Annotated in this window: 83 protein-coding genes and 2 pseudogenes; 24 read left to right on the top strand and 61 right to left on the bottom strand. The window is 51.5% G+C overall.

The genetic code is table 11. The annotated features are described in order from the left end of the window. Positions 1-240: 240 nt before the first annotated feature. The 10 genes from phoU to citZ all read right to left on the bottom strand — a co-directional run bounded on the left by phoU (position 241) and on the right by citZ (position 10813). Complete coding sequence (gene phoU / locus IEV46_RS12910; protein WP_229736097.1) at positions 241-903, bottom strand: phosphate signaling complex protein PhoU; 663 nt, start codon at positions 901-903, stop codon at positions 241-243. A 10-nt stretch (positions 904-913) separates the two neighbouring features. Then, positions 914-1690: a phosphate ABC transporter ATP-binding protein PstB gene (pstB, locus tag IEV46_RS12905; RefSeq protein ID WP_188432959.1), complete on the bottom strand. Its 777-nt coding sequence runs from the start codon at positions 1688-1690 to the stop codon at positions 914-916. 14 nt (positions 1691-1704) lie between these two features. Further along, entirely contained in the window at positions 1705-2634 is a 930-nt protein-coding gene (gene pstA / locus IEV46_RS12900; protein ID WP_373284613.1) for a phosphate ABC transporter permease PstA, read from the bottom strand. Beyond that, the gene (pstC, locus tag IEV46_RS12895) at positions 2634-3569 is read right to left on the bottom strand and encodes a phosphate ABC transporter permease subunit PstC (RefSeq protein WP_188432958.1); all 936 of its coding nucleotides are present in this window, start codon (positions 3567-3569) and stop codon (positions 2634-2636) included. Before pstC ends, pstA begins: the two co-directional genes overlap by 1 nt. A gap of 91 nt (positions 3570-3660) precedes the next feature. After that, positions 3661-4608 (bottom strand): PstS family phosphate ABC transporter substrate-binding protein, encoded by a 948-nt coding sequence (locus IEV46_RS12890; RefSeq protein ID WP_188432957.1) that lies wholly within the window; start codon positions 4606-4608, stop codon positions 3661-3663. Positions 4609-4740: 132 nt separating this feature from the next. After that, on the bottom strand, positions 4741-6498 hold the full coding sequence (gene pnpS / locus IEV46_RS12885) for a two-component system histidine kinase PnpS (protein WP_188432956.1): 1758 nt from the start codon (positions 6496-6498) through the stop codon (positions 4741-4743). Further along, positions 6495-7205 carry a response regulator gene (locus tag IEV46_RS12880; RefSeq protein ID WP_188432955.1) on the bottom strand — a complete coding sequence of 237 codons (711 nt, stop codon included), beginning with the start codon at positions 7203-7205 and terminating at the stop codon, positions 6495-6497. Before IEV46_RS12880 ends, pnpS begins: the two co-directional genes overlap by 4 nt. Positions 7206-7410: 205 nt before the next feature. Continuing rightward, positions 7411-8349 carry a malate dehydrogenase gene (mdh, locus tag IEV46_RS12875; RefSeq protein WP_188432954.1) on the bottom strand — a complete coding sequence of 313 codons (939 nt, stop codon included), beginning with the start codon at positions 8347-8349 and terminating at the stop codon, positions 7411-7413. Positions 8350-8373: 24 nt separating this feature from the next. Further along, the gene (gene icd, locus IEV46_RS12870; protein ID WP_188432953.1) at positions 8374-9660 is read right to left on the bottom strand and encodes an NADP-dependent isocitrate dehydrogenase; all 1287 of its coding nucleotides are present in this window, start codon (positions 9658-9660) and stop codon (positions 8374-8376) included. Positions 9661-9700: 40 nt separating this feature from the next. Continuing rightward, positions 9701-10813, bottom strand: coding sequence for a citrate synthase (gene citZ / locus IEV46_RS12865; protein WP_188432952.1), 1113 nt, complete (start codon positions 10811-10813; stop codon positions 9701-9703). A gap of 407 nt (positions 10814-11220) precedes the next feature. Between citZ and ytvI the strand changes: the two genes are divergently transcribed. Then, positions 11221-12363 carry a sporulation integral membrane protein YtvI gene (gene ytvI, locus IEV46_RS12860; RefSeq protein WP_188432951.1) on the top strand — a complete coding sequence of 381 codons (1143 nt, stop codon included), beginning with the start codon at positions 11221-11223 and terminating at the stop codon, positions 12361-12363. A 91-nt stretch (positions 12364-12454) separates the two neighbouring features. Here the strand turns inward: ytvI and IEV46_RS12855 are convergent, their stop codons facing one another. The 21 genes and pseudogenes from IEV46_RS12855 to IEV46_RS12755 all read right to left on the bottom strand — a co-directional run bounded on the left by IEV46_RS12855 (position 12455) and on the right by IEV46_RS12755 (position 33095). Then, the gene (locus IEV46_RS12855) at positions 12455-13867 is read right to left on the bottom strand and encodes a DUF3238 domain-containing protein (protein ID WP_188432950.1); all 1413 of its coding nucleotides are present in this window, start codon (positions 13865-13867) and stop codon (positions 12455-12457) included. A gap of 737 nt (positions 13868-14604) precedes the next feature. Then, positions 14605-15006 (bottom strand): FxsA family protein, encoded by a 402-nt coding sequence (locus IEV46_RS12850; RefSeq protein ID WP_308420308.1) that lies wholly within the window; start codon positions 15004-15006, stop codon positions 14605-14607. Positions 15007-15009: 3 nt separating this feature from the next. After that, the gene (locus tag IEV46_RS12845) at positions 15010-15450 is read right to left on the bottom strand and encodes an acyl-CoA thioesterase (RefSeq protein WP_188432949.1); all 441 of its coding nucleotides are present in this window, start codon (positions 15448-15450) and stop codon (positions 15010-15012) included. A gap of 314 nt (positions 15451-15764) precedes the next feature. Next, positions 15765-17516: a pyruvate kinase gene (pyk, locus tag IEV46_RS12840; protein WP_188432948.1), complete on the bottom strand. Its 1752-nt coding sequence runs from the start codon at positions 17514-17516 to the stop codon at positions 15765-15767. 15 nt (positions 17517-17531) lie between these two features. Continuing rightward, positions 17532-18491 (bottom strand): 6-phosphofructokinase, encoded by a 960-nt coding sequence (gene pfkA / locus IEV46_RS12835; RefSeq protein ID WP_188432947.1) that lies wholly within the window; start codon positions 18489-18491, stop codon positions 17532-17534. A gap of 90 nt (positions 18492-18581) precedes the next feature. Further along, positions 18582-19553 carry an acetyl-CoA carboxylase carboxyltransferase subunit alpha gene (locus IEV46_RS12830; protein ID WP_188432946.1) on the bottom strand — a complete coding sequence of 324 codons (972 nt, stop codon included), beginning with the start codon at positions 19551-19553 and terminating at the stop codon, positions 18582-18584. Further along, positions 19537-20403, bottom strand: coding sequence for an acetyl-CoA carboxylase, carboxyltransferase subunit beta (gene accD / locus IEV46_RS12825; protein WP_188432945.1), 867 nt, complete (start codon positions 20401-20403; stop codon positions 19537-19539). The genes IEV46_RS12830 and accD overlap by 17 nt, the downstream gene beginning before the upstream one ends. A gap of 150 nt (positions 20404-20553) precedes the next feature. Beyond that, positions 20554-21270 (bottom strand): FadR/GntR family transcriptional regulator, encoded by a 717-nt coding sequence (locus tag IEV46_RS12820; RefSeq protein ID WP_229736093.1) that lies wholly within the window; start codon positions 21268-21270, stop codon positions 20554-20556. A 27-nt stretch (positions 21271-21297) separates the two neighbouring features. Further along, on the bottom strand, positions 21298-22542 hold the full coding sequence (gene ystJ, locus IEV46_RS12815; RefSeq protein WP_308420307.1) for an NADP-dependent malic enzyme: 1245 nt from the start codon (positions 22540-22542) through the stop codon (positions 21298-21300). A gap of 203 nt (positions 22543-22745) precedes the next feature. Then, a complete protein-coding gene (locus IEV46_RS12810; protein WP_188432944.1) occupies positions 22746-23309 on the bottom strand; it encodes a precorrin-2 dehydrogenase/sirohydrochlorin ferrochelatase family protein in 564 nt (187 codons plus the stop codon). Between the two features lie 45 nt (positions 23310-23354). Then, complete coding sequence (gene cobA, locus IEV46_RS12805) at positions 23355-24209, bottom strand: uroporphyrinogen-III C-methyltransferase (RefSeq protein WP_188432966.1); 855 nt, start codon at positions 24207-24209, stop codon at positions 23355-23357. 66 nt (positions 24210-24275) lie between these two features. Beyond that, positions 24276-24488, bottom strand: coding sequence for a DUF3906 family protein (locus IEV46_RS12800; RefSeq protein WP_188432943.1), 213 nt, complete (start codon positions 24486-24488; stop codon positions 24276-24278). A 13-nt stretch (positions 24489-24501) separates the two neighbouring features. After that, positions 24502-26136 (bottom strand): nitrite/sulfite reductase, encoded by a 1635-nt coding sequence (locus tag IEV46_RS12795; protein ID WP_188432942.1) that lies wholly within the window; start codon positions 26134-26136, stop codon positions 24502-24504. A gap of 3 nt (positions 26137-26139) precedes the next feature. After that, positions 26140-26745, bottom strand: a complete 606-nt coding sequence (cysC, locus tag IEV46_RS12790; protein WP_188432941.1) for an adenylyl-sulfate kinase — start codon at positions 26743-26745, stop codon at positions 26140-26142. After that, positions 26742-27902 (bottom strand): sulfate adenylyltransferase, encoded by a 1161-nt coding sequence (sat, locus tag IEV46_RS12785; protein ID WP_188432940.1) that lies wholly within the window; start codon positions 27900-27902, stop codon positions 26742-26744. Before sat ends, cysC begins: the two co-directional genes overlap by 4 nt. 15 nt (positions 27903-27917) lie before the next feature. Beyond that, positions 27918-28777, bottom strand: a pseudogene (locus IEV46_RS12780) (inorganic phosphate transporter). Between the two features lie 6 nt (positions 28778-28783). Next, a complete protein-coding gene (locus tag IEV46_RS12775; protein ID WP_188432939.1) occupies positions 28784-29512 on the bottom strand; it encodes a phosphoadenylyl-sulfate reductase in 729 nt (242 codons plus the stop codon). A gap of 89 nt (positions 29513-29601) precedes the next feature. Then, entirely contained in the window at positions 29602-29718 is a 117-nt protein-coding gene (locus tag IEV46_RS18160) for a YezD family protein (protein ID WP_373284614.1), read from the bottom strand. Positions 29719-30070: 352 nt separating this feature from the next. Continuing rightward, the gene (locus tag IEV46_RS12765; RefSeq protein WP_188432938.1) at positions 30071-30883 is read right to left on the bottom strand and encodes a sirohydrochlorin chelatase; all 813 of its coding nucleotides are present in this window, start codon (positions 30881-30883) and stop codon (positions 30071-30073) included. 42 nt (positions 30884-30925) lie between these two features. Then, a complete protein-coding gene (locus IEV46_RS12760; RefSeq protein ID WP_188432937.1) occupies positions 30926-32314 on the bottom strand; it encodes a helix-turn-helix domain-containing protein in 1389 nt (462 codons plus the stop codon). Between the two features lie 574 nt (positions 32315-32888). Then, positions 32889-33095 (bottom strand): helix-turn-helix domain-containing protein, encoded by a 207-nt coding sequence (locus tag IEV46_RS12755; protein ID WP_188432936.1) that lies wholly within the window; start codon positions 33093-33095, stop codon positions 32889-32891. 123 nt (positions 33096-33218) lie between these two features. On the opposite strand from IEV46_RS12755, the gene IEV46_RS12750 reads away from it, so the two are divergent. Further along, positions 33219-33653, top strand: a complete 435-nt coding sequence (locus IEV46_RS12750) for a helix-turn-helix domain-containing protein (RefSeq protein ID WP_188432935.1) — start codon at positions 33219-33221, stop codon at positions 33651-33653. Between the two features lie 204 nt (positions 33654-33857). After that, complete coding sequence (locus tag IEV46_RS18685; RefSeq protein WP_373284612.1) at positions 33858-34004, top strand: GNAT family N-acetyltransferase; 147 nt, start codon at positions 33858-33860, stop codon at positions 34002-34004. A 395-nt stretch (positions 34005-34399) separates the two neighbouring features. Here IEV46_RS18685 and modB read toward each other — a convergent pair whose 3' ends face one another. Together modB and modA are read right to left on the bottom strand one after the other, a co-directional pair. After that, on the bottom strand, positions 34400-35068 hold the full coding sequence (gene modB, locus IEV46_RS12740) for a molybdate ABC transporter permease subunit (protein WP_188432933.1): 669 nt from the start codon (positions 35066-35068) through the stop codon (positions 34400-34402). Further along, a complete protein-coding gene (modA, locus tag IEV46_RS12735) occupies positions 35065-35847 on the bottom strand; it encodes a molybdate ABC transporter substrate-binding protein (RefSeq protein ID WP_229736091.1) in 783 nt (260 codons plus the stop codon). The genes modB and modA overlap by 4 nt, the downstream gene beginning before the upstream one ends. A gap of 371 nt (positions 35848-36218) precedes the next feature. On the opposite strand from modA, the gene IEV46_RS12730 reads away from it, so the two are divergent. Next, entirely contained in the window at positions 36219-37079 is an 861-nt protein-coding gene (locus IEV46_RS12730) for an ion transporter (RefSeq protein ID WP_188432932.1), read from the top strand. Positions 37080-37165: 86 nt separating this feature from the next. On the opposite strand, the gene IEV46_RS12725 is transcribed toward IEV46_RS12730, so the two are convergent. From IEV46_RS12725 to IEV46_RS12705, 5 genes are all read right to left on the bottom strand, one after another. After that, positions 37166-39082: a TRAP transporter permease gene (locus tag IEV46_RS12725; RefSeq protein ID WP_188432964.1), complete on the bottom strand. Its 1917-nt coding sequence runs from the start codon at positions 39080-39082 to the stop codon at positions 37166-37168. A 34-nt stretch (positions 39083-39116) separates the two neighbouring features. Continuing rightward, complete coding sequence (locus IEV46_RS12720; RefSeq protein ID WP_188432931.1) at positions 39117-39659, bottom strand: DUF1850 domain-containing protein; 543 nt, start codon at positions 39657-39659, stop codon at positions 39117-39119. A 109-nt stretch (positions 39660-39768) separates the two neighbouring features. Continuing rightward, entirely contained in the window at positions 39769-40731 is a 963-nt protein-coding gene (locus IEV46_RS12715; RefSeq protein WP_188432930.1) for a TAXI family TRAP transporter solute-binding subunit, read from the bottom strand. A gap of 342 nt (positions 40732-41073) precedes the next feature. Next, a complete protein-coding gene (locus IEV46_RS12710) occupies positions 41074-42594 on the bottom strand; it encodes a cobyric acid synthase (RefSeq protein WP_188432963.1) in 1521 nt (506 codons plus the stop codon). A gap of 25 nt (positions 42595-42619) precedes the next feature. Beyond that, positions 42620-44020 carry a cobyrinic acid a,c-diamide synthase CobB gene (locus tag IEV46_RS12705; protein ID WP_188432929.1) on the bottom strand — a complete coding sequence of 467 codons (1401 nt, stop codon included), beginning with the start codon at positions 44018-44020 and terminating at the stop codon, positions 42620-42622. 710 nt (positions 44021-44730) lie between these two features. Here IEV46_RS12705 and IEV46_RS12700 point away from each other — a divergent pair. Further along, positions 44731-45327 carry a spermidine synthase gene (locus tag IEV46_RS12700; protein WP_229736090.1) on the top strand — a complete coding sequence of 199 codons (597 nt, stop codon included), beginning with the start codon at positions 44731-44733 and terminating at the stop codon, positions 45325-45327. 143 nt (positions 45328-45470) lie between these two features. Here the strand turns inward: IEV46_RS12700 and IEV46_RS12695 are convergent, their stop codons facing one another. Further along, on the bottom strand, positions 45471-46616 hold the full coding sequence (locus tag IEV46_RS12695) for a glycerate kinase (RefSeq protein WP_188432928.1): 1146 nt from the start codon (positions 46614-46616) through the stop codon (positions 45471-45473). 470 nt (positions 46617-47086) lie between these two features. On the opposite strand from IEV46_RS12695, the gene IEV46_RS12690 reads away from it, so the two are divergent. The 5 genes from IEV46_RS12690 (at position 47087) to IEV46_RS12670 (ending at position 49926) form a co-directional block, all read left to right on the top strand. Further along, positions 47087-47746, top strand: a complete 660-nt coding sequence (locus IEV46_RS12690) for a response regulator transcription factor (protein ID WP_188432927.1) — start codon at positions 47087-47089, stop codon at positions 47744-47746. 65 nt (positions 47747-47811) lie between these two features. After that, entirely contained in the window at positions 47812-48093 is a 282-nt protein-coding gene (locus tag IEV46_RS12685) for a sensor histidine kinase (protein WP_188432926.1), read from the top strand. 92 nt (positions 48094-48185) lie between these two features. Continuing rightward, the gene (locus IEV46_RS12680) at positions 48186-48602 is read left to right on the top strand and encodes an ATP-binding cassette domain-containing protein (protein WP_229736089.1); all 417 of its coding nucleotides are present in this window, start codon (positions 48186-48188) and stop codon (positions 48600-48602) included. Further along, positions 48547-49170 carry an ABC transporter permease gene (locus IEV46_RS12675; RefSeq protein ID WP_229736088.1) on the top strand — a complete coding sequence of 208 codons (624 nt, stop codon included), beginning with the start codon at positions 48547-48549 and terminating at the stop codon, positions 49168-49170. The genes IEV46_RS12680 and IEV46_RS12675 overlap by 56 nt, the downstream gene beginning before the upstream one ends. An 18-nt stretch (positions 49171-49188) precedes the next feature. After that, positions 49189-49926, top strand: coding sequence for an ABC transporter permease (locus tag IEV46_RS12670; protein ID WP_188432924.1), 738 nt, complete (start codon positions 49189-49191; stop codon positions 49924-49926). Between the two features lie 239 nt (positions 49927-50165). Here IEV46_RS12670 and IEV46_RS12665 read toward each other — a convergent pair whose 3' ends face one another. Together IEV46_RS12665 and IEV46_RS12660 are read right to left on the bottom strand one after the other, a co-directional pair. Then, complete coding sequence (locus IEV46_RS12665; protein WP_188432923.1) at positions 50166-50684, bottom strand: phosphatidylglycerophosphatase A family protein; 519 nt, start codon at positions 50682-50684, stop codon at positions 50166-50168. Positions 50685-50720: 36 nt separating this feature from the next. Then, positions 50721-54203 (bottom strand): DNA polymerase III subunit alpha, encoded by a 3483-nt coding sequence (locus IEV46_RS12660; RefSeq protein ID WP_188432922.1) that lies wholly within the window; start codon positions 54201-54203, stop codon positions 50721-50723. A gap of 151 nt (positions 54204-54354) precedes the next feature. On the opposite strand from IEV46_RS12660, the gene IEV46_RS12655 reads away from it, so the two are divergent. From IEV46_RS12655 to IEV46_RS12640, 4 genes are all read left to right on the top strand, one after another. Beyond that, positions 54355-54681 carry a YtrH family sporulation protein gene (locus tag IEV46_RS12655; protein ID WP_188432921.1) on the top strand — a complete coding sequence of 109 codons (327 nt, stop codon included), beginning with the start codon at positions 54355-54357 and terminating at the stop codon, positions 54679-54681. A gap of 1 nt (position 54682) precedes the next feature. After that, positions 54683-55204, top strand: coding sequence for a hypothetical protein (locus tag IEV46_RS12650; RefSeq protein WP_188432920.1), 522 nt, complete (start codon positions 54683-54685; stop codon positions 55202-55204). A gap of 55 nt (positions 55205-55259) precedes the next feature. Then, the gene (locus IEV46_RS12645; protein ID WP_188432919.1) at positions 55260-55493 is read left to right on the top strand and encodes a YtzJ family protein; all 234 of its coding nucleotides are present in this window, start codon (positions 55260-55262) and stop codon (positions 55491-55493) included. A 68-nt stretch (positions 55494-55561) separates the two neighbouring features. Beyond that, positions 55562-55855 carry a YtpI family protein gene (locus IEV46_RS12640; RefSeq protein ID WP_188432918.1) on the top strand — a complete coding sequence of 98 codons (294 nt, stop codon included), beginning with the start codon at positions 55562-55564 and terminating at the stop codon, positions 55853-55855. 108 nt (positions 55856-55963) lie between these two features. Here the strand turns inward: IEV46_RS12640 and IEV46_RS12635 are convergent, their stop codons facing one another. The 7 genes from IEV46_RS12635 to IEV46_RS12605 form a co-directional block, all read right to left on the bottom strand. Further along, positions 55964-56824, bottom strand: a complete 861-nt coding sequence (locus IEV46_RS12635) for a glycine betaine ABC transporter substrate-binding protein (protein WP_188432917.1) — start codon at positions 56822-56824, stop codon at positions 55964-55966. 101 nt (positions 56825-56925) lie between these two features. After that, entirely contained in the window at positions 56926-57765 is an 840-nt protein-coding gene (locus tag IEV46_RS12630; protein WP_188432916.1) for an ABC transporter permease, read from the bottom strand. Beyond that, a complete protein-coding gene (locus IEV46_RS12625) occupies positions 57740-58957 on the bottom strand; it encodes a quaternary amine ABC transporter ATP-binding protein (RefSeq protein ID WP_188432915.1) in 1218 nt (405 codons plus the stop codon). The genes IEV46_RS12630 and IEV46_RS12625 overlap by 26 nt, the downstream gene beginning before the upstream one ends. 151 nt (positions 58958-59108) lie before the next feature. Next, complete coding sequence (locus IEV46_RS12620; protein ID WP_188432914.1) at positions 59109-60422, bottom strand: DRTGG domain-containing protein; 1314 nt, start codon at positions 60420-60422, stop codon at positions 59109-59111. 337 nt (positions 60423-60759) lie between these two features. Further along, complete coding sequence (locus IEV46_RS12615; protein ID WP_188432913.1) at positions 60760-61056, bottom strand: hypothetical protein; 297 nt, start codon at positions 61054-61056, stop codon at positions 60760-60762. A gap of 189 nt (positions 61057-61245) precedes the next feature. After that, positions 61246-61938, bottom strand: a complete 693-nt coding sequence (locus IEV46_RS12610) for a metal-dependent hydrolase (protein ID WP_188432912.1) — start codon at positions 61936-61938, stop codon at positions 61246-61248. A 180-nt stretch (positions 61939-62118) separates the two neighbouring features. Then, positions 62119-62478 carry a YlbF family regulator gene (locus tag IEV46_RS12605; RefSeq protein ID WP_188432911.1) on the bottom strand — a complete coding sequence of 120 codons (360 nt, stop codon included), beginning with the start codon at positions 62476-62478 and terminating at the stop codon, positions 62119-62121. A gap of 155 nt (positions 62479-62633) precedes the next feature. Here IEV46_RS12605 and IEV46_RS12600 point away from each other — a divergent pair, with 155 nt between their 5' ends. The 6 genes from IEV46_RS12600 to IEV46_RS12575 all read left to right on the top strand — a co-directional run bounded on the left by IEV46_RS12600 (position 62634) and on the right by IEV46_RS12575 (position 71262). Then, positions 62634-64064: a YheC/YheD family endospore coat-associated protein gene (locus IEV46_RS12600; protein WP_188432910.1), complete on the top strand. Its 1431-nt coding sequence runs from the start codon at positions 62634-62636 to the stop codon at positions 64062-64064. Further along, positions 64064-65182 carry a YheC/YheD family endospore coat-associated protein gene (locus IEV46_RS12595; RefSeq protein ID WP_188432909.1) on the top strand — a complete coding sequence of 373 codons (1119 nt, stop codon included), beginning with the start codon at positions 64064-64066 and terminating at the stop codon, positions 65180-65182. Before IEV46_RS12600 ends, IEV46_RS12595 begins: the two co-directional genes overlap by 1 nt. Beyond that, complete coding sequence (locus IEV46_RS12590; protein ID WP_188432908.1) at positions 65179-66549, top strand: YheC/YheD family endospore coat-associated protein; 1371 nt, start codon at positions 65179-65181, stop codon at positions 66547-66549. Before IEV46_RS12595 ends, IEV46_RS12590 begins: the two co-directional genes overlap by 4 nt. A 15-nt stretch (positions 66550-66564) precedes the next feature. Then, positions 66565-67881 carry a YheC/YheD family endospore coat-associated protein gene (locus IEV46_RS12585; protein WP_188432907.1) on the top strand — a complete coding sequence of 439 codons (1317 nt, stop codon included), beginning with the start codon at positions 66565-66567 and terminating at the stop codon, positions 67879-67881. Positions 67882-67885: 4 nt separating this feature from the next. After that, positions 67886-68359, top strand: a complete 474-nt coding sequence (locus tag IEV46_RS12580; RefSeq protein ID WP_188432906.1) for a GNAT family N-acetyltransferase — start codon at positions 67886-67888, stop codon at positions 68357-68359. Positions 68360-68481: 122 nt separating this feature from the next. Beyond that, entirely contained in the window at positions 68482-71262 is a 2781-nt protein-coding gene (locus tag IEV46_RS12575) for a hypothetical protein (RefSeq protein WP_188432905.1), read from the top strand. 93 nt (positions 71263-71355) lie between these two features. Here IEV46_RS12575 and IEV46_RS12570 read toward each other — a convergent pair whose 3' ends face one another. The 3 genes from IEV46_RS12570 to IEV46_RS12560 form a co-directional block, all read right to left on the bottom strand. Beyond that, on the bottom strand, positions 71356-72756 hold the full coding sequence (locus tag IEV46_RS12570) for a SpoVR family protein (RefSeq protein WP_188432961.1): 1401 nt from the start codon (positions 72754-72756) through the stop codon (positions 71356-71358). A 157-nt stretch (positions 72757-72913) separates the two neighbouring features. Beyond that, positions 72914-73570: an SdpI family protein gene (locus IEV46_RS12565; protein WP_188432904.1), complete on the bottom strand. Its 657-nt coding sequence runs from the start codon at positions 73568-73570 to the stop codon at positions 72914-72916. Further along, positions 73567-73848: an autorepressor SdpR family transcription factor gene (locus tag IEV46_RS12560; protein WP_188432903.1), complete on the bottom strand. Its 282-nt coding sequence runs from the start codon at positions 73846-73848 to the stop codon at positions 73567-73569. Before IEV46_RS12560 ends, IEV46_RS12565 begins: the two co-directional genes overlap by 4 nt. Positions 73849-74224: 376 nt before the next feature. Between IEV46_RS12560 and fni the strand changes: the two genes are divergently transcribed. Both fni and IEV46_RS12550 read left to right on the top strand, forming a co-directional pair. After that, positions 74225-75268 (top strand): type 2 isopentenyl-diphosphate Delta-isomerase, encoded by a 1044-nt coding sequence (gene fni, locus IEV46_RS12555; protein ID WP_188432902.1) that lies wholly within the window; start codon positions 74225-74227, stop codon positions 75266-75268. A 157-nt stretch (positions 75269-75425) separates the two neighbouring features. Next, positions 75426-75644 carry a hypothetical protein gene (locus tag IEV46_RS12550; protein WP_188432901.1) on the top strand — a complete coding sequence of 73 codons (219 nt, stop codon included), beginning with the start codon at positions 75426-75428 and terminating at the stop codon, positions 75642-75644. Between the two features lie 307 nt (positions 75645-75951). Here the strand turns inward: IEV46_RS12550 and IEV46_RS18155 are convergent, their stop codons facing one another. Then, on the bottom strand, positions 75952-76197 hold the full coding sequence (locus IEV46_RS18155) for a group II intron maturase-specific domain-containing protein (protein ID WP_229736087.1): 246 nt from the start codon (positions 76195-76197) through the stop codon (positions 75952-75954). A gap of 82 nt (positions 76198-76279) precedes the next feature. Further along, positions 76280-76627, bottom strand: a complete 348-nt coding sequence (locus IEV46_RS12540) for a c-type cytochrome (protein ID WP_188432900.1) — start codon at positions 76625-76627, stop codon at positions 76280-76282. Positions 76628-76962: 335 nt separating this feature from the next. Here IEV46_RS12540 and IEV46_RS12535 point away from each other — a divergent pair, with 335 nt between their 5' ends. Beyond that, the gene (locus IEV46_RS12535; protein WP_188432899.1) at positions 76963-78372 is read left to right on the top strand and encodes an MBL fold metallo-hydrolase; all 1410 of its coding nucleotides are present in this window, start codon (positions 76963-76965) and stop codon (positions 78370-78372) included. A gap of 59 nt (positions 78373-78431) precedes the next feature. Here IEV46_RS12535 and IEV46_RS12530 read toward each other — a convergent pair whose 3' ends face one another. The 3 genes from IEV46_RS12530 to IEV46_RS12520 form a co-directional block, all read right to left on the bottom strand. After that, the gene (locus IEV46_RS12530; RefSeq protein WP_188432898.1) at positions 78432-80291 is read right to left on the bottom strand and encodes a 3'-5' exonuclease; all 1860 of its coding nucleotides are present in this window, start codon (positions 80289-80291) and stop codon (positions 78432-78434) included. 504 nt (positions 80292-80795) lie between these two features. Continuing rightward, positions 80796-81263: an acyl-CoA thioesterase gene (locus IEV46_RS12525; protein ID WP_188432897.1), complete on the bottom strand. Its 468-nt coding sequence runs from the start codon at positions 81261-81263 to the stop codon at positions 80796-80798. 160 nt (positions 81264-81423) lie between these two features. Further along, a complete protein-coding gene (locus tag IEV46_RS12520; RefSeq protein ID WP_229736086.1) occupies positions 81424-82134 on the bottom strand; it encodes a uracil-DNA glycosylase in 711 nt (236 codons plus the stop codon). Positions 82135-82272: 138 nt separating this feature from the next. Here IEV46_RS12520 and IEV46_RS12515 point away from each other — a divergent pair, with 138 nt between their 5' ends. After that, positions 82273-82845 carry a YdcF family protein gene (locus tag IEV46_RS12515; protein ID WP_188432895.1) on the top strand — a complete coding sequence of 191 codons (573 nt, stop codon included), beginning with the start codon at positions 82273-82275 and terminating at the stop codon, positions 82843-82845. 133 nt (positions 82846-82978) lie between these two features. Here the strand turns inward: IEV46_RS12515 and IEV46_RS12510 are convergent, their stop codons facing one another. The 5 genes and pseudogenes from IEV46_RS12510 to IEV46_RS12490 form a co-directional block, all read right to left on the bottom strand. Then, positions 82979-83584, bottom strand: coding sequence for a GNAT family N-acetyltransferase (locus IEV46_RS12510; RefSeq protein ID WP_188432894.1), 606 nt, complete (start codon positions 83582-83584; stop codon positions 82979-82981). Between the two features lie 581 nt (positions 83585-84165). After that, positions 84166-84627: pseudogene (locus IEV46_RS12505) on the bottom strand (dTDP-glucose 4,6-dehydratase); the annotation flags it as partial. Continuing rightward, positions 84596-85570, bottom strand: a complete 975-nt coding sequence (locus IEV46_RS12500; protein WP_268235901.1) for an MATE family efflux transporter — start codon at positions 85568-85570, stop codon at positions 84596-84598. The pseudogene IEV46_RS12505 and the gene IEV46_RS12500, both read right to left, overlap by 32 nt. Next, positions 85567-87003 carry a DUF6179 domain-containing protein gene (locus IEV46_RS12495; protein WP_188432893.1) on the bottom strand — a complete coding sequence of 479 codons (1437 nt, stop codon included), beginning with the start codon at positions 87001-87003 and terminating at the stop codon, positions 85567-85569. The genes IEV46_RS12500 and IEV46_RS12495 overlap by 4 nt, the downstream gene beginning before the upstream one ends. A 2-nt stretch (positions 87004-87005) precedes the next feature. After that, positions 87006-87473, bottom strand: coding sequence for a DUF6323 family protein (locus tag IEV46_RS12490; RefSeq protein WP_188432892.1), 468 nt, complete (start codon positions 87471-87473; stop codon positions 87006-87008). Positions 87474-88340: the final 867 nt, after the last annotated feature.

Below are 88340 nucleotides of genomic sequence, written 5' to 3'. Positions count from 1 at the left end.
CTTTTCATAGTGGCGGTTTCTCCTTCTTGGTTTGTCCACCACCGTTATACCAAACGGTTTAGGAGACCGCCACTTTCAATTTCCACGATTTTTGGGACATAGCCTAAAAGAGGTCGAAATGAGGGAAGTGAAAGGCCAGTTTTGTTTCCCAGCACCTATTTCCTGGTTCACCAACTGAAATGAAAGCGGGAATCCCCACCACAAATCAACCGGGCAGCCCCATCGGGCTACCCGGTTTCTTTAATTCAAATCTTCCCGTTTTCCCGTTTCGATGTAGACGATGCTTTCGGCGATGTTGGTGGCATGGTCGGCGATGCGTTCCAGGTAGCGGGCCACGAAGCTGAGGCGGAGGGCAGCCTCGGTGTGGTCTTGTAGCTGGATCATATCCTCCAAGAGTTCTTTGACAATCCCTTCATACATCCGGTCCACCCGGTCGTCGGCTTCCGCCATCGCTTTGGCCATATCTACATTGGCGTCGATATAGCTGTTGATCCCGTCGTGCACCATGGTCTGGATGATGTGGGCCATCTTCGGGATGTCTTCCAGCTCTTTGAACAGTTTCAGATCGTCCTTGGCAAAATGAAGGGTCACTTCGGCGATATTGCAGGCAAGGTCCGCCATTCGCTCCATGTCTGAGGCGATCTTGAGAGCAGCGACCAACTTGCGCAGGTCCTTGGCCACCGGCTGCTGGGTGGCGATCAGAGTGGCCACTTTTTTGTCCACCTGATCCTCCAGTCCATCGATGGCTGGATCGCTCTCCAGCACTTCCCGGGCGAGGTTCACATCCATCCGGGAGAGGGATTTGACGGACTTGTCGATGGCGATCTCCAGTTTCTCTCCCATGTCGAGGAGGAGGTGCTTCACTTCCTCCAGTGAAGTGTCAAATTGTCGAATCACGGCCATCCTCCTTTTCTCAACCGAATCGGCCGGTGATGTAATCCTCGGTCTTCTTGTTGCCAGGGTTGGAGAACAGACTTTCGGTATCGTCGTATTCGATCAGTTCCCCGTTCAGGAAGAAAGCGGTCTTGTCGGATACCCGGGCCGCCTGCTGCATGTTGTGGGTGACGATAACAATGGTGTATCTCCCCTTCAGTTCCTGCAGCAATTCCTCGATTTTGGCTGTGGAGATCGGATCCAGAGCGGAAGTGGGTTCGTCCATCAGGACAATCTCCGGTTCCACTGCCAGGGCCCGGGCGATGCACAGCCGCTGCTGCTGACCGCCGGACAGCCCGGTGGCGCGATCTTTGAGCCGGTCTTTCACCTCATCCCACAAGGCAGCCTGACGCAGACTTTTCTCCACAATTTCATCCAAGGTTTTCTTGTTTTTTATCCCGTGAATTCGCGGACCATAAGCGATGTTATCATAGATGCTCTTCGGGAAGGGATTGGGGGCCTGAAAGACCATTCCCACCTGTTTGCGAAGCATCTCCACATCGATATTTTTATCGTAAATATCCTGTCCGTACAGACGGATGCTCCCTTGGATCCCGACTCCCGGGATCAACTCGTTCATCCGGTTCAAGGTTCGCAGGTACGTGGATTTCCCGCAACCTGATGGACCGATCAGTGCCGTCACGGTATTTTCCTGCACATCCATGGAAACACCGTACAGGGCTTGCTTTTCTCCATAGAACAGGTCCAGATTCTCCACCTGGATCGCCGGTTGGGTCAGCACAGCTTGTTCTGCCATGGATGGTTTCCCCCTTAGCCGTTTCTCCGTTGATATTTGTTCCTCAGGATGATCGCCAGCGCGTTCATGGTGAGCAGGATTGCCAACAACACGATAATTCCGGCCCCCGCCAAATTCTGAAACTCCGCCTTTGGCATCCCGGTCCAAGTGTAGATTTGAATCGGCAACACAGTGAAAGCATCAAAGACATTCCCAGGTGTGAAATAGATAAAGGTGACCGCCCCGACCATGATCAGGGGTGCTGTTTCACCGATGGCTCGGGAGAGGGCGAGAATGGTCCCAGTCAGGATCCCTGGCATCGAGTAAGGAAGCACCACCTTGTATATCGTCTGCCAGCGGGTGGCCCCCATCGCCAGGGATGCCTGCCGCAGGGAAGAGGGTACGCTGGAAATGGCTTCCCGTGCAGCCACAATCACAATGGGCAGAATCAGCAGGGTCATGGTCAGAGCCCCGGCCAGTACGCTTTGGCCCAGTTTCATCTGACGGACAAACAGAGTGAGACCCAGTATTCCGAAGACGATGGAGGGAACGCCTGCCAAATTGCTGATATTTAACTGAATCAACCGACTGAACCAGTTTTTCTTGGCATACTCTTCCAGGTAAATAGCTGTCCCCACCCCGAAGATAAAGGTGAGGGGCGCCGTCACCGCAATCAGCCACAGGGAACCCCACAGGGGAGCTTTAATCCCGGATTGTGCGGGAAAACGGGAAGCGAAACTGTTCAGAAAATCCAAGTTCAGCCACTTCCAACCCATTTTGAAAATATCCAGGAGCAGAACTGCCAAAACTACCACACCCACCAGAGTGGCCAACAGGAACAGGCCGTGAGCGATTTGATTCAACATTTTCCGGGTTCCAATCCGCCGGTCCCCGTCATGATCAGTTAGCAAAGCAGGGGCCTTTGGCCGCTTGTTTTGATGGATCAACACTTCTTCTGCGCTCATCAGTACTCCTCCTTAAACCGACGGGAGATATACTGGGCCAGCAGGTTCATGACCAGCGTGAATACAAACAGGGTCATCCCCACCGCGTAAATCGATTTATACACTGTGCTGCCGAAGCTGATATCTCCCATCGCCGCTTGGACCATGTACGCCGTCATCGTCTGGATGGATTCAGTGGGGTCAAAAGTCATCTTCGGCGTCGCTCCGGCAGCAAGAGTGACGATCATGGTTTCACCGATGGCACGGGAAAGGCCCAATACAAAGGAAGCGATAATTCCTGACAGAGCGGCGGGGACCACTACTTTCAACGATACCTCCAACTTGGTGGACCCCATGGCATAGGCGGCTTCACGTATACCCCTGGGAACGGAACTCATAGCGTCTTCACTCAGGGAGGCGATCATGGGAATAATCATGATTCCGACCACAATACTGGCGCTGAGTGCGTTGAACACACCCATCTCCGGCAAGAAATTCCGCAAGAGAGGCGTGACAAATGTGAAGGCGAAAAAGCCGTACACCACAGTTGGAATCCCCGCCAGGATCTCCAGAATGGGTTTTAACACCCGGCGAAGCCCGTCCGGTGCATATTCACTCAGGTAGATGGCCGAAGCCAGTCCGATGGGGATCGCCACCATCGCCGCGCCCATGGTCACCAACAATGTTCCGGTAATCAACGGTAACACGCCGAATTGTTGTTGACTACCGTGGAAGAGAGCCGTCCACTCCGTCCCGGTGATAAACTGGACAAAGGGCACATCCTGAAAGAAACTCGCAGTCTCCACAATCAGGGTGAACACAATCCCGAGAGTGGTCAGGATGGAGATCAGGGCACAGAGAAGAAGAAGTTTGGGTATCATTCCTTCCCAAGTATTCCGCCATGTTCTCTTCTTGCGAAAGCGGTTCATCCCCACCGATCCAGCTGCAGATTTCATAACTTGACACTCCTTTTCCAGACACGGGAAAGTGTGGCAAAGCCCCGAAACCGGAACAAGCCACACATCCGTTGGGGTTACCTTTTCTCTGTCACTTGACCCCGATGGTTTTCAGATTCTCTTCGTATTTATCATCCGTCAGCTTGATGTAACCGACTTCCGGGACAAACTCTTTTCCTTCAGTCATATAGAACTCCAGGAACTGTTTGATGTGATCTTTGTCCAAAGCTTGCTTACTGGCGTAGACGAAGATCGGACGGGACAGCGGCGCGTATTTTCCGCTTTGGATGTTTTCATTGGTCGGCTCCACCGCACCCTTGCCGGCATCGATCTTGACAGCTTTCAACTTATCTTTGTTTTCCACATAGTAGGCAAAACCAAAGTACCCGAGAGCATTTTTGTCACCGGCCACTCCTTGGACCAAGGTGTTGTCGTCTTCGGACTGGGTGAAGTCGGTGCGGCTTTTTCCTTCTTCGCCGACGATTTCATCGGTGAAGTAATCGAAAGTTCCCGAGGAAGTTCCCGGACCATACAGCTTGATCGGTTGATCCGGCCATTCCGGGTTGACATCTCTCCAGGTCTTCACCTTGCTTTTCGGTTCCCAGATCTTTTTCAGCTGATCAATGGTCAGCGTATCAACAAAATCGTTCTCTTTATTCACAACCACCGTAATCCCATCATAGGCCACCGGCAGTTCGATCGGCTCCAGCCCGGCATCTTCGGCGGCTTTCTTTTCTTCGTCTTTGATCGGCCGGGAAGCGTCGGAGAGATCCGTTTCCTTCTTGGCCCATTTTTCAAATCCACCACCGGTCCCGGATTGGGAAACGGTCACGTTCACCCCGGGGTTCTTTTTCATAAATTCCTCGGCAACCGCTTGGGAAACAGGATACACGGTGCTGGAACCATCGATCTTAATGGTTCCCGACAGACCTCCGTCCTCTTTTCCATCACTGGCGTTCGGATTGTTTGACGAGCAGCCGACAACCAGTGAAAGTGAGAGTATCAAAACCCCTGCAACTTGCAAACTTTTCTTCAACATAACCTCACAGCCCCCCAGAGATGTTGAAATGTGATTTATCCAATTCCTTATCCACTGTCCACTATAAGGAGTGACTTTTATTACGGTTTGAATGGATTGTTAAGCTTTCGTAAAGAGGGGTATAAAAAAAGCCTAGCGGGGAAAGGTCAACGTGATTTCCGTTCCTATCCCCACCCGGCTCGTCACTTGAATCTCCCCCCGGTGAGCTTCCACCAGGTGTTTGACAATCGCCAGGCCCAGGCCGGTTCCCCCCGATTCCCGGGAACGGGCTTTGTCCACCCGGTAAAAACGCTCAAAGATCCGCGGCAAATCCTTCTCGGGAATCCCGATGCCCGTATCCGACACCCGGATCCACCAGTGAGCTTCTCCTCTTCCTGCCGACAGGATTACCTCTCCCCCGACGGGAGTGTAGGCCATGGCATTGGATAATAGATTGAGCAGGATCTGTGAAAAACGGTCCGGATCTACCTGAACGAGAAACTCCTCTTCCGTCTTCACCCGGAAGGAGAGTTCCTGCTTCCGCATCTGTTCCTCCACCGTTTTTGCCGTGGATCGGAGCAGCTCGCCGATGTCGATGGATTGGATGTCCAGAGGCATGTTGCGGGATTCGATTTTGGACAAGTCCAAGAGATCCGTGATCAATCGTTCCAACCGGAGACTCTCCGTTTGGATAATCTCCAAAAACTCCTTTCGCATGTCGGGATCCTCTGCCGCCCCGTCCAACAACGTTTCCGCAAATCCTCTCAGGGAGGTAACCGGGGTTTTCAGCTCATGTGAGACATTGGCGACAAATTCGGTCCTCATCTTCTCCAATCTTCGGATGGCCGTAATCTCATGGATCACCGCCATCACCCCTGTCCCCCCCCTTTCCTCCCAGATGGGAGTCAGACGGGCCTCCATGATCCGCTCCTCGGGAAAATAGAGGTGAATCTCTTCCCGGACTCTTTCGCCGGATTCCAGACATTTACTGATCAATCGGTTGAGATCGTGAAAAATCGCCCCTTCAGGGAGGGATTTATTCAGCAGTTGTCGTGGCTTCAGGTTAAAAAAACGATGGAATGCCTGATTGGCCAGCGTGATTTTCCTCTTTGAATCCACCATGATCAGACCGCTGTCCATCGTCTCGATCACTCCGGTTAGCCGACGTTCACTTTTGCGAATGGTCTCCAGCTGATACCGCAACCCGGCAGCCATACGGTTAATAGCGGTGGCGAGGCGGCCGATCTCATCCCGGTTGTTCACAGGAATCCGACGATGCAGTTTATTTCGGGCGATATCGACTGCCACCTGAGTCATCTCTTCGATGGGTTGTGTGATGTTGCGGGCAACCCGGGAACTGATCATGGAAGCCAGCGCAAAGGAGAAAAGCAGACCACCCGCGAGTGAAACCCAGACCTGGCTGAGGCGTTGATCGATGATTTCCAGTTCCATCGACAACCGAACAACCCCCAAGGCTTTCCCCTGTTCCTTTCCTTCAACCACAGGGATGAACATATCAAGACGTGTATCCTCCCTGATACTTCGGACCTTCACCTGGGATTCCGGGCTGAGGGCACGGGCCACTTCCGGATGATTTTTCATATTGCCCAATCTCCGGGACGATTCAGCTGAATCCCCCACCACCTCCCCCTTCTTATCGATCAGTGTCACTCTGACATCCAGGGAGTCACCGAATCGATCTGCCTGTTGTTGAAGCAGGGAGGGGTCCCGCCAAAACTCCTCCCGATTCACCGACTCCACCAACAACCGCCCTTCCTTTTCCAGACGTTCCTTTAATGAATCGATGGTGGATGCCTTCAGAAGCAGCGCCACAAAAATCCCGGTACCCAGCACCGAGATCCCGATGATGAAGAGGAACATGGCCGTCAGGCGATTGCGGAGAGATCTCATGACTCCTTCGGTCCCTCAAATTTGTATCCGATCCCGCGCACCGTTTTGATATAGATCGGGTTACGCGAGTCCTCCTCCACTTTCTCCCTCAAATGACTCACATGGACATCCACAATCCGCGTATCCCCGATAAAATCATAATCCCAAACCGCGTTCAACAGCTGATCCCTCGACAACACCTTTCCACGGTGACCCGCCAGATGGATGAGCAACTCAAATTCCTTGGGGGTCAGATCCACGGGATCTCCTTTTTTCCTCACTTCATACCCTTCGGTGTCAATTTCCAGATCCCCCACCTTCAGGAATGTTGGATCTCCGGGGATTCCCTGTTCCCGCAAAGCTTCCATACGGCGGAGGATCGCTTTCACCCGTGCCACCAGTTCCCGGGGGCTGAAAGGCTTGGTCATGTAATCATCGGCCCCCAGTTCCAGCCCCAGCACTTTGTCAAATTCTTCGTTCTTGGCAGTCAACATCAGAATCGGAAGATGGCCGTTTTCCTTGCGGATCTGCTTGCAAACTTCCAGTCCATCCACTTTGGGAAGCATCAGATCGAGCACGATCAAGTCAGGTTGGGCCTCTTTCACCTTCTCCAGGGCTGTCTGCCCGTCAGAGGCCACCTCCACTACAAACCCTTCCTTTTCCAGGTTGAATTGAACCAATTTGACGATCGAGGGTTCATCATCAACCACCAGTACTTTTCTGCTCATCGTCCAGCCTCCGCTTCATCGATTCTCCCATATTCGGACAGTCTGCAAAAGAGTAGGGGCTTCGATTATTCTCTCTCACCGCCTTTGCTCCATTCAAGACCATAGTACACAATCCACCACATGAGTAAAGATCCCGGATCAAAAATGCAATCACCCCAGGCCATAAGAAAAAGCCCGGGAGAGAAACCCGGGCACCATGCAGTGTTCAGTCAAGTACCTTCATCACTTTCCGTACGGATTCGGCCGACCGATCCAGCGCTTGTTTTTCTTCCTCGGTCAGATCCAGTTCGATAATTTTTTCCAGGCCGTTGGCACCGAGAATCACCGGAACGCCCAGATACATGTCTTGATAGCCGTATTCGCCCTCAAGATAAGCGATGGCCGGCAGGATCCGCCGTTTGTCCTTGAGAATGGCCTCCGCCATTTGAACGAGAGAGGCGGCCGGAGCATAGTATGCGCTTCCGTTGCCGAGAAGACCGACGATTTCGCCGCCACCTTTGCGAGTCCGTTCCACAATGGCATCCAGCCGATCCTTGGGCAGCCATTTGTCAAGGGGAACGCCGCCTGCATAAGAGTATCGCACCAAGGGAACCATGTCATCCCCGTGACCTCCCAACACGAAGCCGGTCACATCTTCCACGGAGACATTCAGTTCTTGGGCGATAAAAGTGCGGAAACGGGCAGTATCCAAAACACCAGATTGTCCGATCACCCGGTTTTTCGGAAAACCGGAGGTGCGGTACACTTCATAAGTCATGGCGTCCACCGGATTGGTCAACACGAGGATGATGCAGTTCGGCGAATATTTCACCACCTGCTCAGTGACCGAACGCATCACCTTGGCGTTGGTACTGACCAGGTCGTCACGGCTCATTCCCGGTTTGCGGGCAATTCCGGCGGTAATGATGACCAGATCTGAATCCTGGGTTTCGGAATAGTCGGCAGTACCGGTGATCCGGGCATCCACTCCTTGCACTGGAGTGGATTCCAGCATATCCAGCGCTTTTCCTTTCGTCGGCCCCTCCGCACCAGGGATATCCACCAACACCACATCCCCAAGCTCTTTCTGGGCCAACATCAGAGCAGTCGTCGCCCCGGTGAACCCACTGCCGATGACGGAAATTTTGCTTCTGCGGATGGTCATGACACTACCTCCGTTTCAGAGTCTTTATAAGTTCTCGATCAGTTTGGTGGCAAACTCCGAACACTTCACTTCCGTCGCGTCCTTCATCAGTCGGGCGAAATCATAGGTGACGGTTTTCTGGGTGATCGTCTGGTCCATGGCACGATAGATCCGGTCCGCCGCTTCCTGCCAACCCAAATGTTCCAGCATCAGGACCCCGGAGAGAATGACGGAGCCAGGATTGACTTTGTCCATTCCGGCATATTTGGGTGCTGTACCATGGGTCGCTTCAAAGATGGCATGACCCGATTCAAAATTGATATTGGCTCCGGGTGCGATCCCGATTCCCCCCACTTGTGCCGCCAGGGCGTCGGAGATGTAATCCCCGTTCAGATTCAAAGTGGCGATCACATCGTATTCCGCCGGACGGGTCAGGATCTGTTGCAGGAAAGCATCGGCAATGGAATCCTTCACTATCAGTTTGCCGGCGGCTTCCGCCTCGGACTGTGCCCGGTTGGCCGCATCCAGACCTTGCTCTTCCTTGATCCGGTCATACTGAGCCCAAGTGAATACCTGATCGCTGAATTCCCGTTCTGCCAATTCATAACCCCAGTTCTTAAATGCTCCCTCGGTGAACTTCATGATATTTCCCTTATGAACAAGGGTGACACTCTTGCGACCATGATCCAGGGCATATTGAATCGCGGCCCGTACCAAGCGCTCTGTCCCTTCGCGGGAGACGGGTTTAATGCCGATCCCGGAGGTTTCCGGGAAGCGAATCTTTTTGACCCCCATCTCTTCGCGGAAGAACCGGATCACTTTTTGGGCTTCCTCGGACTCGGCCTCCCATTCGATCCCGGCATAAATATCCTCGGAGTTTTCCCGGAAAATCACCATGTCCACCTGTTCCGGCTTTTTCACCGGAGACGGTACACCGTTGAAATAGCGGACCGGCCGCAGACAGACGAACAAGTCCAGCTCCTGGCGCAAGGCCACATTGAGGGAACGGATGCCGCCGCCTACCGGAGTGGTCAAGGGACCTTTGATAGCGACGTAGTAATCTTCGATCACCTTCAATGTCTCTTGCGGCAACCACTCACCAAATCGATTGTATGCCTTCTCACCTGCATAAATCTCAAACCATTCGATTTTCCGTTTGGAACCGTATGCTTTTTCCACCGCCGCGTCCAGAACACGCCGGGCTGCCGCCCAAATGTCCGGGCCGGTGCCGTCTCCTTCGATGAAGGGAATGATCGGACGATCCGGAACACGGAGTTCCCCGTTTTCGAGAGTGATCTTTTCTCCGGTTTGTGGAGCCTCGTACCGTGCCATACAAACACTCCTTTTCCTGCTATGATGGGTCTGAAACCCTTTATCTGTTTTCCACAGGGATGTAAGACTGATGGACCGGCCCCGTATACTCGGCGCGGGGACGAATCAGACGGTTGTCCGCATACTGCTCCAGCACATGGGCGGTCCAGCCGGAAACACGGCTGATGGCAAAGATCGGGGTAAACAGCTTCCGGGGGATGCCCAGGTAATGATAGGTGGAAGCGGAATAGAAATCCACGTTGGGTTTCAGCCCTTTTTTGCTCACCACAAGCTCCTCGATTTTCACGGACATTTCGTACCATTTTTTGTCACCGGCTATCTCGCTCAACTGCCGGGACATCTCCCGCAGATGCTTAGCCCGGGGGTCCCCATCTTTGTATACCCGGTGACCAAAGCCCATAATCTTCTCCTTGTTATCCAGTTTGGCCGTGATCACTTTTTCCACCTGCTCGAGAGAGCCGATCTCCTCCAACATAGCCATCACCCGTTCATTTGCGCCGCCATGAAGCGGACCTTTCAAGGTTCCGATTGCCGAAGTGATGGCGGAATACATGTCGGAGAGGGTGGCTGTGGTCACCCGGGCTGCAAAGGTGGAGGCATTCAATTCATGGTCTGCGTGCAGAATGAGTGCCTTGTCAATCGCCTCGACCGCCGTTACTTCCGGCTTTTTTCCGTGGAGCATGTACACGAAGTTTTCGGCATAGCCGTAAGACGGATCGGGTGCCACCGGTTCCAAGCCTTTGCCGATGCGGAAAAGGGCCGCCACGATCGTCGGCATCTTCGCTGCCAGACTGATCGCTTTCCGCTCATTGGCTTCCCGACTGTTGTCATCAGCATCAGGGTCATACATGCCGAGAGCGGATACGGCCGTCCGCAAGGCCGCCATGGGATGGGTCTCATTCGGATATGCTTTCAATTGTTGCAAAACCGCTTCTGGCAAAGCCGCCTGTTCTCCCAACTGCTTCTTGAGGTTATTCAACTCCTCTTGATTGGGCAAATGTCCCTTCCATAGCAGGAACATCACTTCTTCGAACTTGGCTTTTTCCGCCAAGTCATCGATGTTAATCCCGCGGTAGGTCAATACACCGTCCACGATTGAGCTGATCCCGGATGTGAGGGCTACGACGCCCTCCAACCCTTTCGCTACCGACATGGCTTTTCGCTCCTTTTCTGAAAATGGTGCTTCGGGCACTTCATAAGGCCGAACCCACCCGCACAGAGGCAAGGGAATTCCAAATTTTATCGTGAACAACAGGCGAAACTCCAGCGCTTTTCCCATGAAAAAACAAAGAACCGCCCGATCTGTTCGGTCCGACCGGTTCATGTCCCCAAATGGTTTTCTGCCCTTGGTGCCCTGATACGCCTCTTACAGTTTACCATAAAAAAAAAACGTTATCATCACAGTCCACCTGCATAAAACATGATAAAAGCCTGGCAGGGCGGAGCAAAGGATCTGCCCATCCACTTGTTATAATATAGTATTCATTGTGAATATCGCTTACTCCCCGTTCCCAGGGGGTAATATGGATACATATAAGTCAATCACTGGAGGGGATTGGTTTGAACCGCGAAGCGGTGTCAGGCATTCTTTTGCGCACATTGTTGGTCGCCGCGGTGACGGTCTCCGCATATTACTTAAGTGTACTGGCCTTCCCGCTTACATATCCGTTTCTGATCGGTTGGCTCATAGCCATGACAGTGGAACCGGCGGTTCGTTGGCTGGAAGTCCGGGCCCGTTTCCCCCGGTGGGCCGGAGTCACCCTGACCTTGATTGTGGTGGTAGGCGGGACACTCAGCCTGCTCATCTACCTCGCCTCCCGGATTGTCATGGAATTGACAAATTTGGCCGAGTATCTTCCTCAGTTTTTCAATCAGGTGAACCAGTACGTGTTGGATACTTTCATTCGGGAAAACAGCGAACTGATTGAGATGATCCACAACATACAGAATTACATGGAGAACAATCCCCAGCAAAGTTCGGAAATCCTGACCAGCATCCGGGAAAATCTGGGGGTTGTTACCGACAAAGGCACCCAGTTTATCACGGATATCCTTGCCGGGATCGGATCTTTTCTGGGGAATCTCCCTTATTATGCAACGGTTCTCGTCTTCATTATTCTGGCCGCCTTCTTCATCGGCATCGATTGGCCCCGCCTCAGAGAAAGACTCCTCTCGTTGATCCCGCGCCGGGTCAGCAAAACCGGCAGCTTGGTCATCCGGGACCTCAAGAAAGCCCTGTTCGGGTTCGTACGTGCCCAGTTGACATTGATCAGCATCACCGGTGTCATCGTCTGGATCGGGCTCAGTTTGCTGGGGGTGGAATATGCTCTCATCCTCGCTATCATCACCGGTGCTGTCGATCTTCTGCCTTACCTCGGAGTGGGAACAGTGATGGTACCTTGGGCTGCTTACCTGATGCTGGCCGGCGATTTTCGCTTCGGTTTGGGAATCGCTATCTTATATGTGATAATCCTGGTTGTCCGCCAAATGTTGGAGCCGAAATTGGTGGCCACCAATATTGGTATCAGTCCGCTTCTGACACTGGTGGCTCTCTTTATCGGTTTGAAATTGTTCGGGGTGTTCGGCCTCATCTTGGGACCGGTGATCACGGTTTTCCTGCTCGCCCTGCATCGCGCCGGCGTGTTCCGCGACCTATGGACCTATATCATCCATGGGACGAAGCAGCGCTTCACCGATAAATAAAAAAAAGCCGCCTGACGGCGGTGATCATATCCAGAAGACTACTCCCTGTACTATGTTGCATTCTTCTCAGGGGCTGTTATGTTAAAATTTTTCATTCCAGGTCAATGCTAAATTCAGCGTTGGGCATAATCGGAAGTAAATATTCAAACCCTTCATGCTCATCATTTAAAATTGTTCTCCAGCCACCATCTGACGCATACGGTGCTATATAAAACTCATGTGAAGGGGCTTTGTCATGAGTACCTTCAACATGTCCCGTACCATTTTTATATACTTGTGCACCATATTCAGCATCGATTGCAGGAGCACCAACTACTAAAGGGTTACTTGATTCCAACTTGATCCAATGTGTAATTGAATCCCCTGTATTTGTGACTCTGGACAATTCAATATCTGATTCATCAGCTTTACCAGTTTCTACAGGATTCTTGTTTTCATCAAGACCAACCGTTGTTCCAATTGAAGGGTTAAGTTTTACATCATTAGGGTTATTTGTATCAAAATCCCATGTAATATAAACATCTGACCGGGTTCGGAATCTATCAGACCAAACATCAAACCCTCTATTGTCACCTTCGAAATAATGGAATTTGCAATAGCCTACCCAATCACATTGTGGATTGACAGCATACTCAAGTGGGATGAACGTTGTATATCTCATTGTGAAGCCATACCCAGTAGGATAATCCCTGAAATCATCTCCTTGTAAGGTAACCTGTTTCTTATCTTCTCTCGAAACATCTATTGTTGTTTCATCCGATGTTTGCAGAACAGATCCTAAGCTTTTTTCTTCATAATACAAATTTTTTTCTTGACTTTTATTTAATTTTATCCCCTTTTCTTTTAACCATTTTTTCTTTTTTTCCACCTCAGCATCAGGGATTTTTTTCAAACCCACAACTTTGTAGGAATAGATGTTATTTTCCATAACCGAAGTGTCAGTAAAAGAATTCCCTTTTACTTTTTTCAATAGCTTACCATCCCGATAAACTTCATATATTTGATCGTCATCTGGGAGGTTAGACCATGAAAGTTTAACCTCATTTTTTTTCACAAAAGAGTCTAATTTACTATTTACCATCGGGTAAAAAATCTGCTTAGTTACACTTTCATCTTTCATTACTACAGTTGGGGTTAACATAGATATTCTTTCATTAATCTGCCTTTTGGTTTTATTTGTAGAGGTATTAATCACAACATTGTCCAACTTCTCACCATTAGAACCTTTGGCTACTAACTTCAATTTATATTTATGATCAGGATTCAAGGAATTCAGTTTATAGGTTCGATCTTTTCCTGACCATATTTTTTTATATGTATTATCTATCTTTGAATACAATTCAAAATACTCACTGTGACTATTCCAATTAATTTCGATAGATTTACTGGTAGTTGTTACTGATACATCTCTAATGTCACCAGAGCTTGCAGATAAAGCATAAGGAACGCAAATAATTGTTCCCACCAGAAAAAACACCGAGGCAAACCAAAATTTCCTTTTCACAATGTTCAACCCCTTTTTTTAGTCTTAATCCCACGATATACCTTTCCTACTATTATGTCAATAGCCCAAAATAGAAATGAGCATTTGAAGCCAAGAAATACTGCCTTGCTGTAGTCTTCAAATCTTAAGGCAGATAAATCAGTTGCATCTATCCAAACGTATAAAAAAGGTAATAAAATCCCTCCCAAAAGGTGAATGATGAGATATGTCAAAGACCTTCCATGAGTTATTTTTTCCGCGATCACAGAAACAACAGACCCGTAAAAAAAGAATACTAAAAAGACCAGTGACAAGATTCCCAAATTCGCCTCACTGATAAGGTGATAACCGACCAAAGTAAGTAAACTGGCTACAATGGATACGAACAGTTTCCTCAGTAACATCTCTATCAAGAAACTCACTCCCGTAAATTCGTTCTTATAAATTGCTTGTGGAATACAAAGTTTACCCTTATATAGTATTCTCTTTGTCGCAAAAAACTCCTATTCAATTTTTAATATTGTCACAGGATTATTAGCCGGAATCTAACCCATATTATCTTCAGACAGAGAGATCGAAGGCTTGTTTCAATATCCAACTCAAAGTAATCAAAACCCTCCTAATTCGAACCTCGTGGTGAACTTCCTCATATCGAAGACCTTCAGTGACAAAAAAATGCGGCCACATGGCCGCAGGATCACTACATGTACTGTGATAAAAATCACCTCAGAAGTAGTGGGGTGAACCCATCCCCCATTCTAACGCCGGATATACCAATGGATCCGCCCCTCATCGATATATTGAAACAACTTCCGTTTGAGCAACAACTTGGCCATTCCCCGGGTATAGGGAAGCAAGAGAAGAGCTCCCAGAACATCTGTGAAAAATCCGGGAGTGAGGAGCAAGAATCCCCCTGCCAAGATACAGACGCCTTCCAAAAGGGCATCTCCCGGCAATTCTCCCCGGGAGAGTTGGAGCCGAGCCAGGTGCAAAGTCTGAAGGCCCTGCTTGCGGGCCAGATACCCGCCGGCCACACCGGTGGCGATGACCAAAAGTACGGTCGGGGTTGCCCCGATCACCTTGCCTGCGGTGATCAATCCCCAAATTTCCACGGCAGGCACGAGAAGGATTAACAGAATCAGGATACGAAACACAGGCACAGGTCATTCCTCCGTTTGGCGGGAAAAAATGCGTTCGGACAGTAACTGGAACAGACGGGGCTCCTTCCTCTCCAGATTCAACCTCTTCAGATTCCGATCCGTCCAGAAATGGATGGTCTCTCCCCGGGCCAGCAAGGTATCTTCAGACGCCCGGCGCACTTCGTAACAAAATGTGATCTTCGGCCCCCTCATCTCCCCGACCCAAGTCCATATACATAAAGTTTCATCATATCTTGCAGGGGAGAGAAACCGGCAGTGAAGATCGACGACTGGCAACAGAAACCCTCTGCTTTCCAATTCACTGTAAGAAAGACCCACTTTCCGGATCAAGTCGGTTCGGCCAACTTCAAACCAGACCGCGTAATTGCTGTGATGAGCCACTCCCATCTGATCCGTCTCCTGATATCGTACACGAAATTGGCTTTGATAACGAATGGGTTTCATTACGTTTCCGTTACACCTCCGATTTCGCGGATCGTTACATAAAACCTGAATGGTGCATACATAATGTAAATAGCCAAACCGGTTGGTTCTATATAAAATAATTATAGACAAACTGATCAAGAAACGTAAAACGGTTCGACCTTGGAAAGGAGGGTCTGAAGTGAAACTGCGGCGGCGCAAGAAGCGGCGCAAAAAACTTCGTTGGTGGATTTATCCCCGTCTGCGTACAATCTGAATCGCCATCCTCCATTCAAACCGATTACCGTCATTGTCCTCTAACCCAAAAAGCGCTGGAAATTCCAGCGCTTTTTGGGTTAGAGGACATTGGCCCGACCGGAATAGATATGCCCCCGCTCTGCATCCACAGTGATTTCCATCCCATCTTCAAACAACTCGGTGGCACCTGATACTCCCACCACCACCGGAATTCCCAGATTAAGACCCACCACTGCCGCATGGGAGGTGAGCCCACCCTGTTCCACAATCACGGCGGCCGCCCGCTTAAAGGAGTCCATCATATCCTTATCTGTGGCCCGGGTGACCAAAATTGCACCGTCTTTCATCTTGGAGCGTAACTCGCCGGCAGTCACACCGGAAACCACTTCACCGGTCAGCACTTTTTTACCGATCCCTTGCCCTTTGGCCAGGATATCACCAATCACATGGACTTTCATCAGATTGGTGGTACCGGATTTGGCCACGGGAACTCCGGCAGTGATCACCACCAGGTCCCCGTGGCGGACATAGCCGGATCGAATCGCGGATTGGATCGACGTACCCAACATCTCATCGGTGGTTTCCACCTTTTCCCCTTTGACGGAGACAATCCCCCAGACCAAAGCCAAATGTCGCATCACCTTCTCATGCCGGGTTACAGCCACGATCGGGGCCCGGGGACGGTATTTGGAAACCATCCGGGCGGTTTTCCCGCTTTCCGTGGATGTGATTATCGCCGATGATTTCAGGATGCCGGCTGTATGTACCACAGCTTGGCTGATGGAATCCGGTATGCTCACCTCAAGTGCCCGGATCCGCTCCTGGAACAGATCCGCATATTGGAGGGACTCCTCCGCCCTGGAGGAGATACTTGCCATCGTCTCCACCGATTCCACCGGATACTTGCCACTAGCGGTCTCTCCGGAAAGCATGACCGCATCTGTCCCGTCAAAAATGGCGTTGGCCACATCACTGGCTTCGGCCCGGGTGGGGCGGGGATTGCGCTGCATGGAATCAAGCATTTGAGTAGCTGTGATCACCGGCTTTCCTTGGTGATTGCATTTGCGAATCATCTCTTTTTGCAACACCGGAACTTCTTCCGCAGGTATTTCCACTCCCAGGTCTCCCCTGGCCACCATGATCCCGTCGGAAACGTTCAGGATGGCATCCAGATTCTTGACCCCTTCTTCGTTTTCGATCTTGGAGATAATATGGATATCAGCGTCATGGGCTTCCAGAATCTCTCTGATCTCCAGCACATCCTTGGGTTTGCGGACAAAGGAAGCTGCGATGAAATCCACACCGTGCCGGATCCCAAACCGGATATCTTCCGCATCCTTCTCAGTGATTCCCGGTAAATGAAGGGAGACCCCCGGAAGGTTCACCCCTTTCCGATCTTTGAGCAGTCCCCCGTTCTCAATGCGGCAGTGAATTTCGGTTCCTTCCACTTTCTCCACCCGCAAGCTGATCAAACCGTCATCCACCAAAATCGTGGAACCGGGATGAACATCATCCGCCAATCCCTTGTAGGAGACAGACACCCGGGAAGCATCCCCTTCCACCTCCTCGGTGGTCAGGATTATTTCCCCCCCTGTCTTCAGTTCCACTTGCTCTTCTCTGAGAACTCCGGTTCGAATCTCCGGTCCTTTCGTATCGAGGAGAATGGCGACGGTTTGGCCCAGTTCCTGCTCCACCTGGCGAATCCGCTCAATCCGGCGAAGGTGTTCCCCATGATTCCCGTGGGAAAAGTTGAGCCGGGCCACATTCATTCCGGCCTGAACCAGTTTTTTAAGTGTTTCCGGTTGTTCACTGGCTGGTCCGATGGTACATACGATCTTCGTCCTTCGCATCCAAAGCCTCCCTTTCTATATAGCCAAAATGCCGGCCAATTCGTAAATGGACATATCCGGCTTGTGCTTCATGGCAAAAGCCTCTTGAAAGGCGAGTCCCGTCACCCGGTTATTTTGAACCACCACCATATGATCGCTCATCCCTTCCAACAGGAGATCCACCGCTTTAGCTCCCATCCTGCTCGCCAGGACACGGTCGGAAGCCGTCGGGGAACCCCCCCGCTGAATATGACCCAGGACGGTGACACGGGTTTCGGCTCCAGTCTTCTCCTTGATTCGACGCCCGATCTCCACCCCACTGCCGACTCCCTCGGCGACGATAATGATGCTGTGCCGTTTGCCACGCCGGTTCCCCCGTTCCAAACGCTCCACAATCTCATCCAGATTATGCTCGGCCTCCGGGATAAGGATCGATTCAGCTCCGTCAGCCAACCCAGCCCATACAGCGATATCCCCCGCATTGCGACCCATCACTTCCACCACATAGGTCCGCTCATGGGAGGTGGCAGTGTCCCGGATCCGGTCGATGCATTGGATCACTGTATTGATAGCCGTATCAAAACCGATGGTGAAATCCGTCCCCGGAATATCGTTGTCGATGGTTCCTGGGACTCCCACCGTTGCCAAATTCTTGGAGGCCAATTGGCGAGCTCCCCGGAAGCTCCCGTCCCCACCGATCACCACCAAGCCTTCCACCCTTTGTTTTCTCAAGTTCTCCACGGCTTTGGACTGTCCCTCAGCGGTTTTGAACTCTTCACTTCGGGCAGTGTGCAGGATCGTACCTCCCCGGTGAATAATATCCCCGACAGAACCCAGATTCATCGGTTGAAAATCCCCTTGAATCAAGCCGGCGTAACCGCGCTTGACCCCCAACACTTCCAACCCGTGATGGTGACCTTTGCGGACAACGGCACGGATGGCTGCATTCATTCCCGGGGAGTCCCCTCCGCTGGTCAGAACCGCGATGCGTTTCATCCCAAGTTCACCTCTTTTTCGATTCTTCTCCCACCCCTACGGGACAATAAAAGTCCCAGCGGGACAAAAGAGAAACCGTGGTTAAACACATCAATCCACGGTACCGTATACACCGATTTTCTCGAATTTCCGGTGCCGGTCAAGAATCAGCTGATCCCCGTCCATTTCGAGCAAGGGATGCAAGGATTCCAACAACGCTTCTTTAATTTCTCTGGCTTGGCCGGCAGAATCTTTATGGGCGCCTCCCTTGGGTTCGGGGATCACCCTTTCGACAATGCCCATTTTTTCCAGATCCTGAGCTGTGATTTTGAGAGCCTCCGCCGCTTCCTGTGCTTTGGCGGCATCCCGCCACAGAATTGCTGCCGCTCCTTCAGGTGAGATCACGGAATAATATGCATGCTCCAGCATCAGCAACCGGTTGCCCACGCTGATGGCCAAGGCTCCGCCACTGCCACCCTCCCCAGTGACAATGCAGACGATGGGAACACGGAAGCCTGCCATCTCCCTGAGATTTCTTGCAATCGCTTCACTTTGTCCCCGCTCTTCCGCCTCCACCCCGGGATGAGCTCCCTGGGTGTCCACAAAGCAGATAATGGGCCGCCCGAATTTGTCCGCTTGTTGCATCAAACGAAGGGCTTTGCGGTAGCCTTCAGGATGGGGAAGTCCAAAATTGCGGGAGATCTTATCTTTGGTGTCTTTGCCCCGTTCATGACCGATCACAGTCACCGGCCGGCCATCCAGCTTGGCGATCCCCCCGATAATCGCAGGATCATCCCCATAGAGCCGGTCGCCGTGAAGCTCCATAAAATCGGTGAAGATGTGACGAATATAATCGGATGTCGTCGGCCGTGAAGCGTGACGGGCAATCTGCACCTTTTGCCAGGTAGTCAGATTTCCATAGATCTCCTCTTCCAAGCGGCGGGCTTTCTCTTCCAAGGTCTTGATTTCATCGGAGAGATCAATCGATTTCTCCTGGGTGAACTTCTGTAATTCCCTGATTTTCTCCCTCAGTTCCACCAAGGGCTTTTCAAAGGGGAGTTGTCCATTAGTTGTACCCACCATGATCCCTCCCACTGTGGAAATCCAGGATCCGGATGAGTGTTTCCCGCAACTTTGCACGGTGAACCACCTGATCCAGTTGCCCGTGTTTCAAAAGAAACTCCGAAGTCTGGAAGTCTTCGGGCAACTTTTGGCGAACGGTCTGTTCAATCACCCGGCGTCCTGCAAACCCGATCAGGGCGCGGGGTTCTGCCAGGTTGATATCCCCCAGAGAAGAAAAGCTGGCAGAGACACCCCCGGTGGTGGGATTGGTGAGGACAGAGACGAACAAAACCCGTGCCCTATGCATCCGTTCCAATGCAGCGCTCGTTTTGGCCATCTGCATCAAGGAAAGGACCCCTTCCTGCATTCGAGCTCCACCTGATGCAGAAAAAAGGATAAAAGGATATCCCTTGGCGGCGGCCCGATCAGCGGCACGGGCGATCTTCTCTCCTACGACGGAACCCATACTCCCCATGCGAAATCGGGAATCCATCACACCGATGACGGAGGGATACCCGCCGATCGTACCTTCTCCGGTAACCACCGCCTCATTCAGTTGAGTCTTCTCCCGGTCCGCCTCCAATTTTTTGGCATAATGAGGAAAGGAGAGAGGATCGTCGGAAATCAGTTCGGTATCATATTCGAAAAAATGGCCTTCATCCACGATCATTTGAATCCTCTCCGGAGCGGACAGTGAGTAATGATGGTCACAGTTTCCACAAACCTTCAAGTTCTTTTCCAGCTCTTTAGCAATCATGATATGTCCGCAGTTGGGACATTTCTTCATGATTCCCTCAGGAATTTCTTTCTTGGCCTGCTCCGAAGGGATGGTCGCATATCGTTTCTGTTTGCGAAACAGATCCTTGAACACGCTTAAACACCTCATCCGTCTCTAAATCCGGCCGTCCCCTCATCGGGGTACTCCGTTCCCGACGGCCAAAACATCTTCATCATCGTCTGCCGGAGCCATCATAGCACAGAACAAAACCGCGAAGCAATGTGATGCCCGGTATACTGGCAACTACGTCTCCCGATAACCCTGACCACCCACACGGAAAAAGCCCGCCACGGACAGATGGGCTTCCAGCCTCCGTTCCGCTACGCGGGGGTTCCGTTCCCTGATGGCATCCAAAATATCCCGATGTTCTTGAAGGGCTTGTTGTGGTCGACCGCACCGGTTGAGGGAGTTTTCCCGCACAGTCTGTCCATATTGAATCACCGGATACCAGACCCGAAGCAAAAGGTGGTTATGGGAGGACTGCACCATGCGACGGTGGAATTCATAATCCTCCTCCACCGGCACTTCTCCCGCCAATACTTTTTTCTTCATGGCGGACCAGATTCCTTCCAATGCATGGAGGTCTTCTTCCCGGGCCCTAAGAGCGGCCAGCCGGACGGCCCCCGTCTCCAGAAGCATCCGCATTTCCAACAGATTATCCCGGGCGGTCTCATCCCGGAGGATGTAAAAAGCGAGTAGCTCCACCAGACGATGTGATCGATAAGGTTGCAAAAAAGTGCCCTGTCCACGCCGCGTGGTGATAATCCCCAAAAGTTCCAAGGCCCTAAGGGCTTCCCGCACCGTGGACCGGCCCACCTGGAGACGGGAGACAAGCTCCCGTTCCGATGGGATCCGGTCCCCCGGCTTCAAGCCCTCTTCATCGATCACCTCGTGAATGCGGAGCAAAATGGATTGGAATTTGGTCGACCCGGCTTCCAGCAACACGGCTTTTAAACACACCTCGCTTCACAGTCATCCTCTTCCGAATCAATCGGAAGAGGATGAATTGCGGATCAGCTGCATCGTTCGTTCATAAATCTCCTTGGGATCTCTTTTCAGACGGGCTTGGCCCGATTCCATCGCCGCCCGTGCCACCTCCGCCGCCACCTTTGGAGCCACATCCGGTTGGAAAGGTGGAGGAATCACATGGTCGAAGGCGAGTTGGTCTTCATCGATCAGAGCGGCGATCGCCCGGGCAGCCGCCACCTTCATTTCCTCATTGATACTACGGGCACGGACATCCAAGGCTCCTCGGAAAATACCGGGGAACGCGAGAACATTGTTGACCTGATTGGGGAAATCGGAACGACCGGTTCCCACCACTTTGGCACCCGCTTCATAAGCCTTCTCGGGCATAATCTCAGGAACAGGGTTGGCCATGGCGAAGATGATAGGATCCCGGTTCATGGAACGAACCATCTCCTGGGTAACAGCTCCGGCCACCGACACACCGATAAAAACATCGGCCCCTTTCATCGCATCCGCCAGTGATCCTCGAATGCCCCTGGGGTTGGTCTCTCCCGCGATTTGCTCCTTCACACTGTTCATGCCCTCATTTCTTCCCTCATAGATGGTTCCCTTACTGTCACACATGATGACATCCTTCACCCCGAGGGAGAGGAGCAGCTTGACAATCGCGATTCCGGCGGCACCCGCCCCGTTGGCCACCACCCGAATCTCTTCCATCTTCTTGTTCACAATCTTCAAAGCGTTGATCAGGCCGGCGAGGGTCACGATCGCCGTTCCGTGTTGATCATCGTGAAAAACGGGAATATCCACTTCTTTTTTCAATCGCTCTTCGATGATAAAACATTTGGGAGCGGCAATATCCTCCAGATTGACCCCTCCAAAGGTGGGAGAAAGCAATTTTACGGTTTCCACGATTTTATCGATCTCGTGGGTGTCCACACAGAGGGGAAAGGCATCCACACCGGCAAATGTTTTGAACAGAACCGCTTTTCCTTCCATCACAGGCATGGCCGCATGGGGACCGATATTTCCCAACCCAAGCACTGCAGTACCATCCGATACAACAGCCACCAGGTTCCCCTTCATCGTGTAATCGAAAACCTTGCCCGGATTCGTATGGATTTCCTTGCAGGGTTCAGCCACACCCGGTGAGTACGCAAGACTGAGATCTTTGGAATTGCTGACAGGCACTTTGGAATGGACCATCAATTTTCCCTGTTGTTCCAGGTGCAGCTTCAGCGCTTCTTTTCGCAAAGAAGACAAATCCTTCAACTCCTTTGGTTCCGGTGTGGCAGTGGTCAGACCACTTATGGAATATCCCCCATTATAGCAGAAGCCGCCCGCAGGAGAAAGTGTACATACCCATCTTCGCCGATATCCGATGTTCGGGGAAAAAGAACTCTGCAGGTTGGACATGAGCTGTACAGAAAAAAAGACGAAACGCCTCGGTTTCGTCTCAGCCTTTTTCACAGCGGAACATCTGTCGCCAATCGCTTCAGTCGCTCCTGTTTCTCCTTGCTGTCAACGTCGCTTTCTTTAATCTCCCTTCGTTCCCGAAACTTTTTTTCCAGTCTTTTTTCCCAAGTATCATCGAAGCATTCCGACAGGGCATCCCTGATCTTCACCGCCAACACAGGGCTGGCCCCTCCAGTGGAGACGGCCAAGGTGAGCCGCCCCCGGGTCAACCTCGCCGGCACCTGAAAGTTCCCCCGCTCTGACCGGTCCACGACATTGACCCATTGCCCGGAGTGGGATCTATCCCCCACTGAACCGTTGATTTCCGAAGAATCCGTTGCTGCCACCACAATCTGCGCCTCATCCAGATCTTCCGGTTCAAAAGTTCTTTGTTTCCAAGTCAACACGCCTTTGTCCGCCCACTGCCGGACGGATTCTGAAGCAACCGGCGCCACCACTGTCACCCGTGCTCCCGCATCCAGAAGCCAGTGAATGCGACGGGTTGCCACCCGGCCGGCCCCGAACACCACCGCTGACCGGTCATGAAAGTCGACCATGATGGGTACCCAATGCATAGAATGCGCTCCTTTTGCTTTGATCCCGCTTCAATGCAGTCCTTCCTATGAAGAACTGGCCGATGCCCCTGCTTTTTCCCCCCACTCCTTTATAATTTCTCCTTTCTTCGGTACAGCTCTGTTCTCAAACCATGCCAGTTGCTCCCGCAGACGGACCACTTCACCAACCACAATCATCGTCGGATTCTTTACTTCATGGTGACGGGCGAGTTCCACCACATCCTCCAAGATACCTGTCAGCGTGTATTGATCCCCGGTGGTTCCCCATTGGATCAGGGCGACAGGAGTATCCCGGGACTTGCCGTTGCTCAGGAGTTGCTCCCGGATATAGGGGAGGTTTTTCACACCCATATAGATCGCGAGGGTATCGACTCCCTTGGCCAGATGCTTCCAGGGAAGCTCCTCCTCCGACCCTTTTTTTCTGTGACCCGTGATAAATGCGATGGTGGAACTGTATTCCCGGTGGGTGACAGGGATGCCCGCACAGGCCGGGGCGGCTATCCCTGCAGTGATCCCCGGAATCACTTCAAAATCAACACCGTGGCTGACCAGAACCTGGGCCTCCTCCCCACCTCGACCATAGACAAAGGGATCCCCCCCTTTGAGACGGGTGACGGTTTTGCCGGCCCGTGCATGCTCTACCATGAGTTGGTTGATGGCCTCTTGGTTCCAGCCGGGGCAACCCGGATTTTTTCCGCAGTGGATCAAACTTGCTCCCGGCCGGGCGTACTCCAACAAAGCCGGATGGATCAGCCGATCAACCAATATCACATCCGCTTCCCGGAGGGCCCGAACTCCCTTCACCGTGATCAATTCCGGATCGCCGGGACCTCCTCCCACAAGGTAAACTTTCCCCCCCGGCCGGTTTTTCCGGACTCCCGTCGGAATGGTTGAGGTCATCCCTCCCCGACCTCTCTTTTTATCCAAAATCAATCCTCCCTTCGTCCGCCCGGAAAAATCGGACTGTCATCCCATCTCCTCCGGAATCAAAACAAATCCGCCGCCCCGAAGGATCGGCTTCTTCTCGTACAGGGTCACTTCATCCGCCTCCGGCGGTTTGAGAAAAAATTTCTCCAACTCGATATCCACCAGAGAAAAAGCAGCTTGGTCATTTTCAGCAGCCACAATCACGGAGATCTTTTCTCCCTGAATGGTCGCTTTCAACCGGTAGAGGTACATCCCCCACCCTCCTTTATAAGGCTGTCCGGGATGGACTCCATTCCAAGATCCCATCCAGAACCTGTTGCAATTGTGTCACTCCCACCCGGTGGACAAAATGATGGAAGGTCTCACCCGATTGCTTATTCTCTTTAAAGTAGAGCAAAAATTGTCTCAATACCCTCCCCAGATCCTCCGCGTCAATTTTCCCTTTCAACTTCCGATTCAACTCTCCGCCTTCCTGCAGAGTTCCCCCCACATGGATCTCAAAAGCTTCGATGAAATCTTTTTTGTTTTTGGACCTCATCTTGATCCCTTGCAACCCGATATCCGCAATCTGACGCTGTCCGCAGGAATTGGGACATCCCACCATGTGAATCCGGACCGGAACATCAATCTCCACCTCTTCATCCAGGTATTGAGCAATCCGCCGCATCCGTTCTTTCGTCTCCACCAAAGCCAGGTTGCAGTACTCGATCCCGGTGCAGGACACGGCATACCCGATGAACTTCGGTGGATTCACCCGGATTCGGCGAAAGATCTCTTCTTGTAACAGCAAATCCACTTGCTCATCGGGAATGTGGGGAAGAACGATATTTTGGGAATTGCAGTTGCGGATCTCCCCGTTGCCATATTTCCGGGCCAGACGAGCCAGCTCAAACACTTCATCCGCAGACAGGCGACCCATGGGAACATTCAACCCGATATAGCTGATTCCCGCCTGTTTTTGGGGATGCACCCCGTAAAAGTAACCGGCGTTCCACTCCCGAACCGGTTCCTCTCCCTTTTCGGGAAGCGGTCCTGTATACTCCAGCAGTTTCTCCCTGAACTTTTCCGGCCCCCAGTCCGCCACGAGAAACTTGAGACGATTCCGGGTCCGCTTCTCCCGGTAACCATAATCCCGAAAAATCGTGGTGACAGCCACAGCCACCTCTTTCACTTGTTCCGGCCGGATAAAGACATCCAGGGTTTTAGCCAGGAAAGGACGGGCAGAAAGACCTCCTCCCACCTTGAGATGAAACCCTTTCACTTGTTCCCCGCCAATCTCCTTGACCGCAGGGGTAAAGGAAACACAGTTTATTTCCGCATTGGACGCATTCCCCAAGTTAGCACTGATAGACATCTTATATTTACGTGGCAGATTGGAAAAGTCCCGATTATGTTGGAAAAAACGAAAGAGATCCTCCACGATCCATGTCGTATCCAACAATTCATCCGGGTCGATCCCTGCCAAGGGGTTGCCCACGATATTGCGGGTGATATCCCCGCAGGCTCCGGCAGTGGAGAGCCCCACCTTCTCCAACCGTTGAAAGATGTCCGGAATCTGTTCGATCCGGAGCCAATGAAACTGAACCGCTTGCCGGGTGGTGATGTCATAGATACCGCGTCCATAATCCCTGGCAATTCCGGCCAAGGTTTCCACTTGCTCACCGGTAAGGATTCCCGAGGGCACACACACCCGCATCATAAAATAACCATCTTCCCGGGGGCGTTGCAGGTAAAGACCCGCCCATTTGAACATCGGCCACTCTTCTTTTGGGATGGAATCAAAACCGGTTTCGGCGTATCGGGAAATCTTATCGAAAATCTCCAGTCCGTCCATCTTCAGCTTCTGTTTTTCCACAGCGTTGATCTTGTCATTCTCCTTCCAATGCTTCACATATGCCATCCTTCACCCTCCCCGCGGAATCAGATTCCGTTCTTGCAACCATTCCAAAATCCGGTCAACAGAATCTTCGACACTCCACCGCTCCGAATCCAGCACCAATTCCGGGGACACCGGCTCCTCATAGGGAGCACTGATGCCGGTGAATTGAGGGATCTCTCCCCTCATTGCCCTCTGATAAAGTCCTTTGGGATCCCGGCGTTTGCATTCATCCAGAGAACACTTCACATAGATTTCAATAAAATCCCCCTCGTCCAACATCCGGCGCACCGCTTCCCGGTCTTTCCGATAGGGGGAGATCAATGCCGTCAGGGCGAACTGACCGCTGTTCACAAACAATTTGGCCACTTCTCCGATCCGACGGATGTTTTCTTTGCGATCCGCCTCCGTAAAACCCAGATCGCGATTCAACCCGTGCCGGATATTGTCCCCATCCAATACACAGCTGTTCACCCCCAACCGGCTTAAATACCGGTCCGTGGCGTTGGCAAGTGTGGATTTTCCCGAACCCGACAGGCCGGTGAACCAGAGAACGGCACTTCCATGTCCGTTTATTTGTCGACGATCCTCTTTGCTTACAGCAGCTTCATGCCAAACAATCGATGGCTTCATGGCTGTCCCTCCCTGGAGAAAAGCTGTTCCTTACGCAAACCCCGGATCAACACATCAGCCACCTCCGGTCTGCTGAAAGTGGCCGGTGGCCGTTCTCCCCGCCGGAGCATCTGTCGAACCTTGGTACCGGACAGGATGACACGATCTTCTTTGTCATGGGGGCAAGATTTGACCGAAGCCATACTTTCACATCGCTTGCAATAGAAACTGTGTTCAAAGAACAGAGGGGTGATTCCCAACTCCTCCTCCTGAAACCGGAGAAAGATTTTCTGAGCATCATAAGTCCCGTAATAGTTTCCGACTCCGGCATGATCTCTGCCTACGATAAAATGAGTGCAACCGTAGTTTTTCCGAACCAATGCGTGAAAGACTGCCTCCCGTGGCCCAGCATAGCGCATGGCTGCCGGAAAAACGGAAAGGAGAACACGATCAGCCGGATAATAATGTTTCAACAGCGTTTCATAACTCTCCATCCGAACTTCCGCCGGAAGGTCATCCGCCTTGGTTTCTCCCACCAGCGGATGGAGGAAGAGCCCGTCCACCGTTTCCAGTGCGGCCTTTTGAATATATTCGTGGGCCCGGTGAATCGGGTTCCGAGTCTGAAAACCGACCACACGCTTCCATCCCAGCCGGACAAATGCCGCGCGGGACGCCGCCGGATTCAAAAAACGACCGGGAAACTGTGGAGTCAGACGGCGAACCAATTGGACAGGACCTGCCAAATAGAGATCGGGCCGCTCCAGCAGTTTTTTCACACCGGGGTGATTCTGATCGGCTGTCTGGTAAACACTCTTTGCCTCCTGGATTTTATCCGGTACATATTTCTCCTCCAGATCAAGCACCCCGTACACTATGCCACCTTTTGTCAACTTGATTTTCTCACCGGGTTCCAACCCTTCCGCCTGTTTAACCGGGACAGGAAGCGTGATCGGCAGCGGCCAGACCGTACCGTCCTCCAATCGCATCCTGTCCACCACGGACCGATAGTCCGCCTGCCCGAGAAACCCCGTGAGGGGACTGTAAGCTCCTGTTGCGATCAGTTCCAAGTCACTTAAAGCAATTGCATCCAGCTCCACCTCCTTGTCGATGGAGTCCAGATCTTGATCGGGATTCCAGCGATCTATCAAATTTCCCCCGTGAGGAATGCTCAGTTGCATAAAATTTCTCCTCCTTCAGATTCCTTCGCCATGTTCATGAAAGGAGCTTCTCTCTTTGCGGACCGACTGGATCAGACTGATCATTCCCCATGTAGCCAGACACACACTGATCACGGCGATGACAGAATGGAAATCCCCCCTCACCCCTCCCTGCACACATCCGTAGGCGATGGCCAGGGAGAGCACTGGCGAAACAGCCCACACTTTCACCAACCGGTCAATCACACTTTTCTGCCACAGGGAAAAACCTTTCCGAGCTGTTCCCACTCTGAGGCACCGGTCACCAGAAAAGCCCTGGTCCCGGGGACGAGACCCCCCTCCAGCAAAGACAGGTCAGTAATCTCCTTTTGGTCTCCAAAACTCTTCCACCAAGAAGTAACGAGCCGAGAGCGACGAAAAAGCCACCATATAGAACTCCCTGGGACACTGACAGAAATCCCGCTCCCACCAATGGGCCCACCGCATGGGAACCAACAGCCAACAGAAGACGATCTTCAGCAGTGAAAGCCAATACACGTTTCCCAAGGCGAGTCCCGCACCAGCCACGGCTCCCACTGTCACTTCACTGGTGGAGAGGGAAAGCCGATCCGATTGGCAAAAAACAGGGACAAACAGGCGGAGGCCAATATGATGATCACGATGTCAACCGTGAGAATTGAGGCCGGAATAATCCTGGAACCCATGGTTCTGACCACTCCCCCTCCTCCCCAAACCGCCCCGAGGAACACCCCCGCCCCACTGATCCAAAGGTCCACCCTCCGACTTCGGACGGCACCTGAACCATAGGCTGCCCCCATGGAAGCCGCCGCCCCGCTCCCACCGATGTTCATTGCAAAAAAGAAGGCGATAACAAATCCCGCCCCGATTCCGATCATGATTTCTCAACTCTTCCATAATGAAGAATGAAGGCCGCACTCGGTCTTTCCCGTACCGGACCAACGGCCCGCCCGGGGGTCCTCCCCCTTTGCAACAGGCCGGGTGCAGGGAGCACATCCGATCGAGGGATAGCCCCAGGTGTGAAGTTCGTTATAAGGAAGATCCCGGGCCCGAATATAGTCCCATACCTCCACTTCTGTCCAATGGATTAGCGGACAGATCTTGATCAAACCAAACTTTTCATCCCGATTCAGAAACTGAGTGAATCGTCGGGTGGGCGTCTGTTCCCGTCTCAAACCAGAAATCCAGGCAGCCGCACCGGACAAAGCCTGTTGGAGGGGAATGATCTTGCGGAGATGGCAACAATGATCCGGATTCCGTTCCCAAAGCCGCTCCCCGTGAACTTCTTCCTGCTCCACCACCGACTGTTCCGGACGGATTCGTTCCAGATTCAGCTTCGGATACCGTTTTTGAACCGCATCGATGGTTTCATAGGTCTCCCGGAAATGTAATCCGGTATCCAGGAACACCAGACGGATCTCAGGACACACTTGGCTCAACAGGTCGATCAGCACCATGCTCTCCGCTCCAAAACTGCAGGCATAAACTAGATTTTCCCCATAATGATCAAAACTCCACCGAATCACTTGATGGGCCCCTTTGCTCTCATCATCGATCGGAAAATGAGGAAGCTGCTTGGCATCCCAATTGTCAAAGGTGAATGAACCATTCATTCGGGCACCTCCTTTGGAAAGAAAAAAAGCGGCCCCCACCACTGTTGTTATGGTGAGACCGCCTCCGGTTTTCCGGTCAGCGACACAGTTCATGAGAGTCTGACTTTTTCACTTTTTTCCAGCTGGATCACCTTTCCATCTTGTACCACCAAGGTGATCGATCCGTAACGCATTCCTTTCAACATCTCCAAAATCTGAAGAGCGATCGCATCATCTTTGGTTAAATCCTTTTTCCCCACGTCTCCACCCCAGTCCCTCCGCCACTCAAGATTAAGTATTATCTTAATGGGCTCCCCGGTAAAATGTCAATCCCTTTTACCAACTTTTTCGATCGGATTTAAAGAATATGAGAATGAAGCTTTAAAAACCTCAACAGCCGGAGAACCGGCTCATCACCCGCTGAATCAAGGACAGCCATTCCAACGGAATCGACTCTTTTGAGGGACAAGACTGTTTGATCATTCTGATGGTGAATCGAATCGGCAACCCTGACTCAGGTGAGATTCTCAAATCCGTTTTCTGTTATTACAGTCCCCGATCCGGAACGAAAGGGGAATTTCATCTTTCTCCATATCGGTGTTTGGCCAACCCTCTCATCCAATCCTGATCATAGGCGGTGAAGGTTCCTGCCTCCGCCTCCGCCACCCGCTGTTCAAGCACTTCCAACACCAGAGGATTCAACCCGAAACAGGGGGTGAGCCGGAAGGGAACCTCCGGATGCCGCTCCTCAATGGATCGGACGATCTCCATAACCCGCTTGTACAATTTTCCGGTAAACAAAAAGTAGGGAAGAACGACCACGCGCTTCGCCCCCAACCGGAGGCAACGCTTTACCCCCTCTTCCAACCGGGGCCGAGTCAAACTGATAAAGGAGCACTCCACCCACTCATAAAAAGTGCGTTCCCACAGCATTCGGGCCAGTTTAAAAAAATTGCTGTTGGCCACAGGATCACTGCTTCCCAGTCCCACCATCAGTACAGCCGTTCCCCCGTTATCCCCCAGGGGATCTTCCCCCGCTTCGTGCAGGCTGGCCAGGAGCACCTGAAGCATCTTCTCATGAAACCCCAGATGGGCACCGTAATTCAGGATGAGGTTCGGGTGTCTTTTCAGAGCGGAATCCAGTTCCCTCGGAATGTCTTTTGTAAAATGAAGAGCGTCCAACAACAGAACCGGAATCGCCGTCACCTCCGTCGCGCCCCACGCCACACACCGATCCACCCCCTCTTGAATATCCGGAGTTTCAAATTCGAGAAAACAGTACTTCATCCGTCGATCCGGCAGGCGTTTCTGCATCCGGACGATCATCTCCCGAAACTGCCGGCACCCTTCGGGATCTCGGCTGCCATGTCCGATCCACAGGATCACCTTCATTACTGGTCCCCTCCCATACCAAGTCCTATCTCGTTTTGATTATCATCGGGCAAGGAGATTCTCCTCCGGAAGGGGAACATCACCAAAGGAATCAGACTTCATCTCGCTCCCTCGTCCACATTCAAATTCGTATATCTTTCGCAGACAGCGCAGAAATTCCTTCTCATCCCTGCCTTCCCAGGACCTCGCCAATTGAAGCCGAAACACCCGCTCCAGACCCGGATCGCCGAGATCCGCAAGGACTCGCAATCCCTCCTCATAACGGATGATTGCCCCGGTAAAGTTCTTTCGGGCCTGTTCGCTATCCCCCCATTCCAGATACACCCGGGCCAGCAAATCCGGCCGTTTCGCTTCATTTCCGAAACATCGCGCTCTTTCAAAAGAATTGGAGGCCTCCCGCCACTTCCGACACTGGGTGTGGTACTTCCCGAGAAGAGTCCATCCTTGGGTCCGTTCCGCTGCGGGAACCGAATCCCCCATCCGTGCCAAAAAACGAAGGTACCTTTGGGCTCCCGCCCGGTCCCCTTTCATCAGAGTGGCTTCTGCCAGGACACCGGCCAGTTCATACATCTTTCCCACCCTTCCTTCAGCCGCCGCGCGATTCAATCCCTCACGGGCAAACTGAAGGGCCTCAGCATACTGATTCAAACCGAGGTGAGTTCGGGCACGAAGGATATAAAGGGAAAGGACACCATCTGAAAAGGGGCTTCTGTTCACCGATTTCCACACCATCTTCAGAGTGGACAGGGCTTCCCACTTCCGACCCAGTTTCAAGAGACAACCCGCCCGGTTCCGCCACAGGTTAAACAGAAGATAACTCTCTCCATTACGGAAATCATATTTTTTCAAGCCGGTTTCGGTCAAGAGGAGGGCACGCTTCCATTCCCCCTCCTTCCCCCGGATCTCCCCCAACCCACAGTAGGCCGCCGCTTCGATATTCCCTTCCGATTCAAGCAGTTCCCTTTGGGAGAGTCGGATCGCCAACAAAAAGCAACGCTCCGCCCGGATCAGGTTGCCCATCCTGAAGAAACATTCTCCCTTTAACAGATGATAGTTGGAGTTCTTCATCCCTCTCTTCTCCCCTGTACGCTCCAATTCACGGAGTGCTTCCATGGGATTACCCGCCCGAAGGAAAATTTCAGCTGTGAAAAGAGTCTCCTCCCACTCCCTTTCACTGGAAGACAGTCTCTTCTGCCAATCCTTTTCTCCCAGATTCAACTTTTCCAAGAGAAGTGCAAACTTCTCCGGACGAACCCGGGGAATTCCTCTTTCAATATTGCTGATTGTGGCGATGGAAAGGCCCACCCCTGCCAAGTCTTCCAACCGAAGCCCTTGTTCCTTGCGGTGTTCCCGGATCCACTTCCCCAGTTCGGCAGGATTCTGCTCCCGAAACCAGAGCTTCTCCCGTCGTTTGCGAAGGATATTCTCCATATCAATCGGTTTGCCTCCCGTTCATTTGGTTTTTACGAGAAGCCTTCCTTTGCAACCCTTTGAAAGGCTTCTCCAACGCGTTCATCTTGCTTGACTTGACAGCCGATCGGATCCATCCGATCTTTTCGAGTCGGATTCGGTTTGGTTCCAGTTTTACTTTGTACGGATCGCTGCAGAAACGTTGTGAATTAGTGCTGTTCGGGTCGGTCGGGATTGGGTTTCACATGACCTTTTCGTTGTTCTTACGATCCAAAATCACCCATGTGAAACCCAACCCTCCCTATGAACGTTTTTTTCACAACTCTTGTAGATACCCCACTTGGAACGTTTACGACTTTTAAACCCGTTTTAAATACTTCATCGCAATCCTTACATTGCCGGTTTGTTGATGCTGTTGCTGAAACGGTACAACCACTTGTATTCATCCGTCTGATTTACTCTCCTTGTGTGATGCGTTTGATGATTGTTGTCTTCTTTTTATGTAGTTCTTTCCACTCGTATATCATAGATGAATTCAAAGGTCTTCTCTTGAGTGATAAGATCGCTTGGTATGTTTCATTTCGTTTTGCATAGATCAATCCTCCCCATCATAGAAGAGATATTCGACGGAAACTCCGTAGAACCGAGCCAGTTTCACCTTGATGTCATCCCGGGGAATCCGTTGTCCGTTTTCGTACATCTGCAATGCACTCACACTGATCCCCACCTCATTAGCCACCTCCATCCGACTTCGATCGCCCCGCAAGGAAATCAACTTGTCCACCATGTTGTCTTTATTCATCGCCACCACCCATGACACGGTTTGTGCTCATACTATTATAAATAACATTTCGTGTCTTTTGAACACATATTGTGAAATTCACACGTTTTGTGTTAAATTAATGAAGAAGGAGGGGCGGATGACATGCATATACTAGGGCAACGGCTTCGCACCCTGCGGTTGGAGAAAAAGATGCGCCAGGAAGATCTGGCCCGGGAAATCGGAATCAGCAAGAGCGCCATCGGGATGTACGAACGGGGAGAACGGGAACCCTCTTTAATCCTGTTGGGGGAAATCGCTGATTTCTTCCGGGTTTCCGCCGACTTCCTCTTGGGACGCAGCGACAGGGCTTCGTTCCTCTCCAATCTTCGCCGGAACTCGGATCCCCCCGGCTCCGACGGAAATTTGAAAAATTTCCTTACCCGAAAGGATCTTCATTGGGATCAGATCCCTCTCGCCAAAAAAGAGTTGCGGGCAGTCAAGGAGCTGATGGAAGTTGTGGTTCGTGAACGGTCGGCACACTATGAGGTGAATCCGGATCACATAAAAAAAACCGACCGCAGGAATAAAAGGGACTAAAAGAATAACCGGGAAATATACCCACTGACCCGGAAAAGTCTGAGGGAGATTGTCGCCCTCTCCGACAATCTGGCCTGGGACTACCCTTTTCATGAGTCGGAGTTGGTCCTGCATACTGGCCGGTTGTTCGGCTTTCATAAGAAAGACGGGAAAATCATCGCCACCAGTGCGATCTTTCCCTAATCCGTCCTCTTCTCCCATAGAATGGTGATGGTCCATCCGGGATACCGCAGGATCGGACTGGGGCGACAGATGACTCTCCATGCACTGAAGGTCGCAGCCAATGCCCCTGTAATGCTCGTAGCTACAGAGAAAGGGAAACCTCTCTATGAAAAGCTGGGTTTCCGATGATGAAAAACAGAGACACTCTCCCCGCCCGCCCCCATCTGTATGCAGTGGCTGCCCAAGCCTACGGATTAGAATCATTGTAAAAATCCGGTCACAGAAAGGGTTGGGTTTCACATGGAGCGTCTTGACTCGTCAGAACAACGGAAATGTAATGTGAAATCCCATTTCGACCGACTACCCGGAAAGCACTAAATCAGAATGTTTTAGGGCACCTTTGTGTTGCGGAGAGCCGATTTTTTGTCTCCACATCTCTAAGCCCGATTCAAAAAAGAGGTCGATTCAACTGAAGAACAGAACCTCCGGCAGGAGTGTTGTGTATAAAAGGCAATAAAGAGGCGGCCTTACCACCGATCCCGGCAGTAAGGCCGCCTTAGGGTGTCCGATGGGACAGCTGTTTTTCACTCCGGGTCCCGCCGGACCCAATGGACCAGACTCAACAATCCGAAAGAAACCAACAGAATCGTTCCCACCCAGTAATAAGCTGTCTCCAGTTCTCCCGACTCCACAGCAATATAGATCGCTGTGGGCAAGGTTTGTGTCTTGTCTGGAATATTTCCCGCAAACATCAACGTCGCTCCAAATTCCCCAAGTGCCCGGGCAAATCCCAACGTATATGCCGTGAGCAAAGATCGCCAGGCAAGGGGAAAGGTTACAAACCGCAATACTTGGACCTCTCCGGCTCCCATGGATCGCGCCGCATCCTCCAACTCCGGATCCACGGATTCCAAGCCGGTTTTAATCACCTGATATACCAAGGGAAAAGCAACCACTGTAGCTGCAATGACAGCCGCCCACCAAGTGAAGACCACCGGTCGGGAAAACACCCATTCCATCATTTGTCCCAGCCAACTGTTCCGTCCCAAAAGAAATAAGAGTCCAAACCCCACCACTGACGGCGGCAACACCAGCGGCAACATCCATAAGGTTTCCAACAGCAGTTTCCCCGGAAAATTCCGCCCTTTCATCCATCCTGCCAATACCGTGGCAAGAATAAAGACAATGATGCTGGATACCGATGTAACCTCCAGGGACAAACGAAGAGGGGACCAAAAACCGGACTGCATCATTTCCCCGCAACATCCCGAAACCCGTATTTACGAAAAATTGCCCGGGCCTTTTTCTTATACAGCCAATCATGGAAACGATCGGCCTCCTCCCGGTTTTTGGAACCTTTCACCACACCCACCAGATAAACGATCGATCGGTGACTCTCAGGCGGTGCTGTTGCTGCCACGGTTACTTGATCCGATGCTTCTGCATCCGTTCGATATACCAAACCGGCATCCACATTCCCGGTCTCCACATAGGTCAACACCTGTCGCACATCCCCTGCAAATACCATCCGGGACTTCAAAGGATCCCACAACTTCATATACTGTAAAGCTTGTTTGGAGTACTCTCCCGCAGGCACCGTCCTCGGTTGGCCGACAGCAATCTGATTTGCTTTGGTCAGATCCCCAAAATCTTTTATTCGCTTATCATTTCGGGGTACAATCAGCACCAGCTCGTTATGTAAGAGAGATCGATGGTGATCCGTCACGACCCGCCCCTGTTCCGTCAAAGCATCCATCTCTTTTTCCCCGGCGGAAATAAACAAATCCGCCGGCGCTCCCTGTTCAATCTGTCGTTGGAGCTTACCGGAGGATGCAAAACTGGGTACCAGTTTCACATGGGGGTGTTCCTGTTCGTACACCTTTTTCACTTCCTGGACGGCATCCGTCAGACTGGCTGCAGCCAATATATAAAGCTCGGACTCTCCGCCGCGGGAGTCCGTCCGGTCTCCATTGCATGCAACCAGTAAACCGATGATCAGAAGCGGCATCCATGGAACAAGCTTCGGTTTCAATTGACATCCCCCTGTAGCCATCAAGATTACAAAAAAACTATACCATATCCACCACGCTGTGATATTGTATAAAAGATCAGACCTATGGATCATCCCGACTAAGTAGAATAGTGCATCGAGATGATAAGCCTCAAGAATTATATCGTATTCAGGGTAAGTACAAATTTCGCAGTCTATCACCCGATCTCAAGATCTTTTTCGGTTAATCAACGCCCCTGATCGTACCGCCCCGCTTTTCAAGTGGGAGCCTCACCTTTTCAGGAGGTGAGTGACGTAAAAAGGATTTTCCCACAATCGGATGTCCAACCACAGAGGAAACAAAAGGTCGCCAAGGGGCGGTTTTTTTCATGATGAAAGGAGATTTCCCGTTCATGAACATCACGGACAGAATCATCGGTTATCGCCGCCGGCTGGAAGATCTCGTTCAGCATCCCCTGTTTCACAGGATCATCATCGGGTTGATCCTCATCAATGCAGTCATGGTTGGGTTGGAGACCTACCCATCCCTCTCTCAGAAATACTCAGACCAATTTTTGATGCTGGACCGTGTTTTGCTGGGAATCTTTACGTTGGAATTAATCTTGCGTATACTCGGAAATCGTTCCATTCCCGGATTTTTCCGTGATCCATGGAATCTGTTCGATTTTGTATTGATCGTTGGAAGCTTGCTCTTTGTCCATGCTCACTTTGTCACTATTCTGCGTGTGCTGAGAGTATTGCGGGTCTTGCGTGCCCTGTCGGTGATTCCATCACTGAGAAGGCTGGTGGAAACACTGTTGGTGACCATTCCTTCTCTGGGAAACATCCTGTTGTTGTTGGGAATCTTCTTTTACATATTTGCAGTCATCGGGACATTTTTTTTTCGCGACTTGTCCCCGGAACATTTCGGTTCTCTCCACAATTCGCTGTTAACCTTATTTCAGATGGTCACCCTGGATTCCTGGGCCAGTGTGGTGATGCACCCCCTTCTGAAAGTGGCTCCCTGGGCTTGGATCTATTTCGTCACCTTCATCCTGATCGGCACTTTCGTCATCCTGAACCTGTTTGTCGGTGTGATTGTGAATAAGGTGGAAAAGGTGGAGGAAGCGGAACGGGAGGAGGAAAAGGAACGGTTCCATGAAGAGTTACTTCGGGAAATCAGAAACCTCCATCGGGAGGTTCAAATGTTAAAAGCGGCAATTGGCGATCCGGGAAAAAAGACAGCCCCGTTTCCGGAGGCAGACCGTAAATAATCCTGTTCAACCATAGACGGAATAGATTCCAAAAAGGCATTTCCAAGCGGAAATGCCTTTGTCAATTCAACCTCTGTGGAAAACTTTCATGCACCCTGTCCGAGGGATGGATCCTTCCGGTTGTCTCCTTTTTGGAACCACTTCTGGTAGACAAAGATGGCGATCACCAGTACCGCCCCAATCACATCCGTCATCCCTTCAGGCACAACCAACATCACACCGCCTGCCAACAAGATCAGACGCAACAGCCAATTCAGAGGGTGCAACCAATAACCGATCATCCCGGCACCGACGGCAAGCATCCCCGCCATGGAGGTGATGATGATCGTGAGCGTGCTCTGCCATGTGGTATCGATCAACAAAAGCTGAGGTGAAAACACAAAGATATAAGGGATCATAAATGCCGCAATCGCCAAGCGTGTGGATTGCACACCGGTTTTCAGAGGATTCCCCCTGCTGATTCCCGAAGCTGCAAAGGCAGCCAAGGCCACCGGCGGCGTAATGTCGGCAACAATCCCGAAGTAAAAGACAAACATATGGGCCGCCAAAAGCGGATAACCCAACTGGACCAACACCGGCGCGGCGACAGTGGAGGTGATGATATAGTTGGCTGTTGTGGGAATGCCCATCCCCAGTATCAGACTGGAAATCATCGTCAGCACCAGGGTGAGCATCACATTTCCGCCTGCCATATCGACCAGACCAGTGCCAAATTTCAGTCCGAGACCGGTGAGAGTGATCACACCGACGATCATCCCCGCCGAGGCACAAGCAGCAGCCACTCCCAGTGCGGTACGGGCTCCTGCGGCCAATGCTTCAAACAATCTTTTGACCGTAAGGCGATTTTCACCCGGTTGGAGCACACCGATGAGAATCGTGGCAAACACTCCGTACAGCGCGGCACGCATGGCACTTGTCCCGCTAGCCAGAAAAACGATCATCACCACGATGGGGATCAACAGATAGATACGCTTCAGCACATCCTTCGGAGCCGGCAGCTCCTCTTTTTTCAACCCTTTCAGACCCAGCCGTTTTGCTTCAAAGTGAGTCATCAGAGCAATTCCCGTAAAGTAGAGAAGGGCGGGGATCGCAGCCGCCTTTACGATTTCCCAGTAAGGGATCCCTGTAAATTCTGCCATGATGAATGCAGCCGCCCCCATCACAGGTGGCATCAATTGTCCGCCGGTGGATGCTGCCGCTTCGACGGCCCCGGCAAATTCCTTGCGATAGCCCAACTTTTTCATCATTGGGATCGTATAAGACCCCGTCGTCACCACGTTCCCCACGGAGCTGCCGCTGATCGTTCCCTGCAGGGCACTGGAAAAAACAGCCACCTTCGCCGGGCCGCCGCTGAATCTGCCGGCTATCATCAGCGCCAAATCATTAAAATAACTGCCGACACCTGTCTTTTCCAACAGGGCTCCGTACAGAAGAAACAAAAAGATAAAGGTGGAAGAGACCGCCAGTGGCGTGCCGAAAATCCCCTCCGTTGTGAAATACATATGGGAAAACAGACGTTCAAATGTGATTCCGCCATGTTTGAGAAAACCGGGCATGATCGGCCCGAAAAGTGCATAAAGCAAAAAGAACGAGACGATGATCGTGATCGGAACCCCAACCACCCGGCGGGTCGCATCGAGAACCAGGAGAATGGCCAATGCACCGATCGCAAGATCGAACCAGGTGTTGTCTCCGGCACGCCCCACCAGAGAATCAAAAAAGAACAACCAGTACAGACCGATAAAGATCCCGATCACAGACAAACAGATATCCCAGATCGGAACCTTGTCTCCCTTTTTGACTTTCTTGGAGATCGGATAGAGAAGAAAGATCAGCCCCAGCACAAAAGCGAGATGGATCGAGCGTTGAAGTTGTGAGCTCAGTCCTCCGACGATCCCGGAATAGATTTGGAAAAGGGAGAAGGAAACCGCAAGCAGAAAAGTGATCCTTTTCATCCATCCGGTCAGGTTTCGCCCACCCGACTCCGGATCATACTTTTCCATCAGTTGTTGCAACTCTTCCTTGGATAGATCCTTTTCATTCTGAGAAAGCGAGTGTTCCGCCACTGAACAGACACCTCCTAAGATAAGAGAACAAATTCTCCCGTCCAACTGACAGCCGGACCGAAGTTCCCGGGGGACTCAGTTTTTTAAGAGGGATCACTTTTCCGTCGACCACCAATTTGTGGTTGGCCACCACTTGGCCGATAAAGAGGTCGATGCTTTTCTGTGAACGGTTGATATGATCGATTCTCATTTTCCCACCCTCCAGCTTCATCGTCTCTCTGTCATGAAGAGTGGAGGGTAAACCCGCGCCGAAGGATTGGTAGACAGTGGAGTCGATAATCAGTTCCTCCTTTCCCACCCGGATCACCTCATCCACATCGGTTTTATCCACTGAGTGAGTGAACCGGATAATCAATCGATCGCCAGGAGAAACAGGATGACTCCAGAGCAATGTTCCCTCTTTATTTGAAGAGACAGTCAGGATCGTGGCCACCGGCCAGGTATATAAAAGAAGAAATACGATCATCCCTAAACCGATCCCAAAGTATAAACATCGCTTTCGCATTAATCTCATGGAATCCCCCCTTCCCCTCGAAGTCAGTCCGCTTCATCGGACTCCTGTACCCCGCAGATGGAAAGAAGGAATGAGGGAGCTAGCCGGTTAGCTCCCCCCATTCTCTCTCTTATTTTGCGATTCCTTTTTCTTTAAAGTATTTCTCCGCTCCGGGATGGAAGGGAACCGTGATCCCTTCGAGGGCCTTCTCAGCTTTGATCTCTTTGCCTTTCTCATTTTGTTCGGCCAGTGTATCCAGATTATCGAAGAGCGCCTGGGTCAATTTATAGACAAAGTCTTCACTCAAATCACTGTTCACTGCCAGTGATGCGAGAACGGCAACCGTGTTGGCATCTTCCTTCTGACCCTTATAACTGTTCTTGGGAACGGTTTCGTCGACATAGAAGGGATATTTCTCTTTCAGCTTCGTTTTTACTTCATCATCAATGCTGATCACACGGATCCCTTTGCTCACAGCGATATCCTGTACCGAAGAGTTGGGGATGCCGGAGGTGACAAACATGGCGTCAATCAAGCCATCTTTGAAACTGTCGGCGGAATCGGCATAGGATTTCAACTCCGGCTTGATATCATCATAAGTGATTCCCGCCGCCTCAAGAATTTGCCGGCTGTTGGCCTCGTTACCGCTGCCCGGTGCACCGACGGAAACCTTTTTGCCCTTCAGGTCCTTGATCGACTGGATCTTGCTGTCTGCCGGTACTACAATTTGGACAATTTCAGGATAAAGAGCTCCGATCGCCTGAATTTTGCCCAGTTTTTTATCGAAAACTTCTTTCCCGTTGATGGCATAATCCAAAATATCATTCTGTGTAAAAGCAACCTGCACCTCACCCTTCGACAGAAGCTGCATATTCTCCACGGAAGCCCCGGTCACCTGAGCCGTGGCACTGACATTCAGCTTCTCTTGGAAAATTTTGGACATTCCACCGCCCAGAGGATAGTAAACGCCTCCCGTCCCACCTGTGGCGATTTGAATGGAATCAGGATTTTTTGGATCAGCTGTCGAAGAACACCCGAAAGCACTGACGACCAAAACCGTTACCAAAGCCAGGACCACAAAATACCTTTTCATTGAGTGCACCCCTTCTGTTTTACCATATTTACACAAAAACCCTATCACGCAAGCCCCTCCCATATCAAACAGTTTGCAAATGTTCGAATTTTGATGCCGGGCTACACGCTAAAGCATAGTATATCATAAATCATTATGTTCTAAAGATGCAGATTAGTTCATTTAGACGCTTCAGGACTAGACCCAAAGCCCCCCTTCCCTTTCGCCCACCCCGGCTAAGACCCGAAGATTGGGTATATTCTTGAAGAGCCGGGATCGGAAGATGCCCAGCCCCTGTGACGTCTTTTCACAACACCAGATCGCAAAGTTTATAGGACATCCGCGGTGCTCACCCCCGGGACATCAACAGGGACCGTCGGTCCAGCCCAGCACCCGGTACAGCCGGTCCATATCGGTATGGGTTTGGACATGATCCGCCAGCCGATCCATAGCAGCTTCCCGCACCTTTCGATACCGGATCACCTCTTCCACCGGTTGCCATCCCTTCTCGAGACGAATGTCGTTGAGCCACTCCCTCCGAAACTGATCGTTGTCGAAAATTCCGTGGAGATCCGTTCCCCAATGACGGCCATCCGGGGTGATCTGTCCACTCTCACGGAAGGGTTCCCCCGCCGCCACCTGGAGGAAAGGTCGGTTCATACTGCCGGGGATCGGTCGCGTCACACCCGTCTGGATCTCATAGCCTTCCACCGGCAGCCCCGCCAGTCGGTTCGGCAGACCTTCAGCGACGTTCACTGTCCCTTTCACTTTGGCGGCCTTCTTTTCCGTAGAATAAATTGTGGTCACCGGAAAGAAATCCAAACCTTGGAGCCTCCGGCAGTTGGATTCAATCGATTGCCCCATCATCTGATAACCCCCGCAGATACCTACCATCCGCGTCCCCTGCTCCAGCCTGTGCCGAAGTTCGGCGGGCAAACCACTCCGCTCCCAATGAAGCCAATCTTCCATCACATTCTTGCTGTCCGGCATAATGATCACATCAGGGGAACCCAAGGAGTCTGGCCTGTCCACATAGTCAAGAACAACATCCGGCTCCCGTTCCAAGGCATCCATGTCTGTGAAGTTGGCGATACGGGGATGGCGGATGACCGCGATCCGGAGAAACTCCCCTTTCTCCTCTCCCCTTCGCGTCCGATGTTGGAGGGTCACGGAATCTTCCGCCTCAATGCCGGGATCGGTCAACCAGGGAATCAACCCCAACACCGGTTTGCCAGTCCTCTCTTCCAACCAGCGGATCCCCTGTTCCATCAGGGAGGGATCCCCCCGAAACTTATTGATCAGAAACCCCGCCACCAACTCCCGCTCTTCAGGCTCCAACAATTCCATCGTCCCCACCAGCTGAGCGAAGACCCCGCCCCGGTCGATATCCGCCACTAAAATCACCGGGGCCCCCAGCCACCGGGCCACCCGCATATTGACGATATCCCGGTCTTTCAGATTGATCTCCACCGGGCTTCCCGCCCCTTCGATCACGATCAGATTCGCCTCCCGTTCCAAGCGACGGTAAGATTGAGTCACGATTTCCCAGGCATACCGGTGAAACTCTTCCCGGAAATCAAAAACATCCCGATGGGAATGGGGCTGGCCCCGCAGGATGATCTGGGAGTGACTCTCGCCGAAGGGTTTGATCAAAATCGGATTCATATCCACCGTGGCATCCACGCCGCAAGCCTCCGCCTGCACCCCTTGGGCCCGTCCGATCTCCCCGCCGTCAGGAGTTACATAGGAATTGAGAGCCATGTTTTGCGACTTAAAGGGAACCACCCGGTGTCCCTCCTGCCGGAAAATCCGGCAAAAAGCAGTGGCCAGAACACTTTTCCCCACATCAGAACCCGTTCCCTGAAACATCAAACATTTTTTCATTCGCTTCACCGCTTCTCTCATCCCCTTAAAGTGAAGCCTTTTCCCGTCGGTATTGACGGCATGTATCCACCCATCGTCGGGCCATGCCGGGATGGGACAAAAAATGAAGGTGAATATAGGTGGCCAACAGGCGCCCCGCAGAAAAACCTTCCCAACCGGCACCGTACAACCCCTCAGTCCGCCAGGCCGGCTGCCATTCAGGAGACTCCGTCAGGCGCGAATAATGAAACTCATGTCCCCGTGCCGTCTTCCCCTTCCTTAACAGCAAGGTGTCCGTCTCCGCCCGGACTTCCCGATAACCAAAAGCAGACAGTCCGGGACCCATTTCCACCCGGGCCGGGATCACTCCCGCCATCGGGTGAAGTCTTCCTTCTCCATCTTTCAGGGATTCACAAAGATACATGAAACCGCCCCCCTCGGCATATGTGGGCAGCCCCGCTTCAATCCTGTCCCGGATCGAACGCTTCACTTCTTCCTGTTTGGTGAGCACCTCTGCAAACTCTTCGGGAAATCCTCCCCCGATGTACAAACCCTCCGCTTCATCCGGAAGCTTCTCTCCTGCCAGTGGACTGAAGAAACGGAGGCGGGCCCCCTCGGATTGAAGCAGTTCCAGATTCTCCGGGTAATAAAAGCAAAAAGCTTCATCCCGTGCAACCGCGATCACCGGCCTGGGGGGAGGAGGGGGTGAGTGGATGAACCGTGTGGAATCCGGCGGCTTCACAGAACTCTCCGTCACCCGGGCCAAGGCGAGCAAAGCTTTCAGATCGACGTTTTCATCCACCTTGTCAGCCAGCGCTTCCAACCATGCCGGAAACCCCTGGGGATCCACTGCCGGGACGAGTCCCAGGTTCCCTTCGGGAAGTTGGTGGGAGGGATCCTGGTGAAATGCACCCAGCACAGGGATGCCGCATTCCCCTTCAATCGCCGATTTCAACATGCGGTGGTGACCCTCGCTGCCCACCCGATTCAAAATCACCCCTCCGATGCGGACCTCAGGATCAAACACCTGAAATCCCCGGACCACCGCCGCGACACTCCGGGCGGCGGTGCCTGCATCCAGAATCAACACCACCGGGGCTCCCAACTCTGCTGCGATTTCCGCCGTGCTTCCTTCATTGCTGCGGGAATCATTACCGTCAAAAAGCCCCATCACTCCCTCGATCAAGCAGAGATCGGCCCCCTGTGCTCCCTTGAGAAACACTTCCCGCATGCCATCAGTGCCCAGCATCCAGGTATCCAGATTGCGGGAGGGCCGCCCCGTCGCCAACCTGTGAAACCCCGGATCCAGATAATCCGGTCCCGCCTTGAAGGCCTGAACCCGAATACCCCGACGGGTCAGCGCCGACAGCAGACCCAGGGTCACCGTAGTTTTTCCCACGCCGCTCCCGGTACCTGCAATCACGATCCGTGGCGGATATAAATTCATTTCTCTCCTCCTGACAGGAAACGCGGCAACCGACGATTCCCCATAATATAAAAAACACAGCCTGAAGATGGCGTGCTACACATGGCTCCAACCGACCGAGCAACAGACGGGCCCCCGACTCACCTCCCCATTCTCGCAGGTGCATGCGGTGGTTCGGAACAGGACTGAACTTCCCTATTTCATCCAACCATTGGATCAGCACCTGTTCATTAGCGATTAAATCTTCCACTTCACTATAAGAGAACTGAAATGGATCTGTCTACTCCGTCGGGGCTTGCAGGGCTAATGCCTGATCAGAGACGGACATCACACGGTCCGCTTGGGTGAAAATCATATGTACGAATTCTCTTTGTACAGACCATCCATCCGGACACCGCCGCCAAAGAGGCCCTGCGGGGAGCCCAGCGAACTTACCCCGGCACAATTCTCCTCATCTCCCATGAATCCATCCGATTTTCATGAGGTCCGATCAAATGTGGGATCAGAAACTGTAGCGGAAAAGAGAATCATCCTGATCACCACACCTCCACTCTCTTGAAAAAGGATGGGGAGCCCGGATGGTGAATAACACAGAAGGGGAATTCAATCTGGAGCTTCCCATCAAGGGTTGTGTGAGCTGTATTTTGCATCAGTGAATACGCTAAAGGGAGGGATACCCAATATCTGACCTTCCGGAAGTGATCGAACGTTGTCAGACCCCGCGGGGTGAGTTGCAACTTCAGCGTCGGGGGCATCATTATGAATTAATCAGCAACGGGACGTTTCTGATGGCCACTTACAACGGGGATTCGGAACGAGCGCTGATCCGCTTCGCCCTTCAGCACCATCCGTCCGCGCGTCGGGTGTTGATCGGTGGCCTCGGGGTCGGTTTCTCCCTGGCTGAAGCCCTCCTCGATCCTGAGGTGGAACAAGTGACGGTGGTGGAGATAGAACCTCTGGTCATCCTTTGGTATCGGGAATACTTCTGGCAACACTCCAGCAATGCATTGGACGACCCCCGGACGCGTCTGATTCGAGCGGACTTGGTGGAATGGATCAGCCAAGTGGAAGAGCGATTCGATATTATCTGCCTCGACATTGACAACGGCCCGGATTGGACAGTGGTTGAATCCAACCGGAGGCTGTATACCGAGGGAGGGATTCAAAGTTTGAAGAAATTGCTGGCACCCGACGGCGTCATATCCTTCTGGAGCGCATCCCCAGCAGATACATTCAAACATCGGCTGGAGACCTTTTTCCGGGTGGAGACGATCGCCATCCCCCACTTCAGGGGATCCCCTGATTATCTGTTGCTGGCCCGGGTTTAGAAGCGTTATCATTAAGCATTTATGGGTAGGTGGGATAGGGTTTACATTTCGGCGCCAAAGCTCTGACGAGTCTAAGACGCCCCATGTGAAACTCAAGGCCTGCTCCTTAAAAACTGCCTGAATCCCAGTGGTTCGGGCCGTTTTTAATTTTCACCCCCTTGCCACTCCCCCAACCGCCAAACTTGCGCAAAGCGGAATGCGGCACTCTCCAGGAGAGCCGGCCCCTGTCGCATGGCATCCTCCAGGGAGATGGGGCTCTCTGTGATGGGGAGAATGACCGCGATTCCGGTTTCTTCCGCTTCGGTCAAATCCCCTTGTATCTGACCGGTGAAAGCGACCACGGGGACTTCGTGTCGGGCGGCGATCCGGGCAATGCCCACGGGAACCTTGCCGTACAGGGACTGCCGATCCATCCGTCCTTCCCCGGTAATCACCAGGTCCGCCTGTCGAATCCTCTCCTCCAAGCGACCCTGATCAGCAATCCATTCCAAACCGCTCCTCCATTCGACGTTGAGCAGGGAAAGTAAGGAGAAACCGAAGCCCCCGGCGGCCCCGCTGCCCGGGGTCCACCGGTGATCCCGCCCCGTCACCCGAACCAGGTGCTCCGCAAACCGGCTCATTCCCCCCTCAAACCGAGCCAACTCTTCCGGTTGAATCCCTTTTTGCGGGCCAAAGACATGGATCGCCCCCTCCGGTCCCAACAGGGGATGGGTCACATCAGAGGCGATGGTGATCCGGACTTTTTGCAACCGGGGATCCAATTCGGACCCATCGATATGATCGATCTTCCCTAAGTTGCCACCGGCAGGATCCATTTCCCTCCCTTCACAGTCAAAAAACCGAACCCCCAGGGCGGCGAAAAATCCGGTTCCGGCATCCACCGTGGCACTTCCTCCGAGTCCGATCACCACTTCCCGCACCCCGTGGTCCAGGGCCTGTTTTAGCAACTGTCCCGTACCATAGGTGGAGGCCCGTGCGGGATCCGGTTCCTTTAACAGAGCCAATCCCGAAGCAGCTGCCGTCTCAATCACGGCCAGACCTCTTTTTTCGCAATACCCCCATTCCGCCTCGATACTCTCACCGAGGGGATCCTTCACCTGGCCTCTCATCCTTCGCCCCCCGATCACCGCCAGGATCGCTTCCACCGTCCCCTCGCCGCCGTCGGCCATCGGAACCGCCATCATCTCCCAGGCGGGAAACACCCGCGCCAGTCCCGCCCTGATCCGCTCCGCCGCCTCCCGGCTACTCATGGACCCCTTGAAGGAATCCGGTGCGATCACCACATTCATATCCCTTCTCCCCTTCCCGTCGGTATATATGGCCGCTAACGAAGGCAGGGGTGCATACCCCTTCACTTCTTCCAGGGTGTATCTGGTAAAGATCGGGCCGGTCGGGATTGGGTTTCGCATTCTATTCCGTTGTTTCCGAGCCAAAGTCATTCCAGGAAACCCAACCCTCATCTGATGTTTTCATCACGCCTTTCAAAACGTGCGGATTTTCCCACTGGTAATATACTACAATATAGGTCCACTTTTTCTAAATCGAATCCTGAACATAACTGCATCCCAAGTACCCCTTCCCCCCCCCCAGGGATGATTGTCATCCTTCCATCCGTATGTTACGTTCTTCCAAAGAGCACCTCTTTTTTGTAAGCAAAAAAAGTCTCGGTTCATCCTGGGACTTTTGAACATGCTGGGAAGGAGCATTGGTGGATGACGCCTCGAATTCTGCTTGTGGATGATGAGGAGGGCTTGTTGAAATGATCCAACTCTTGTTGGAGCGGGAGGGCTATTCCCGTATTGATACAGCGACAAATCGCCAGCAAGCTCGGGAACTCATCGATCAAAATGCCTACGATTTGATCGTTTTGGACGTCATGTTGCCCGATGGCAGTGGTTTCGACCTCTGTCATGAGATCCGCAAAACGTCTAAAATACCGATTCTGTTTCGCACTTCCCGCACAGCGGATATAGATATACTGGCCGGATTTGGATACGGGGGAGATGATTATGTCACAAAGCCTTTTCATGCCCTGGAGCTGGTTGCCAGAATCAAAGCCCTTCTGCGACGGTACCGATATTTTCAAGAGCAATTGGAACAGCAACAGCCGGAGGTGCTCGATTACGGAGACTTGATCCATCTCTCCAAAGGGGTGTACGAAGAACCCCTCTTACGGAAAGGTCTCCTTTCTAGATTCCGTAAGAGCCAACCCAAACAACACTTTCTTTTCTTCTTTTTTGGGGACCTGTTCGATCACATGGAACAACTGACAGAACGCCTTCGGACAAGTGAAGAGGAGCGAAAGCGACTGGAAAAACAAAGACAGGATTGGATCGCTGGCATTTCCCATGATTTGAAGACACCTCTCGCCTATATTAAAGGGTATGCCTCCATGATGTCGGTTTCCCGCTATCGCTGACGGAGACAGATATCCAACAGTTCAGCCGGCAGATCGAAGAAAAAACAGATGAAGTGGAACAGTGGATGAAGGATCTGAACCTGTTTGTGTTGGTTGATCAACAGCAGTTACCCCTACAAAGAGAAAGGATCTCCTTAACTCCCTTCATAAAGGAAGTCGTCCTGGATTTGGCCAACAGCCCCCTGGCCAAAGGCAGGCACTTTTCCTTTGCCTCTGACACCCCCTCCCTTTCTCTTGTCGCTGATCCCCGCTATCTGAAACGGTCGGTGCAAAACCTGGTGATGAATGCGATTCTCCACAATCCAAAAGGAACCTCCATCCAGGTTTTCCTTCCCCTCTCTGTTTAACAAACCTATACTCTCCTGTTACTCCTGTTTACCCTCTTGTTACTTTTGCCTGCTATCCTTCCCTTTGAGTAAACCTTGAAGGGATGATGATCGTGACTGCGATCGTTCAAACAGAAAATTTAACCCGGCGGTTTGGTAACAATCTCTCCGTCAATCAAGTGGATTTACAGGTTCCCTCTGCTTCCATCTATGGCTTTCTCGGCCCCAACGGGGCCGGTAAAACAACCACGCTGAAATTGCTACTCGGCCTCTTGCGACCGACAGCAGGAAGCATTCGAATATTCGGGGAAAAGATGCCCGAGGAACGAATCTCCGTACTTCGCCAGGTGGGCTCTTTGGTGGAATCCCCTTCCTTCTATGGACATCTGTCCGGTTTCAAAAACCTGAAAATCGTAAGGAGCGAAGTTGAGGCTAATTTGCTTTCTCCTGCCGGTGATCTCAGGATTGTTGCTGTTGGCGGTTACCGTGGCACAATGGCAATATCATCTGAGCCGGGGATCAGGGGATGATTATGTGATTTTCAATATGATGTATCTGTTTCTTCCCCTCTCCATTTTCTTAACCGGAACGATTCTCACCAGCATGGTCGCCGGGATGGAACACGAGTCCAGAGGATGGAAACAGCTTCTGACCTTTCCCTTTCCCCGTTTTCAGGTTTACCTGGCCAAATTTTTCTGGGTGTGGATCCTCATGCTGCTCAAGGCGATGGTGATCATACTCATGATGATCCTGATCTGGACGATGTTCATGTCCTTACCATTACCCTTGTCCTTTCTGATCAAACAGGTGCTTTACAGTGTTATCGCCTACACCCCGGTCTTGATCATTCAGCTTTTTTTAGCCATCCGTCTGGAGAACCAAGCCATCCCCATTGCCTGCGGGGTATTGGGGGCAATTGCCAGCCGCTTCTTGCCTCTGTTTTCTATGGAATGGCTATACGCCTTGCCCTGGTCCTACTCCGGACTGGTCAGTCCCTTTTTACCGGATTATCTCTTCTGGTTGCAGGTAAGCTTAGGGGTAAGTCTCTTTCTGTTGATTATAACCGCCGGATGGTTTCAACGATTGGAGTGGAAGTGAAAAAGGAGGGATTATGTTTTGTTGCGGCTGTATTCATTGGAATTTGCGAAAGTGCAGTGGTCCGTTGTTTTCCTCCTGATTGGGATGGATGCCCTGATTAACTCCGGACTGGGTGCCATGTATATGGAGAGCTTCCAGGAGATTTTCCCTCCGAGTTGGTCTGAACTCTATCGCCAGTCACAAACCTTCCATTCTCTTTTTTTCTTTCCTTTATACACAGGGATCTTTGCTTCTCTGATTTGCTATTATGAGCATAAAAACAACAAGGTCTGGAAACAGTTGCTCAGCCTTCCCCTTTTCAAAAGTCACTTGTACCTGGCCAAATTTTTGACGCTGATCACGCTGATGGTTTTGGTCCAGATCGCCTTTTTCGTCACTTTTCTGATCACAGGTTGGATTCTTCAACCACCGGGAGAGATCCCATGCAACCAGCTCCTGATGCATGGAGTCCTGGGTTGGCTCTCCATCTTCCCCCTGGCTGCTTCTCAATTGTGGATTTCCCAAAAGGTGACCGGGTTTGGCAAATCCCTGGCCCTGAATGTTTCACTGGTTCTGCCCAATCTCTTGATAAGTGGAATGGTCTCCTATTTAGCGGCTTGGTTTCCATTTGCCCCACCCTTTTTTGCGATGCATCCCCAAGACAGCCCGATTCCGACCCGCTTTCATCCGGTCCCCTTCTGGATGATCGTGACCTTCACGTTCCTGTTTTATTTGATTCTGGGGTGGCGGTCTTTCATTCAGCGAGAATGGGAGTAGTCTGGATTGCCGTAATGGTTTACAGAGGTTCAGGGCGTTAACACTCCAGCAGACTATGTCCGTCAATGGTATCCCTGTGGGAAGATGTACAAAAGGTACAACATGATGTTTTACCCCAAGAAACCGGGAATTATGGTCGCCCAGAGACGCCTTCCTCTCCGCGGAAAGAAGGCCAATCGACTCTTGGACACCGTTTCCTTCCTTGGTACCCATGATTGTTGCAACACAAAAAAGACCGGTTATTCCACCGGTCCTTTTTTGTGGAGGTCGAGGTCCGCCCGATAGCGTTCCATATCCGGGTGTTCATGGGCGATACGGGCGGATGCCGCTGCGGCGATACCGGCCACCAGATCATCGAGAAAGACATGGATGCCTCCGTTGTGATTGTTCAGCTTCCCTAGGATGCCCTGCTTGGTTTTATCCAGATAGCCGAAACTGGTCAATCCGATCGTTCCATAGACATTGGTGATGGAAAGAGCCAGGATTTCGTCGATGCCGTACAGGGGTTCGTCCACTTCCATCATCTTCTGCAAGGGCTGGGGAAGTTTTTTTTTCTCTGCCAATTCATCGAGAGCCACCCCGGTGATGAGGGCGTTTTGCACCTCCCGCTTGCGAAGCACCTGTTCCACACTCTCCAGACACTGCTTCCGGCTCAGTTTGTCGTTATAGGGCTGCTGCAGGTCAAAAGCGATTTCTGCGATCTCCTCCAGGGTGACCCCCCGCCGGTTCAAGAGCTCCACCACATGGCGGTAAAACAAAAGATACCACCTTCTTCCTCCCGGTCATGGAACATTTTATGATCCCCGTCCGTTTCCAGTTCGGGAAGAGGTTCCCACGCGGAAAGAATGCGTTCCCAGTATATCCTCTACCTTCCTTTTCAATGCATCGGAAGGCTGAATCCCATATTTGTCCACAGGGAGCTCCAACACCTTCCCGGTCCGTTCATAAAAAAGCCGGATCGGCACCCCTCCCCCATTGGAGAGTAAAAGACCTTTCAGGCGCCCCAGCACCTCGGTTCCTTCCTTCTCGAGCGGAATCCGGATGTAAACCGCCGTATCTGCCAATTCTTTATCTTTAACTTCTCGGATCCGTTCCGGTTTCGGTTCCGAAAGCGGCTGCAGGTCTTCCACTTGATCTGCCAGAATCTTGTTTCCCTGTTCATGCCGGTTGACCCGGCCCGTTACAAAGACAGCCCGTTCCGTCTGCAAGAGAGGCCGGAATTGGCGCAGGGTCCGGGGAAACACCACCACTTCCCTCTGTGCAGTGTGATCTTCCAGGGTAACAAAAGCCATCGGCTCTCCTTTGCGGGTAGTGATCGCCTTCACCTCCCGGATCAAGCCCGCCACCGTCACTCGCTCCTCCTCCCGGCAATCTGCCAGATCGTCCAGGCGATGAGTGATACGGGAAGAGATGATCCCCTGGAAGGGATTCAAGGGGTGCCCGGTCAGATAAAGCCCCAACAACTCCCGCTCCATCTCCAGCTCTTCCCGGGGAGTGAAGGGTTTGACCCCGTCGTAGGTGAACCGGGTCCGGGAGCCTGCAGAAGGCTCCTCAAAGAGTTGGAGCTGATCCCCGGATTGCCGTTTTTGATATTCCCCCCCTTGCTCCATCGCCTCGTCCAACATGGCCAGCAGGCGGGCCCGGTGACCCGGCAGGTGATCCATCGCTCCACACTGGATCAGAGATTCAATCACCCGCCGGTTACAGGTGCGCAAGTCCACCCGGCGGCAAAAATCGAACAGATCCCGGAATGGCCTCTTTCGCCGTTCCTGAAGAATCGACTCGATCGCGTGGCTGCCCACGTTTTTGATGGCAGCCATCCCCATCCGGATCCCACCGTTTTTCACGGAAAATCCGTGATCACTTTCGTGGATGTCGGGGGGAAGCACTTGAATTCCATGTTTTCGGCAATCCTCAATATACTCCGCCATCTTTCCATGACTGCCCATGACAGTGGTCATCAAGGCCGCCATAAAGGGCAGCGGATGATTTGCTTTCAAAAATGCCGTCTGGTAGGCAAGGACGGCATAAGCCGCAGAATGGCTCCGATTGAAGCCGTAATCGGCAAAACGGAGGATCAGGTCATACACTTTCCGGCCCGTCTCTTCGCTGTAGCCCTGGGCCACACAACCGGAGATAAAAGCTTCCTGCTGTTCATCGAGGACCTCCCGCTTCTTTTTGGAGACCGCCCGCCGCAAAAGATCTGCCTGCCCAAGAGTGAAGCCGGCCATCTGAGAGGCAATTCTCATAATCTGTTCCTGGTAGACAATGATGCCATAGGTGTTCTTCAAAATCGGCTCCAGATCAGGGTGGGGATAATCCACTTCCTCCCGACCGTGTTTGGCCCGGATAAATCGGGGAATCTGTTCCATCGGTCCCGGACGGTAGAGGGCGAGAACCGCAATCAGATCCTCAAAGGTGTTGGGTTTCAGCTCCCGGAGAACCCTCCGCATCCCGGGGGACTCCAGCTGGAACACGCCGGTGGTTTCCCCTTGGGACACCATCCGGTAGGTGACCGGATCATTGTATTCCGACTGGCTGAAGTCGACCTCCACTCCTTCAGTCTCCCGGATTGATTTGACCGCTCGTTCGATTACAGTCAAATTGCGCAAGCCCAAAAAGTCCGCTTTAAGAAGCCCAATCTCTTCCAATGCCTCCATCGGATACTGGGTCAGGCTGAGTCCTTCACTTCCCCGCTCCAGGGGAACATGATCCGTCAGATCTGTATCGGCGATCACCACCCCGGCGGCATGAGTGGAGGCGTGCCGGGGGAAGCCTTCCACTTTGCGGACGTTCTCCATCAAGCGGGCAATCCGGGGATTTTCCCGAACCATTTGTTCCAGGGGGGAACCGCGTTTCATCACCCGATCCAGGTTGACACCCGGGCCCGCCGGGATCCCTTTGGCCACTTGATCCACCTCAGCATAGGGCATCCCCATCACCCTGCCCACATCCCGCACCGCTGCCCGGGGCGCCATCGTACCAAAGGTGATAATCTGAGCCACCCGGTGATCCCCATATTTCCTGGTGACATAATGAATCACTTCGTCCCGGCGTTCGTAATTGAAATCAATATCGATGTCAGGCATGCTCACCCGCTCCGGGTTGAGGAAACGCTCAAACAGAAGATGGTGACGGATCGGATCGATGTCGGTGATCCCCAGCACATAAGAGACTAAACTGCCCGCCGCCGAACCCCGGCCCGGCCCGACAGCGATCCCCTGTTCCCGGGCGAAACGGACAAAATCCCAAACGATCAAAAAGTAGTCGTTAAATCCCATGTTCCCAATCACTGACAGCTCATATTGCAGCCGCTCCTCCACCTCCCTTTTCACTCTGCCGTATCGCTTTTCTGCCCCTTTGCGGCAAAGCGCCGAGAGATAGGTGTGAGCGGTATACCCTTCCGGTACCGGAAACTTGGGCAGCAACCGTCCGCCCAGCGGGATTTCCACCTGACACCGGTCGGCGATCCGTCGGGTGTTTTTAACCGCTTCCGGCACATAACCAAACAGGCGCTCCATCTCCTTCGCCGATTTCAGGTAAAATTCCGAGGAGGGAAAGCGTAGCCGGTCTTCTTCTTCCAAACGCCGGTTGGTTCCGATACAGAGCAAGCAGTCATGCATCTCATCGTCCCTCCGATCCACATAATGCAGATCGTTGGTCGCCACCAGGGCCAGATCCGCCTCCCGGGCCAGGGAGATGAGATGCCGGTTCACCTTTTGCTGCTCAGGCAACCCGTGATCTTGCAGCTCCAGGAAAAAGTTCTCCCGCCCAAAAATCTCCCTGTACTCATTCACCAGCCGACGGGCCCTGTCAAAATCATCCTCCAGAATGGCCTGAGGGATCTCCCCGGCCAGACAAGCACTGGTCGCGATCAGACCCCGGTGGTGACGGCGCAGGAGCTCTTTGTCCACCCGGGGTTTATAATGGAACCCCTTCAGATGAGCCTCGGTCACAATCTTCATCAGATTGCGGTAGCCTTCATGATTCTCCGCCAGCAACAACAGATGATGGATCCGATTCTCCCGCGGCGACGGACGTTCCCCCAACCTGCCGGGAGTGAGATACACCTCACATCCGATAATCGGCCGAATCCCCGCTCTGCGGCAAGCTTTATAAAAGGGGATCACTCCGTACATCACCCCGTGATCGGTGATGGCCAAGGCATCAAAGCCCACATCTTTTGCCCGGCCAACCAATTGTTCAATACGGGCCGCCCCGTCGAGCAGACTGTATTCCGTATGGACATGGAGATGGACAAATGGAGATTTTTTCATTGTCTTCACCCGGCCCACAAAAAGTTTCTGTCTCTATTATACTCCATCGGGCAAGGGGTGACGAACATACGATCCCTACCCCCACACATAAACAAGCCCTGCCTGTCATACAGTGAAAGCAAGGAACCCGTGGGACAAAGGCGGTGTGGGGATGGGAGAATTTTGGTCAACCACAATATTGAACTATTTTATCGCCATGGGCGTCGTCCTGGGAGGATCAGTACTGGGAGGAGTCGGTGCCTTTTTTGGCAACGACCCCCCTATGGATGCCATGCTCCGTCTGTCCGAACAGTTGAAGATTTGGGCCCTGGTGGCGGCCCTCGGTGGAACTTTTGACACCATCAAATCCTTTGAAGTCCATATCCTCGGCGGAGAACTGCATCAGGCTTTTCAGCAGATGATCTTTATCCTGAGTGCCTTCTTCGGTGCCCATGTCGGCACTGTTCTGATCCGGTGGTTGATTCAAGGGGAAGTTTGAGATGAAATCTTCAAGAAGACTCCGGCTGCTCCGCATGATGGTGACTTTCCTGTTCGGTGTGCTGGCCGGATCATCGGCGATGAACCTTCTTTACGGAAAAAAACTGGACGCACTGTACCTGGAACGTAATATCCTGATTTACAGAAACAACGAAAAATCACGGGAGATCAACACCCTGCGCAAAGACCTGGACAGACACTCGGAACCCCGGTTTATCCGCAGAATTCCCGTAGAGGTGGATTCATCTGACGTGGACAACGAATTTGTACAGGAACGGATCCGGGAAAGAGTGCAACAAATCCTGCAACCCTTTCTCGGTAAACCCATACATTGGGTGAAAGATAACCCTGACGTAGTGGATAATATGTTAAAAGACCGACTTCTTCCAATCCAACAGGACAAAGAGACCCATCATCTCAAGGTTCGCTTGAAATACCTGGTTTTCAACGGTTCCGACGAGATGAAAATCTGGATCACCGTCAACAAAAATCAAGAAAAAAATGTGTCAATCGGAAGGAAGTAATCGCCAAATCACCTGAAAAAGTGTATGATATAAAAAAAGAAAGGGGGGGATCTTTATGATCATCAGCCGAAAACGAATGGCTAAAGCCAAGGTGGAAAAGTTGAAACGCGGTTTCTCCGCCTATGCGGAGACGAAGGAAGTCGCTGATCTCATCGAGAAAGAATTGGCTCAACTGGACCTGCCGGTCATTGTCGATCAGACCCAGATCGGATATTGGTTCATTCCCGATGTTCCTGCTGAGCAATCTCTCAACAACCCCCCGGATCCCATCGATTCCCAATGCAGCTGACACCCCAAATCAGCGCCTTTCCGTCCTTGGGCGGAGGGCGTTTTGCATACATACAGGAGGTTGTACCTATGCAGATTTTCTTATTGTTTCTGGTCATCGTGATCATCTATACAGCCATTCGAACCTTTTCCCACAGCATCGCCGGCCGACGGGCGGACGGGTTGGACCGGGTGAAACACCAGGCCCGGATGAACATCCACATGGGGGTCATGTTTATCTCCGTCGCCCTGATGCAAGGAGTCTCCTTGAGTGGGGGCTGGGTTCGTCTCGTGCTGCTCATCCTGATCGGCTTGCTCGGAATCTACAACCTGATCCATGGCCTCCGCGCCTGGCGCTTTTACAAGAATAAATCCAGTTCATGAGAATCGGCTCTTCGCCATACCATCCGGGACGAAGAGCCGGTATCCTTCATCGCCTGATATCCCGGTCCAAAAAAAGCAGCCACCCTTCCGAGGGGTGGCTGTTCTCGTTCATTTCGTCCATTCCTTCACTTTGTCCGAATGCTTTTTCACCCAGTCGGCGGCAGCTTCCTCCGGCTTTTTGCCTTGTTGAACCGCCAGCATCACTTCTTCCATATCTTCCGTGGTCCAATGGAATTGGTCGAGGATCTTGTAGGCTTCGGGACTCTCTTTTTTAAGATCTTTGCTCACAATGGTGTGAATATTCTCCTCGCCTCCGAAACTCTCCTTGGGGTCATCGAGGAACTTCAAATCATACTCGGCAAATTTCCAGTGCGGGCTCCATCCGGTGATCACAATCGGTTTTTTGGTATCGATTGCTTTTTTGAGGGAGGCCACCATCGCTGCATCAGAACCTTCCACCAATGTCATATCCAGGTTGTAATCTTTGATCGCCCGTTGCGTGGCCTCCATCACACCGGCTCCGGCATCGATCCCGATGATCTTCCCATCAAATTCGCCTTTTTTCTGTTTCAGATCGGCGATGGAATCCGCATTCACATAGGAAGGGACAACCAGACCGATCCGGGTTCCTTCCATATTGGAACCCAAGTCCTCCACCTGATTCTTAAATTTCTCGTAGTAGCTCTTGTGCGTGACGGGCAACCAGGCCGCAACCATCCCATCAGCGCTTCCACTTGCCACCCCCGCCCACATCGGGCCGGCTTCCACCTGTTTCAATTCCACCGTGAAGCCTTGCTCTTCCAATACTTTTTTAATTACATGAGTGCTGGCCACTTCAGAGTCCCAGTTCACATAGGCGAGCGTGATTTCTTTTTTTCCTTCTCCGCCCTGTTGCTGGCCGCAAGCCACCATAAACAGGAGAGCAAACACGGAGAGGATGAGAAGAAAACCTTTCCAACGGTTCTTCAAAACATTTCACTCCTTGATTTCCCTATGATCCAGGTTTTAAATTCCATGGCTGAGGTCCATTCCCCTTCTTCAACAATCAACCGACACACTCTGGCAGGGTCTCAGGCGACTTTTCTCGGATCCTTGCCCAGACTCTGAGTGATCCGATCCAGTATGATGGCGATGATGACAATGGCCAGACCCCCTTCAAAACCGGTACCCACTTCCAGCCTGCTGATCGATTGCAGCACAATCGCACCCAATCCACCGGCGCCGATCATCGAGGAAATCACAACCATCGACAGGGAAAGCATGATCGTTTGGTTCACCCCCGCCATGATGGTGGATCGGGCCAAAGGAAGTTGCACTTTGAACAGTTTTTGCCAGGAGGTGGAACCGAATGCATCCGCCGCCTCAATCAAATCCCCCGGCACTTGGCGAATTCCGAGATTGGTCAGACGGATCGTCGGCGGCATGGCAAAAATCACCGAAGCGATCACTCCGGGCACAGCCCCCAGAGCAAAAAAGAACACTGCGGGAATCAGATAGACAAAAGCAGGCATGGTCTGCATAAAGTCCAAAACCGGCGTGATGATTCTCCGCACCACTTGGCTGCGTGCAGCCCAAATTCCCAGAGGAATTCCCAGTATGACAGAAATCAGCGATGCGGTGAGCACCAGAGACAGCGTTTCCGTACTCTTCTCCCACAATCCGAGGTTTGCCACCAAGAAGAGTCCCACCAGGGTGAACAGGGCCACCGACCACCGGCTTGTCCACAGGGCCAAAGCACTGATCAAAATGATGGTGACCAAGGGAGGTGCCACCGTGAGAATCATTTGGAAAAAACCTACCGTCGGCTCAATGATATGGGTAATGAAGGAGAAGAGCCCTGATAAGTTCTCCGTCAACCAGTTGACCAGCGAATCCACCCATTGGTCAAGCGGAACCTTGGGAATCGGCATCCGTTTTCACCCCGTTTCCGGCGAGTGCGGCAAATATGGCTCCCCGAACCACCACACCCCTCAGTTTCTCCTGTTGATCCACAACCACGGCGGGATGAGCAAATTGTTTTTCCGCCATTTTCGGCAGAAGATCACTCACCGGCGTATCTTCATGAACCATCACTGCATCTTTGATCAGTACATCTTCAATCGTTTTTCCGTTCTCCGCCACTTCCTTGGCCCCTTCAGCAGTGAGGATCCCGATAAATTTTCGATCCCTGCCCACGACCATAACGGTGGAGGTTCCCCCTCCCCGCATCCGTTTCAGCGCCACACGGGGTCCTTCCTTCCCAAGTACAAGTGCTTCAGAGCGCTTCATGATCGACCCGGCGGTCAATACCTTGGTCAGATTGACATCTTCCACAAATTTTTCCACATACGAATTGGCCGGGTTGGTCAAAATCTCTTCCGGTGTGCCGATCTGTACGATTTCCCCGTCCTTCATCAGGGCGATTCGATCCCCGATCCGCAGAGCCTCATCCAGATCATGAGTGATAAAGATAATCGTCTTTTGCATGGTGGACTGAAGATCCATCAATTCATCCTGCATGTCCTTACGGATCAGCGGATCAAGGGCACTGAACGCTTCATCCATCAACAGGATGTCCGGATCGTTGGCCAGTGCCCGGGCCAGACCCACCCGTTGCTGCATCCCCCCGGAGAGCTGGTCGGGACGGCTATCGGCATAATTCTCCAACCCGACTAAGCCCAGGGATGTCAAAGCTTTTTCTTTTCGTTCCTCTTTGGGGATTCCCTGTACTTCCAGACCGTATTCCACATTCTCCCGCACGCTTTTATGGGGAAACAAGGCGAAGCGCTGAAAGACCATCCCCATCTTGGTCCGGCGAATCTGCCTCAATTCCTGTGGATCCATCCGGGATACATCCTCCCCATCCATTCGAACGGAACCCTCCGTCGGTTCGATCAACCGGTTGAGAAGCCGCACCAGTGTGGATTTTCCGCTACCGGACAGGCCCATGATCACAAACACCTCACCGGCGTCCACCGAAAAGCTGACCCGGTTGACGCCGACGGTCATGCCTGTCTCTTTCAAAATCTCTTCCTTGCTTTTTCCCTGACGCACCAGCTCCAAACCCTTGGTCGGGTTGCGTCCGAAAATTCTCGTCAGATTCTCCACTTCAATTTTTTTCATCTTCTCCCCCTGACTTTTCCTTCCTGATGTGGATGGTCAGTCCATACATTATCTTTACCCCATTTCACCACCGAAAAAACAAAGCCTGGGTCATCATGACCCAGCCCTAACCAGATTAACATAGATTTCTTTAAAGCAAAACAGGTACGGCTCATCTCTCAATCAATTGGGCGGTCACGAGGGCTTTCGCCACCACGTGACCGTCTTCGCTCACTTCCACGTCCACCTTTCCCACTTTTCTTCCCAGTTCAATCACTCTAGGCCGGATGAACAATTTCCGTTCCAATTGAACCGGCTTCAATGTATACAGAGTCAGGTTGTCTGTCACCATGTCCCCGCGGTGCTGCTTTCGCAGGCGGCGGTGGGCTGCTTCAGTGATCAGGGTGGTCAGCACCCCCGTGGAGAGATTTCCCAATGGATCCGTCATCTGCGGAGCGACCATTCCCTGAAATGAAATCTCACCATTTTTTCCCTTCACTTCGTCAAATCCTTTTAACACTAGATCGTTGATGGTCTCTCCGATCTGGGGCTGCTTTTGCATATATTGGAGGGATTTGATCACATCCTGGCGGCTGATCACCCCGAGTAACATATGCTGGTGATTCACCACCGGCAACAGCTCAATGCCTTCCCACACCATCTCATGGGCGGCGGTGGCCAAGGATGTTTTCGGGGTGACTGTGATCGGGTTTTTCGTCATCACTCGTTCGATCCGTTCATCGGAATCATGTCCCACCACATCCTTGGCCGTCACCATTCCGTGAAGCCTGCCCTTGTCGTCGACCACCGGATAGCGACTGTGTTTGGTCTCCCGGACCGATGCATGAAAGTTTTCCACTCGGTCATCCAACTTCAAAAAAATGGGGGGATGCTTCGGGTTCAACATATCCTCCACCAAGAGGATCTCTTTTTTAATCAGGCGATCATAGATGGCCCGATTGATCATCGCCGCCACAGTAAAGGTATCATAACCGCAAGAAATCACCGGTAACTCCAGCTGATCGGCCAACTGTTTCACTTCCTCCGTAGCATCAAAACCCCCGGTAATCAATACAGCCGCCCCCCGTTCCAGAGAAATCCGATGGGCGTTGTCCCGGTTTCCGACGATCATCAGTTGTCCCGGTTCCACATAGCGAATCATAGCTTCCAACTTCATGGCACCGATCAAAAACCGATTCAAAGTTTTATGAAGACCCGCCTTTCCACCCAAAACCTGACCGTCCACGATGTTAACGACTTCAGCAAAGGTGAGTCTTTCGATCTTGGAACGGTGTTTCTTTTCAATCCGGACAGTGCCCACCCGTTCCACCGTGGACACCAATCCCTGGTTCTCTCCCTCTTTGATCGCCCGATAAGCTGTTCCCTCACTGACACCCAATTCCCGTGCGATTCCCCGAACCGAAATTTTGTGACCGACCTCCAGATTTTCTATATATTCCAGGATCTTTTCGTGTTTGGTCGCCACGTACACTCACTTCTTTCCCCGTGTTCTATATTGTTGTGATGAAGTCTTTCCGAGTCGGTCGGGATTGGGTTTCACATTCAGCTTGACAATGAAACCCAACCCTCCCTGTGACAGCTTTTTCACAATGCTTTTATGGCCCTTCAGACAACAGACAACTTTGATCTCCCTTTTTCAGCAGGTTGGAGGCAGGGTGGTGGGGCGGCTTCGATCTCTTCCAAAGAGGCATGTTCGTGGAAAGGGCATTATGTCAGCGCTTTCTTCCACATTATACATGAGCGGACAGAGGAAACCAAAAAGCCCTTATCCGGCAGATGCCGGATAAAAAAAAGCCCCCTGATCAGGGAACTTTCTGCCAACGCCTTCTGAAAACTGTGGAGCCGGCCGTCGATCTTTTTTGCTTTTCTGTTCTCAACCACCGCATGCGGCGCGCCCTCTCATTCTTTCGCCTCTCTTCCCGGTCGAGCTGGAGCACCATTCGCCAATTGGCTGCAATCACTAAATAAGCAAAAGCCAGCCAGCCAAAAGCAAACACTGATGATAATCCGGGAGCCGAAGAAACAGGCAACCGGGGAACGGCGAGAAACAAAAGTGCCAAAGCCGATACCAGAGCGATCCCGTGTTTGCTACGTAACAAAGATGTCTCCCCCTTTTTTGTCCTGTCTATTCTTATCTATACAGGACATGCCGGAAAAAATGCACAAAAAAAGAGGCGGTGGGTTGCACCGTCTCCAATTAGGGGGTTTTCATCCTGTCTCCATCCTAGTTCTTGGACGTTACAGGGAAGTTACATCCAATTTACAGTTTGTTATCCCGATCATATTTTTCATAGTTTAAAGGATTCTCCCGGTCGAACCACTTGACCGTCGAGCTGTTTTTCTGACAAAAGGCGGATAAAAGCATCAGCATCCTGCTCAATCAGAGGGAAGGTGTTATAGTGCATCGGCACTGTTTTTCTTGCGCCGATCCATTCCGCTGCGATCAAGGCATCCTCCGGCCCCATCGTGAAGTTATCCCCGATCGGAAGCAATGCCAAGTCGATATCGTTCTGCTCACCGATCAACTTCATGTCGGAAAAAAGACAGGTATCTCCGGCATGATAGATCGTTTTTCCGCCCAGGGTTAACAATAAACCGGCGGGCATACCCAAGTAGACGATCTCTTTCTTCTCCGAATCGATGTGGGCGGAACCGTGGAAAGCTTGGGTCAGTTTCACCCGTCCAAAATCAAAGAGGTGACTGCCTCCGATGTGCATGGGATGAACATTTTCCACCCCTTGAAACCCGATCCAATGAGCCAATTCGTTATTGGCAATCACTGTGGCACCGGTCCGCTTGGCGATCTTCACGGTATCACCTACATGGTCATCGTGACCGTGGGTCAACAGGATGTACTCCACCTCGATTTCTTCCGGCTGGACTTTGGCCAGTGGGTTCCCCTTCAGAAACGGATCGATAATCAGTTTGGTCCCCGCCTCTTGGATTTCAAAACAACTTTGACCGTGAAAGGTGATTTGCATCGCAATCCCTCCGTTCAGACTGTTTGTGTGTGTTCGCAGGCTTGATCGGCCGTATATTGAGTCAGATCGTATTCTGCCAAGTGACCGTTGCAGCCTAGGGCACAAGTCCCACCAGGTTCGCTTCACTCCCGGTCTCACTGCGGCAGGACACGATTCTCTTTTTTCCCGCCCATTTCCCGGTTAATCAACAACCCGGTGTTTGTGGACGTCCTGTAACGGCTCCCCCAGTATTCGCATCATGTCTGTCATCAACTGTCCCACACGGACCTCGGCTTCCATGTAATGGAGAAGTTGGGGTTCGGATCGGATCTCATCCATCAACCGATTCAGCTCATCCATCATTTCCTGGCGAGGCTTTTGACCCTGCATCTGGATGGTTTGCACCTCTCCGGCGATCTGCCTGTACTGCTCCAGGATCCGGCGATGGTCGGGGTGTTGGCTCGCCTTTTGCCATGCTTTTTGCAACCCCTTCACCTCATCCGAGTTTTGCAATGCTCGGGCAAGTTCATACGCCTTGTCATAAGGGTTTGTTGTGCTCATGCTGCCTCCCCTCCCTTTCCCCCATATGCATATACCACAAAATCAGAAAAAAAACCTTCCCTTGCACCAAATTGATGATCACGTCCCTTTTTATTCACCGGAGAATACATGCCTACATACCCTATAGCAGTCACTTTTCGCGGAAGGGGATCCACATGGGGCATGCCAGAATCATGATCCAGATCTTGCCGGAACGGTATTTCCCTCCACAAGTCAACATGATTGTCAGCCAGTCGCTCGCCAATCGGCTCCAACTTCCGAAACACCCCATCTGGGCTGCTTTCGGTACAGCTGCAGATATCACCTTCATCTCCACCATTCAAAATCAGACTCCCCTTGTCCGGATCCATTCCCGGCTAGCTGAAAAGCTGAGGATCACCAACCAACATCACCTGAATATCCGTTACGATGCCCGAAACGGAGCACTTCATTTCGGACCTTTTCTCGGGATTCTCATCAACGAGGACGTACAAGGAAACAGCAAACAAAAATTTGGAATGATGGCCCGCTTTCTTGAAGAGTGTGCCCAAGCCTGTGCTTCCAAAGGAGTGGCCCTTATCGTCTTCCCTCCCGAGGGGATTCACTTGTCCAAAAGAACCGTCCGGGGATGGTCCTATCAAGGGAAAAAGTGGGAGCTGATTGAAGCTCCCCTCCCCGATACGGTATATAACCGCATCACCTCCCGCCGGATTGAACGTCGGCAGGCCCTCCAACAAAAACTGTCGATTCTGAGGAACATCCACCAAATCCCCGTGTTTAACGAAACTTTTTTAAACAAGCAACAAGTCCATAATCTGTTGACCAAAGATGCCAACATGCGTCCCCTTTTACCTGAAACCCACCTCTATCATCCCAAACGGCTTCGGATCATGTTGAACAGGCACCGTATCGTCTATTTGAAACCGACAAACGGCAGTCTGGGTCAGGGAATCATCCGGGTCACCGCTGTTGACGGAAAATGGGTCTGCCAATATACGGAGGCGGCCAGTGCGGTGACGAGGATCTTTCCCCGTGCGGACGAAGCCTTCCGTCATCTCCGGCAAAGGGTCGCGGGTTCCCGATCCCGGTATCTCATCCAGCAAGGATTGAATCTGGTGAAATGGGACGGTCGTCCCGTCGATTTCCGAGTCTTGATCCAAAAGAACGGAAAAGGAATCTGGTCGGTCACATCCACGGTGGCCCGGGTGGCCAATGATCAAAACATCGTATCCAATCTGGCCCGCGGCGGAACCCTTCGGAAAGCCGGAGAGGTCCTTGCCGCTGTCCAGGCAAAAAACAAACCTACCCTCCAACAGATCCGGAATAAGGCATTGTCCATCGTCGAAGCTTTTGAACGGCTCTCCCAAGGTCACTATGCTGAGCTCGGGGTGGATCTGGTTCTGGATCAACAGGGGCAACTCTGGTTGCTGGAGCTCAACTCCAAACCGTCCAAAACAGATGAAACCGTCAATCCGTCGACGGTGATCCGCCCTTCCGTCAACCGTCTGGTTGACTATGTCTCCTATATTACCGGTTGGGCTCCGTTCCTGACGACAGGAACCCCTGAATTCCGGGCACGGCCAGACCGAACCAGGAGGAAAAGATGATGAAATCCTCAGCGTATACTTTAGGGGTCGTTACTTGCCGATTGGCGGGGCGGACCCCTCCTTTCAGCGAAACCAAATACCTCAGGGACTTGACGGTGGAAGGAGATTCTGCAGGAATTCAGCTCATTATCTTCCCACCAATGAATGTCAACTGGAAAACCCGTCGGGTGATTGCCTGGAGATATCACCATCCCTTTCGCAGATGGCTGAAGGAAATCCATCCGGTTCCCCAGTTGATTTATGACCGTTGTTATTATTTGGATACCAACCATTATCTGACCTACAAACCATACATCGACCGTTTGAAACAGGATCCGTCTGTCCACCTTTTGGGAAAACCTTTAGGCGGAAAACTCAGGACACATCACATTTTGCATAAAAGTAAACGATTGTCACCTTATCTTCTCCCCACCACCAAACTCAGCTCCACAAAAGATCTGATCTCGGGTATGAAGCAATACACTTCCGTCTTGATCAAACCCAACGGGGGCAGTCACGGCAGGGGGGTCGCCGCCATTACACCACAGGGTCAGTCCTTCCGCGTACGAGGTCGCTCAAGGAGCAACCGGCCCTTTCATCTGATCCTCCATTCCGGGCGTTCTCTCACCAACTGGGTTGGGAGATTCATCGGCCACACTCCGTACATTATCCAACCCTTCCTCAACCTGCGATCCATGGACAGTTGCCCCTTTGATATCCGAATCCTGGTTCAAAAAAACGGTGAAGGAAGATGGGTGACCACGGGGACGGCTGTTCGGATAGGAAACCCGGGCTCATTAACCTCCAATTTGCATGGCGGAGGTCACGCTGAGAGCACACAACAGTTTCTCAATAAAAATTACTCTCCGGAAAAAGTGAAGGATATTTGGCAGTCCATTCAATTTTTATCCAAATATGTACCCATACAGATTGAACAAGAACATGGAAGATTGTTGGAGCTGGGTATGGATGTCGGCGTTGACCGTCAGGGAAATGTTTGGCTTCTTGAAGTCAACTCCAAACCCGGGAGAAGTGTTTTTCTCCAAACCGGAGAGCGGGACGTTCGACGGCAATCCGTTCGGCTCCCCATCCAATACGCCTTGACCCTGTTCCAAAGGCTGACAGGAGGGTCTTTATGAGCTCCATCATCTGTCGGGTTCACCCCCTCCCTCCAGGCAAACAAGGAGTTTGGCTATCACAGCCACTGATGAGGGAATGGGGATGCAAACAAGGACAATCCATCAAAATACAAATCGGCGGCAAAAGCTTGATCACCCGAATCATTGGCGGCCGCCATCGAGGGAGGAATATCCTCCTGTCCCGTCCATTGGCTACACAATTACACCTTCCATGGTTCGGCGAGACGCGCGCTGTTTTCCGGAACAAAGAGCTGCACCTGGGACCGGTGCTCGGCATTCTGACTACAGGATTCACCGGCTCTCCCTCGATGCCCTTTGGTTCCCGGTCCGCCCTCTTCCGCCAGTTCCTGCTCGCCTCAAGGGAAGATCGCCCCTTTTTTTATGTGTTCACACCGGAGATGGTCGACTGGACCCGTCAGGTGGTTTACGGGTGGTTCTACCGTAAAGATCTTAACGGGGATTACCGGTGGGTTCGTAAATCGGCCCCCTTGCCGGATGTGGTCTACGAACGGATCCCCAACCGGAAAGCGGAGGCACAGACCCAGGTGAAAGGATGTCGCCTTCTCCTCGAACACACGGGAATTCCTATCTTTAACCAGGGGTTCTTCAACAAATGGATGGTCCATGAAGCACTCTACAACCACCCGCTCACCCCGGACTGTATTCCGGAAGCTCATCGTTCCCCTTCGATCCAGACCGTCGAGGATATGCTAAAACGGCATCGGATGGTTTATCTCAAACCGAGCGGCGGCAGTCTCGGTCTGGGGATTTTCCGGATCACCCGTGGACCGCAGGGCGATTATTACTGTCGATTTCGGAACGGGGATCGCAATGTCCTGCGCAAGTTCCGCTCCCTGCCCCCGCTTATGACCCAAATTTTTGGACGACAGCTAAACGGGCTTTCACGCTATCTGGTACAACAGGGAATCCGTTTGATCAAGTATGGGGACCGTGCGGTCGACTTTCGGGTCCATATGCACAAGGACCGATCCGGAAGATGGACAGTTGCAGGAATCGGTGCCAAGGTGGCGGGGGCCGGAAGTGTAACCACCCACGGACGAACTGGGGGCTCCCTTCTCTCCGCCTCGGAAGTGTTGAAAAAAGCCTTTCCCGAAAAAGAAGTGGACATGGAAAACCGGATCAAGGAGACGTCCATACGGATCTGCAACGCCCTGGAAGGCCACGTCAAAGGACCGCTGGGTGAGCTCGGTCTGGATATCGGGGTGGATTATCATCAGAGAGTGTGGTTGTTTGAGGCCAACTCCAAACCTGGACGACACATCTTCCTTCATCCTTCCCTGTGGAACGCCGGAAGACAGTCAGCACATTACATCACAGACTACAGCCTGAAACTGGCCAAATTTTAGAAAGGGGGTAGTGCCTTGAACGAATTTCCCCACACAGGCTGGATTGTTTTTCCCTTACGGGCGGCTCCGGGTAATCCCCGGTTTATCCCCCGCGGGCAGACAACCACCCCTTCCCTTCCTCCCATCGTGTCCATGCGATTGGGGTCCCAGCTGGAAAAGAAAGTACGGATCGATCCACCCAGAGCCCCGTCAAATCTCGACATGAAATGGCCCGCCCGGCTGAGAAAAATCAAGCACGGGAAATATAAAGCCGGTCCTTTCGTCGCTATTTTGACTTCATCCGGGTCTGGTGGATTTTGCGGCAACTTATCCAATTTTTCTGATCTGATCCGTACCGGCCGGCGAATGGGTGTCACCGTCTATGTGCTGACACCGGATGGTCTTCGACCGGGAACAAAAACAGTCAGGGGATTTCTCCTGAACCCCCGTACGAAAGGCCCCCGCTGGGTCGCAGCAACTCTGCCGCTTCCAGATGTGGTGTACAACCGGATTCCCTCCCGTCGCCAGGAGATGCGGCAAGCGGAGCAAAGAGCATTGTCCACCCTCTCGACGATGCCCGGAATCCATCTGTTTAACCCCTCTTTTTTCAACAAGTGGACCCTGTATCTCCACATGGGTCGCTCGGAAGCGCTGAGCCGTCTGCTTCCTGAAACAGTGGAATGGAAAGGCGGTTGCCGACTGGATGAGATGATCGAAAGACATTCCACTCTGTTCCTCAAACCCGTGGACGGAAAAGCGGGAGATGGGATGATCCGGATCACTCGTCTAAAGAAGGGTTACGGGATCGTCCATCAAAGTCTGCGAGGTAAACAAAAGTTTCACATCAGTGACGACAAGCTTCGAAGCAAGTTGAAAGAACTGACCGGTGACCAAAGTTATATCCTTCAGCAAGGAATCCACCTTGCACGCTATCGCGGGCGCCCTTTTGATCTTCGTCTGTTATTGCAAAAGGATGGTACCGGCCAATGGGATGTCACCGGGATCGGAGTTCGCGTGGCGGGAGGAGAAGCGATCAGTACCCACGTTCCCATGGGCGGCTCCATCGCTCCCATCGATGAGGTTTTCAACAGCCTGTTCGGAAATCACACCTCTACCGTCAAAGAACATCTCCGCTCCACTGTTTTGGAAATTGCCCGCCATATCGAGAAAGAAGAAGGGAAAAACCTTGGAGAAATGTCGATGGATCTGGGACTGGAACCCAATGGGAGGATCTGGTTCTTCGAAGCCAATGCCAAACCGATGAAATTTGATGAACCGGCGATCCGACAGAAGTCCCTTCGTCGACTGATTGAATACTGCCTCTATTTGAGCGGCTATACCCGGAGGTCATAAAATAGTGATCCGCATCGTTCCCATTCGTCCCAATCTTTTGCGGCGGGTTCGCCCCCTGCTTCTCAACTTCTCCAAACGGCATGGCGACCGCCGGATCACACATCGGGCCATTCGATGGCTAACCAACCTGAATAAGGATCCATTTCCCAGGGGAACCTGGCTCGCTGCAGCCCTGGATGGGCGGCGCCTGATCGGTTTCATCTTGTTCGGTAATTACGGGTTGGACGAAGCCTTTATCGTTGTTCACCCCGATTACCGCAAACAAACCGTCGGAGAATCTCTTCTGGAAGCTGCTCTCCATTCACTGGACCGGGTTTACACCCGGGTTGCCTGCGACAATATTCCCAGCCTCAAACTTTGCTTCAAAGAGGGGTTGGTCGCCTTTCACCTGATTACCGGACCCACGGGGAAACCCACCCTCTGCTTGGGGGGAGGAAACTGGAACCGACAAGAGTTTACTGACCACAGTTTGGATTGACCCGCCACCGGCGGGTCTTGTCAATCAAACGCGAGCCCAGTTTTCCGTTTTTTCGTTTCCACTCCTGTCCTTGATGAATATACCTATTCTGAGGAAATCATGAGTGGAAAGGGTGGTGCCATTTGGCCCGTAAAAAAAGGGGGTACCGTACCCCGGCCCGGATCCGTCATCAAGCGGAAGAAGAAAGGATCCTGGATCAACTGACATGGGAGGAACAGTTAGCCTATTTCACTGAAAACCAGAAAATTGAAAGTGATCGGAAACACAACGATAGGGAGGGGCCATCTCCGGTATACAGATTGTCCGATCCAATGTTTCCGGACTCACAACAGAAATCCTCCACTATCGATGTGACCCAAAACATTAAAAAGTTGAAAAAAAGGCGTCTCCATACCGACACCCAAAAGGCTTTCATTCACACCGATGATCTGATGGACGGATCTGTCACCCATGAAAAATTGGGAAGAAACTCCGTAAACAGCCGCAATATTCAACCGGGAGCAGTGGAGAGTTCACATCTCAAAGACCTAGTGATCGATAATTCCAAATTGGCCCCCCATGCAATCACTTCCTCCAAGCTGGCCGAAAAGTCCGTGAAAAAAAAACATCTTAGCGAAGGCTCTGTGACCACGGAGCATATCAGTCGCGAATCCATCAAAGGTTATCACTTCAGTGAAAACTCCATCGATGGAGATCGGCTGAAAGATTACAGTGTGGAAGGTACCAAATTGAGCGATCATTCGATCCATGCTTGGCATGTAGCAGATGAACAAATCACCGAAAAACATCTGGCTGATGAGGGAGTCAATGAAGACAAAATCAAAAGCGGAGCCATCCATACCAACCATTTGGCAAACGAAGCCGTCGATCAAGCCAAGCTGGCTGCCAAGGCTGTTGCCACTGAAAATCTACAGGATGAGTCCGTAACAGAGAATAAATTGGCAGAAGGATGTGTCACTTCGGAAAAAATTGCCGATCAAGCGATCAAGGGATTCCACTTGGAAGAAAACACGGTGGGTAACAATCACCTGATCAACCAGGTGATAACCGGAGAAAAACTGGCTCCCAATTCTGTGAGTCACCACCACATCCGAGACGGATGCATCCGCAACAACCACCTGGACGAAGCCGTCGTGCACACACGTCATATGAAAAACCACAGTGTGACTGAAGACAAATTGGCCCCCGAATCTGTCGACGGATCCCATCTGAAGAAACGAACGATCGAAGGTGAACATCTGCTCCCAGAGACAGTGGAAGGTGAACACATCAAGGACGGGGCGATCACCCGAGACAAAGTTGCCCCCCGCTCCATCCAATCCCGAATGCTCGATCTTGAAATTGTCCGGTCCGAACACCTGACTGAAAATATCATCCAAGATCAACACTTGAACTCCGGTTGCATCGACAGCAGACATCTTAGAAGCAATTCCGTGACCGAGCAGCACCTGGCAGAGCTGTCCGTTACCGGAGCCAAGTTGGCAGATCGATCCGTAACCACCTCCAAATTGGCCCCCGAATGCATCTCGACAGACAAATTGACCGCTTTTGCCGTACATTCCTCCAAACTTGCCAACAATGCAGTCACCGGGGAAAAATTGGCCACCCAAAGTATTGATGACTGTCACTTGAAGGATCGATCCATTTCATCGAAAAAAATCGCCGACGGCACTATTATCTCCCGGCATATTCAACCCGATCAGATTATCGGGAAACATTTGGCCAAAGGAGAAATCATTGCCGACCACTTGGCGCCGGGCAGTGTCACAGAAGAGGCCATAGGCGAAAACACCATCTCTTCCTGCCATATCGGGGAGAAACAAGTCAACGGAATGCATCTGGCTGAAGAAAGCGTCGATTCGGAGCATCTCGCCAAGGAATCCATCACTTCTCATCACATTCAGGAACTGTCTATCCACAGCCATCATCTCGCCGACAGTTCCATCCGAACACAGCATTTGAAATCCAACTCCATCAACGGCTCTCTTCTTCAGGAAAACAGTGTGGATGAATCCCATCTCTGCCATGGTTCCGTGGATCGCAGACACTTACGGAATGAAGCCGTCTCCTCTGAAAAAATTGCTGATGGCACCATACTTTCCCGACATATCCAGCCCGAACAGATCACTGGGGAACACTTGGCCAAAGGAGAAATCATTGCCGACCACTTGGCGCCGGGCAGTGTCACAGAAGTAACCATAGGCGAAAACACCATCTCTTCCTGCCATATCGGGGAGAAACAAGTCAACGGAATGCATCTGGCTGAAGGAAGCGTCGATTCGGAGCATCTCGCCAAGGAATCCATCACTTCTCATCACATTCAGGAACTGTCTATCCACAGCCATCATCTCGCCGACGGCTCCATCGGATTGGATAAAATTTCCCCCAACCTCCACTCCAGACTGACCAAGACCACTGTCCATTCCGGAATCATTCCCTTTCAGCTTCCGGAGGATCTGAATGAAACCATGATTTCTGTTTCGTTGAATGAAGCGGATTCCGGCTCGTCCTTCGTACCCATGGCTATGTTGAATCGTCCAGACTGCTTTGTCAGTTTGGACAGTTTCACAGGAGGAACCTTCAAGTTCAGGATTGAAAGGCGCAACCCTGATTCCTCAACCAGCATCTCGGGATTCCTGTTCTGGATGGCTACTCCCTTCACAGGGACGAAAGATTCCTTTGTCACCCCGTGTACATCGGAATTCACCTTGGAAGAAAAACCCGCTCTTGAAGAGAAGTCCTCCACGGATGAACCCCTTCGTCCCGGAAAAGAGGAAACTGTCTCCCCTTCTCTCCCAACAGATGAAACTTTCAATCCAGTCTCAGCAGCTCCATCCCGAAAGATTGCAAGTGAAACGGATCACCCGAAGAGTACAGATTCTGCTCCGGATGATGTCATTTAACATTGACTCTGTCGCATTTTACCGGCGACGTAAGTGTTCCGCTCATCGTAAAATCAGGCCGCTGACCTCGGTTGTGTCAGCGGCCTGATGAATTCAGAGAAAACGACGGGTGCACTTTCGACCGTTGTAGGTGAACAGCACGGGTTTGTTCTCAATCACACTCTCAATATGAACCGAACGCCCCCACAGGTGATGGACATGAGGCAGGGTCTTCTCGATATATTTGAGATCCAGCTCCAGCCCTTCGTAACGATGTTTCAAATAAAGTTCCCCATTATTCATGTAATCCCCATTTTCCACTACAATATAGGGATACCCTCCATTGACCCGACTGGCGATCAACTGGTCACGCACCACTTTCCAGTTTTTATCCGTCACGGTCCATTCGTTTCCGGTTCGTTGAAATACATACAGATCCAGGTCCTCTACCAGTTCCTTAGTCAGATTGTTACGGATGAAAGAGGTGTCCATCTCCATTTCCCGCACCTCAAAAATTTTCTCCCTTCCCTTGCCCGGAGTCCGACCGAGATACTTCTGCTCTTCTGCAGTGGGTTGATCCCAACGTCTTTCGATGTCTTCAAACAATTTCAGACCCAGGTAATAGGGATTGATGGAGGTCTTGGATGGCTGAATCACCGAAGCGTTCAATTTGGCAAACTCCAAAGTTTCCTCCTCTGACAGGTCCAACTCACGAAGGATTCGGATATGCCAATAAGAGGCCCAACCCTCATTCATGATTTTTGTCTCCAACTGAGGCCAAAAATAAAGCATCTCATCTCGCAGCACCGTCAGTATATCCTGTTGCCAATTTTCCAAAATCCGACTCTGTTCCATAATAAACAACAAGAGATCCTTTTCCGGCTCTTGCGGGACTTTCTTCTGGGATGTTTCATTTCCGGAATCAGTCGGTTGCTCATCCAATTCCCACAGGTCGTCATAGGGAGTGGATGCAATTTTCCGTTTTTCCGCCTTTCTCTCCCCTTCCCGTTGCGATTGCCGGAAGGGGCGTTTCAGGCTGGGGTCAATGTGTTCCTGGATCGCCAACACATCATCCAGAAAACTTTCCACCCGTTCTTTTCCGTACTGCAATTCATATTGTCGGATGCGCCCGGCACTGGCTGCCATGCTTTCCACCATATCTCTGGAGGTGTTTGCAAAACGGGCATTATTTTTAAAAAAGTCACAATGCGCCAACACATGGGCCACAATCAATTTATTTTGAATCAGGCTGTTCCCTTTCAACAAAAAGGCATAACACGGATTCGAATTGATTACCAATTCGTAGATCCGGCTTAGATTCAGATCATACTCCAGTTTCATCTTATGGAAGGTCTTACCGAAACTCCAGTGAGAAAATCGTGTCGGCATCCCGTATGCTCCAAAAGTGTATATCACATCCGCCGGGCAAATCTCATAGCGCATCGGATAAAAATCCAGCCCAAAACCCTTTGCAATCTCCGTGATCTCTCCGATCGCCCGCTCCAATTCTTTCATGTCATCCACCGTTTTCCATCTCCTCTTTCCCCCGTCCTCTTTCTCTACAGCATACGTCGAGACATGCAAAAGGTTGTTATGGGCCATGCCCCCTCCCATAACCTGGTTCCATCCGTAAAAAAAAGCCACCCCTTTGTTGGAGCAGCAACAACATCCATCATGCATGATCATTCAACTTTTGAAACAGAAGATAAGAATACACCCCAGGTACCAAGACTGAACCCGCCACCGCAATTGCCACTGTCCAAAAGGCGACAGGAAGAGGCAGAAAAGAGGACAGCAAGATCATCAGCCCTGCCCCCATCCAAACGCCACCGGAGATCCGATGGGTTCTCCGCCAAACTTCATCACTCTCCAATGTCCAGGGGAGTTTGATGCCGAAGAACCAGTTGGAGCGAACTTGACCCAGGTAATTGCCGATCAACATCCACAAGAGCCCGATTCCCAGCATCACCACTTTGGCAATATCGATGGGATATCCCAGTGATTTCAACAGGATCATGGTGAACATCCCACTGAAAAACAGAGTGATCGCGAATCGGAAGAGCCCGTAGAAACGGCTGAACTTTCGATAATTTTTCCGACGGGGATCTACCGCAGGCATCCATTTAATCAAAAAGGGCAACCCCAAGTTGAGCCCCGACATCATCAAAATAAAACTGAGTTTGTCGCTGAAATCATCCGGCTGCCCATTCAACCCGTAATGGCTGGGAATCAGGTCTGGAAGACGATCATAGACCGTCCAAGCAAAAACCAGGGGGACCAGTCCCAGCAGCAAGATAACCGTATCCCAACGATTCCATCCTTTGTTCATTTCTCTCGCCCCTTCCGACTCGGTCTTTCCGCCAAATCCAGAAACCAACCCATCACTTCCTGAAGGACCGTCGTATTGAGAGAGTACAAAATATGCTGGCCCTGTCGTTCCCGAAGCACCAGATTGGCCTGTTTCAGGGTGTTCAGATGGTGGGAGAGACTCGGCTTGGTCATGGAAAAATGCTCCGCGATCTCCCCTGCCGTGAGATCCCTTTTCCGCAACAGATGGAGTATCCGACGTCGGGTCGGATCGGATAAGGCTTTGAAGGCTTCATTCACCATATATCCCACCCGAAATCAATTAGATTATATCCTAATTATCTAATACTGGTTCCGGTTTGGCAAGAGTGCCTTTCCCAAAGCAGGGCTGGACGATCCCACTCATATGATGTCATCATATAGTCATAGGGTTTCCTCCCGCTGTGTTTGAACATAAGTATTTGCTCAGGTTGAGAAAAATGATTGCATACTCTTCTCCTCTCCCTTGTGTTATCAGTGTTGTGATTCAATACGTTCCGGGATGGCCGATCGGCCGGCGTGTCACTTCTTCCGACCCAACGCAATCCATGAGGCTTCCCCTTCCTGAGCAACCTATTTCACAATGATTTCTGCGGTGAGAGACAAAACCACATTTGCCACCGGAAAGGATTATTTCATGAAGAGCAATGAAAACCAAACGGAAAAGAGAAAGTCTGAACACATCGAGATCGTGCTCAACCGCGAGGTGAGCGGAAGTGGAATCACCACCGGATTTGAAAAGTACCGTTTTATCCATCAAGCTCTGCCGGAAATCCGCTATGCTGACATCTCCCTTGCGACGGACTTTTTGGGCAAATCACTGAAAGCCCCTTTTTTGATCAGCTCCATGACCGGCGGGACTGATAAATCCGCCAAAATCAACCAAAACCTGGCTGCAGCCGCCCAAGCCCGGGGGTGGGCCATGGGTCTCGGCTCTGTCCGTGCCGCTATTGAACATCCCGACACTGCCGATACCTTCAATGTGCGGAATGTCGCTCCCACCATTCCGATCCTGGCCAACCTGGGTGCGGTTCAACTCAATTACGGATATGGTGTCGACCACTGCCGGCGGGCTGTGGAATTGTCCGAAGCAGACGGCCTGGTCTTCCACCTGAACAGTTTGCAAGAGGTCTTTCAGCCCGAGGGCAACACCGATTTCCGTAATCTGCTCCGCAAGCTGGAAGACGTTTGCAGTGTACTGGAAGTTCCTGTTGGTGTCAAAGAAGTGGGGTGGGGAATCGACGGGGAACTGGCTCGTCGCCTCTTCGACGTCGGGGTCGATTTTGTTGATGTGGCCGGAGCAGGAGGCACCTCCTGGAGCCAAGTGGAAAAATACCGTTCGGAAAACCCACTCCTCTTCCAGGCCGCAGAGGCCTTTGAAAGCTGGGGACACCCAACCTCCGACTGTATCCGGGAAGGACGTGCTCTGACTCCGGAGGGAACCCTGATTGCCAGTGGCGGATTGAACAACGGTGTAGACGGAGCCAAGGCGATCGCCCTCGGAGCGGACCTTGCCGGCTATGGACGTTCTCTTCTAAAAGCCGCCACCGCTCCCACTCCCGATGCGATCGCCTCCCAGTTGGAACGAATCGAGACTGAATGCCGAATTGCCATGTTCGGAACAGGAATTGACCGGATTGATGCATTGAAAGGAACTGAGCGGATCAAAAAAATTGAATAGAGGCCATCATGAAAGACCGGTTCGAAAGGATCGGTCTTTTTGTCCGATCTTCGGGTCGTTTTTGGGACACTCGTCCCCGTTACGTCTGTGGATAGACAAACATACCCTGTTAGTGAGAAAACCCAAGGTTTTCTGAATCGAGAGGAGGCTGATTGTTTTGGGTGAGAAGCATTACAAACACCACAAGCATTACCATCACCATTGCCACGAATTGCACAAAGCTTACCGTCACTCCAAAAAAGTGTATAAAGAATTGAAACGGATGATGAAGCATTGTCATCACCACCATCATCACCATCATCACGACAGTCCATCTTCTTCCCCCGATCGTATGCATCATTACGGCTTTCCCACATACTTTGGGCCCGGGATATAATCGAGTAAGAGGGGGCGACTAACCCCCATCTTCTCACACCACCGTACGTACCGTTCGGTATACGGCGGTTCCACTACGTCTGACGAAGGAAATGGGTTCGACGAGCGACATTCAGAAGCCCTTGGTCTTGCCAATAGGCAAGGTCAAGGGTTTGGTGTAGAATAGGGCTCTTTGCGATGCGCCAGTATTTCCTCCGGGTGTTGCCCCACTCATCGGCCTTCCCTTTCGGAATGCCCATAGAAATAAGCTGGCGTACCCGAGTCTTCGGCTGTTTCCACTCTTTCCAGCGGATCATCTGAAGGCGCCTTCACAGCCATTCATCCAAGCGCCGAAACACCGTTGAGGTTTCCGCCAACTTGAAATAGCTACACCAACCCATGAGGTAGCGGTTCAGTTCCTGAATCCGCCGGTCCATGGGAATGGGGCGACTGCGGGATGTCAGTTGACGGATTTTATCCCGCATTCGTTTCACGCTTTCCTTGGCGATCCGGATGCGGTGTTGATGCGATGTGAAGGAGAATCCAAGGAAGCTCCGCTTCCATGTGCGGTTCACCGCACCGGTGACCTCGAATCAACTGTCCAGGTTTCAAATGGAAAAACGCTCCCCGCAGAGGAAAGCGTTTTTCCTGAAGCGCTTACTTTTTTTCTGCCAACCAACCGGCGAGATTTTTACGTTCTTCCACATTCAAAGAAACTTGTGGCGGCATGCTTCCCTGTCCACTTTGGATAATGGTTTCAATCTCTTTGGCAGAAAGTTTGGCGCCCACTTTTTCCAGACTCGGACCCTGGGCTCCCTGCAGTTGGTCCCCGTGACAACTCATGCAATTGTTTTGATAAGTTTCCTCTGCTTGGGCTGCATCCACCTGAACGGATTCACCGGATTTTTTTTCTTCTGATGTGGATGGATTTGGATCAGAACAGCCCGCGATCAACAACACCACCGCTGAAACCAAACAGAAACCCTTCCATCCGATCACTTTCATCTGAATCCCTCCCTCCAACTCCTATGATGCACGAAATCAAGTCGGAGGTCAGCCCACTTTCTGAGAATTGTTTGTCAATCCTCCCTATCAGAGATTGGTGCGAGGGCGGTTCTCCGGAGGTTCTCCATCGTGATCTGTCTCAAAGGAATACCTTATAGGGGATGACATCATGTAAGAGAGCCTGTCATTCACAGTCTGAAAAAATATTCTTCGATCAAGCCTGTCCATCTGATCATCCGGACTCCACCCCATATCAAGCCAAAGCATAGAATCTTTCCTGACAAATAAGAATGGAGATAGGATGCATCCACTTTTGAAAAATGAGGGGATTTGGAATGTACCTCCGCTATTTCCATCATGACAAACTGGCCCATGCTTCCTATCTGGTGGGTTGCCTGGCTACGGGAGAAGCCCTGGTGATTGACCCCGGCCGGGATGTGTTGCCCTATCTCCGGACTGCCCGCCAAGAGGGACTCCAGATCACGGCTGCCGCCGAAACCCACATTCACGCCGACTATGTTTCCGGAGCCAGGGAGTTGGCAGAACAGGCCGGGGTCAAACTTTATCTGTCTGGGGAAACGGCAGGCGGAACCGGTTACCCCTATGCCCGGAGACTGGATCATCAGTTTCTGAAGGATGGAGACCAATTCCAGATTGGCCATCTCCGGATCGATGTGCTTCACACACCAGGGCATACCCCGGAACACCTTTCTTATCTGTTGACCGACGGTGGAGTCGACGAACCGATAGGCATTTTTACCGGTGATTTTGTCTTCGTGGGCGATGTGGGCCGACCGGACTTGTTGGAGAAAGCCGTCGGAATCACCGGTTCCGCCGCGATCGGTGCCGATCAATTGTTCCAATCACTGAAACGATTCAAGGATTTGCCTGATTTTTTGCAGATTTGGCCGGCCCACGGAGCGGGCAGCGCCTGTGGGAAAGCTTTGGGAGCCGTTCCCTCCTCCACTGTCGGTTATGAAAAACGTTACAATTGGGCTTTAAAGCAAGAAGACCGTCAGAGATTTAAACAAGAGCTATTACAAGGTCAGCCGGAGCCCCCCACTTATTTTGCAGTGATGAAACATGTAAACAACAACGGTCCGGAATTGCTCGCCCATCTTCCCCCCCCTGAAAAACAGGAATCTTCCCCGGAAGCCGTGAAGAAGGTATTGAAACAGGGAGACACCGTGATCGATACCCGGCCCGCTCCCCAATTCGCCTCGGGTCATCTTCCCGGAACCATCAACATCCCTTCCGGAAAATCCTTTACCAACTGGGCTGGATGGTTGGTGAACTATGAGCAACCCCTCTACCTGATTGCCGATCCGGATCAGGTAGAGGAGATCCGGCGAGATCTTCTGTCCATCGGGATCGACCTTATAAAAGGATTTTTCAGCCTCGACCTGTTCCGGAACACGGAACCCGGAGAGCTGGAACAATATGAGAACGCCTCTCCCGCCGATGCCGCCGACAAAATAAACAGCGGGGAATGGGATGTAATCGATGTTCGGATGAAAAACGAGTGGGATCAAGGACATATCCCTGATGCCCATCATCTCATGCTGGGGCATCTGCAAGACCAGTCCAAGACAGTCCCTAGGGACAGACCGGTCCTCGTATATTGCAAATCCGGCGGCCGCTCCGCCATCGCCTGCAGCCTCCTTCAAGCTAAAGGGCACAAACATGTGATCAACTTGAAAGGCGGTTTTGACGCCTGGAAGAAACAAAGGCTTCCCGAGGAATAAAAAACACCAAAAATCCGTGCACATGGATGTACGGATTTTTGGTCTATGCGTATCCTGGTTCAGAGATGAACAGAGGGATTTTCCTGGATTCTTCGATCAAAATAACGGGTGAACTCCGAATCCCCGGAATAGGTGAGACACAGGTGTTTTTTAGCCCGGGTCATAGCAATGTAGAGAAGGGAGACTTCCCGATCCCTGTTTTTCTCCCGGGAAAGGGGGAGTCGATCCACATTCACAACAAACACCGCATCAAAATCCAAACCTTTGCTGCTGTCAATGGTACTGATCTTGACTGTGGGTTCCTTCGGATCAAAGGAACGCTTTGACTGACTGTTCTCCGCAATCCAGGTGAAGGGGAGCCCCCTCTTTTTCAACGAATCCCGAATCCTATCGATGGTTCCGTATTTCACCCGGTACAGTATCAGCATCCGGGATAAAGGAATTCCCTCTTCACCCCGCAGGCGACGGATTTCCTCTGCCACGAAATCCGTCTCCTCTCCGATGGATCGAAAACGTCGAACCACCGGCTTCGGGCCCTCCCGCAGAGTGCTCTGGGGTGCGATGATCTCCACCTCATCGTTCCCCTTGCCGTGATCGGAAGCATGAGCTCGATAAAAATCCCAGGAAAAACGGACAATGGGAGCGGTATTTCGATAATTGACAGTCAGAACCCGGGAACGACCGCGAAAATCGAGACCAGTATCCTGTTTGTAACTTCTCCGCCGTGCATAGATGTTTTGAGCCCGATCCTCAACCAACAAGAGGGATCGGGTTTTGGGGTTTAACAACCGACTCACCAACCTCAACCACTCCGGTTGAAAATCCTGCCCCTCATCGATCAAGATGGCATCGTAGCAGGGGAATCCTTCTGTGCCCTGCTCCAACTTTTCCAACAGGTCGGGGATCTCTTCCTCTTTGCTGATTTTCAGTTCCTGCCGCAGCCACTCATGGAAATTGAATACCCGAACCTTACCGGATTCCGACACTTCCCCCTCTTCCTCCAGGAGATCCGGCTCCTTAAACTTCTCTTGGATCATCCGGCGAATCCCCCGGGAAAGGGAAATGTTGTAACAGAGGACAAGAATGTTCCAATCCGGGTGCTCTTTGGCCAAGAGGTGGGCCCGACTGGCCAGGATCAGGGTTTTTCCGCTTCCGGCCACCCCGCGGATCAGACGGTGCTCATCTCCGATCTGTTTAGCCAGCTCCTCCTGGTGCAAATCCATCGTCTCCAAATTTTCCAGATGAAACAGAATGGAGTCATGCATGTGAACCTTGGATATTTTCCCGTGGATCCGCACCTCAGGGAATAAATGATATCGGATCCGGGCAAGATCCAGTTCTGTGAGCGGATTCTTCATGGAAAAAGGGGCCGGTAACATCTCCTTCAGTTTCCGGCGTAACAGAATTGCTGAGAACTGATCCTTCTCCGGATCGATTTCTTCCTGGGTGAGAACCTGTTTTTCCCCTGCCACATCCTTCACTCCGGTCTCCTGCAAATCCTTTCGGGACAGCCGGGTGAACACTGTTCCGAACCCGTAAGGAAACCTCAGTTGCATCTTATATTTACCCTCGGTATGGACCAAGGCGACATCTTTTTTTAATTTATCGGCAATCCGGAAGGCGTAATCCCGGGCTTGCTTCATGGGATTGGTGACGGTAACCCTCTTCCCATCCCTCTTGTGCAAGCTCCAGCGATCAGGATTCAGTTTCACCAAAGTGCTTTTGGTGTAATCCTTCACCTCCAACACCACCAATCCCAGGTCGGGGCCGATCACTACAAAATCAGGTCGCCTGCCGTAGATCTCCGGCTCATGGTAGACGATATAATCTTGTGGCAGATGTTCCTTAAGCGTTTGAAACAACAACCGTTCCCCTGATGTCGCTTCTTTTCTAATCGTTTCCGGAATGGTGCGGGCCATTGTCCCTCCTCCTTTCTATCGATTGTGAAATCCACATGATTAGGGTGTGTCTGACAAAACCCATCGCTGGGGGTTGATCCCGTATGACCTCCAGCGCATAGCCCGACTCAGGAGATCCGACGAGACTTCCACTCCCCTGAGTACAAAGATTCCGCCGGTCACACAAGCCTTTTGCTACACATCCCTACACATCACATAAAAGGTGAATCACAGAACATATCCTGGACTGGAAGCGTCGGAGAGTTAGGCTGACCGGATCGATCAGATGCTTTTTCACATGACAATTTGGTTGTTCTGAACTGCCAAAATCACTCCATGTAAAACCCAACACTCCCTGTGAACAAATTTTTCACCATGCTTTCCAGTGCAGTCCCAAGATTTTAAATATATCATACAAGGATGAATTACATCACTTCAAAAAGAAATGGAGCCAGTATCCGCCACCGACTCCAGGATGGGATCGGAGGTTCCCACCGGGACCGGTATGGAACCCACAATCGAATCTTACGATTTTCTCCCTTTTTTTCTGGACTGCTGTCGTTTAGGAGCGGTTTCGTAAAGGTGTTTTTCCCGCTCCGTCCGGGGCAGTACCGGTGGGACGGGAACCGGTTTGCCATCGTCCCCCACCGCCACCATGGTGACAAAGGAAGTGGCGGTCAACCGGGCTTCCCCACCGGGACCTTTCTCTGTCGTCACTTGGGTGTACACCTCCATCGAAGTGCGTCCCGTCCAAGTGACAAAGGCTTCCACAGTCATAATGTCCCCCTCTTTCACCGGAAGGAAAAAATCGACGGAATCGATTGACGCAGTCACCACCGGGCGACCGGAGTGGCGCATGGCAGCAATTCCCGCCACCTCATCGATATATGCCAATACTTTGCCACCGAAGATCGTGCCCATATAATTGGTATCCGGCGGCAAGACCAGAGATGTTTTGACTGTGCGGGATTTTTCAGTCGGTACGGGTTTCACTTGCGGCTCCTCCTGTTCGTTCTTCTGTTAAATCTTTTTCTGCAATGGAAGCGCGTTTTCAGCCCCACCCAAACCAAGGGTCTATACTATCGTACACTGAAATGAAGGCAATGCAAGGAGGAGAGTGGAAGAGGATATAAATTCAGAACTCTCCATCTCCTCACTCCCAAACACAAATGGTATTATTTATATAATGAATCTTTGCGGGAATTGATGTATCGTAAATTGCAGGAGCACACCCAATCCCTACATTGTAGCCTTCCATCCATCTGCGGCTTGGAGGGCTCCTTTTAATTTCCCTTGAAATTCTCCTTGAGCGCCCTCCAGTCCTCCAGTCCTCCAGGAATCGGGAACGCAGGTTGGGACGCCGACGGACAGCCAAGGGATGATAGCTGACCCGAGTCCTCACTTCCCGGACCCTATGCCAGCTTCCACGCAGCTTCCTCACTTCTGCCTCCAAATCAAGGAAAAACCATTGTACCGCTACATTTCCCAGGCAAATGACCCACTGAGGTGATTTCTCCCCGAGCTGTCGTTCCAAATGCTTCAGGCAAGCTCTGCGTACGGACTCCTTGTCATAGGCCCGATGGGGACGGCGTTTCAACAAGTAGGTGACATACAGGTCCTTCTCCGTCAATCCCACCTGGTCCACCGCCTCTTGCAACGTCTCTCTTGTGCCGCAAACATATGATTTCCCTTCCCGGTCCTCCCGGGCGCCGGGGTTATCCAGCAATACCCAGATCGGTGCCGTCGGATTCCCTTCCCCCCACACCATCCGGGAACCGTGAAGATGGAGCCCACAGTCGGTACATCCTTCCGCATCCCCGGGCACCTGCTCCTCAGGCCACAGACGTGGATATGATGAAGTCACGGCACACACCTCCCACAGTCCATTCTGGTCCGGAAGGAAGATCTTCATTCCATCCTTTATTTTAACCCCGGTGGAACCCACTTCTGATAGAATGAGAGACGTCCAAACCTTCCACACTGGTAAGGAGTGTTTCTCTCATTGAAAAAACGATGGCTTTGGAGCGGGGTGATCCTGTGCTTGATCTTTCCCCTTTTCATGGGGCCTTTTTGGGTGCAAACTTCTCGCTATGATGATGTCCTAGTGTCCCACCAATCCCGGGATGCCGCTCTGGTGCTGGGAGCAGCCCTCTGGGACAGTCAACCGAGCCCGGCATTGACGGAGCGGTTGCAGATGGCTCTTTATTTGTACAACAAAGGCCAGGTCCAGTGGATCATCTGTTCCGGAGGCATCGGAGACGACGGAATCTCCGAAGCGAAAGGGATGAAAAGATATTTGGTGGATCGGGGGGTTCCGCCGAAAGATTTACTTCTGGAAGAAGAATCGACCAATACTGAGGAAAACCTCCGATACTCCAAAAAACTCCTCAAACCGAACGGCATTCAAAACATCTATCTCGTCACCCATGACTATCATATGTACCGGGCTCTCGCTTTGGCCCGGAACACCGGGATTCCCGCCGAACCCGCCCCTGTCCACTCCCAGGTCTTGTTCTCCCCCTATTATAAGGCCCGGGAATGCCTGTCCATTATCAAATATTACTTGACCAAGTAAGAACACCATCCCGCCTTTCCTGTAAAGGCGGGATGGTGATTGAATCGCTACCTTTTTCCTGTTGTTAAATCATCTACGAAAAACAAAGGAACCCAGCCCCGGGCAGAGGCCAATCTCCCCGCTCCCGGATTTATCAGACTCGGCTGTTCATCCCTGCTCCCTCATCGCCAGATCCGACTTCACTCCTCTTCCGATACTCCCCAGCCAGAAGCCCCATCTGGATCACGTCATGATAGGTACCATCATTAAACAAGGCTTCCCTTTTGACACCCTCCCGACGAAATCCCAACTTTTCGTATGTACGAATCCCCCGATGGTTGTAATCGAAAACCTCCAATTCGATCCGGTGCAGATTCAAGTGTCCAAACCCGTGATCCAACATCAGGCCCATGGCTTCCGTCCCATACCCTTTTCCAAACTCCTTTTCATCATGGAGAGCGATCCGTATATGAGCACTCCGGTTGACCGGATGGATCTCCAAAAGCTCCACATCTCCCACCACCCGGTCACTCTCCCGCTCCACTATCAACAACAGCAACCGGCTGTCATCTTGGATCACCCGTTCCAACCAGCTCTCCATCGCATCCATGGAGATCACCTGATAAGTACCCGTCAACCGACGAACCTCAGGATTGTAAAAACTCCGAAATAAAAGGCCGGTGTCCTTTTTCTCCGGCGGGCGCAAATAGACCCGCTCCCCTCCCAGCAATTTGACCACAACCTGCTCCTCCTCAACCATGAGTTCTCACTTCTTTCAGGGCATAACCCGCTTTGCAGCCCTTTTCTCCATATTCCGACTTAATTGCTACCTCTTCTAGAATCCTCCTTTCTATTCATAATTCTACCTATAACTATGTAATTTGTCCATTAAAAATCGCACCGTGAGAGTATTTTCACGACGAAACCCACACTGTCGATGATCAGGTTATGGACATTGAATCCCAAAGGATCCTTTCCAACGCCCATTTTCCAGTGAATCAACATCCTTGAGAGAAGTTAAAATGAAAAAAGCCAGGCAAGGGGACTTCCCCTGCCTGGCTTTTTCGGATTTTATGGCCCCCTCCGAACCTTGTGTGGATCATCAGATCAAGGATGGTGAGGAGGTGAAAGGTCCTTTGCGCTGCAAGAGAGCTGCAAGAGATCGGATCCCCCCACCAAGTTGTCCCCACCTTGCTGAAGGGGCATTGATGAGTCCCATCTGTTTTCCCGCAACATGATAAACTGTTCATAGACAAAAAGCGGAATGCCTCACCCTCCGGACCGAGTCATCGACGATGACGCACATGAATCGTTTGGGTGTCGCAACGTTGCTCCCTTTTATCATCCTGATTTCCCATTCCACCAGTCTTGATTGGTCACATACCATTGTACTGTTTGAGCGATTCCTGCTTCAAAAGCGTATTGGGGTTGCCAGCCCAGTTGCCTCTAAATTTTTGTTGCGTCGATGGCATAACGGCGATCATGGCCGGGGCGGTCCGGCACAAATCGAATCAAATCCCTCGGCTTATCCAATAATGTGAGAATGCTTTCCGCAACTTCGAAATTGGTTTTCTCATTGTTGCCGCCGATATTATAGACTTCTCCATCGACACCTCTGTGAATCACCAGATCAATAGCGGCACAATGATCTTCTACATAGAGCCAATCCCGGGTATATTCCCCATCCCCATAAAGAGGTAAAGGCTTCTCTTGCAAGGCATGGATAATCATGAGAGGGATCAATTTTTCAGGAAATTGACGGGGACCGTAATTATTGGAACATCGCGTGATGTTCACCGGGAGTTGCCTGAAAAAATCCCGCCCCGATGATTTGAAAACCGATCAGAGGAGTAAAGAGCAGGAAAATCACCATGGCGTGGCTGCCAAACCGGACCAGCTCTTCGCTTTGGTTAAAAACAGCCACCAAGCCCTCCGGGACAAAATAAATAAAGAGAGAAGCAACGGTAGCAATTACAGTGGAAAACACCATCGCTGAAACCAGGATACTTTTAACTCTCTCATAATTTTTGGCCCCAAAATTATAACCAATAATCGGTTGGATCCCCAGACTGATCCCCCAAATAGGCAACATGATAAAGGTTTGCACAGCATTGACCACATTCATTCCTGCAATCGCAGTACTTCCACCATGACTTAACAGCACATTATTCATGGCAATCATCAGCACACTGGTTGCCATCTGCGTGATAAAGGACCCTACACCCAACGCCAGAATCCGTCTCACCAAAACACCACTGAGTTGCATATTTTTTATACGAATCTTCAAAACACTCTTCTCCGTAAAAAAGTGCGACATCACCCATAAAGCGGATATTAATTGGGAAATCGCCGTGGCCAAGGCCGCCCCTTCCATTCCCCAATCAAAGCCAAAAATAAAGACAGGGGCCAAAATAACATTCAGGATCGAGCCGATCAATAAGGTGAACATCGATTTTTTGGGATTACCCTCAGCCCTGATAAAGTTATTCATCCCTGATCCAATAATCATGAAAATGCTGGCAAAGAGAATAATACGTGTATAATCTGCTGCAGGGTCCAATATTTCTCTGTTTGCGCCGAACGCGGTGAGAACAGAGTCTAAAAAGATCAGACAGAGCACCGTAAACACAATGGAAACCAAAATCAAAAGGGTGAACGCATTTCCCATTACCCGTTCAGCTTCAGCTTTGTTTTTCTCCCCCAGGCGAATGGACGTCAGCGCAGTTGCCCCTGTGCCCTGTCTCAGTAAAATGATATTTCCTCGTAGTCAATATCATATATTAGTCGTCCAATGGCCTTGATGCGCTCATCCTCCAACTGTTGCATAAACGCAATATAATGGGTCTCCCACTCGTTCTCGGCTTCCGTTCCATCAGCAACAATGTCTTGAAAATCCCGAATATCTCCTCGCAATTCCTCATAAAACACGATTTTGGCAAAAATGGCCAATTCAACATCCCCAAAGGTGGCGAAGAGTGCATCGTATTCGTCACCAAACAGACTGTCTGAATTGAGCAAATCCAGATAATCATGCAGTGAAGCAAAATGATCCCGGATCAGTCGCACTTTATTTTCTGTATCGTCACTTTCCATGATCCTGTCAACCAATTTCCGCATTTGAACATCATTCATGCGTTCATTCTCATTTAGCATCAGCACCATCGGTTTTTCGCGCTCTTCCTTTTCCCTGATGATCAGCGATTCCAGGCTTCCGCTTTCCGTTGCATTGTTTACCCTTTGAATCACCTCCTCGCGGTACAGATTCATATAATGGTTGAGTGCCGGATCTGTTTGTAACTCCTCCTGTAACCGATCCACCGCTTCCTCAATCAATGCAGCCCTTTGATCCGGATGGCAAGCAGCTAATTTCCGGGTTAACCGGGTATATTGATGTTCTGATATTCGGACCTGATTGGCCCTTCCCCCTGATAACAGTGAAAAGAGTGCGTTATTCATCATTAACTCAAATATGTTAAACAGCTCAATGCGATAATCAAAACGGCATATCTTCCCGTAATTTGTCAGGACATACATGAGATCCTGATGTCTGAAAAAATGACAGAACCGGGTCTCCATTTGCAACCGTTCCAGATACTGCTTAATGTAAAAAACCCCCTGAAGCCGCATATCATCGAGGGCTAAAGGATAGTCGATACTCGCCATCGTGTTATGGGCTTCAAAAATGATATTGTAGTTGTTCATAAATACAGGTAATGATTCATCAATGGTCATATTATACGCATCCACCGGGACATCCAACTTTATTTTTTTTACATCCTGATACAGTCCTTTGGCATCCTCAAAATACTGGCGAAGCAATTCAACCCCTTTGGCATGCAGATCCTCCACATTCTCCGATTTCAAATGGGAAATAGCCTCCTCAGGATTCTTGAAATGAAGGGCATAGGCATCCATGGCATACATCAGGGATACCATGATCCCTTCTGCTGTTTCAGACGTCACCGATGTGCTTTCCCCTTGGGTGTACCGCCTGATCAATTGTTGCAGGACCTGCATGATCCCGACCTGAATCCGGTAGGCCTCCCGGCTGGTTATCATCCCCACTCGCTGACCTTCCTGCAGAAGAGACATGACATATTGATTCCGCTTTAACCGCGACCGATCGATGTAAATATTGGAAACCGCTCGGGAACCATCTTGTGTGTGATCCACATCCAAGCCTATTCATCCCCTTCAAATAACGACTCTTGACGGATCATGTCCCTCCTGAACTTCTCGGCGAATTCCTCCATTTTGCTTCTCAACAGTTCCAAGGAGCCAGCACAGGAGCCATCAAAATAATCCTTCATCAGTTGGATGAGTTTAGCGTCCCCAATCTTGTCTTCCGTCTCATTACGAAGGTAATAGAAAATCTCATGCAGCTCATTTAGCGCATCTACATAATGATCCTGATCCATATATGGTGAACTGGAAAACACCTCGATTAATCCCTTTGTCACCTCAATGCCCAGCTCAATCCGTCCATGGTCACGCAGCACTTTGTTTCTGGACACCATTACTGTTTTTACATCGTCAGGCGTTAAAACCAGACCATGCTCTTTTGTTTTCTCATTTAATTCGAGCAGCTCCACCATTGTCTTGGATTGGGGTGACAGCTGGATGGAATTGAAAATACGGGATAGAAACACGGCCCTCTTCCTTTCTATAGACCTGACTTCCAGAAGCGTTGTGAATGAGTGGTGGCCGGGTGGGTCAGGGGTTTCACATGACCTTTTTGTCGTTCCGAACTGCCAGAATCACCCTGTTGTGAATCCAACTCTTCTGCAAACGGCTTTTTCACAATGCTTCCAGGAAGTGTCTGATCAATCCATTGCTGGGGTTTCGGGACGGTGTACCGTCACTGATCTCTTGCAAAAAAGCGTCATAGCGAGACCTGGGGTGAAAGCCACTCAGGCGAGTTGTACTTCCCCGAGTGGCAAAGGATCTCCGCCGGTCACACCAGCTCTCTCTACACATCACATAAAATTGAATGACCAGACACGCTCTAAAAAAGGGTTGACTTTTCCGCTTCAACATGTTATGGTTATAATGTATATTTATATATTATACACGAACTCATTCTAATTTATCCCATCATCAACTTTGTGTCAAATGGGTTTGTTATTTACGGAATATTTTTATTAGTCAATAAACAAACACCTGTTAATTATTAGCAGGTGTTTGTTGTTAGATGGACCTCAGGATATATTTCTTTCTCTCTTAAAAGCTCCAATCGCCTCCACGGCTTTTTTATACCCGCCTGCTTGTTCAAAGGAGTGTTTAATTCTTCTCAGATTATCATGGTCTATATCAAGTAATGCCACAACAAAGCGATGGTCTTTTTTTCTTCATTAATTCAATTAGGCGATTATAGTTCCGATACTTTTCATACATCGATTGCCACCTCCCTACTAGTGCCCTGTCCAGGATTATAATTCTTCAAAAGGGGAATAACCTTCTGTGAAAACCGATGTTTTCACGGGAGGGATCGGTATGGCCATCTATGTACGAAAATT

Source organism: Kroppenstedtia guangzhouensis, from assembly GCF_014637345.1.
GTDB lineage: Bacteria > Bacillota > Bacilli > Thermoactinomycetales > DSM-45169 > Kroppenstedtia > Kroppenstedtia guangzhouensis.
Note: the sequence above shows the minus strand (reverse complement) of the source record. Positions and strands in the feature narration are given on the sequence as shown.

Excerpts from the sequence above, each read along its gene's own strand:
- phoU (WP_229736097.1), bottom strand. The coding sequence starts at position 903 with ATGGCCGTGATTCGACAATTTGACACTTCACTGGAGGAAGTGAAGCAC.
- pstB (WP_188432959.1), bottom strand. The coding sequence starts at position 1,690 with ATGGCAGAACAAGCTGTGCTGACCCAACCGGCGATCCAGGTGGAGAAT.
- pstA (WP_373284613.1), bottom strand. The coding sequence starts at position 2,634 with ATGAGCGCAGAAGAAGTGTTGATCCATCAAAACAAGCGGCCAAAGGCC.
- pstC (WP_188432958.1), bottom strand. The coding sequence starts at position 3,569 with ATGAAATCTGCAGCTGGATCGGTGGGGATGAACCGCTTTCGCAAGAAG.
- IEV46_RS12890 (WP_188432957.1), bottom strand. The coding sequence starts at position 4,608 with ATGTTGAAGAAAAGTTTGCAAGTTGCAGGGGTTTTGATACTCTCACTT.
- pnpS (WP_188432956.1), bottom strand. The coding sequence starts at position 6,498 with ATGAGATCTCTCCGCAATCGCCTGACGGCCATGTTCCTCTTCATCATC.
- IEV46_RS12880 (WP_188432955.1), bottom strand. The coding sequence starts at position 7,205 with ATGAGCAGAAAAGTACTGGTGGTTGATGATGAACCCTCGATCGTCAAA.
- mdh (WP_188432954.1), bottom strand. The coding sequence starts at position 8,349 with ATGACCATCCGCAGAAGCAAAATTTCCGTCATCGGCAGTGGGTTCACC.
- icd (WP_188432953.1), bottom strand. The coding sequence starts at position 9,660 with ATGGCACGGTACGAGGCTCCACAAACCGGAGAAAAGATCACTCTCGAA.
- citZ (WP_188432952.1), bottom strand. The coding sequence starts at position 10,813 with ATGTCGGTAGCGAAAGGGTTGGAGGGCGTCGTAGCCCTCACATCCGGG.
- IEV46_RS12845 (WP_188432949.1), bottom strand. The coding sequence starts at position 15,450 with ATGAAACCCATTCGTTATCAAAGCCAATTTCGTGTACGATATCAGGAG.
- pyk (WP_188432948.1), bottom strand. The coding sequence starts at position 17,516 with ATGCGAAGGACGAAGATCGTATGTACCATCGGACCAGCCAGTGAACAA.
- pfkA (WP_188432947.1), bottom strand. The coding sequence starts at position 18,491 with ATGAAACGCATCGCGGTTCTGACCAGCGGAGGGGACTCCCCGGGAATG.
- IEV46_RS12830 (WP_188432946.1), bottom strand. The coding sequence starts at position 19,553 with ATGGTGGGTACAACTAATGGACAACTCCCCTTTGAAAAGCCCTTGGTG.
- IEV46_RS12810 (WP_188432944.1), bottom strand. The coding sequence starts at position 23,309 with ATGCATTGGGTACCCATCATGGTCGACTTTCATGACCGGTCAGCGGTG.
- cobA (WP_188432966.1), bottom strand. The coding sequence starts at position 24,209 with ATGACCTCAACCATTCCGACGGGAGTCCGGAAAAACCGGCCGGGGGGG.
- IEV46_RS12800 (WP_188432943.1), bottom strand. The coding sequence starts at position 24,488 with ATGTACCTCTACCGGTTGAAAGCGACCATTCAGGGAGAAAAGATCTCC.
- IEV46_RS12795 (WP_188432942.1), bottom strand. The coding sequence starts at position 26,136 with ATGGCATATGTGAAGCATTGGAAGGAGAATGACAAGATCAACGCTGTG.
- cysC (WP_188432941.1), bottom strand. The coding sequence starts at position 26,745 with ATGAAGCCATCGATTGTTTGGCATGAAGCTGCTGTAAGCAAAGAGGAT.
- sat (WP_188432940.1), bottom strand. The coding sequence starts at position 27,902 with ATGCAACTGAGCATTCCTCACGGGGGAAATTTGATAGATCGCTGGAAT.
- IEV46_RS12775 (WP_188432939.1), bottom strand. The coding sequence starts at position 29,512 with ATGAATGGTTCATTCACCTTTGACAATTGGGATGCCAAGCAGCTTCCT.
- IEV46_RS12765 (WP_188432938.1), bottom strand. The coding sequence starts at position 30,883 with ATGAAGGTGATCCTGTGGATCGGACATGGCAGCCGAGATCCCGAAGGG.
- IEV46_RS12760 (WP_188432937.1), bottom strand. The coding sequence starts at position 32,314 with ATGGAGAATATCCTTCGCAAACGACGGGAGAAGCTCTGGTTTCGGGAG.
- IEV46_RS12755 (WP_188432936.1), bottom strand. The coding sequence starts at position 33,095 with ATGAATAAAGACAACATGGTGGACAAGTTGATTTCCTTGCGGGGCGAT.
- IEV46_RS12750 (WP_188432935.1), top strand. The coding sequence starts at position 33,219 with ATGCATATACTAGGGCAACGGCTTCGCACCCTGCGGTTGGAGAAAAAG.
- IEV46_RS18685 (WP_373284612.1), top strand. The coding sequence starts at position 33,858 with ATGGTGATGGTCCATCCGGGATACCGCAGGATCGGACTGGGGCGACAG.
- modB (WP_188432933.1), bottom strand. The coding sequence starts at position 35,068 with ATGATGCAGTCCGGTTTTTGGTCCCCTCTTCGTTTGTCCCTGGAGGTT.
- IEV46_RS12730 (WP_188432932.1), top strand. The coding sequence starts at position 36,219 with ATGAACATCACGGACAGAATCATCGGTTATCGCCGCCGGCTGGAAGAT.
- IEV46_RS12725 (WP_188432964.1), bottom strand. The coding sequence starts at position 39,082 with ATGGAAAAGTATGATCCGGAGTCGGGTGGGCGAAACCTGACCGGATGG.
- IEV46_RS12720 (WP_188432931.1), bottom strand. The coding sequence starts at position 39,659 with ATGAGATTAATGCGAAAGCGATGTTTATACTTTGGGATCGGTTTAGGG.
- IEV46_RS12715 (WP_188432930.1), bottom strand. The coding sequence starts at position 40,731 with ATGAAAAGGTATTTTGTGGTCCTGGCTTTGGTAACGGTTTTGGTCGTC.
- IEV46_RS12710 (WP_188432963.1), bottom strand. The coding sequence starts at position 42,594 with ATGAAAAAATGTTTGATGTTTCAGGGAACGGGTTCTGATGTGGGGAAA.
- IEV46_RS12705 (WP_188432929.1), bottom strand. The coding sequence starts at position 44,020 with ATGAATTTATATCCGCCACGGATCGTGATTGCAGGTACCGGGAGCGGC.
- IEV46_RS12695 (WP_188432928.1), bottom strand. The coding sequence starts at position 46,616 with ATGAATGTGGTGATCGCACCGGATTCCTTCAAGGGGTCCATGAGTAGC.
- IEV46_RS12690 (WP_188432927.1), top strand. The coding sequence starts at position 47,087 with ATGATCCAACTCTTGTTGGAGCGGGAGGGCTATTCCCGTATTGATACA.
- IEV46_RS12685 (WP_188432926.1), top strand. The coding sequence starts at position 47,812 with ATGAAGGATCTGAACCTGTTTGTGTTGGTTGATCAACAGCAGTTACCC.
- IEV46_RS12660 (WP_188432922.1), bottom strand. The coding sequence starts at position 54,203 with ATGAAAAAATCTCCATTTGTCCATCTCCATGTCCATACGGAATACAGT.
- IEV46_RS12655 (WP_188432921.1), top strand. The coding sequence starts at position 54,355 with ATGGGAGAATTTTGGTCAACCACAATATTGAACTATTTTATCGCCATG.
- IEV46_RS12650 (WP_188432920.1), top strand. The coding sequence starts at position 54,683 with ATGAAATCTTCAAGAAGACTCCGGCTGCTCCGCATGATGGTGACTTTC.
- IEV46_RS12645 (WP_188432919.1), top strand. The coding sequence starts at position 55,260 with ATGATCATCAGCCGAAAACGAATGGCTAAAGCCAAGGTGGAAAAGTTG.
- IEV46_RS12640 (WP_188432918.1), top strand. The coding sequence starts at position 55,562 with ATGCAGATTTTCTTATTGTTTCTGGTCATCGTGATCATCTATACAGCC.
- IEV46_RS12630 (WP_188432916.1), bottom strand. The coding sequence starts at position 57,765 with ATGCCGATTCCCAAGGTTCCGCTTGACCAATGGGTGGATTCGCTGGTC.
- IEV46_RS12625 (WP_188432915.1), bottom strand. The coding sequence starts at position 58,957 with ATGAAAAAAATTGAAGTGGAGAATCTGACGAGAATTTTCGGACGCAAC.
- IEV46_RS12610 (WP_188432912.1), bottom strand. The coding sequence starts at position 61,938 with ATGCAAATCACCTTTCACGGTCAAAGTTGTTTTGAAATCCAAGAGGCG.
- IEV46_RS12605 (WP_188432911.1), bottom strand. The coding sequence starts at position 62,478 with ATGAGCACAACAAACCCTTATGACAAGGCGTATGAACTTGCCCGAGCA.
- IEV46_RS12600 (WP_188432910.1), top strand. The coding sequence starts at position 62,634 with ATGGGGCATGCCAGAATCATGATCCAGATCTTGCCGGAACGGTATTTC.
- IEV46_RS12595 (WP_188432909.1), top strand. The coding sequence starts at position 64,064 with ATGAAATCCTCAGCGTATACTTTAGGGGTCGTTACTTGCCGATTGGCG.
- IEV46_RS12590 (WP_188432908.1), top strand. The coding sequence starts at position 65,179 with ATGAGCTCCATCATCTGTCGGGTTCACCCCCTCCCTCCAGGCAAACAA.
- IEV46_RS12570 (WP_188432961.1), bottom strand. The coding sequence starts at position 72,756 with ATGAAAGAATTGGAGCGGGCGATCGGAGAGATCACGGAGATTGCAAAG.
- IEV46_RS12565 (WP_188432904.1), bottom strand. The coding sequence starts at position 73,570 with ATGAACAAAGGATGGAATCGTTGGGATACGGTTATCTTGCTGCTGGGA.
- fni (WP_188432902.1), top strand. The coding sequence starts at position 74,225 with ATGAAGAGCAATGAAAACCAAACGGAAAAGAGAAAGTCTGAACACATC.
- IEV46_RS12540 (WP_188432900.1), bottom strand. The coding sequence starts at position 76,627 with ATGAAAGTGATCGGATGGAAGGGTTTCTGTTTGGTTTCAGCGGTGGTG.
- IEV46_RS12535 (WP_188432899.1), top strand. The coding sequence starts at position 76,963 with ATGTACCTCCGCTATTTCCATCATGACAAACTGGCCCATGCTTCCTAT.
- IEV46_RS12530 (WP_188432898.1), bottom strand. The coding sequence starts at position 80,291 with ATGGCCCGCACCATTCCGGAAACGATTAGAAAAGAAGCGACATCAGGG.
- IEV46_RS12510 (WP_188432894.1), bottom strand. The coding sequence starts at position 83,584 with ATGGTTGAGGAGGAGCAGGTTGTGGTCAAATTGCTGGGAGGGGAGCGG.